We start from the raw sequence: 115,343 nt of genomic DNA, 5'->3' as shown, positions 1-115,343 counted from the left end.
CTAGCTGGCATGGTCGCCGCCGGCGAGTCCGCCGCCGCCGAACTGCTCGCCAGCCTCCCGGATGAACGGTGCCGAGCCTTCCTACCGCGCGCCCTCAAGATCCTTCACCACGTCGAGGCCGGCCGAACGAAGGAGGCGATGCAGGCCTTCGACAACTCCTTCCGCGCTGCGGCGGGTGCCGCCGACTCGCCATGGCTCCGCTCGGATGGGTTCGTGAAGCTCGCCCAGTTGAGGCGAGTGACCGGCGATTGGCCACTCGCCCCCACCCCGGCGGCCAACCGCCTTGCGAAGTCCGTTGAGGGCGTCCGGAAAGATTATCTCTCCGGATTCCCCGGGGCCCCCGGGTTCGTTCTCCCCGACGGCACCGGTAGTGAGACCAGCCTCGCCGCATTCCGCGGTCGGCCGGTCCTCGTCATCTTCTTCCTCGGAGCCGGCTGCCTCCAGTGCGTCGAGCAACTGCATGCCTTCCTGCCACTCGGGCCTCGGTTCGAGGAAGCCGGCATCCCGATCGTCGCGATCAGCTCCGACCCGGTCGAGGTGCTCGAGTTCACCATTCGCGAAGAACGCCGCGGCCAGAAACCCATCCCGTTCACCATCCTCTCCGATTCCGAACTCGAGGTGTTTCGCGACTACCTCGTCTACAACGAGTTCGAAAAACGCCCCGTTCACGGAACCTTCCTTCTCGATGCCGAGGGACACGTCCGTTGGTGGACCACCGACAACCAGCCCTTCATGGACCCACTCTGGCTCCTCCGCGAGTCCAGCCGGATTCTCGACTGACCTCGCGAGCTGCAAGCCAGCACGGGTGAGCGCGGTGCCACCCCCCCACGCCACTGCTCGCGTCTCTTACGGCGCGATGACCCCGGTCCCGGAGGGGCGAAGCGCCAGGGCGCGGTAGGCTTCGAAGTTCAGCAAGGTCACGTCCTCGATCAGGACTTCGGCACTGTCGGCGGTCGCCGTGAATTCTTCGGTGATGCTGTAGATGCCGAGGTCAGTGGTGTTGGCGATCTGGTAAGAGAAGCCTTCAAAGACCGGCCCGATGGTGATCCCGACCGTCCCCGCGAGCTTGTCGACCGAGGAGACGCGGATGCGGAAGACGCTGGCCGCATTGTTCTCAAGGGTGCCGAAAAGGTACTCCTGGGTGGCGGTCGTGCCGTCGCCATCGGGGTCGGTCAGGGCGTCATTCGGATCGTTCGGGTTCAGGCCGTTGTCGATTTCATACTTGTCCGGCAGGCCGTCCCCGTCGGTGTCGGCGCCGGATCCAGTGACGACAATGGTCACCGTGGCGCTGGAGGTGTTGCCGCTGGAATCGGTGATCGTGTAGGAGAAGGTGTCGGTCGCCGACTCGCCGGCATCGAGCGTGTCGAAGGAGGACGGGGGCTCGTAGCTGAAGCTGCCGAGCTGCGCCCCGATCGGATAGGCCACCATGGGTCCGCTACCACCGATGGCCATGTAGTGCACGATCTCGCTGGTGTGGCTGATCTCGGTGTCGTTCATGGTGTCCTCGCCGATGAGGATCTCGCCGGTGGCCCCGGTGACATTCTGTCGGCGCACATGCGACGGATCCGAGCCGTCGAAAGTCGTCATGGAGGCGAAGAGCTCCGGTGCCGTCCCGTTGTCGAAGGTGAAGGAGATCGGGTAGGCGCTGTGGGTCACGGCGTCGGGCGTTGCCATGACATCAAAGGGCTGTCCGTTGAGGAACCCTGATCCGGTCCCGATGGCCACCCAGCCGATCGTCTCGGCCGCGGTGCGCGCCTCGCTGTCACCTTCCCAGTCCTCGAGGGCGACCTCGAACGAGATGCTGCTGAGGGACCTGACGCGGGTATTGAACAACTCCGCGTTTTCCGCAGGGGTTCCGTTGAGCGTCTGGATCGTGTGGAACACCGCGGGAGGTGCGGCATAGCCACCTGCGAAGCTCACCGTAGCCCACGAGCTTCCGCCGGGCCCGTCGTGCTGGATGGCACTGGTGTTGACCAAGCCCGCCTCGAGCGGCGCGCCGTTCGGCAGGACGTAACGCCCCGCCTCGATGACCATCCACGAAACGGTCTCCGCGGCGTGCACCGGGCCGTCGCCATCGTTGGCCACTCCCGTTTCGGGTTGCTCCACAAGCTGGATGTCAAAGGTGCCCGCGGCGGCATTGACATTGGTGACCCGCACCACCGTCGGCTCGGTCTCGTTGCGGCTCGGCGGACCGGCGATGACGACGGGATTCGTCATGCCCGGGATGCCGAAGTTCACCGTCTGCACCGCGTCCGTCACGGAGATCGTCCCGCGGTTCCCGATCACGTCCGGCTGGGTGATGGTCAGCGACCCGAGGGTTCCGCTGGTGTCGACCGCCTGCAGCGACAGGAACTCGCTTGCGTCGATGCTCGCGTCAGCGCCTTCCCCGGTGTCGTCGAGGATGAAGTCACCGGTGGCGATCTCGTCGTTGTCGATCGCATACGTGTTCGGGTAGGCGATCACCCCGTCATCGGTGCCAGCGATCTGGAGGGTGAGGATCCCGTCAGTGGCAGACTCGAGGCCGTGGACGTCCCGGCACTTGTAGGTCACGTAATCGTAGCCCGCTTCGCCGGGGGCGATCGCCTGCTGCGGGGGGCCGGTGAGGTAGGTGAAGGAGCCGTCGGGATTGAGGGTGATGGTCCCTCCGCCAACGGTGGTGATTGCGACGCCGACCTTGCCCGGGTCACCGTCCACCATGCTCACGGTCAGGGTGGCGGTTTCCCCGGTATCGAGGTCGCTGTCGTTGGTCAGCACGTCGCCGCCACCCGGGCTGTCCTCGACCACCGTGACGCTGTCGTCGTTCGCCACCGATTGGTCGTTGGCGCCTCCGACGTTCATCGTAACGGTTCCCGCGGCGGTCTTGCCGATGGCGTCGGTGACCGTGTAGCCGAAGGTGTCGGGCGTCGTGTCGCCGAGGCCGCCGCCCTGCAGGGGCTGCGAAACGGTCGGGTCGTAGGTGAAGGTGCCGTCGGCATTCACCACCACCGCCGCGCCCCCGGCGCTGACGGCATCAAAGGAGGTCACGGTCAGTCCGTCGCCGGTATCATTGGCCAGGAGGTTCGCCCCGGAGCTGAGGTCGGCCTCGCTGGCGGTGCTGTCCTCGCCCACCGCCCCGGAATCGTTTCCAACCACGATCATCTGCACCGTGTTGGCCCCATAGTCGGCGCTGACCGCATTGAGGTCGGGGTCACGCACCGTGAAGCTGAACCCGGATGCCGCGTTCGCCGTCGGGCCGGGCAGCCAGTCCAGCAGGTCGTTGTCGATGTCGTCCTGCGTGAACGTGCTGCCGCTCCCCAACGGCGCGGCGCTGAGACGCAGCGTGCCGTTCACCGGGGATCCGTCGACCGTGTAGGTCAGCTGCGCGGCGCTGTGGTCGCCGTCGATCGTGCGCAAGTCGGCGGCCGTGATCACGAAAGCCGAATCGTTGACCGTGACCGAGCGCGGGTTGTTTTCGAGGACGAAGGGCGTGGTCGGCGGGGCCGACATGCGGACGAGGTTCATCCCCTGGAAGCCAAGGGAGTCGGTGGTGACCTGTGCCCCGCCGCCTCCGCCGCCCACTTGCTCGGTGGTGGCTTCCACCACATCACCCGCCCCGAGGGCCATGATGCCCGCGGTCCAGCCGCCCGACATCCGCGCTTGGTCGGTGTTGTTGTGCTGGTCCCGGTTGTAGGCGCCGCCGTACCCAAAGCCGAGCGGAGCCGCCGCGCCGCCCGAGGGCGTCACCTGCAGGGCGTGCCTCACGATGGACCGCGACCCGCTGCCGGCGGCATCCGCCATTCCATGATGCGCTGACAGGAAGAGGTAGTCGGCCGCCTCCGCCAGGGCGACTTGGCTGGCGCTCGTCCCGGGAGCGAAGACGAAGGAGTCGGTGCTGGTGCCACTGCTTGCCGAGAAATCGAGGGGCGTTGCGGGGGTGACGTTGACCGGCTGCGGCCCTCCTTCGAGCGTGATGTAGTCGCCAAACTTGGGAAGGCGTGCGATGGCCAACGCGGTGCGCTGCGGGTCGAGCCATACCGTGGAACTCGACCCGACGTTGTCGCGCGACACCCGCACCTCCAGCACCGAGTCCGGATCGGTCACCTCGATGAGCACGCCGATCGAGGCCGTTCCGTCGTCGATCAGGCCGCCGAGGGTGTCGGTGGCACCGGAATGCCGCATGTAGGCGGCGGTGGCTCCTCCGGGCACCGGCGCGCCGTTCAGGAATATCTCCTGGGTGAGCACGTTTCGCTCGCTGGAGCCGCCGATCACGTTGAAGCCGGTGTTGGCGAGGACGAGGTAATGCCCGCTGTGCTTGAGGGTGATCTCGCTCGTCCCGGCGCCTGTCCCGTGGGCGAAGCTTGCCCCGTCGACTTCGTCCTCGGTCTCGTAAAGCAGGTTCAGGGGATCGCTGACGCCCGCCGGCATGATCTCGGTGGAGGTCGTCACTCCAAGGCGCAGGAAGTCGGTCCACGCTTCGTCGAGAGCCACGACCTGCAGGTCGGCGCCGAGGCGCGTGATGGCCCGCGGCTCGTTGTCGGTGCGTACCGTCTCGATCTCGATGGAGTCCCCTTGCGCCACCTCGAGGATGGTGCCTCCGCGCGAGTAGAGTTTGTCGTTCGTGGCATCGCGTGCGTATCCGCCCGAGGCGCCGTAGGGTGTTTCGGTGCCGTTGATCCGCAGGAAGCTCTCGATGCCCGCCCGGTCCTCGACGGAGTCGAACTCGATTCCGTAGAGGACGAGGTGGTGGCCGGAAGTGAGGAACAGCTTGGTGTCATCCGGCCCGCCGTCGGCCCCGAGGTCGAAGCTGTCGGCAAGGTCCGGGAGCACCGTCCCTGCGGCATCGAAGTCGTGCACCATCGAGACTCCGAGGTTGCTCACCCCATCGCTACCGAGTGTCGCTCCGGAGCCGATGGTGTGCACCACCCGGTCCCCGGGGGTCGGTGCGCCGGCAAGCTGGGCGTGCAGCGGAGTTGCCAGGACGAGGGCCGTGGCGAGGGCCAACGTGGCCGCCGGGGTGTGCAGGAAGGGTTTCACGATCATGGGTTTGGATGGTGCTGGCTGCACTCGCCCCCTGCCCGGGATGGTCCATCCTGAGGCGGCCTTGGAGCGGGTAAGCACCTGTCGGAAGTTGTGAGATTGGATCAAATGAAACTACAGAGGGAGGGGCAAGCAGGTTCCACGGCGACCCGGTGACAAGGCGAGCCGTGCTTTTACCCTCCCCGCCCGGGGCCTCCCGCCCTCGCCAAGGCTGCCGCGGGCAGGCGTCCAAATCGTCAAAGGAGTCTCGCCAAAAGGGGTCTCGCCAAAAGGGGTCGGTCCTAACTTTCGAACAATCGCTCTAGAGCCGACATCCTCTTCGCCAGCGCCCGGTCCTCCCGCAGCCTTCGGACCGCACGACTCCAGTCGCGCTCCGGAACCCGCGGTTGGGACAAATCGCCCCCGCTCGTACGCCCGCGGAATCCGATCCTGGTGCGCGGACTTCAGTCCGCCCCGGAGCCCAAGTCTTCCACTCCTCACTTCTCGCTCGCCTGCCCTGCCGTCGCCCGACGGGCGACGGCAGGGCACTCCGCCGAAGGCGGTCACTCCCCAGCAACAGACGCGGATCCTCCCTCACCCTCCTCACCGACGCCCTTCACTCAACACAGCTCAACGCCGCATTTCCCGGACCGACCCCTTTTCACAGGCATGGGGTCAGGCATGGGGTCGCGGCATGGGGTCGGGCATGGAGTCAGGCATGGAGTCAGTCCCGTTTTTCAAGCATTTGCTCCAGCTTCCGAAGCCGCCTTCCAAGACCCGCATCCTCTCTCACGCGGCGAACGGCGCGCGTGACATTTCCTTCGCTACCCATCGCCAACCGATCCGCAACCCAACGGTTCCTCACTCCCGTCCGCTTTCGCACCAGCGCGGCGAGCAAGCTCTTCTCGTCCTGCCACTTCCCCCAACCGGCCAACTCGACGGCTCTCCCGGGCAAGCCGAGCTCCTTCAGCCCCCGCTTCAACAACCTTTCCGCCTCCGCCTCATCGTGTGCCTTCGCCGCGCTTCCCCGCAGGCTGCCCTTGCGCCGCTTCGCCGACACCGATCCGTCCAGTGAATCGAGTACCCTTCCGCCGAAATCCTCCTCCCCCAGATACCAGCCACGACGCAAGGCTTTGAGAGAATCGTCGGTCAACGTCCCTTCGCGGTCCTTCGCCCGTTCCTCAAGATAGCCGGCGTAGGCGCGGCGCCCCTGTCCGTCGGCCGATAGCTGGAACGCCCCGATCACCCGCCCAGTTTCAAGCCAGTCCGGAGCCTTGCGCCGTCCGTAGCTGGGAAAACTGCTCCACTCCCACTCCGCCAGCCGTTTGCCGGTCCTGCCGCCCACCCAACCCGAACGCACCGGATTGAGATGGATGTAGTCCGCCACAATCCGGAAGTAGCAGCCATCCGACTCCTCCCCGTTGACCACGACCGCCTTGTATCTCCCCTGGAACACATGCCCTCTGCGCTTCCGGCGCCGGTTCCATGCCTGCGCATACACGCCCATGAACCACTTCATCCCCCCGACCAGGTTCGCCTCCGGCGTCTCGAGCAGCAGGTGGAAATGGTTGCCCATCATCACCCAGGCGTGAACCCGCCACCCGTAGCTCCCGCACACCTCGCCAAGCCGCTCGAGCCAGACCTTCCGATCCACCTCGTTCTCAAACACCTCCCGCCCGCCGTCCCCACGCGCCATCACGTGGTAAACCGCTCCGGGAGCCTCGTAGCGCAACGGCCGGGCCATGCCGCGAAGGGTAACCGACCAGACTCCGCCGTGTAAATGCTTGGACTACGGGACTGACCCCTTTCAGACCCCTTTCAGGTGGTTTGGACCGCTCCCGCCTTCGCGGACAAGTCCGCCTTCGTCCGCAACGACAAGGAACTCGTCCGGGTCGACCTGTCCGAGGACCCGTGAGACGGCGCCCGGCACGACTCACTCTCCCGCTTCCATTCGATCCAACGGCCTGCTAGACCGGGATCATGAAAGCCCCGTTCCACCCACCGATCCAATGACGGCAGCCATCCGAATGCTCGATTTCTAGGACTGACCCCTTTCAGAGGAGACCCCTTTCAGAGGACTGACCCCTTTCAGAGACCCCTTTCACCCCTTTTCACAATCTCCGGGACTAACTCCCATACCAGGTGAAATTACAAAAGCTTTTCCGAAAACCAGCATCAAAGCTCCCGAAGATTGGCGGGACGATTGATGAAATCGGGCACTGCGTGATGCTATTCGCACCTACGTCGAGCTCAGGAATAGCAATTGGTGGAATTGCCCGCATTCTAGGGAAATTAACCACACTTCTCGGTCGCCTAGTTGGTGAAATTTCAAAATCTGATCTCGAGGCATTGGTCCACCTCGAAACACCAGAGAAGCATCGCGCACTAAGACATCTCATCATTCAATATGCCTACCTTGAAACACTTGTTGAGAACCTTGAGAAACTCACCCTGAAGGATCCTGAAACTGAAATCCCCAGCAAATCGTTCAGCCTGATTACCGGCGATCAACCACCTTTTGCGAAAGGCGAGGGCACATTCCTCGACCTCCGCGAAGAGCCCCATCAATTCTCGTTCTACAAAGAGCGTTTAGCTGTGTTACTAACGGCTGTTTGCATCACAGGCACAGACATTACCTCTCTTGCTAACGCCTTCAACGATATTGCAAGATCCAAGGCGATATCGATCATCAAAGAATCGGATCAACTTTCGAGGCTGTTTTTAGCAAACTCAATTGAATTAATCGAAGAAACCGCGATTGCAACGAAGTCGGATACAACTGAAATCCTCAATCTTCTTAAGAACTCGAATCTGACTGGAGCCCTTGAAACCAATTCTGGCCGGTCTGCTGCAAAAAGCCCCAACACCGATAATTCTGCCCCCGAAATCTCTCCGCCTCTTGAAGCAAAGATCGAGCAGCTTCTCAAGTATGCGGTAAAGCTCGACTCCAGTGTGGAGTCTTTGAAATCGGAATCTTCCCAAGATCTTTCGCTCCAAAAACTCGAAGCGTATTTCGAAACAGCGCGCGATGAGTTGCGAAAGGGATCATTAGAAAGGGCAGTTGAAAAGTTTCACGCGATCCTATCGCTTACCTCACCGGATGGTACCGAAGAACAGCGACAACTTCGAGCCCGCTCAATTTCAAATCTTGGGATTGCAGCCCTTCGCGCCAATAACCTAGAAGAAGCAAAATCACGGTTTTTAGAGGCTTACAATCTCCATCCTAAACAGCCAAATATTGCTGCACTCTACGCACTCGCGTTCCATCTCGACGGAGACTCGGAGCGAGCGCTCCAGCACCTTCAGGAACTTATCGATTCAGGAGAAGCTAAAGAAGGCGCTTACGGCCTATACGCTCAGATTCTTGGATACCATAAAAATGAAACTGCAGCGTTAGAGTTTCTAGCTTCCGTTGAATACAAGAACGAGCAGTGGTTTGAAATAAAGTCCAGGATGCTATTTCAGCTCGGTAAGTTCGATGAAGCAATCCGAACTGCGGAAGAGGGTCTGATCGCCTTTCCGGACAGCGTCGATTTGAAATCGTCAAAGGCAGTGGCGCTTGCTGCCCCACTTACGAATGGGCAACTTATTCGAGCGGGACTTCGAACCAAGGAAGAACTGGACGCGCTTAAGGAAGCCGAGAGAATCTTCTCCGGATGTGCAGATGACCTAATCGGCCGAGGTTCGAAAGGTGAGAGCATTGACGTTTTGCTGAACCTCGCCGCGGTTCGATTGGCCCTTGGCGAAGGTGAACCGGCCAAGGAGGCTCTGAATCTTGCGAAGAGTTACCGGCCATCCGATGAGCGAGTGCTTGACCTCCTTGTCGGTGCAAAATGGCTTAGCGGTGACCTGAAGGATGCGTACGTTGAAGCAAGATCATTCTACAATCTCTCGAAATCGACTGACTCAGTACTTAAGCTTGCGGCAATAATGATCGCAACAGATCGAATGCATCAAGCAATTGATCTCATTGATTTACATCTACCGGATGAGCAGAGTGACTCCGCTCGGTTCAGGCTCCTTGGAATGAAGCTGGACGCTTTGGTTGGAAGCCACGATCGGATTGCTGCTGAGAATTACGCCAGCTTTCTAGAAGGGGAGTTCCCAGACTCATCCGAAATCTTGGCCGTTATAGCCTCCTATCACCGCAGGAGGAAGAATTGGGATCGGTGTGAATCGCTCTACCGACGGGCAATATCTCACGCGACTGATCCGACCCAGGCCGACCATTGCAAGGTAGAGTTGTCCAATGCCTATTACCAGCAACGCCGATGGACCGAATCATTGGAGGCATTTCCTGATAGACCAGGATCAGATGAGTTCCGAGTGAACATTCGTGAACGAGCTCATTGCAACATTGAGATCGGAAACCTTGAAGAGGCATTTCGACTTGTGAATCTAGTTTCCAGGGACGAATCGGATGAAGGCATCTTGGAAATCCGATCGTGGATTGAATACAAGCTTTTTCGATTTGATGAGGCACGCGAGAGCCTCCGCTGTTTGAGCGCTTTGGATGCCAATCCAAGATGGTCGATGATGATGGCTGAGGCGTCCAGTAGGGCTGGTGATAGGGAGGCTGCTTACGGAATAATTTGCGACTTGATCGATAGAGATCCCGCCAATGTTGAAGCATTGATCTTGGCCAGCCAGGCTTGCTACCAGATGGCGTTCGATCAGGAGGGTTTTGAATTTGCAATTCGCGCGTTTCGCAGTTCGCCTGATGATCAGCGAGTAAAAGGCCTCGTTAGTCATGCGCTACTCCTCGGCCCTGACGCTGTACAGATCGACGAAGCTGACCTTGATGCAGTCCGCTCATCACTTGTCCAGAATCATGCAATAGAACAATTGGAACTCCCTCGCGGCGATGGTGGGCAACTTGATCTGTCGCCAATTCTTGAAAGAGTGAAGCTCTCTTCGGAACTCCGGCGAAATCAGATCGAAAAATACTTGGCGATTTCTGCCCCGCTTGGGCTGTTTGTGCCCACTGTTTTTCCATGTATTTGGAGTTGTTGGCGAGCAATGACCAGCTCGTCTGAGGGGAAGGTTTTCATGGCTTCTGGGGATGCAGATGCTCAGGCGCAACAGAGGCGATCGGTTGATCAATGCGATCAATTCGTTATCGATTACTCTGCTTTAATGACCCTTGAAGGGCTAGGCTTGCTCGACTTGCTTCTTGATTGCCAGAAGACAGTACTGTTGCCGAGTGACACGATCGACCTCTTCCGGCAGGCTAAAGAAATGACGATTCGTTTGAAGGGATCGAGCGGGATGCTGGCGTATAACGAAGGGCATTTTCGATTCATTTCCGAGCGGCCTGAAGATATTGATTCCGAGGTTTCTCGCATCGAAGGCATTATCGAGTTCCTCGAGGGAAATAGCCTTAAGCCGGTCGGCCTGCGACCCGCAGCGCTCCAAGGATGGCAGGAAAATCCAGATCTGAGGATGTGGCCGCAAGCAGTTTTTCTTCCAGTTGGGGTTTCTTTGTCTGAGAACTCTCCATTGTTTACCGACCAGATGGTCCTCGGGCTGGTTGCAGAAAAGGAAGGAGGGAAGCGTGCCTTCTGCACGCAAGACTTTTTGAGATCATGCTTAGCAAGCGGAAAATTGGATGCCCGGAAATATGAGGACTCAGTGATTTGGCTTATTGAGAAGAACTACGAATTTGTGTCGATAGGAAGTGGCACAGTTTTAAGGGCGTTTGAGCTCGATTCGTTCGGGATCGGCGGAACTGTCACCAAGGTGCTTGCTCGTGCGATGAACGTCAGAAATGAGACGACCGCCCGGATTCTTGGTGAAGCGGCCGCGCGCTTGTGGAAGAATTGTGACATTTCGCCCGAGGCTAGGTCAGAGTTGCTTCTTGAGATTGTACAGTGCATTGGGTTTGTTGCGGGAGATTACCGGCACGGTGTTTCTTTCTTGGGTGGCCTACTCCCGGTCTTGGCCGAAGTTCCGGAGATGGCGATGGGCTTATTGGACACCATCAGAAATAAGGTACCAGATAACCCTGAGTTTCAGGCGTTCATGGTCCTACTTGGTTCGATCGCGGCAAGGACCCCTCGGCAGGCAGTTGCTCGCCAAAGGAATCTTTGGCTTCCAGCCTTGCCGCAGTGGGATCGCCAGAATCGGATTCAAAAGCTTGTTGCGCCGCAACTGATCTCACTTCTAAAGGAGCGCGCGAAACCGCCCGAATCCGCTCCGTTGCGGCGGAGAGAAGCGCGGCGACACAAAAGAAGACGCGGACGTTGATTGGGTTCGGTCCCGAAAAGTGGATGTTTAACCCACCTGCGACGGAGATCCGAAATCCAACGAGGCGGAGGGTTGGGTCGGTGAAAGATAACCTGTGTTACGGAAGGATCGGTCGATGGTTGGATCTTTTGCGGCCGGCATCTTCGGACTGGCAATGGACGGGAAAGAGCGGTTCCCATTTCCAACAAGCCAATGAACCTGCGTCGCGAGAATCCCTGCCGATTTAAGGCCAACCCGACCGGGGCGCAGGCCGTGCTCAGGATGCTCGGGGTGAGCCTGGTGCTCCTCTTCGCCCGGGCGGAGGGGGCGGATCCGGCGGCGCCCGGGGGCGGGATCGATCTGCCGACGCATCGTGCGGAGCTTGCGAATGGGCTGGTGGTGGTGCTCGCGCCGGACCCCGCGGTCCCCTTGGTGGCCGTCCGCTTGTTTTACAAGGTCGGGTCCCGCAACGAGCACGAGGGAATCACCGGGGTCGCCCATTTGTTCGAGCACATGATGTTCAATGGCACGGAACACTACGGTCCCGGGATGTTCGATCGGGTCCTGGAAGAGGCCGGGGGTGGAGGCAACGCGTTCACGTCCACGGACCTCACCTGCTACACGACGACAGTTCCGAAGAACTCGCTGGAAACCATCCTCCGTCTCGAGGCGGACCGGATGACCGGACTCCAGCTTCAGGAGAAGATCCTGAACAACGAACGCGAGGTGGTGCTGGAGGAGATGAGGCAGTCGCAGGAGGACTCCGCGGTCGAGTCGGCGAGGGTGGTGTTCATGGCGTCGCTGTTCCAGGCCCATCCCTACCGCTGGCCGGTGCTCGGTTGGCGCTCGGATGTGGAGGGGATCGACGCGGATGCCTGCCGGGATTTCTACCGGACCTACTACGCGCCGAACAATGCGGTGCTGGCGCTCTCGGGCGATCTCGACGTCGACGCGACGCTAAAGCTCATCGAGGACAAGTTCGGGAAGATCCCCCGCGGGCCGAAGGTGCCGGGGGTGAGGACCGCGGAGCCCGAGCGGGAATTCACGTCGCGATCGACGGTCACGCGACGCGCCCCGAACCCGGTGCTGTTCGTCGGATTCCAAGGACCGGCGGCCAAGGACGAGGACCACGCCGTCCTCGACCTCGCCGATGAGATCCTCGCGGCAGGGCCGACGGCGCGCTTGTATCGCCGGCTGGTCCTGGAGGAGAAACTCGCCACCGATGTCGGGCTGTACCTCGGACTGACGGTCGATCCCGGGCCGATGTATTTCGAAGTGTCGCTGCATCCGGGGGGCGATCCGAAACCGGTCGAAGCCATCATTTCCGAAGAACTCGAGCGTCTGGCCAAGGAGCCCGTGCCGGCGGAGGAACTCGAGCGGGCGATCACCAGCCGGACCGCCGACCTCGTCCGGCAGAGCCTCGAGTCACCCCTGGCGCGGGCCGAGGCGATCGGCGAGTCCGAGGTGCTCGCGGGCGACCACCGCCGGGTGATGAAGCTCCCTGCGATCTGGCGGAAGGTGGACCCCGTGCGACTCCAGCAGGTCGCCGCCAAGTACTTCCGGCCCGAGGTCGCCGTCGTCACCGTGCTTTCGCCCACCCCTGAGGACGGCGAGGCCGAAGAGGGAGAGGAGGGGTCCCGATGAAACGGCTTCGAGGCCTCGTCGCGGGGGTTCTTGCCCTGCTGCCGATGCTGCCCAGCCTTGGCGAGGTCGCGACGCCGTCGGTGGGTCGCAGCGTCGAGAAGCTCGGCAATGGATTGACCGTGGTCACGATCCCGCGCGACCAACTTCCGCTCACCACCTTCGCGTTGTTTCTGGGGAGGGGAAGTGCCGGCGATCCGGCCGCCCACCCGGGCTTGGCGGAGTTCGCGCTGTCGCTCGCATGGATGGGTCACGGGAGTCTCGATGAGCATGACGTGCTGCGCGCGATCGGCGAGGTCGGAGGCGATCTCCACACCTCCGTGGCGACCGAGTATTCGACGGTGAGCTTGTCCAGCTTTGCCAGCAAGGCGCCCGAGGCGCTGGATCTCATGATCGGGGCGCTGACGAAATCGACGTACGAACGGGAAGTGATCGCTCGCGAATTGAAGAATCGCGAGGCGGACATCGCGTGGGAGAAGGACGATCCCGGGTCGCTGGCTCGCGATGCGTTCGTGCGGGCGGTGCTGGGCGAGCACCCCTACGGCCGGGCGATGCGCCGCGGGAAGCCGGAGGATCTCGCCGGCATCGGCCGGGACGAGCTCAGTTCCGCCGTGGCCGCGCTGCTGCGGCCGGAGGAGGCCGTGCTTTTCATCGTGGGCCCGAAGGATGAGCGTCTGCTGGAACAGGTCCGGGCGAAGTTCGGGGCCTGGAGCGCGTCGCCCGATGCGACCCCGGCGATCGAGGATCCGGTTTACCGCAAGCCGCTTTCCTTTGAGAAGGTCGAGCGTCCCGAGATGGACCAGATCCGTCTCCAGTTCGGCGCGATGGGTCCCGCGGCCGGCGTGTCCGATCGCGCGGCGCATCTGGTGTTTGCGCAGATGATGGCGTCCGGTTTCACGAGTGTACTCACCGACGAACTTCGGGTGAACCGGGGTCTCGTGTATGGGATCTCGTTCGAGCAGGCTTGGCTGGATCACCCGTCTCCCTTTTCGCTTGCGACCTCCACCCGCGCCGAGAAGGCGGAGGAAGTGCTGCAGGTGTGTTTCGACAAGCTGCGCGAGGTGCGGGCCGGCAAGGTCGATGACGAGCGTCTCACGGCGGCCCGCAACACCCTGCAGGTGGGGATCGCGGAGGCGACCGCCACGGGGTTCGGCTTGGCCGAGGCCGAGTATCTCGGATACCGACGAAGCGGGGATTTCGATGCGTGGCGGAAGCTGCTCGAAGAGATCCGCGGGGTGTCGGCGGAGTCGGTGGTGGCCGCGGCGCAGCACTACGATCCCGCCGGCTTCAAGGTCATCCTGGTGGGAGAGAAGCCGAAGATTGAGGCATTCGACGCGGCCGGGCTGGAGAAGTCCTTGCGGCGGTAGCCGTTTATGGCCCGATCGCCAGCCAGGAAACCTCGACCCCGTAGAGCCGGGTGACCGACCAGGTGGAGACTTCCACCCGAAACCCGGATGCGGTGATCTCCACCGGCCGGATCGAAATCCGCGTGCTGTCCCGCTGGTCGCTATCGAAGCCGGTGAGCCCGAGGTGGACGACCGGCGGCGCGGAGAACGCCGTGGCGAAGGCGACATCGATCCAGTACGAGCGCGGGGAGTCCGGCTCGTCCGGGGGCTCCGCGAGGTTCCAGTCGTCACTCGTCACATCGGCGGCGACATGGGCGGAGAGGATGTTCCAGGGCGTGAGGTTCATGTGGGTCCCGTCGCCAAAGCAGCATCCGGGCCGGTTCGCCCATCTGCCGGGGCCATCCCTTCCCCGTTGAGACACGATCCCGTCACAAAGCAGACAGCCTCCGAGCAGGTAAAGGAGTCGGTCCCGAGATCTGAACGGTTGCGTGCGGACTCCCTGTCTCTTCTGTCTCCAATCCCCATCATCAAAGGGGTCAGTCCGAGAAAGCCAACCTTTCGTGCCCTTCTGACTGGAGGCCTAGTCGGCATTTCCGTCACCGATCAACCATCCGAAGCCATCCGGCGGCTTCGACCATTGGCTCTTGTAGGCGGGGATGGTGTCGAGCGAAGGCAGTGTGGCCACGAAGGCTTCGTGCTTGGCCTTGAGTTGCTTGAGGACCTCGGGATGCTTGGCCGCGAGGTCATTCTCCTCGCGGGGGTCCGCATGGAGATCGTAAAGCTTCCACGCCTTGTCCCTCTTGTCCCAATGCAGGCGCCATTGCTTCCAGCGCACCGCCGAGAGATGGCGATGGGGGCTGTCCTTGGGGTCGGCATTGTACCAATAGACATACTCGTGAACGTCGCCCTGCCGCTTGCCCGTGAGATAGGGAATGAGGTTCTTGCCGTCGCATTTCTCCGGCGCCTGCTTGCCGGCCACGGAAGCCGCGGTTGTGTAGTAATCGAGGGTGCAGGTGAGGCCTCCGAACTTCTGGCCGGCAGGAATGGTTCCCGGCCACCAGGCGACCGCGGGGGTGTGGACCCAACCCTCCTTGGAGGTGCCGGCGTGTTTGCCGCCGGTGTACGGCGCGGATGAGCCACCGCTTCCCGCCCCGTTGTCTCCGGTCAGCAGGATGAGGGTGTTCTTCTCAAGGTCGTGTTTCCTGAGCACCGCAAGCAGCTTGCCGATCTGGTCATCCACTGCGGCCACGGCTCCACCATAGGCCTTGTTGCCACTCTTGATGCGATTCTGGTAGCGCTTCGGCGTCCCTTTGAGCGGGGAGTGGATGGCGAGCGGCGAGAAGTAGAGAAAGAAGGGCTTGTCCTTGTTGCGCTCGACGAACTCCACCATGTGGTCACCGTCCATCTCGGTCCGATACAGTTTGCTGCCGTCGGGCTTCTCCACGAAGTATCCCTGAGCCGCGTTGCCCCATCTGGCGACTTCCATGAAACCGCGCTGATGTGGCCCCTGCCCCGGCCCGCCGAGATCCCACTTGCCGATTTGACCGGTCACGTATCCGGCATCGCGCATGAACTCGGCAAGGGTCGGGTGGTCATCGGGAATCGGCAGGCCGCGCGCCATGCCGAACTTGTGGAAGCGCTGGGCATACATGCCGGTCATGAGGCACGACCGGCTGGGCGAGCAGGGCGGATTGGTGACGTAGCTCATGGTGAGGATGGCTCCCTCTCCGGCCAGCGAGTCCATGTGCGGCGTGGGCGTGAACGTGTTGCCAAAGCAGGCAAGGTCCCCGTAGCCGAGATCATCGATGAAGAGGATGATGACGTTGGGTTTCCTGCTCTCGGCGGATGCGGATGTGGCAAATGAGGCAAGCACCGCAAGGGCGCAGAGCACGGCAGAGATGGTGGGGTGGTTCATGGTGACAAGTGGCGTCGATGGGATCAGACCTCGCATGTTAACACTTCCGTGAAAGGGGTCAGTCCTTTCCTAGTCAAAGGCGTGAATCCCAACAACCAGACATTTACCCACTGCTCCACCGAGGCGGTGGCTGGTGCCGTTGACTTCCCTCGGTCACTCGGACTTCACGGTTTTCCGCCGTTGAACCGCTTCGAACCATCCTGCCAGTATGCGCTCATGATCCCCGACGTCTACCGGCTCGCAGCCATCACGCTGGTTGCAGGCCTCACCCTCTTGGCGCCCGCCGCAGCAGGTGCCGAGCCGGAGTATTCCAAGCTCTGGGGCAAGGACGGCGAACTGTGGAAGCCGGACGGCACCCACACCAAGTTGTTGGATTTCACCGATGTCGGCTACATGCAGGGCGACGTCAGGATCCCCGATTGGCCGGTGGGAGTGGACATCCGGGATTTCGGCGCGGTGGGAGACGGGGAGCATGACGACACCCAGGCCTTCGTCGATGCCATCGACGCGTGCCCGCCGAAGACGGCGGTGTTCATCCCCGAGGGCCGCTACATGATCACCCGGCAGATCGTCATCGAGAAGGACCACATCGTCCTGCGCGGCGAGGACATGTATGGATCGGTCCTGTGGTTCCCGAAGTATCTCACCGAAATCTACAAGTTCGAGGAGGGCTACCTGCCGGAGAAACTGATGGCCGTGGCTTATGACGAGAACGGGAAGTCCTACCTCGGTCGCTCGCTCTACGAGGAGTTCCCCGCGCACGACAAGGACGGCACGCCCGTGAAACTGCCGAAGCCGCTGACGAGGCTGGCTCGCGGCGGTCATCCGAAGAACAGCGGCTTCATCCGGATGCAGGGTGGAACCCACAAATGCATCGAGAACCTGTCGTTCGAATTCAGGGATCAGAAGAAGGGCGACCACTGGGAGTTCGTCGGCGCGGACCCGGTCAAGTATTTCGGCGTCACCGACGCTTGGATCCGCAACGTCCATGTCAGGAACGCCGACCACGGCATCACGATCAACAAGGGACGGCAGATCTCCATCATCAACATCTTCCTCGATTCCTATCCCCTGCGAGGCGGCGGAGGTGGAGCGATCGGGCATATGGGCATCAATCTATCCGACACGAACCACTGCCTGATTCACAACGTCGAAACGACCGGCCTGTGGATCCATGACATGGTCAGCACCGGCGGGATGAAGAAGGTCGTCTGGTCACGCATCTCCGGATACGACCTCAAGCTCGACCATCACAGCATGGGTGGAATGCACGACCTCTACACCGAGATCGATCATGGCAAGGGCTCGCGTCCATTCAGTTCCTCCAAGCTGGAAACCTACTGGGGCCTGAGCTCACGCAGGCCGATCCCCTACGCCCGGGTGAAAGGCCCGGAGAAGGATCCGAAGCGGAATGTCGTCGTCGGCATGCGAACCGATGACCCCTCCGAAACCGGGGAGGAGCACTTGTGGGAAACCCTCGACCCGGCGAAGCTCCATCCGAGAAACATCTACATCGCCCAGCTGCAGAAGAAGGGGAAGCCGCTCCCCGACTATCCGATGCCAGAAAGACCGTACGCCTCCGGTGAGCCGCGGGTGTTCTTTCCCGTGGACGACGCCGACGTGACCCAGGGATCGGACAGGAATTCGGGAGGCAGCCGCCAGCTTGCCATCTCTTCATCCAAGGGGGAGCATAAGAGCTCGGCTTACGTGAAGTTCGACCTGAAAGCCTGCGGGATCGAGCGAGCCGAGCGGGCGGTGCTCAAGATCTTCGGCGGGAAACCGCCCCATCAGAAAGGCAAGTCACCCGCAAAGGGTCAGCCCATGCGACTCCACGCCCATGCGGTGGACGACGACTCTTGGAACGAATACGCGATCCACGCCAACAACGCGCCCGCATCCGAAGCGGCATTGGCCAAGTGCGCCCTGGGTTTCGGCGAATGGCATGAGCTCGACATCACCGACTTCGTCAACCGGCAGCTTGCGGGCGACGATGTCATTTCCCTGCGTCTCACCGGCGATCCCGAAGTCGACGGGAAAGCGGCCTTCAACAGTTCCGATTCCGGCGACCCTCCCCACCTGGTCATCACGCCCGAGGTGAGGGACGTTGATTAAGCGGGGACTTGTTGGAGGGGGGATCGGTGGTTCCATGATCTGATCCGTCAACAGAGCTCCTCCCCTATCCCCTGGCTCAATCATCGACCCAAACGATGCTTGGGCTCGGGGTTTCGATTTCCCAGCCGACGTCTTTCTAGCCTAGGGTGACCTTCATCATGAATGAGCCCACCCTTCAGGAGGCCTTGATCCGGACTTGCCGCCGGCAGAGCGATCAACGGGCGTTCGCCGACTCGAGCGGAGCGGAGGTGACGTTCGGCGCGGCCTTGGCGAAGGCGATATTCCTGACCGGGAGGCTGGCGCCCGTCTGGAGCGGGCAGGACAAGGTGGGGATCCTCGTCCCGCCATCGGTCGGCGGCGCGTTGGTCAACTGGGCGGCCCTGCTGATGGGGAAGGTCCCGGTTAATCTCAACTACACGCTTTCGCCCGAGGGCATCGCCTCCTGCATCGAACAGTGTGGCATCACCGATGTCGTTGTTTCCGGCAAGCTCATGGACCGGCTCAAGCTCGAGCTTCCCGTCCGGGTGCACCGGCTCGAGGAGCTGGTCGCCGGACCGCGGCTTGGGGAAAAGCTGCGGGCGGGATTGCTGGCGAAGCTCACATCAGTGAGTGGACTGCTCGGGCGGCTGGGAGGAGCCGAAGCGGGGCCGGACGATCTCGCGACGGTCATCTTCAGCAGCGGAAGCACAGGACAACCGAAGGGCGTCATGCTCACCCACGCCAACGTCATCACCAACGTCGAGCAGGTCGGCGAAGTCTATTCCTTCGTCCCGTCCGACCGGATGCTCGGCGTGCTGCCCTTCTTCCACTCTTTCGGCTTCATGGCGACGATCGCCGGTCCGGCGGTGGCCGGCTTTGCCTGCGCCTATCATTTCAACCCGATGGAATCGAAGGTCATCGGCCCGCTCGCGGCGAAGCATGGCGTGACCATCATGATCGCCACGCCGACCTTCCTGCAGTTCTACCTGCGGGGTCTCGAGCCCGTGCAACTCGCCAAACTGCGATTGGTGGTCGTGGGTGCGGAGAAGCTTCCGGTGCGGGTGGCCGACGCCTTCGAGAAGAAGTTCGGCGTCCGCCCCTTCGAGGCTTACGGCTGCACCGAATGCTCGCCGGGCGTCGCGCTCAACGGCCCCGGCGCCAGCCGCGAGGGATCGATCGGACGGGTGATCCGCGACATCGAGGCGAGGATCGTGAATCCGGCGAACGGCGAGGACCTGCCCGACGGCGAGGCCGGCCTGCTGACGGTTCGCGGCCCGAACGTGATGCGCGGCTACCTCGGCATGCAGGAGAAGACGGACGAGGTGCTCAAGGACGGCTGGTACGACACCGGCGACATCGTGCGCCGCGACGAAGACGGCTTCCTGTGGATCGAGGGCCGGCTGAGCCGCTTCAGCAAGATCGGCGGCGAGATGGTGCCCCACGGCAACGTCGAGGAAACCCTCAACGATCTTGCCGGCGGCGGTGACCGCGTTTTTCTCGTGGTCGGCGCTCCCGACGACCAGAAGGGCGAGCGTCTGGTGGTCCTGCACACCGCAAGTGATGACCTGCTCAGGGAGGTGCTGGAAAAGCTAGCGGACTCTCCCCTTCCCAATCTCTGGAAGCCGAAGGCGGGGAACTTCGTCCGGGTCGACGAGATCCCGCTCCTCGGCTCCGGAAAGGTCGACCTCAAGGCGGCGCAGGCGATGGTCGGGGCGGCCTAGCAGACACTTTGATGACCCGTATGGCTCTGGGGAAAATCTTGAAGGCGAAGTGGCAGTTCATCGCCGCGAGCATCCTCGCTCTCGCCGGTGCCTTGTTCGGTGGAATCTTCGGCGGCTTGGTCGGGGCATTTGCCGGAGATTCATGGTGGAGCAGTGATCTCGCCATGAGCGCGTTCCAAACCACCCTTGTCGTCGGCGGAGCATGCTTGGGCGCGGTCCCGGGAGCCGTATGGCTGCTTTGCCTGCGCCAGAAATGGGTGCTTCCCATCCTCTCGGCTGGCGGCTGCGCCGCGCTCTTCCCTGCGTACGAAGCGATGAAGCTCCGTAACGAATCCCTCGCCTCCCTTTACGCTGGAACCGTCCTGCTCGGGTTCATTGCGGGCATCTTGATTTGGGCTCGAAGCAAGAAGGCCGATCGCCTCAACAAGGCCGGTCTGTGAGTCGCGGCGCCGAAGGGGTCGTTACTGGGGACCGAAGCTTCAGGTGCCTGGTGTGATCCGGCCCGGCATGACGAAGCTCCATCGAAAGGCCAACCGAAACGCCACCGTTTCAAGCTCCTACGCCCTTCGCGTGCCACCCCCATGAAACCCATATTCCCTCTCCACCGTCTCGTCCTTTCCTTGCTCACCTGCTTCGCGACTCTCGCAAACTCCGGCCACGCCGCGGAGCCGGGCACCGAGGGCAATGGCGACCATCTGATCGGACCGAAGTACACCATCGATCCCGACCTGACGAACCGGGGTAAGCCCAAGGGCAAGTCCTTCGAGTTCCATATGCCTTTGGCAGACAGCCGGATTTTCCGCGGCGACGACAAGACGCTCGATCCCGCAAAGAAGGTCCGCACCAAGCGCCGAATCGTCGTTTACGTCCCCGCCGCGTACGTCGATGGCACCGAGGCTCCCATCCTCGTCATGCACGACGGCCCCAACCGCCTCGACCTCGTGCGCCACGCCGTCGATAACCTGACCGTCTCCAAGGATCCGAAGCGCCGACTTCCGGCGTTCATCACCATCGCGGTGGAAAATGGCGGCGACGACAGCAAGGGCAGCCAGCGCGGGCTGGAATACGACACGATGTCCGACCGGCTCGCGCGCTTCATCGCGGAAGAGGTCCTCCCCGCCGTCCTCGCCAACAAGGAGATCCGCGCCGCCTACCCGAAGCTTGCCTTCACTTCCGATCCGTGGGGCCGCGCGGTGATGGGCTGCAGCTCGGGCGGTGCCGCCGCGCTCACCATGGGCTGGTTCCGGCCCGACCTGTTCCGCCGGATCATCACCTACTCCGGCACCTTCGTTGACCAGCAGGACGACGATGCTCCGGAGGAAAAGGACTACCCGTTCGGAGCTTGGGAATACCACTCCGGCATGAAGCTGATCGAGCAGTCGGCCAAGAAACCGCTGCGGATTTTCACCCACGTCTCCGAGCACGACAACGGCGCCGACCGCACGGAGTCGAGCCATCACAACTGGGTCATGGCCAACGAACGCACCGCCGCCGCCCTGAAGAAGAAGGGCTACGACTACCGCTTTGTCTTCAGCCGGGGCAGCGGCCATTGCGACCGCAAGGTCTTCGAAGCGACCTTAGCCGACACTCTTGTCTGGATGTGGCGCGGCTACCGGGCAGAGTAGCGGCTTGCGCCGGATCGGTCGGGAGTGAAGCCCTTCGGAATTCATGAGACTTTCACACAGGTGCCGAAGGCGATTCATTCGCCGGCAGCCACCGTCCCGCCATGCCCACTCCTCCTCCGATGCCCCGCAGCGCCCGGTCCGGGTGCCTCAAGGCCGCTCTTATCACGTTCGGGATCCTCGCTGCGGTGGCTCTCGTTGTCGGCCTCCTGCTCTACCGGACGCTCACCAACTTTGATTCCCGCCGCGAGATGATGGCCCTGCGCTCCGGGCTCGAGGTGACGGACGAGCACCTCCGTTATTCTCCCGGGATGGACGGGATCATGTGGTCGCGGTTCACCGTCGAGGCAAAGGGGATCGATGAGGTATTCGACACCTCTCAGGTGGACGTGTCCGAGTTCGACCAGCCTGGATATCAGCTCGAAATGAACCGGATCAACGACCGGTGGTGGGACGTGAAGGGGAGGAAACTTACCGGAGGAAGTATCGAGGTGCGGAACGATGAGTTCATGCACGTCGGCTACGTCGACAACGGCGACGGCACCCTGACCGTTTACATCTACTGGTTCGAGGTTTGACCGGGGAAAACCTGGGGGTTGAAGGCCATCCGGGCAGTGTCAGACAGAACGAGGGAAGGGCCCGCGGAAAGCAGCCGAAGAAGTTGGAAGCTGAGGTTGAGGTGGTTTACACTGCGGAGCCCGACTTCCCCTTCGCGGGTGCTGTCCGGCAGCAGGGAAATGGAGCCCCAGGAGAGTTGCCATGGCCAACAGCGACCCAACGATCTCGAGAGGCCGGATGGCTTTTCTGCTGAGCGTTACTGTCGGCGCGGCGGCCGGGTTCGTGCTCGGCTTGGTGGGCGAGCCCGCCCTCGACGCATCCGATATTTTTGGAGGTCATGTTGACGCTCTGGGCTTGATCTATCTGCTCTTTTGCATCCCCGCCCTGATGCTCCTGCCTTGGCAAATCCATGACATCCCCGTCCTGCGCGGGGTGCTCGCCGGGATGTTCTGGGCGCTGCTTGGCTTCGGTGTCTGGTGGTTGTTCCAACTGTGGAAAGCGAGAAAGCGGCGGATGCGTGCGTCACATGATTCGGGTGCCGGCAAGGGCTGAGGCCGAGCGGTTTGCCCCGCTAGGACTCCATCTCCATACCCAGCATTGCAGCGGCGTCGTAGAGGAACTCCATCTGGGCCATCGACTCGATCTTGGTCGGGACATCCAGTTCCATTCGCGCGATCGCTTCGTCCACCGGGACGCCGTCGGCGAGCAGGGCCACGCCGAGGATGGTGCCGCTGGCGGCATGGTCGTTGGAGCACACCGCCACCGCCCCCTGTGTCCCACGACACAGCTCGGCGACTGCGAGGATCTGCGGCTCGTCGGCGGCTTCCCATTGATCCCGATCCGGCTCCGGAAGCTCGAGGACACGGATTCCCGCCGTATCGCATGCTTGGGCGTCGACCGGCGCACCAAGGGTGACGATGGCCCGGATGCCTGCTGCTGACAGAGACTCGATCTCCGACGCATTTGGAACCGGCATGCCTGCCAGCCGGCCTTCCTGGATCCACCACAATTCGGGCTGCCCGCCCACCGGCGGTGACGACGGCCCGGATGGAAGGTCGGCCGCCGTCAGCACTCCGGGTCCGGGTGACCTCGGTGAGACGAAGGTGGCGGACCCTTTGCCTTTGGAGTGGTAGTCCACGCTGAAGATCCGATCCGGCAATTCGAGGTCCAGCCGATACTCGAAGTCAAAGCTCACCGAGCCCTTCGCCTGGTTGAAGATGAGCCGCAGCGGCATCATGAACGGAGCGAGGCCGACCTTCTTCTCCTGAACGTAGGCCTCGACCTTCTCCCGCGACCATGATTCGAACCCGGGAATTTGGCCGAACCCTTCCGCCGGCATCCGCTCGTAGAAGGAGTTCGGCTTCATCGTGTCCCAGTAGCTCATGAATCCGTAGCTGAGGAACTCGCTCAGCCGCTTCGCGCTCCCTCCGTGAATTTCGATCCATTCCTCGTTCGGCTTCTGCCAGCGACCGCAGACCACGATGACGTCGATCTCCCGGTGTTCCTCCGCTGGGAAGACGGATCCGAAGGGTGCCATACTGCGGGTATTGACCCGGGTCACGAGGCAGCGCTTGAAGCCGGCGTAGTCGGTTCGGGGTTCAAGATCAGAGAGGCGGAAAAACATCACTCCATCCAACTTCGCTCAGGGGTATTGTAAAGCTCGTCGAGCAGACAGAAGCCGGCGCACTGACTACAACACTCCTGCGCCGCCAGCCTTTCCCGGTAACACACCCGACGACTGGTTTCCTCCACCAACCTGTCGGCCGGGTTTGATCCGATAGCATTCCCCGCTTGTTGTTCCCTGACGGTCCCCAAACCTCCGACTCCAACCCTTCTCATGAATCCGCTCACCCGACTTGCAGGAATCCTCATCGCCTCCGGCGCATCCGCGATCCACGCCGAGGACGTCGATGCCCTTTACGGGACCTCGTTTGAAAACGCGCCGGCAGGCATCATCGAAACCTGGAACGACGGTGACAGCCGGTGGCAGTCAAAGGGCAAAAGCGAGATCACCACCAAGTTCGCCCACACGGGCAAGCAGTGCCTCCACATCTTCGGCGGCACCGACAACACCCTTGAACTCACGCTTGCAGGCGAGCTTCAGAACAGCCGCGGCCTGAGCTTCCAGGCGGAGCGCTGGACCGGTCGGGATCCCTTCACTTTCCGGATACTCGCCCAGATCAATGGCAACTGGCAGGAAGTCTCGAACCTCGATGAGCTGGTCGCCGTCGGACGCGGATTCAAGTCCGACATCGTGATCAAGCTGCCCCACGAGATCATCGGTGCGTTGCGCTTCGTCTGCTCGGCCCCCGAGAACGCCGGCATTCTCATCGACGACCTGAAACTCCTCAAAGGTGAACCCGAGAACGTGACCAAGCTTCCCGAGGTCTGCCGCGATCCCATCCGCAAGCTACTCGAAAAGAAGGACATCTTCGTATCCGGCACCGAAGACACCCACACCTTCCGCATTCCCGCCATCGTCACCGCCACCAACGGCGACCTCATCGCCAGCTGCGACGCCCGCCGCAACAGCGCGGGCGACCTGATCTGGGTCCGCGACATCGACATCGTGGTCAAGCGGAGCTCGGACAACGGCAAGACCTGGGGACCGATGGAGACGGTCATCGACTACGGCGACAAGTCGGTCGGCAAGCCGGCGTCCGATCCTTCGTTCGTCGTCGATCGCGAGACCGGCGACATCTTCTGCTTCTACAACTTCATGGACCAGGTGAAGGCGCCGAAGGAATTCCGCCTGCACATGCAGAAGTCCGGCGACCATGGGAAAACGTGGAGCGAACCGGTCGACCTCACCGACGACATCGCCAAGCCCGAGTGGAAGATGGATTTCAAGTTCATCACCTCGGGCCGCGGCATCCAGCGGCGAAACGGACAGCTGCTCCACACGCTGGTCAATCTGAAGCGGGGCCTGCACCTCTTCGGCAGCAGTGACCACGGCAAAACGTGGTCGTTCATCGACACGCCGGTCACGCCCGCCAACGAGTCGAAGGTGATCGAACTCGCGGACGAGAGCCTGATGATCAACTCGCGCCTCAACGGCAAGGGCTTCCGCGGAGTCCACCGCTCGGCAGACAACGGCAAGAGCTGGTCGTTCGAGGTCGACGAAACGCAGGTGGACCCCGGCTGCAACGGCAGCATCCTTCGCTATACCTCGATCGAGGGCGGCTACGAGAAGAACCGACTGCTGCTGTGTCACGCGAACTCGCCACGCGGGCGCAAGAATCTGGTCGTCAAGATCAGCTACGACGAAGGCATAACCTGGAGCGCCGGCAAGGTGATCGACCCGGGTCCGGCCGCCTACTCGAGCCTGACGATTTGCAAAGACGGCACCATCGGCGTGCTCTACGAACCCGGCTATCAGGCGATCCGCTTCGCGCGCTTCACGCTGGAGGATCTGACCGACGGCGAAGACAGCCTGGCCATCCCCTACACGCCGGTGAACTGACTCGAGGACGCCGGCCGGCATCCTTTGAGGCGGTATCTGAGGTGGGAGGCGGTTCCCCGCTACGCTAGGGCTGCGCGAGGTTCTTCTCGATCACGGGCAGGAGCGCGTCGGCCATGACCGCGTAGCCATCGGCGGTCAGGTGCGTGCCGTCCGTGAAAAGCCCGGCCTTCAAGGTGCCGTCGGCATTCATGAAATGCTCTTCCAGATCGAGGAAGGTCACCTCATCAGGCGGATAGTTGTAATCGGTGAGGATGTGATTGGTCTCCCGGCACTTGGCCCACTTCTCGGCGTTCTTTACCGGCAGGATGCCGAGCAGGATCACGTGCGTGTCCGGCAGGCGGCGACGGAACTCCTGTGCGATCGCGCGCACGCCCTGAGCCACTTCGTCGGGCGGGGTGTCCATCCCGAGTTCCCATTGCACCTTGCCTCCGTCGCTCTGCTTGACGACGTAGTTGTTGGTGCCGCACAGCAAGACCGCGACCCGTGGCGCCTCGCCTTCGGGAAAGTCGAGGTTCCCGTGCGTGATGCGGTAAAGCATGACGGGCGTGATGTCGCCGGAGTTCCCCATATTGATCGGGTGATACTTCGCGAACCGTTCGTCCCAGACCTCCTTGCCGTGGGCGGCGAGCAGCGTCCAACCTTTGGTGATCGAGTCGCCGAAGAACACCAGCTGGCAGTCCTCTGCCTGCGCCACCTCGCGGTTGACCCTTTCGAACTGACCCCGCCAGTAGTCGTCATGGATCATCTCGGGCGCGGTGGTGCTGGAACACTCCGGAACCGGATCCCAGAACCCTGGTCCCGCTGGCGCCGGGTCATCGGATACTTGCGGAGGTTCCGGAAGTTCCCCATCGCAGCCGAGCAACGCCGTCGCCAGTCCCACCAGCACCCATCCATATCTCCGCATGGCAGGAGTCTGGGTGAGGAAGAGGAGCCGCACAAGCGACCTTCCCATCGCACCGAGGAGACAGACGTGTGGTCGACACGACGCGCGATCCCTGATGGGTTTGCGGAATGAAATCCCCGAGGGTTCTCCTGCTGGCCGTTCTTTCCATCGTGGCCGCTCCGGTGTTTGCCAAACGATCGTCCAACGCCGGCCCGCATGTCATCGTGATGGTCGCGGATGACCTCGGCTGGAAGGACGTCGGATACCACGGCAGCAGGATCAAGACGCCTCACATCGACCGGCTGGCGACGAACGGGGTCCGGCTCAGCCAGTTTTACGTGCAGCCGGTGTGCACGCCGACCCGCGGCGCGTTGCTGACCGGTCGCTATCCGATCCGGCTGGGGCTGCAGTGCGGTGTGGTCCGCCCGTGGGCGATGCACGGCCTTCCACTCGATGAGCAAACGCTGCCGGAGGGATTGAAGAAGGCAGGCTACTCCACCGCGATCGTCGGCAAGTGGCACCTCGGCCATCACCAGCCCGAGTACCTGCCTACCCGGCGCGGCTTCGACAAACAATACGGCCACTACAACGGCGCCATCGATTACTTCACCCACATCCGCGACGGCGGCCATGACTGGCATCACGATGACCGACGCAACGACGACGAGGGCTATGCCACGGATCTGATCGGTGAGGAAGCGGTGCGGATCATCGCCGAGCACGACGCGCGCGATTCCGAGAGTTCGCTCTTCCTCTACGTTCCCTTCAACGCCCCCCACTCGCCGTGGCAGGCACCCGAAGACCAGATCGCGCGGAATCCGGGATACAAGGAAAAGCGGCGTCAGGTCTATGCGGCGATGGTGACCTCGATGGATGATGCAATCGGGCGGATCCTCGAAGCGGCCGCCAAGCATCTGCCCGAAGAGGATACCCTCGTGTTTTTCTGCTCGGACAACGGCGGCATGAACATGGCGGGAACGAATGGCGAGCTTCGGGGTGAGAAGGGACTTCTCTACGAAGGCGGGATCCGCGTGCCGGCCATCATGTCATGGAAGGGAAAGCTGAAGCCCGGAGTGGTGAAGGAGCCGCTCCACATCGTCGATCTCTACCCGACGCTGCTCGGACTGGCGGGTGCCAGATTCGAGCAACGCAAGCCGCTGGATGGAAAGAACGCGTGGCCGACGATCGCCGAGGGCAAGCCGTCGCCTCACGAGTTCATCCTGCACAACGTGACTCCCTTCCAAGGCGCCATCCGGATGGGCGACTGGAAGCTGGTGCACAACGGAGGCGTGCGGGCCAATGCCAATTCCCACGACGGACCGGAGGTCTGGGAGCTGTTCAATATCGCGGACGATCCGTTCGAGAAAAACGACCTCAGCGGAGAGAAGCCCGAGGTTCTCTCCCGTTTGCGGAAGAAGCTGGAGGAGCTGAAAGCCGAGTCGGCCGAGCCGCACCTGTTGCCGAACCAAGCGCCGGAAGGATTTGTCGTGCCCAAGGTTTGGGGACAGGCGGAGTGAGCGGCTCTGTTCTTCGGCCTCAACGACGCCGCCTCACAACTGCGGCGAGACCGAGGCAGGCGAGCAACGCGACGGACGGCTCCGGGATTGCGGCGAGACCGGCGATCTCGCCCGCGCTGAGCGCGTTGTCGTAGATCCGGAAGTCGTCCATGTCGCCGTTGAAGGAATTGTCGAGGTTGCGGTTCCCCCCGAGCCGGATCAACTGGAAGCTGTTGTCCGGGTTGCCGGCGACCGGCGAGTTGGCAACCTCCGCACCGTTGTAATACCAGCGGGTCGTCGTACCGTCATAAGTCAGCGCGATGTGGTCCCACCGGTTGATGGGCACGGTTTCGGTGAAGTTCACGGTTCCGGCATCGGTGATGCCCCGGTAGACGCCGTTGTGATTGTCGAACTGCATCTCGCCGGAATTCCCCGACGTGAAGATCCCCTTGAATCCCCCCTGATTGCTCGAATCGGTGCGGACCCAGTAGGCAACCGTGAAACTGCTCAGCGTGAAGGCGCCGTCGTTGTTCTGCAGATAGGTGAAGGGGTCGTTCGTATTCACGTTTCCCGCGAAGCGTACCACTCCTTCCCGGGTGCCGTTGCTTGCTGTGACGGTTGAAACGAAGACGGGCGAGGTGCTGCCCCCATTGTCGTCCAGTTCCACCAGATCGCGGGTGCCCGCCGAGTCCGTGAGCAGTGTCGCCTCCGAATTAAAATCGTAGTGCACGATCAGCGCGGACTGCGCATGGCCCGCAAACAGGAGCGCCAGCGCCGAAAAGCACGGTGCCAGCGGGTTCCTGAATCCGGAGAATAGCGGGTTTTTCACGGAGATCGGTGAAGTCGACCGGGTTGGTCTTCCAAAGAACAGGAAGCGGGGGGAAAGCTCAAACCGAATTCCCGGATTTGTGATCGTAAGGCCGGACCGGCAAAGCCTCGAAGACGCCGGTGCAAGCCCATTATGGCTTCGCCGGGCCCGGCGGAATTCCCCAGGCCGTCATCTCAAACCACTCGTGCGGAGGACTGTCCGACCTCTCGTACCGACGGTAGTGAGCGAAGATCCGTTTGTCCTGGCGCTTGAGCACTTCAAGGATCGAAGCAAGGTAGCTGTGGGGGTAGCGTACGCTGAGGAACTTCCTTTTTTCGTCGTAGCTGACCCTCAGAGGCTTTCCCGGACCAGGTTCGAAGAAGGTGATCTTGACGAATTCAAATTCGACCTTGGTTCGGTCGTCATGCTTCCCCACCAGATGGATTGCGATGGAATTCAGCCGCGGCTCCTCCGCCGCTCCATGGATGACCGCATAACTCTCGACCGACATCGTGCCGACGGACACGTCCGCGCCTCTGGCATCTTCCCCCAAGGTGAACTTTTCGCTTCTTTCGAGTTCGAGCAACTTGTCCGGATCGAATTCATCCGCAGTGGCAAGAGATAACAGGAAAGCGCCGCAGGCGGCGAGTCCGGGGAAGATCAGGCGGATAACATTCATCGTGAAGGTTGTTGTTGGTTCAAGCGACGGTTGGGTTCGAGGACTCCGAGGGTCAGGTGACGAGCCAGCATCAATTCAGGCTGACCTCGACACGCACGAAGCCCCGGGGGTCCGACAGGAGGTCGAACGGTTCCTCATACACGACCCGCTCGTAGTCCGAGCCGATCGGCGTGACGGTGGGAGTGTCGGTCAGGTCGGTCCATACCGGCGACGACAGGTCCGGACTCTTTCTCGCCGCATAGTCGAGTTCTCCCCCGACCCGCCGCACGAACTCCACCCGGAAAATGCCACCGCCCACGGAGATCTCGACATCGATGGCCGGGAGCCCGCTGAAGCCCGATCCCGGGATCAGGCGATGGGCATCGGATCCGGAGAGGTCCATCCCGAACGCATACTTCAGAAGGTTCGGAACCCCGTCGCCGAAAGGTATCGCATCGGGGCCGGCATCCGGACCGGTCAGACCGGTAAGAGCCACGGCATGGTCGAAGCCGCTGACTGCGGCAAGCCCGACGTCGTTGCCGTCTCCCGCGGAGTAATCGATAAGAAAGAAATGGGTGCCACCGCCAAAGGTCGCGCTTACCGCCGCCCCGTCCGAAAAAGTCCCGACGACCGGGTCGGCACCGTCATTCTCGATGATCACGAAGCTGTCGCCAATCGTGGGCGCGTAGCCGAGATCCAATAGCAGGGCACCTCCCAGTTGCACCGATCCGTTGACCTGAAGGACGTCGTGCTGGTTGGCGGGAGTTCCGTCGATTTCCATCTCGAGTTCGCTGCCTGACGACATTGCGAGGGCACCCGAAACCGTCAGCGCTCCGACGCTCGCACCCGGTGCGATCTTCGCTCCCGGGTTGACGGTCACCAAACCGCCGCCGACGGCTCCCGTTCCGCCAAGGGTCGCACCGTCGAACACCGTGACATCGCTGGCACCCGTCGCCGAACCGAACAGGTTGTTCGCCAGCAGGGTGCCGGCAAGCACCTGGGTCTCGCCGGAGTAGTTGCCCGCCTCGGCCAGGGTCAGCGACGCCGGACCGATCTTCTTGAGCACGGGGAACGGAGCGAAACTGAAGATCTGGGAGTTCAGTTGGAAATCCGCATCAGTTTGGATACTACAGACACCGTAGATGCTTACGGGGCCGTTGCCCGACTGCGCGAAGTCGACCTCGAGAGTCGCGTCGGACAGGTCGATGCTGGCCGGGAAGGGCCCCGCTCCTCCGAGCACGAGCGTGTTCTGTTGCATGCTGATCAGACCCGAGAAACTGCCTGCGGCATTGAGAACCAGACTTCCGGATCCCGTCTTGGTCAGCACGAACGGTCCCACGGCCGCGAAATTCTCGGCAAGGCCGGAGTTCAAGGTGAAGTCAAAGTCGCTGTGGAAGGTGGTATTCCCGACGTAGTAGGTGCGGTTCGTCGATTGCGGCGCCGTCACCTCAAGGGTCGTTCCGTTTTCCATGAAGACCGGGGCGAAACTCGAACCGAGGGCCCCGTCGGCACCGATCGACAGCACCCCTCCGAACACGTTCGTGCCCATCGTGTAGCTGTTGGAGGCATTCGACAGCGTCAGCTTGCCGCTTCCGGTCTTGATCAGGTTCCCGCCCGTCGGCGCGGCGAAATAGTCGGCGACCGGTCCGCTGACCGTGAAGTCGACATCGTTGTGAATGGTTGTGCTCCCGATGGAGAACCCGGTGCTGTTGGTGTGCGCGGCAGTGACATCGAGCGTGGTGTTGTCACCCATATTGAGGAACAGCGGCGTCGCACCGGGACCGCTGACCGAGAGCGTCCCGCCCTCGAAGTTCATCCCCAGAGGAAAACTGTTGCCTGGATTGGAGAGCCGGAGGGTCCCGTCGCCTTGCTTGATGACGAGGCTCTGGGTCGAAAGCTGGCCCGAAAGATCGAAGGTGGCGCCCGCTCCGATCGACCACGTGCAGAACGTGGAGAACCCGTCACCCGCGATGTCGATATCTCCGGTGAACGAGTGGGTCACGGCGGCCGATGCAACCCCGATGTCCCCGATCGTCAGATTCAGAGAACCTCCTCCGACCGCATAAGCACCGGACCCCGAGAAATCGAGCGTATCGGCAAACTGCCCGCCATTGAGGTTCACCGAAAACCCGCTCGCCGAAGCATCGAAGGCGGCGGTGTCACCGGACCCGGGAAAACCCGAAAGCAGATCCCAATTTCCCGAGTCATCCCAATCCTGGCCGTTCCCGCCGGTCCACACAAAACCGGTCGCGCCCACCGTCCAAGGCAACAACCACATGCTGAGCAGGACGGCACCGGAGCGGATTGGGGGGGAAACTCTCATCACATCTGGGGGGCGCCCGCCACAAGCCCTGTGTGGAAGCGTGGGAGCACGATGGGCCCACACTAGGCCGAGGCCCGAGGTAGGTCAACGTAGTGCTTCACCCCACTACCGAAGACAGCCCCGGGATGTGTGGGCGCCCTTGCTCGCAAGGACCACTGAAACGAACTCGTGAGGGGTGCTCCCGAGCGAGGTCCTGAATCCGGGGAACATGGGTTCTGCGGCGAGACCGGCGTCGATCAGGTACCCGGAAAAGGGGAATCCAAATGGCTTTGAAGAATGAATTCCCCTCTCTCTCGGCGCCGAGGCCGACTCACCCCTGCTGCCCGCCAGAGAATCGACCCGTAACTTACAGGGTCGAATCCGGAAGAATAGGACGCCGGGTCGATGCCGCGAACTTCAGAGAGCGGACTCCACTTCCCTCACCGCAACTCGCAATCCCACATACCCATGTCGATTCCCCTCACACCCATCGTCGTAGCGGTCGTGCTGTGCGGCTGCATGAGTTTCACCTCGTGCGGGACCGCGGAGCCACGATTCACCGGTCCGTCCGCGCTTGAAACCGGCCATTGGTATCGGGCACGCACGAACCCTCCGACCTACTATCCCAAGGGACTGCCCCGGGAAGCGCCGACGGGGTACCGACAAGGCTCCTGGGTCTATGCGGGCGACTCCGCCGGGACGCGCTTCTTCATTCCGGACCGAGGCAGCGCCGATCTCTCCAGCCGGGAGCTGACCTCCGAGGCCCTCGCGGCGATGGCCCCCGAGAAAAAGGCCCGTTTGGGAGAGGAACTGGACGAAGAAGACACCGAGAGTGCGGTTGAAAGCGCGATCGAGACCGCGTCGCTCCTGTTGCTCTATTCGGCGGGGGGCCTCGCCGGGTATCCCTAACCAGAGACACCATGGGACTGCCATCGGTCACTCTGGAATTCTGGTGTCACAATCCCCAACATCTCCTCCCTGTTACGCACGGTCTGCTCGCCATGACACCGGGCGATTGACAAGGCTCCCGCCATTCGCTCACTCGACCGCATGAGCGCGGAACCGGAGCGACAGTGGAAGCGGCGCATGAGCTGGCTCGGGTTCGCGCTGTCCGTTCCGGCACTCGCCGCGTGGATCTGGATTCTGGTGGAACTGATGAAGGACGAGATCCTCGTCGGGATCTCCATACCGGTCACCCTGCTCATCGGCGGGGCCGCTTACGCCCTGCACCGCTTCGTCTGGAAATGGCGAGGCACGGTGGTCGTCACCGCGCTCGTCCTCCATGCCGTGCTGCTGGTCGGCCTGATGGCGGTCGCGAGAGGGGCTCTCGACGCTTCCGTATTCGAAGCTCTCGGGGACATGTTCGGTTTCGCGGTCGACGTCGTCCGTTGGGAGGCAAAGAACTTCGACGCCTCCGAACCGTCGACCGGCATGGGCTCCCTGTTCCTGATCGGTTCGCTGGTCTTCACGCTACTTCATCCGATCTACCCCACCTTCTGGACCGCCATGACCTCGTCGATCGGGTTCAGCCTCTTCATCGGAATCATTTGCCTGATGATGAGTCGCGCTGCATGAAGGGGCTCCGGGGCAGCGTATGCCATGCCCCATGGAAAAGAACACGAGACGGCGCTCCATCGCCACGACACTCGCGGGCCTCGCTTTTGCCGCAGCACCCATCGCATCTGCTGAGTCGAAGGCATGGGACAACGACCCCGATGGCGTGAAGGTCTTCATCCTCGCCGGTCAGTCGAACATGGTCGGTTACGGCAAAACCGAGGACGGCGGCAACCCCGAGTGGGAAAAGGGCAAGAAGGACGTCCCAAAGGAGATCAAAGGTGGCGTGCGCTGTTTGCGCGAGATGGCGATCAACGATGCCAACTATCCCGAGTACGATTACGCCTCGCTGCTGGAAGACCCGAGCCAGCCGCAGACCAGTGCCTGGAAGACCCGCTCCGACGTCAAACTGTGGTGGCGACACGGCGGCTCGGGCAAGTTGGGCGGCCAGATCCGCAAGGGAGATCTCGGCCCCTTGACCAGCACCGGCAACTGGTTCGGCCCGGAGTATGGCTTCGGGCAGATCATCGGCGACTACTACAAGGACGACGAAGTGCTCATCATCAAGACCGCGTGGGGCGGCCGGGCATTGGCATCCGACTTCCGTTCGCCGAGTATGGTGAAGCATCGCGGTGGGGAAGTCGGGCCCTTCTATAAAGCGATCTTCGATTACTCCCATGAGGTGCTCGACAAGCTCGGCGAGGAATTTCCCGAATGGAAAGGCAAAGGCTACCAGATCGTCGGTTTCGCCTGGCACCAGGGTTTCAACGACCGGGTCAGCAAGGAGTTCGCGCCCGAGTACAAGGACAACCTCCCCGACTTCATCGCGGACGTTCGCACGGAGTTCGGCAACCCGGACCTGCCCTTCGTCATCGCTTCGACCGGCATGGGCAACGCGGGTCCGGTCGAAGAGCCGCCCTACGAAGGCTATACCGCGGTCGAGAAGGCCCAACTGTGGGCCACCGGCGTCGGCAAGCCGGCCAAGGTTCTGTCGATCGACACCCGTCCTTTCTGGTCCGATCCCAAGGACTCGCCCAGCACCATGGGCCATCACTGGAACCACAGCGCCGAGAGCTACTTCCTCATCGGCAAGTCACTGGCCGACCGGATGGTCACGCTGCTTGAGGAGTGATCGGAGGAAGCTCCCTCTCTACCGCTTCTCGATCCTTCCGTTCGGATACACCCGCCGGTTGCACACGATGCCCTCGGAGGAATGCTGGGCGACCACCATGAGGTCCACGCGGGTGGCCGGCGCCGACTGGTCGCTTACCCGCATCGTCGAGGCTTCAGCGACAAGGAATGGCGCAATGGCCGCCACCGCAAGGCCCGCACCAATCGGAGCAAAGGGATCGTTGTCGGCCCCCTCAAGCATGCTGCCGGTTCCCCGGGCAAGGGCTCCCGCATGGTGGGCAAGCGGCGGATCGACGTCGCAGTAGACCGCATAAATCTTCCCCGGCCTCACGTTGAAATCGAGATCGAGTTCCTGCTGCCCACCCTGCGGCCAACTGAACCGCACCCGCACTCGATTCCTACCGGGACTCAACTCCGCTTCGTCCCCCTTCGCAGGCCGACCGTTCACCGCGACGATCCGCAGGTCATCGATGCGATCGCGCCGGGGCAGGTCCGGTGTCGTGTCCAGCACCCCCATGCCCGGCGGCGGCGGCGTGGTCCGGATCGCAGAGTCGGCGCACGAGCAGAGAAACATGGCACCTGCCACAACAAGAAGGCTCAGAAAGTGCAGGGGGCCTAGCCGGTTTCGGTCGGAGGTCTTCATCGAATCGGAGAGCGACGGAGGCCGGTCGTTCGGCCCCACAGTCCCTGATTCCGGGATTCTCGGAAAAGGTTACACCAATTACCCGACGCCGGAATCCGGCGTGCCCGCCTTGCGACGTCGCTACTCATACACCCGCACCTCGCACAGGCGGAGGTTGCGGTCCTTTCGCAGCAGGCGCAGCCGGAGAGCGGTGGTTTTCACCGGTTCGAACTGGAAGACCTGACGGCGGTGGATGCGGTCCCGTTCCATCGTTCGCTCTCCCACCGCTACCCACCCATCCCCGCCTTTCGCTTCGACGACGATCTCCGCGCGGAAGAGCAGTTCGTTCAGACTCAGGTGGACCTCACGGATCGTTTTCAGCGTCTCCCACTCGAGCGTGATCGGGCGGGCCGGCAGCCAGTCCGCGCCTTGCGGCAGCCCTTCGGACTCGCGATTCCAGCCGTTGGTGATCTCCGGTTGGGAAACCTTCGCCAAACGCGCGAGGTCGGACGGATCCTCGTTCCTCACTCCGACGATGTAGCACCCGTTGCGCAGGAGAGTTTGCTGCAGTTCTCTCAGATGCTCCTCGTAAACACCGCGGGGTGAACTCCCGTGCTTGTTCGCGATCGCGGCGGCTGTCCCCACAACTTCGCCGGTCGCCATCATCGGCCGCTGCACACGCACCCCTCCGAGAGCCACATGGCTGGCACTCATGCACCGTCCCGCCATGAACAGGTTGTCGATGTTCCTCGAATAGAGACTGCGGTAGGGAATGCTGACCCGCCGGCCATGATAGACATGGAGCACGTCGATCCCCTTGGTGAAGTAACCGTGCGGATGGTGGTCATCGATGCCCCAGTCGGTGAACGCGACGTTGTCCTTGTGCTCGACCTGCCCGTCGAAATCGCGCTGGGTCATGATGTAGTCGCCCATCAGCCGACGGCTTTCCCGGACGCCCGGGACGTAGTTCAGCCACACGAGCTTGTGGTTCGGGAAACGCGCCGGCGTCTCATGGTTCTTCTGATATCCCCAGATCCCGAGATGGATGCGGAAGAGCTCGTCGCGGATCTTCTCCGCATCCTCGATCGTGTCGCCGGTGCCGCCATACTCGACGAACCATGCGCGCGAGCCGGCGACCTCCTTGACCGGTCTCCCGGGACCCTTCGTCGCTTGGTCGAAGGCCTCGTGACGAATGGGCTTCTTGATCCTCGGCACCGTTCTCTCGAAGTCGTCCGGCGAGGTCCATTGGTAGGCCCACGCCGGGGTTTTGAATGGAACGGGGCCGTCCATTCGCTTCGTCACCGCCTTGTAGAGGCTGTTGCCCATCGTGTGGTTGTTGGCCTCGACCGGTGCCAGCGACTCGTTGAATTCCGAGCGGGCCTCGGTCCCGTGGCTGTAATCGGCACCCGCGTAATGACCGATCCATCCATGACCGGTGGTGTCGACGAACAGAGGCGCCCGGAAACGCATGCGCTGGCCCGTCCGGACATCGATCCCGATCACGGCCGCAATCCGGTTGGCCGATGCCATCTCGACACCGATGCCGCGCGTGTTGAGAAAGAGCGAGATGTTCGTCTCGGCGCGGACCTTCTCCTCAAGGAATTCCGAATCGGCATTGTTGCTCCAACCCTGGATCGGGAACAATTCCTCAGTGAGTCCGGTCACATTGATCTGATCGGGCGGAGTACCGATCCACCCCATCGGCGGCACCTGAATCTCGTCGGAAGCGTTTCCGCCAAGCACCGGCCGGTCCTGGACGAATGCCACCTTGATGCCACCACGGGCAGCGGCGATAGCTGCGCCAAGCCCGGATGACCCACCACCGACGACCACCAGATCGAACTCGCCCTTGTCCAGCACCTCCGTGCTCACGCCATTGAACCGGATCCGCGCATCGTTGAGATCATCGGGCTGGTTCGGCGGGAGGTAGCCGTCGCTCGCCAGCACCAGCGCATCCACGCGTCCCCACCAACCGGTCCGGTCGGCCAAGCGGAGTTCGCACGGGCCCTTCGCCAACTCGAAGGTTTCTCCCTCGATCCACTGCCACGAATCGTCCGCCGCCTTGCCGAACAGGGTCTCGTCCTCCTTGCCGTTCACCGACACCCGGAACGTTCCCGGCGAATGCGACGGAAACCAGTCCCGGCAGCGGACCCAGAGACGATAGTTTCCGTCTTCCGGAATCTCGACCTCCGTCACCGCATCCGCCACCGGCTCACCGAGTCCGGTCGCGAGCAGATACGGCGAGCCCATCGTATCGATGTGCTGCGGATCGTTCGCCCATCCGCCGGTCTCCGCAAACGACTCCGCCTCCTGCCAGACCACACTCGCCCCTGCTCCCCCGCCGAGGAGAATCGCGATGCCGACAACTGCCGATCGAATGCCCACGATGCGCATCCCAAAGGCCACGGTTCCGGAAGTCGAGCATTCGGACACGATCGAAATGCCGACCGCAACAAAGCCGAACGGCCGAAGTTCCTTGCTTTAACCATCACTTGCCCTTCGTTTGCTACCGATACCGCCATGAAGTTCCCACTCCTCCTCGCCCTCTTGCCCATGCTCGCCCCGGCGGCGGACTGGCCGCATTTCCTCGGACCCGACCGCAATGCCGTGTCCGGCGAAACGGGTCTCGTCCGCAGCTTCCCCGAAGAGGGTCCGCCGATCCTTTGGGAAAAGGAACTCGAGGTCGGCTTCGGCGGCTGCGCGGTGGTCGGCGACGAGGTCTTCATCATCGACCGCGTCCGCAGCGAGTCGGACCTGCTCCTCTGCCTCGACGCCGCGACCGGCAAGGAGAAGTGGCGCTTCGAGAATCCCGCCGAGGGCGAACCGCCCTTCCCCGGCTCGCGCAGCGTGCCGACCGTCGAGGAAGACGCCGTGTATTTCGTCAACGCATTCGGCCGGGTCTTCCGGATCGATCGCAAAAGCCACAAGGCCGTCTGGGACGTGAAGCTCGACGAGCGCTACGACGGCGCCACCCCGAAGTGGGGCTGGGCGCAGCCCGCCCTGGTCGTCGGCGACGTGCTCATCGTGACGCCGTTTGGCGAGAAGATCGGCACGGTCGGACTCGACAAGAAGACCGGCGAGGAGATTTGGAAGAGCGGGCCGATCGGCGACTCGCATTCCTCGCCCACCGTGCTCGAATTTGGCGGCGAGAAGCAGGTCGTGATCATCTCGGTGACCGACAAGGACGGCAAAGGCGGTCTGGTCACCAGCTACCGGCCGACCGATGGCACGGTCCTGTGGCAGACCGACCTCTACTACAACAAGATCCCGATCCCGATCGCGACCAAGGTCGGCAAGGACCGGCTCTTCGTCACCGGCGGCTACGACTGCGGCTCGAAGATGCTCAAGGTCGAGAACAGCGGTGACGAATACAAGCTCACCGAGCTCTGGTCGGCCGACAAGGGCTCGCAGGTGCATCCGGCCTTCGAGATCGACGAGCACCTCTACTTCCTCGCCAACGAGAACTCGAATCACAAGGTGAAGAGCCGTCGCCAGACCGGCGGGCTCAGCTGCTGGACCCTCGACGGCAAGGAGCTGTGGAACACCGGAGACGAACCGTTCATGGGCCGCGGCGGCATGGTTCACGCGGACGGGATGCTGATCATCCAGGACGGGGAAAACGGAGTGCTGCGACTCGTCGATCCGTCCCCGAAAGGTTTCAGCATGCTGGCCGAAGCCAATGTCTTCGGCTCGGACCTGCGCAAGCGGTTCGACCTCAAGTACTGGAGCCCGCCGGCGCTGAGCGACGGTCGCCTCTACATGCGCGGCCAGGACCGGCTGCTCTGCATCGATCTGCGGAAGAAGTGATTCTTCCCCATGCCGGTCCGACCGTCCGCGGTAGCACTGGCGAAAGGCCCGGGGTGTTTCCTCGGTAGCGGTTCGGTCAGAATCATGATCGATGCGCTGAATCGAACCCGACGGACCATGGCACCGCTCCTCGCGGCGGGGTTGGTCGCCACCACCACCGCGCAGGAGACCGCCCCATCCGAGTTCCGGGAGCGAGCCGACGGAATATTCCAAGCGGAGGCCGGCAAGCCACTGAAACGCGCGGCGAAGAAGCCGCCCTTGGGCAAGGACCGGGGCAACTACACGCGCGCCTACTCGTTCTCCATCGTCCAGTTCGCCGCCCGTTGCTTCTTTCTGGACGAGATGCTCGATGAGGCCAACGCGGCCCTCGCCGAGAACGCCCGCCACTATCTCGACAATCCCAAGGACATCGTCGACCGCGACAGCTTCCACTGGCACGCGGACATCGTCATGCGCCTGATCGACATGTACGGCACTCATGGTAGCTCACATCCCGGACGCCTGACCTCGGAGACCGAGGAGCTCTGCCTGAAGCCGATCTGGATCTATGTCGAGAAGAGCGCCAAGTACAACAAACCGGACCATGCGACGACCGGGACTTGGCATTTTCACAGCACCGAGAACCACCATGCCATGGACTTCTCGGCCCACTGGCACTTCGCCAAGCTCGCGAAAGACCGGCCGGATTACCGGGATCGCACGCTTGATGGCGGGGTCACCCTGAAGGACCACTACCGGGCGTGGAGTGACTACATCATCGTCTATTGCCGCGAGCGCGCGAAGAAGGGGATCAACATCGAGATCATGTGCCCCGGATACAATTCCGTCTGGCTCAAGGGATTCTACAACTTCCGGGATTTCGGTGAACCCGAGGTGCGGCGCTCCGTCGACATGCTGCTGGATCTCTACTGGGCGAGTTGGTCCCAGGAGCAACTCAACGGCGTCGAAGGCGGAGGCAAGACCCGCATCCGCGGTGTGAATGGCTTCTCCGCCAGCCGCCACGGGATCCCCACCCTCGCGTGGCTGTATTTCGGAATCGGCCAGAAGCCGACCATCATCCAAGGCGAGATCAACGCCATACTCAGCAACTACGAACCGCCGGCCGTCGTGGCGGAGATCGCACACTCCGCGCGAATGCACGGACCGTATGAAGTCCGCCAGCGCGCCCAGGGGCTTGGCGAGCAGGGAGTCGGCGATGCGATCCTGAACGAGGGCAGCAAGCCAAACCGCTTCCGCACCGAAGGCGGCGGGATCGTCCGCTACAGCTACTGCGATCCCGCTTTCACCATCGGCACCCTGATGACCGAGGCCAGGCCGGTCAGCGATTGGGTCGCGATCAGCGCCCAGAGCCGCTGGCAGGGGGTCATCTTCCCCGACAACCCGCACGCACGCATCGTTCCGGTCGTGCGTCCGGCAGGAAAGGCGCGCGATGTCCTCAATGGCCATTGGTCTGTGCAGAGCAAGGGCTGCCTGATCACCCAGAAACTGAAGGGCAACAAGAGCGGCGGACCGATGATCGTGTGGATGCCGGAGAAAGGCATGGCGGCGCCGGTCCGCGAAGACGACCTCGTGTTTGTCGAAACGGAAGGCGCCTACGCCCTGATCCGCGTGGCCGGAAGCGACTTCACCGTGAGCGACCAACCGGTCACCAACCCGTCGAAAGAGGGATCCACCCGGGTGGCCCCGCCCGGCAGGCTCATCCTGCCGAAGAGCGACACCGCTCCGGTGATCGTCGAAGTCATGGCCAAGTCACGGGTGAAGGACTTCGCCGACTTCAAGAAACGCGCCAAGGCGTGTGAGTTGAAGATGGACGGCTCCGTGCTGAGCTACCGCTCGCTCTACGGCGACGTGCTGACGCTTGATACTCGCTACAAGAAAACGCCGACCATCAACGGCGAGCCCGTCGACTACGCGCCGCCTGCCGTGTTCGAAAGCCCTTTCCTCAACTCGGACTACGACAGCGGAGTGGTGACAATCCGCAGCGGAGACGAAGCCAAGGTGCTGGACTTCAACTAGCGTGGCACCCGCGAGGCGCAACGCGTGAAACTTCAGCGGGCGAGCCACTGCTCGAGCAGGCTTTCGGTTTGCATCAGCTCTTCGTAGGCCGACGGATTGCTGCGCTGGAGTTCGTTGAGCTCCTCCGTGCTCACGCCCTGCAGCGAGCCGAACTGGCGGAGGTTCTCGCGCAGCCACTGCTCGAACGACTCGTCGCCGAGCTCGCGACGGAGCTCTTCGAACTGCGGGGGCAACTCGACGCCTTGCGATTGCGGGTTCACGATCACCGGATCGGAGTCATCTTCCTCCGCCGGAACCCACGGGTCCTCCTCGCTCGACGGAGGCTCGTTCGAGCCTTCACCGCCAAGCGGCGGCTCGGTTTCACCCGTGTCCTGACCGACGGGCGGCTCCTGTCCCTTCTCGAATTGCTCAAGCCAAAGCTCCAGCGCCTTTTCCAGATCGAGAAACTGCTGATGGAGCCCGGAGTCGTCATCCACCTCGGACTCGTTGATACCTTGCAGGCTCCCCGTTTGCTCCGCGTTCGAGCGCAGCCACTCGGCGAATGACTCGTCGCCGAGTTCCATGCGGAGCTGCTCGAACTGGGGCGGCAGCTCAACGGGTTGGTCGATCAGTTCGATCTGGTAAAAGCAGCCCGGCAGCTCGCACGCCCCGAGATCCAGATACTCGTAGGTGCCGGGATAGATCTCCTGGCAGCAACCGAGATAGCTCCAGGTCTGGAGGTCGTCGGTGGTCAGCGTGATGAACTGCAGGTCCGGCTCCGCCTCGAAGGTGATCACACAGGCCCCGCCGGGGAGCAGGTCGAGTTCGATCGGGCCGAGAATCACCGGCGGGCTCTCGGGTTCCTGCGCCAGAGCGGAGGAGTTGAGCGCGAGCGATCCAAGCGCGACGCAGGCGAGGCGGGCGGCGGGACGGAGGGTTTGTGAAATGGTGGATGGGAAGTTCATGGTCGGCTGGAGTTGGCTTCGATGCGTGCCCCAACCGCAGTCCCCGGATCGCATTGTCAAAAGATGACCGCCGACCGCGAAAAACATCTGTCCCTTCCATCCCATCTCGGGAAAAGTGATTCATCTCCATGGACGAAGAACCCGAGATCCCCGCCCCTCCTCCCGAGGTGCCGAGAGGCAGACTCTGGGGCTCCCTTGTCGTCCCGCCGATTCTCACCGTACTCGGCACGATCATCCTGGCATTGATCGGCAGTAGCGGGATGAACTACGGCGCGGAAGTGCTGCTCATGCTTCCGATCGGGCTCGTCGCCATCATCATCTGCCTCGTTTACTTCATCCTCGCGTGGCGTGTCCGCTATCACGGCCGCACGCTCGTCCTGACATCCATCGGCTACTTCCTCGGCCAGATCATCCTCTGCCTCTGTCTGTGGTACGGATGCTGTTTCGCGGTGCTCGCCTGACCGACAAGCCGGACTACAGCTGGTCCGCGATCATTTCGGCCAGATCCGACATCGGACGCTCGGCATCCTTGAGCCGGATCCGCTTCGAGCGCTTGAAGTCGGGAAGGAAGATCGAGTCCGCGAGGTGGTCGACACTGCGGCGGTCCGAGAAGGCGAGGTTCAGTTCGCGATTCAGCCGCATGCTGAGGATGTCGAGGTTGGCAGACCCGACCGTCGCCCAGTCGTCGCAGATCATTGCCTTGAGATGCGTCATGCGCGGGTAGTGGTAGACCTTCACTCCGGCCGCAATCAGATCTCTTGCAGTCGCAAGGTTCGAGACCTCCATCAGCTGCGAGTCGTTCTCGGCCGGGAAGATTACCCGCACATCCACACCCCTGCGCGCCGCGTCCTGTGCCGCCCTGACCAGACGGTCCGAAGAGAAATACGGATTCTCGATCCAGATCCGATCGCGGCTGGCATGCATCGCGGCGATCGACGCCTTGAGCACCTCGGAACGGCCGGCAGCCACATCGGTCCGCAAGATTCGGAGCGGCACATCGTTCTTTCCGGCCACAGGCCAGCGGATCTCTTGGCGTGGCTTGAAAACCGCGAAGTCTCCCCACGGCCCGGCTTTCCTCCATGAGCTCTGGAAATCGCGGGCGAGGCTGCCGACGATCGGACCCTCGACCCGGATCATCAGGTCGTGCCACTCGGAGAAGTACTCTCGACCGATGTTCATGCCACCGATGATCGCCGTGCGGTTGTCGAAGAGGAGCAACTTGGTATGGTCCGCCGCCAGCCACGGATTGAGCGTGCGCCGCACTTCGATCTCGGTTCCCCGCTTGAGGAAGCTGCCCATGTCCGCAGGCGGCGAGAACCGGTCCGGCGCGGGGGTGCGCGGGGCCGACATCATCGCGGTGTTCGTTCCCATGTCGTCGAACATCACCCGTACCGGAACGCTCTCCGCCTTGTCAGCGAGCTTGCGGGCGTACTTCACGCCGATGTCGTCATTGTCGAAGATGTAAACCTGAACGTCGACCGACTCGCGGGCGCCCGCAAGTTGCCGGTCGAGTTCATCGAAGAATCCCGGGCCGTCGACCAGGCACTTGATGCTTCCGAGTTCGCGAGCTGGAAGTCCCTGCTGATCGAGAAAGTGTTCGAACGCTTCACTTCCGGGACGGGCGGTCGGGATCGCGTTCCAGGTCATCGCCACCGGAGCACTTCCCTCCACCAAGCCGCGCGTCCGGTGCCAGAACGAGGAGAAGGCCGTCGCGGTGGAACTGACCGGCTGGCGGACCGTCGCAACCGCCGTGGCGCGGAATGCCGTCTGCCCGAGCATCGCGGTCGCGGTGCCCGTCTCGCTGGCCTGGAGACGCTGACTCCGCATCGAAGTGCAGGAGCACGCCGCCATGCCCAAAAGGCCGAGCAGCACCAAAGTGGTGGGAGAGGTCGCGGATTCGTTCTTCATTTTCCGGAAACGAGAGGGGTTCACCCATCGAATCCGGATCGGGAGGAGAAGGTTACACCCTGAGAACCGGGTTCGTCAGGGTCATCGGGCTCCTCAATCCCGGCCCGGACGAAGAACTGCTTGTCACCGATCCGGTGATTTCCGAGTTTCCCGTGTTCGGAAAGCCCCCGCCTTCCGAGTTTGCCGAATCAACGCACATGCATCTCCGGTTCACTCTCGCAGCCATCGCCGTCTCCGCCGGGGTCGCGGGTGCCGCCATCACGGTCAACAGCAGTTCCTTTTCCGGGGTGACCAGCGGGGCGGTCAACACGGCCGGAACGGCGGACTGGGGTTACATCAGCGTCGCCGGCGGATTCTTCGACAGCAATCTCGGAGGAGCCGGAGCGTCCTACAGCAACACGAGCTTCGGAACCGTATCGAACAACGGAGGGACCGTTCTCTCGACGGTCAGCGGCGCCTCCACCATCGGCACGGTCACCCTCACCGAAGGCACGACCGGCACCGATACCATCGGAGGCCAGGGCAATGTCTCGAACTACACCTTCGACGGCACGACTGCCCACGGATCGTACGGAAACTTCGCACCCAACGAAGCCAACATCTGGCAGATGACCTTCAACGATCTCGGCATCGGCCAGTACGAGATCACGCTCTACATGGGACACTCGGAGAACAACCGCGTGTTCGACATGGACGTCAGCTTCGACGGCGGTTCCACCACCGAGTTCACCACGACGTCGCCACAGATCGGCACGCTCGGGAGCACCGTCGCCGCCTACGGATCGAGTGGTTCCGCGTTCACCTACAACATCGATGTCACGACGACGTCCGCCACCGATGACCTGACCCTGACCTTCGGGGGAGTCAGCGGCGGATTCGGCGGAGCGATTTTGGCAGGCTACACCGTGACCCCGATTCCCGAGCCCTCGACCTGTGCCCTGATCGGCCTCGCGGGAGTGGCGGTTTTTCTTCGCCGCCGGCGCTAGGGCCCCGAACAGAAGGTTCTCGGAATTCTCCCGGAGTTGTGCCAGATTTGTCCGTTGGGAAATCGGCACGGGCCGTGCATCACGGCTGGATCACCGCCGACCGGTGACTGCTTTCCCCGCCATCGTCGAACCCGATCCCCGGACATGCGCAACGCCCCCATCATCCGTGCGTGGATCGCCGCCGTCGGCTGCGTCGGAGCGTTCTTTTCGGTTTCGATCGCGCAGCAGACCCCTCCGGCGAAGCCCGAGGCCGGAGCCCGCTCCGTGGAGGACTGGATCGCCCAACTCGGTGACGAGTCGTTCCCCCGCCGGGTCGAGGCGACCGAGGCATTGATCGCGATGGCTGAGGACGCATCGGCCGCTTTGGACGCCGCGATGGAAAGCGAGCACCCGGAGATCCGGATGCGCGCACGCCACATCAGGGTCCAGGCGCTGCTCGAGCCGCTCGTCGGAACAGTTTGGAAACTGACCGAAGGCGAGGGATCGACCTACACGATCGAGTTCCTGGCCGACGGGCGGCTCAAGGACAACAGCCCCAACAACACCACCTTCGACAACGATCGCTGGCGGGTGGAGAGCCGGGCGGACGGCCCACCGGTGCTGGTGCTCGAGGTCAACGACGCCTACGCGACCAAGACAGCGCCGCTGACCGGCACCAAGGTCGAGGGCGAGGCGATCAACGTGAAGGCCCACAGCTGGAAGTGGTCGGCGGAGCTTGTCGAGTCACCCGAGGAGTAACACTCCAGCTCCTTTCGTCCCTAGGGAAGCCTGCCTCACTCGAGACACCCATGAAGAGATCCCTGAAGATCCCATTGTTTCTCGTCGCAGCCGGAGTCTTCGCGTGGTTGGTGTTCGGAGTTTTCGGCATCCAAGCCCTGTTCATCGATCGGAAAGTCGAGGAGCAAGTGCCCGAGGCGGTCATGAGTCTGGTCTCCGGCCAGGACGGCGGATCCGCATCCACGGATGCGGAAAGGGCACTCCTCGGCAAAGGGTCTTTCCGGCAAGGCGACAGCACCTACACCATTTCGGGTGACGCGTTCCTCAGCCGGATCAATGGTCAACTCAACCTCACCTTCACCGGCTTCGATGTGACCAACGGCCCCGACCTTTTCGTCTATGCGGTCAAGAGCAGTTCGACCGACAACCAAGAGGTCAAGAGCACCGTCAGCGAAGGAGGATTCATCAATCTCGGCACGCTCAAGGGAAACATCGGCGACCAGAACTATGCGTTGGAGGACGGACTCGATCTTGAGGATTACCCCGTCATCTCCATCTGGTGCCGACGCTTCGGCCGGAACTTCGGATCAGCCCTGATCGAACCGGAACCGATCCCCGGGAGCCCCTGATTGGCGCATCCGTCTGGTGCCGCCTCTCCGTCAGAGTCCTGCCTTCGCAACGGCTGCCTTCATCTTCGCCAAGCCGGTCTTCGCCACCTCGAGGGCGGGCTGCTTCCAGTAGGAGCGGTTGAAGAGCTCAAGGCTGAGGACCGGGCTGGCACCGACCTGGTGGAAACCCTGCAGAATCTCGGTGAGCGGCGCGATGCCGTCGCCTGGATAAACCCGGTGCTCGTCCTTGATCGATTCCCTCGGCGGGTCGGCCGGGTAGTCGTTCATGTGGAAGGTCTGGAGCGCCTGCGGTCCCAGTTGCAGGAGCGAGGCGAAGTCGGAGCCACCCTTATAGGTGTGATAAACGTCCCCGAGGAAGCAGGCCTTGGGGTGCCCGGCTTCCATCGCGATGAACACCGCGGTGCTGACCCGGCCGATGCTCTTGTTGCCGCCCCACATCTCGATCTGGGGAATCACTCCCATCTCGTCGCCGAGTTCAAGCAGCGCCCGGTAACGCTCCGCGGCCCGCATCGGATCAATCGCGCTGTCGCCCGGAGCTCCGGCGGGAGGAGCGGCAATCCGGATGCCTCCGAGTTGGGCGATCGTGTCCATGTCACGCTTCGCCTGCTCGAATCCCTCGGCACGCTTCGCGTCATCATCAACGATCCACGGCGCGAAACCGATCGCGCTCTCCACCGTCAGGCCGTGGTCCTCGAGGCGCTTCCTGAGATCGGCGAGCTTGCCTCCTTTCCCGACATACTGACCGAGCGTGCCGAGCCACGGCTCGACGGCATCGTAGCCGGCCTTCGCCGCGATCTCGATCTCCTCGGCGGCATCCAGCTTCTGGCCACGGATCGTGCTCATGTTGAGACCGTAGCGGAAACGGGCGGGCGGCTGGGTCGGGTTGGCGCTTGCGAGCCGGGTCGAGCCCGCCACGGCGAGCGCGCTGCCTGCGAGAAATCCGCGACGGGAAACCGGTGGGGTGTTCATCGATGCCAAGGCTCCGATGAATCGCGGCCGACCGCAAAGCCTTTCGCCGGGCAGGACCGGCGGCGGATCGTCTAGAACTCCACCTCGATCCCGATCGACAGGTAATTCGAGCCACCCCGGATCGAACGGCCGGTATTGTCGCTTCCGTATAGCCCGCCCGCACCGGATCGATGCGGGATCCCGGCAAACAGCCACAGGTGTTCCATCGAAGCTGCCGACACCCCAAGCGAGTCGAGCCGGGTAATGCGGGTAAGGTCGGCGCAATTGAAGGCGAGCGAGAACTCGAGGTAGTGCAGGAGGTGTTTGCTCGAGTTCGTGCCGCGATTCTGGATCTCCGCCACCGGAATACCGTCGGCATAGGAAAGGCCGGTACTGAAACCGAGGCGCGTGCGCAACGAATCGCTCCACGGGAACTCGGTCCATTCGAAGCGGACCGCCATCGTGTATTGGAAGACATCCGACTGCGCGGACTTCTCGTTGTGCCACATCACCCCTCCCTCAGCCAAAACGTTGACCGGCCAATCCCAGAGGTCCTCGACGAGGACCAGCGCCGCGCTGAGACGCACTCCGTTCTGCGGCAGGGTGTCGATGTCACCGGTAAAGATCTCGCCAAGGCTGTTGGACGTCCCCTGAAAGTACTGCAGGCCGAGGCGCCAGCGCTTCTCGACATCCTCAGGCTTCTCCTCCACCAGCTCCGGAACAACGGCCTTGGAGCCGGACCCGGACGTCCCGGCACTCACCGGTGTGAGAATCACGAAGGCCAACAGGGGGATGATCCAGCGAACGCACATAACACAGCCTCCCCCTGCTTAAACGGAGGGGCGCAAGAAACAATTGAAATCCGGTCACGATTCACATCCATCGCTCCGTGTCCGGGTGCGGATTGGATTGACGCGCGAGCGCCGTTGACCGAGGGATGGGAGCATGTCGCTTCGAATCGCTCTGCCTCTCATCTTCTGCGCCTTCTCTCTGCTGCCCTCGATCCTCCGGGCTGAGGAGGATCAGTTCGTCGAGCGCCACGTGGCGATCCTTTCCGCTTACAAGGCCTTCAAGGATGCGCGCGCCGATGCCGAAAAGATCGCCAAGGAGTCCAAGGTGCCGTTTTCCATGCAGGGCCGGGTCTATGACAAGAAACGCGGGCTCATTTATCCCGACGACTTCGAGGACGAGGCCTTCCGTGGCGGCTACGTGGCAAGGCGCTTCGACAAGACCATTCTCGATGGCGGTGACAAGGAGACCTCCTACCTCTCGGTCGAAAAGTCGGATGCCTACAAGGGCTTCACGCCGGGATACTACATCGTGGTGGCGGGTATCCGCGACAACCGGGCCGACGCTGTGAAGCAGGCCGAGAAGTTCAAGAAGTGGGCTCCGACCGCCTACGCGAAGAAGACCAAAATCTACATCGGCTGCCTGCATTGAGCAGGACCCACCCCTTCAGGGGCGCTCACCAAAGGCGTTGACCGCGCGGAGGTGGAGGATGCCCGGGCGGTCGCCCGGCAGGGAGAGTTTGAGGTAGCGGGCCTTCGGGGCAGGCTTTCCATCGGCGGCCAGTTCGATCTCCCACGAGGCGGCTGGCGTCTCCGCCTGCCAACAGGACTTCCACGAGTTCCCGTCCTCAGAAAGCCAGAGAGTGAGGCCGGCGGCGCGTTGCTTGAGCTGCGGCCGGTTGAGGATCTGAACGACGTCGATCTGGCAAACGTCGCCGAGGTCGATGGTGGCGCTGGCGGCATTCTCCTCCCGGGTGTGGAAGGCGAAGTCCTTCATCGGTCCGTCGAAGAGACTCGCGTGGTCGGCCTTGTGGTCGCTCTGCGGGTCAGACGATGAAAGCGTCAACTCGGCGTGGCCACGGGTGAGGTTCTTCATGTCGCTCCGTCCGAAGCGCGGCGAATCCGGCGACACGCCGGCGCGCAGGTCCTTGCCGACACCCCGCCAGCCGTGGCGGATGACCGCCTTGCCATTCGGGCCGTCTGGGTCGAGCCGCCACGCCTGCAGATAGACCTCCCATGCCTCGTCCTTGCGATCGATCGCGGTCAGCAACATGCCTTGGGCGGCAAGGATCAGGCAGCGCTGCTGCGGCGTGTAGGCGTCGTTGGCGAGCATCGCTTCGACTTCGGTCAGCGCGGCTTCAGTCTCTCCTTTTCCGATTCGCCCGGTGATGCCGCGGATGAACTCCCAATCCTTGAAGGCGAGGCGCGCGGCCCAGCCGGAGGCGTCGGAGGGATCGAGTTCGGTGAAGGTTTTCACGGCGTCCTTTTCTGGCGCGATCGGCAATCCGTTCAGGGCGTCGATACGCTTGGCGATTTCGTCGGGCTTGTCCTTCAACTCCGAGATTTCCCGTAGCAAGCGGTCGCGCTCGCGGGATGCCCGGCCGATGAGGTCGACCTGCGCGGCGACGGTGGCGGGAGAAAGCGACACCTCTCGGAGTTCGCGCCCGGACAGGGTTTTGAGCAGGTGCCCGTCGGGTCCGTAGATTTGGATCGCGGGGTAGGACCGGACCGACTTGCGGTCCCAGCCTTTGACCGAAGCGTCGAATGCCTTCCGGCCCTCTTCGTCGAGGTTCTGGGGAACATCGATCGCGCTGAGCACGAAGTCGGATTCGAGTGCGGCCCGGAATTCCGCGGCTTGCCAGAAGCCGGTGGCGAAGGTGCGGGAGGCACGGTGCCAGTCGCTGCCGTAAACAAGCACCGCCAACGGGCGTCCGGACTTTCCGGAGGCCTCCCGGGCTTTCGGGAAGCCGTCAACGACGGAGACTTCCGCCGCGGCGGCGTGGACGATCAGGGCGGTAATGAGGAAGAGTCGCATGGCTCAGTTCTGCTTGGCGCCGTAAACGAGGAAGCGGTTGAAGTGGAGGTGGGGTCCGTTCTCCTGCAGCACGCGGACGTAGCCGGCGTCGAGCTTGCGGTCGGCCAGATCGATGCGCTCGACGCGCTTCGCTTGGGTGAAGGTGTGAACGTCGGTCCAGCTCGTGCCGTCGGTGGAAACCTGGAGCTTGGCCCCGTTGAGGCGGGCGAGGTTGCCACCGCGCTGGACGATCACCACGCCGGACAGCCGGCCGTAGTTGCCGAGCTGGACGGTCGCGAATGCGGGCGCCGCATCGGTGTGGAAGTCGCCCCCGTGTTCCTCGATCACGCCCCAGTGGCGGGTCGGCACGTCCCAGCGGTTGCCGGGCTTGGCGATGGCGAGCGTGCCGCCGGAGCTTAGCAGGATCCCGGGAAAATTCTCCACCTTCACGTCGCACGGTTCGTAAGACTTCGATGCGAGCTCACCGAGGAACTGGAAAGTCGCCTTGTCTCCACTTGCGGCGGCGCTCGGAAGGATCTTGGCGGCGAGCACGCCGATCGTTTCGCCGAAGTCGCGGCCGTTGCTTTTGCCGAGGCCCTCGGTGATGCGGTGGATGAAAGCCTGCTTGCGCTCCTCATCCTTGCCGCAAACCGCGAACTGCGCCTCGAGAAGGGTCGGCACGAGCTCGGCCTGCTCGGCATGGATGCCGAAGACGGCCACCGCGAACTCGTCCTGCTCGACGGGCTTCTTCGACACCATGGACATCTGCTTCTTCACCGCGGCGGTCAGGTTCCAGCGCGCCGCGCCCCAACCGGAAATGGCGCGATGGTAGGAGAGCAGCACGTCCTGACGGAGACGCAGCTCGTCTTCGCCTTTCGGCAGGATGGCGGGATAGACCTCCTTCGAGAGGAAGTCCCACGCGACCTCGGGAAACTCCGGCGCGAGATGCTTCAGCACGTCGGCATGGAGGTCGTGCCATGCCTTCTCGGGAGCGCGCTTGTCCCTCAGCAGTTCCGCACTCTCCAACCAGTTCGCGTAATCGAGCGGATGACGGGAGCGGGCTTTCCGATAGGCGGCGATCGCCTCGCCGATGGATCCCTTTTGCCGGAGGCTCCCGGCCTCGCGGCGCATGTCACCGGACTCGCGCGCCTCGCTCGTCGAATTCTGCGAGCGCGTGTTGTAGAGATGCCAACTCCAGGAAGTGCCGTAGAACGAGTGATGAAGACCGCGGCTCCATGACAGTGAGTAGGCCGGCACCCATTCCTGCGGCCGGATCATGATCACATGGGCGCAGTGGCCCGGCTCGCCCATGGTCGCGGCCGGGATGCCGTTCGCGATCGCCGCGGCGGCGCCGAAATTCGAGAGCGATCCGCAAACGCCACCGACGTGCCTCACCATTTCCGCCGGGCTGTCCCAACTCGCTTCGAAGGGCTCGTAGTAGTGCGGACCCTGCACCGAGTCGCCGAACGCGTTGTGGGCGATCCAACGCGCATACCAGCAGGCGCCGGTGTATTGATCGGCCGGCAAACACACCTCCTCGAGCTGGTAGTTCATCGACTCCAGAGAGTTGAAGCGGTCGTGCTGGACACCGTTCGCCAGATAGCGCCGCTCGAAAACACTAAGGTTGCCGTACATCTCGTTGAGCAGGCCGACCTTCCAGTTGTCGCGGAAGTATTCGTAACGGCCTGTCATCCGGGCCGCGTCCCACTTCTTCACCGGTCCCTCGAGCGCGCAGGCCGTCGCCATGCCACGGTCGACCGGCACCTCGACCATCGCCGGGTCGGACTCCCACAGCGCGTGGAGCGTGGCCATCGATGCCGTGGGGTCGGCAACCTGGCCGGAGTCGAAGAACTCGTGCTGCCAAACTTCCGAGCCGAGGAATGCCTCGCGGAATCCGGCGGCTTTCTCGGTCGTCAATCCGGCTTCGTCCAGCACACGGGTGGCGGTGGCACGGAGCAGCGCGGAAGAATCGGCGGCGGCGAAGAGAGGGGCCGCCAGCGCGAGAATGGCAATACCGATGAGCTTCATGGTCCTTGGGAAAATCAATGCGAACGGGTCACCAAATACCGGAATGGACCGGAAAACTTACAAATACGGACCCCGTTTTCCACAGAAAACGCGGATCGGACCATCTCGGAGCATCTGGAGGGTTGCAACGGGACTCCCCCCAGCATTCACCGAATCACCGGCCAAGGCTGTCCTCGTGGAAATCCAGCCAGAGCTTCAAGGCTCGCGCCATCTGGGGGCGGGTCCAGCGCTTGCGGCGAACCAGACGGCGGGTCGCGTCGAGATCGAGCCATGGCTTGTCGGGGCCGATGTAGTGGATGACCTTGGCCAACTTTGGGTGGGCGAGTTCACGCGGTGTCGGATCCATTCCGCGCATGACCCGGTAGCCGAAGCGCAGCCGGTATTCATCAAGGAAGAGGTGGCATTGGTTGAATGCATGGTCGAGATGCAGCTCCTCCCGTTTCGGCCAATCCGGGTAGAAGGAATGGAGGAAACTCTGATCACCCTGCCCCCGGCCCTCGAGTTGTCCGAGCTGCGAGAGCATCCGCCCGAACAATTCCTGATCGGGCTCGATCACGAGCAAGCCGGCATTCAGGTCCACCCAATGCGAATGCTGCGGGAGCATCCCGCCGGCATTCACCGCGCTCATGTGGGGACGCTCGAAAAGCTCGTCGAGGTTCGCGCACACCAGCATATCGGCATCCAGATAGACCGCCTTCGCGAACTCGGTCTGCTCGAAGATCCGCAGCTTGGTGAAACTGTGGCGCCAACGTTCTTCAACGACCGCCATCCCTTCCGGCATGGGCACCGCATCGACTTCCCTGATCGCGATGCCGGAGTCCTGCAGTTCCCGACGGGCGGCCTCCCCCACGCCGTCGGTGACCAGCACGAGCAAGGGAGCCTTCGGCCGGGTCCGCGCCAGCGAGTATGCCAGCACCCGAACTCCCGGCAGGAAGTCATCGGTGGCCAAAAAGCTCAGGTAAGCGATCTCACTCATCGTCCCGCGTCGGGGAAACCTCCGGAACCTGTTCCCATCGGTCACCTTCCCCGCGGAGGAACGTAGGACGGCGGCCTCCGGAGGGTCGACCAAATCCGGATGCCCCGCGCCCGATGGTAGAGGCTCCGATTCGATCGCGTATCGGATGCCGCGCCTGCGGACTTCGTCCCGGGCCTTGCCTCCCGATCATGAACGCCGCGATCCTCTCCCGTTCCCTGGTATGCAGCCTCGCGCTCGGCATTTCCGCCGGCCTGACAGGGGCGTCGGCTGCAGCCGAAGCGGAGAACCCGGATGCGCATGCCGCTTATCCCCGCCCGTTTTCCCGACCGCCGAGTGCCGGCAAGAACTACGACACGTGGCGCGATGCCTCCGGTGCCGACATCGGCCAAACTTCTGTCGATCCGAAACGTTTGCCTTCGCGGGTCGACAATTCCGCCCGCCCGGAGTTTCCGGGAATCTTCCGACAAAAGTGGGGAGCATGCGGCCAGTTCGCCTCGGTCGCGACGATCTTCAGCTACGAGATGAACGTCCTCAACGGCACCGCCGCCGACAGTGACGCGACCCGGTTCCCCGCCCACTTTTCCTGGAACATGATCAACGGGGCGTCGAACCGCGGATCGGAAGCCTATCACGGCTGGGAGGTGGCCAAGCGGCTCGGCATTCCCACCGCGAAGTCGTACGGCGGTGTCCGGCTCGACAAGATCGGCCTGTGGCCGGATGGCTACGCGGTCTGGCGCGAGGCGATGGAGTATCGCGTCTCGGGCTACCGCTACTCGCCGGCCTCGACCGTCGCGCAACTGAACGAGGCCCGCGGTTGGCTCTTCGACCGCAACCGCCCGGGCAGCAACGGGCCCGGCACCGGCGGACTGCTGGCGATGGACGGACGCATGGGCGAACGGGGCAAGGTCACGAAGACCATCCCGGAAGACGAACACGAGGAGGGCAAGGAGGTCTGGATCCGCTGGGGCCCGAGCGGCTACGGCCACGGCATGGCCTGCGTCGGCTACGATGACGAGGTCGGCTACGATGTGAATGGCGACGGCAAGATCACCAACGACATCGACACCAATGGCGACGGGGAGGTCACGCTGGCGGACTGGGAACGCGGTGCCTACATCGTGGCGAACTCGTGGGGTGAGAAGTGGTCCGACCGCGGCCGGATTTACCTCCTCTACAGCGCCATGATCGACCCGACTTGGGAACGCGGCAACTACCTCGGCCGGGTGGAGGTCGCGCGCTACCTTCCCACGACGACCTTGCGCCTCAAGCTCGCATGCGACGACCGGTCGGACCTGAGAGTGACAGTCGGTATCGCCGGCGACCCCGACGCCGAGAGTCCGGAACACGAATTCGCACCCGAGGTCCTCAATGGTTGGCCCTTGTTCGGACGGTCCGACGCCGGCCACGTGCCGATGGCAGGCCCCGACGACTCCTCGCCGATCGAGGTTGGGATCGACCTGACCTCACTCGTCGAGAAAGTCGCAGCCGACCGCACGGACGGCCGCCTTTTCCTACGCCTCGGGCGGGCCGAGAAGAGCGATGCGGTCGGAGAAGTCCACCACGCGTTCATTCGGCACTACGATGCCCGCGGCGCGCTCGTTCGCGAAGCGCCCTTCGAAATCGGGAACGGAAGCTTCGGCAAAGAGGTCCTCTTCTTGGAGGCCCCATTGGCGGCGCCGGTCAGGAACTGACCGGGTGGCTTACCTGCGCAGCGGTCCCGGGTGATCGATGCTGTCAGCGTCGCGAGCCGCGCCGGGGAATTCCGCATGGGGATTCCCACCCGGGCCTCTCTCCCAAGGCAGCACCTTGCCGTCCTTGATGCGCGGCGGTCCGTGCCGACTCGGTGTCGGATTGGCCGGCAAGGTATCACCGGTCTGCTCCGTCCATGCCACAAGCAACTCACGGCCTTTCTCCAACGCCCCGGCCATCGCCGGATCATCCGCGAGGTTGTGCAGCTGGTCCGGGTCCTTGCTCAGATCGTAGAGTTCTTCCTTCGGACACGGGTTGGCGAAGGTCTGCCAGTGATCCTCGGTCGTCCGACCTTCCGCATGGGCCTGCCACAGCTCCTTGCCCGCCGGATAGGTGGTGTCCGACTCCGCACACAGGTTCATCTGGTCGGGAAAGCGGTTGCGGATGTAGGCGAAATCACCCCACCGGACGAGGCGCGAGTGGTTTCGATAGACGTGCCAGTTCTGCTCGGAGAAGACGACCTCGCGCACCGTGGCCGCAGGGTCCTTGAGGATCGGCACGAAGCTCCGGCCCTGGACGCATTCGGGAATCTCGACACCGGCAAGCTCAAGACAGGTGGCGCTGAGGTCGATCACGCTGACGAAGCTCTCGGTGACGGCAGCCTCTTTGATCAGCGCCGGGAAATGGACGACCCACGGCGTCTTGATACCGCTGTCGTACAGCCGGCTCTTGGCGCGAGGGAACGGACGACCGTTGTCCGAACCGACGACAAGGAACGTGTTCTCCAGGACTCCCTGGCGCTCGAGTTCGTCCCGCACCTTGCCGACGAAATGATCGAAGCGGCTGACCTCGTGGTAGTAGCTGGCGAAATCCTCACGGGTGGTCGGGCTGTCGACGTTGTAAGGAGGCACCACCACTTCCGCGGGCTTGTACTCGGGCGCATCATCGCCGATCGTCCAACCCCGGTGGGCATCGTAGGCGGCGAACCAAAAGAAAAACGGCTGGCCCTCTGGACGGTCTCGAACCAGCTCCACCCAATCGCCGGCTCCCCCAGGACCACCTCCTCCGGTAATCTTGTCGAAAGCCCGGTCCTTGTTGGAGAACATATGGTTCTTCCCGGAAAGCGCGGTGTAGTAGCCGGCATTCCTCAGCAACTCGGGGAAGCGGACCTGGTCGTCGGGTAGTTTCGAGTGGAGCTCAGGCGCACCTGTGTTGTGCGGATAGCGGCCGGTGATGATGCTGCACCGGCTCGGGCTGCAGCTGCTGATGGTGAGATAAGCCTGATCGAAACGCATGCCGCCGGCGGCAAGAAGATCGATGCTCGGAGTCTGGATCACCGGGTGCCCGTAGCAGCCGTGGTCCTCCTGCGAGATGTCGTCCGAGATGAAGAAGATGAAGTTCGGGCGGGCCGGGTCGGCCGCAACCGCCTTGCCAAGGCATCCCGCAAGGACCGCAATCAGGATCAGTTTCACACGCCGAACCTCCCAAGCCGGACGCCTCCGGTCAAACCCTCGCGAGGCAGATCGGATTCCGTCACCGGAGCGCGAGGCGTTCGTGATCCGAGATTCTCCTTCATCGGCGAAAATGCTCCGATAGGCTGACCGCTAGACCGAATCCGAACGAACGCAACCGATGAGACCTACCCGCTTCCCGTTCACCCTCCTCTCCTGCCTGGCTGCCATCGCCTTCGCCATCCCGGCGGGTGCGAAACCGCTCAAGGTCTTCATCCTCTGCGGCCAGTCGAACATGGAAGGCCACGCCCAGACCAAGACCTTCCCCGCGGTCGCCAAGGACCCGAAGACGGCGGAGCTCCACAAGGCGATGGTCGGCCCCGACGGCGAGCCGGTCGTCTGTGACGATGTCTGGATCGCCTACTCTTACGGCGACTTTTCCGGCAACCCGGTCGGAAAGAAGTCGGGCAAGCTGACCGCGGGATACGGCAGCCAGCACCATGTCGGCACCGGCAAGATCGGCCCCGAGTTCACCTTCGGCATCTACATGAACAAGGCGCTGGGCGAACCGATCCTGCTGATCAAGGACTCATGGGGTGGCAAGAGCCTGAAGGTCGACTTCCGCCCGCCGAGCGGCGGCGAACCCGAGGAGGAGAAATCCAAGGAGAAGGCGGGCAAGTACTACGGTTACCTGATCGAGCACGTGAAGGAGGTGCTGGCCGACCCGAAGAAAGTCTATCCGGACTACGACCCGAAGGAGGGCTACGAGCTTTCCGGTTTCGTGTGGTTCCAGGGGTTCAACGATCTGGTCGGCAACTATCCCCGGACCGATCCGTCCGCCGGCAAGAAGAGCACCAAGGACTACTCCGAATACAGCCGGTTGCTGGCTTGCTTCATCCGCGACGTCCGCAAGGACCTCTCGGCTCCGAAGCTGCCATTCGTGATCGGGGTGCTCGGCACCGGCGGCGAAGCGGCGGGCGAGAACACGGATGCCTTCCGCGCCGCCATGGCCGCGCCGGCCGGGATGGACGAGTTCAAGGGGAACGTCACCAATGTGTTCACCCACAAATACTGGCCGACGGAACTGGATGACGTGCTGGCGAAGGTGAATGAGGTAAAGAAGGAATTCGCGGCGCGAGACAAGGAACTCGATAAGCGGCGGAAAGCCGGGGAGAACGTGAAGGCGGACAAGGCCAAGCTCGAAGCCGAGAAGCGCGCGAAGATCGAGAAGTCGCTGAGCGCCGACGAGCTGTTCCTTCTCGACAACGGGATCTCCAACCAAGGTTTCCACTACTACGGCTCCGCCAAGTTCTTCGGCCAGATCGGCAAGGCCTTCGCCGATGCGCTGGTGAAGTTGCGGACGAACAAGTAGCCGGGTTGCCCGGGAAGGACCCTGATCAACACCACAGGCTGGCATTCAACGAGTTTGACGGACGGCCCTTCGCGTGTTCCTTTCCTCCGTCCGCAGCCGCCATGATCCTGTCCCGACCCCTCGCTCTACTTGCCCTCGCATCAGCGACAGCAAACGGGGCGATCATTGTCTCCACGGACTTCAGCGGGCGCACGGTCTCGGGAACCACGGCGAGCAACATCACCTTCAGCACCAACGGCATTGATTCGCCGGGAAGCTCCATCACCGTTTTCGAGAACGAAAGCAACGGTGTGAACGACGGCTCGACCCAGAATGCGGGGCTCTTCAACACAACCCCGGCACAGGGCTATCTGGCGCTCGACCTGAACATCGACAACGAGGACGGATGGTATTTCGACGTTCCGGTGGTGCTATCGTCCGGAACCGCGTCGATCGCCATCGACACGCTCGACCTGACCTTCAACCACTTCAGCAACACCGGCGCGGCGCAAGGCAATGGCGCGACTCGGTCCGATCACCGGGCCGAGTTGATCGGGTCGACGTCCGGAGTCGTGGTGACCGACAGCGACCTCAATATCGGCGGAGCATATCCCGGCGGGCCCTACGCGACCTCCCTGGATCTCCCTTACACGATCGATCCCAGCGAAACGTGGACCTTGCGGATCTATGCGGATTACAACGGCGGCCAAGGCAACAACGTCGGATACGACTCGTTCACACTGAACGGGACGATCACCGCGGTCCCGGAACCTTCGGTCGCCGTGCTGGGAATCCTCGGAGTCGCTCTCGCGCTGCGCAGGCGGCGCGCCTGACTCGCGGGCCTGCTCACTCGGCGACCCGGCATTTCGCCGCGACTTCGTTCCACGTGAAGTCCTCACGCAGCATCCTGGCTAACCACGGATCAATCTCGGGCAGGCGCTTTGCAGCCGCGAACTTCTCTGGCCGCGTGATACGGGTGAAGAGAACCCGACGGCAATCGGCGATCGGGACCGACTTCATTCCGTAGCCGCCAGGTTGGTTGCTCGACCAGAAGCGAACCGTCTTCGCGTCGTGACCGAGGTAAACAACCAGGTGGCCCCTTTCCCGGCCGCCGATGGCGTCGGTCCACCAGATCTTCAGGAAGTCACCCGGCCGGGCCTCGTCCCACGAGGTGAAATTGCGGCCCGCACGCAGGTCGGCGACCAACTTCGCGCTGCCCGGACCGTTTGAGTTCCACCGTCCGAACACCCCGTGGCCATCCTGGTGATCCATGACCGGCAGCAGAGCCTCGGAGTCGCTCTCCAGTGCCTTCAGCAAAACGAGGTAGGTGGCCCCGGAACAGAAACTCGGTTTGGCGAGATTCGCCTGCACCCGGACCGTGCCACCCCGCAGCTCGCAGGCGCCGGGCAGCAAGTTCTTGGTCGCGTCACTACCGTCGTATCCGCCTCCCGCGGGCATCTGCCGGACCGCCGCGAGGACTTTCGCATTGAATCCCGATTCTCCCTCGCCCGCCACGGTGGCGCAGCCGCCCGAGAGCAGTCCGACGAGAAGGATGAAGGCGCCGCGGATTCCCATCCCGCATTGAAGCCCCGGATCGTTTCTTCCGCCAGCGGAGAAATCCCATTCCGGTGATGGCCCGGAATGGAGCGCCGGTTTTGAAACCGGCATCTTCCGGCACCGGTCGGGTCAAATGGGTTACGCGTTCCACAGGTTGATCCGGCTCGTTCAGAAGGCAATGAATCCAATAGGTTCAGGAAACTCCGGAAGCCGGTATCCGGCCGCCAGCCGTGCCTCAAAAACTAGGATGCCCGTACTTCCCGGATCAATCCCCTGCTCTGCCGGTAGAGTTGCGTGCGGGTCCGGTTGATCAGCTGGCTGATGTCAACCGGGCCGTAACCGAGCTTGCCGCCGAGCAGGACCAGGGCGCGGTTCTCCTCACGCGACACGCGGCCGTCGGCCAGCGCCATCGCCGCCATCTCGGTGAGCCAGGCGCGGATCTCCCCTTCATCGTCCGGACTCTCCAGCTCGAGCGTTCCGTCGTGTGCGGACGTGATCAGCGATTCGATCTCTTCGGGGCGCAGACCCGCACGTTTCCCGTATCCTTCCAGCACCCGCTGTTCCTTCGGATCGACTTGGCCGTCCGCCATCATCACGTTGACCAGCCACGCCGCGAGGGTGAGGCCACCGTGATGTTCGACGCCATCCAAACCCGGTGCCACAGCCGCGACACCCTCGCCCGCCGCTCCCCGCGGCTGGGCGGCCATCGCCTCGCGGAGTGACTTGATCCACGGATCGTACGGTCCGGCCCTGTATTCGAGGACCCAGTCCAAGGCACCGTCGTTGATCACGGTGCCACAGTACTCGCAGGCCGTGGCCGCGCTGCTCGACACGCTTCCGCCGCAGTTGGGGCAATGGCTCGCCTGCAGACCCCGTTCGATGTTGGTCTTCGTCTGCCCTCCGCGCAGAAGCACGAAGATGTCGGTGTGGATCAGCTTCGCTCCGGCACGGGTCCTTTCCCCGTTGGCCGTTTGCCGATGCATCGATCCGCTCCAGCGGACCTTCACCAGCGCCCGGTCGCCGTCGTCACCCGGAATGACGCCCAGCGACTCCACGCCCCCGACCGCACAGTCACCCGGGTAGGATCGATTGCCCTGTGCGTCAGCCGCCAGTTCTCCGGCCAGGCGTTCAACACAGGCATCGGTCGCCATCTTGCGGATCGGGTCGCTCTTGCCGCTCCGGTAGGACGCCATCAGACGCCAGAACATCACGCTGGTCTTGTCTTCGAGGGCCTGGAACGAGAAGCCCGGATCCTTCTTCATCATCGCAGGCAATCCCGGGTAAGCGACATCCTCCGTCGCCACCCACTCCGAGGCCTGGGTGATCTCGGCGAGAACCCAGTCGTAGGCACCGCTCTTCACCAGCGAAAGGCAACTGCCGCACTGGGCCGATTCGTTCAGCTCGAGCGGGCTGCCGCAGTTCGGGCATTGCCCTTCGATCAAACCACCCGCCGCCAGGGTCTTGGCATCCGGCCTACGGATGAACGACCAGTATTCGGTGAATGACGAGTCCGCACTCGAACCCGAGGTCTTCATGCCGGTCCTCAGGTTGACCCGGTAGTCCACCGCGGAGCAGTGCAGCTCCACCGTGATCACGTCGTACACCGAATCCGATTTCACCTGCACGATCCGCGTCCGATGGATCTGGATGTTCTCCATGTGGTCCCGCCAGCCCTCTTCCTGCTGCTCCTGGATCTGCAGACTGAAGCGTTCGTCCACGCCGTCGGAAATGAACGCCTCGACCTGCCTCAGGTCATGCGCGCACCACGCATTCTGGATCTTGAGAAAAGCGAGTCCGACCCGCCGGCAGAACGCTCCCTCGTCAAAGCCCGGATCCCGCTCGCGCAAGTTGCCGAGCGCCACCTCACGCATGCGCTGCTCCTGCATCGCGCGGCCCTTCCGGATGACCGATCCCTGATGGTAGCCGACCGACCCGTTGTAGCCCTTCTTGCCATAAAAGAAGAAGGCCCAGCCGAGAACAGCCACCAGCGGAATGCCAATGAACGGATGTTCGACGCACAGGCGGAACAGCAGATAAATCAGAATGCCGAGGTCTCCATCGCCGTCGCCGCCACCACCGCCGCTGAAGCCTCCTCCGCCGCCGCCACTGAAACCCCCTCCACCGCCACCGCCGGAGAAGCCACCGCCGCCCCCTGCGCGGGCTTGCAGCTCACCGATGCCGATCAGCACCGCGAGACCGATGAATGCGAGGTGGCGTTTCCTCATGGGCGGGGTGTTATCGGCTGCGCTACCTCCAGCAACAAGGCCGAACCCGGTGGTTGCCGCTGATGAACCGCTCGCCTGAGCCTGTGCAATTCGCAACCGCGGCGTTGCAGAAGTCGGTGCACGAAGCACGAAGAGCGGCCGCGAGGCCTATGAAACCGTCGGGCACGGGATTCGCTCTCCAATAGCGTAGCAAACGCTCGAGACCACACATGAAACACAATCTCCATATCGTCCCGCACGAAGACGGATGGGCGATCCGCCTTTCCGGAACCGACAAACCGCTCTCCATCCACGACACCCAGCAAGCTGCCATCGAGGCGTCGATCGACGTCGCCGAAGACGACGAGTGCAACGTCGTGGTCCACCGCCGCGACGGAACTTTTCGGAACGTGATCCGTTACGAGGCGATCGAGCGGCGACTGGCCGACGAGGACAAGAACCGGCTGCTCGGTGCCAGCCCTTTGGTGTGGGGCGTGTTCGCTGCAGGCGCCCTCGCGGGTCTCGCCGCGATTCTCATCACGCGTCCACCGGCCCAGCTCAGGCGCTGGCTCGATTGAGTCGGCGCCGAGCCTAGCTTACGGCGACCGTCTCTACGATCCCTTCGTCACCGTCTGCTTGAAGCGCTCGATCGCGGCTCGCATCGACTTGGTGACGTCGGGATGTTCCTCGGCGACGTTGCGCGTCTCGGAAAGGTCGTCCTTCAGATTGTAAAGCTGCACGTCGTCACCCTTGACGATGAGCTTCCAGTCACCACGACGCATCGCGGTTCCTAGTTTCGGCTCGTAGCCGAAGAAAATCTCGCGGTCCTTGAACTCCGCCTGTTCCAACAGGTGCGCCTTCGCGCTCGTGCCGTCGAGATTGTCCGGCGCATCTTCCCCGATCCCCGCGATCTCGGTGAAGGTCGGGAATAGATCGAAGCCCAGAACCAACGCATCGGACTCCGCGCCGGCCTTGATCTTGCCCGGCCACCACGCCACGGCGGGAACCCTGTGGCCACCCTCGTACTGGCTGAACTTGCTGCCCCGCAGATCGCCTGCCACAGGGCTCATCCGGACGTCGCCGTTGTCCGACCAGAAGAACACCAGCGTGTTCTCCGACAGTCCCGTCTCCTTGAGCGTGTCGAGGATCTTGCCCACACTGTCATCAAGGTCCTTCACCATCTCTTGGTAGCGCGGCCGGTTCTCCTCGCCGACGCGGTTCTGCTTCCAATCCTTGTCGCGCTTCTCCGGCACGTCGGCACGGGTCTGATACGGGTTGTGGGGCGTCTGGTGCGAGACGTAGAGGAAGAAAGGTTTATCCTTCTGGCGACGGATGAAGTCGACGCTCCGGTCGGTGATGATGTCGGTTGAGTAGCCCTCGACATTCCGCTTCTCGAGTCCGACCCGCCAGCTCCCGTGCTGGTGGAAGTCACCCGCTCCGTTCAGCAGGCCGACGAACTCATCGAAGCCGTGGTGGACGGGATTGTACTGGTCCTGAAATCCGCAGTGCCACTTGCCGAAGAGCGCGGTCGCGTAGCCGTTCTTCTGGAAAACCTTCGCCAAGGTTGGCGTCGATGCCGGGATCCCCTGGTCCGGCTCCTTGTCGCCGACGATCACATCGACGATGCCGGCGCGCTGTTGATAGCGGCCAGTAAGAAAGGCGGTGCGTGTCGGGCTGCAGACTGACGAGTTCGCGTGGAAGTCGGTGAACGTCATGCCTTCCTTCGCCATCCGCTCGATCCGCGGGGTCTCGATCCAGCCGTCGTAAAGCTTCAGGTCACGGCAACCGAGATCGTCGGCGAGGATGACGATGACGTTCGGTGGCCGCTCGTCAGCGGTGGCCGAATACGGCAGCGCGGCGGCAAGGATGGAGGCGAAGGCAATCGGTCGGACGGTCATGAGGATCGCCTCCCATACGTCCGCCGCGGCTCCGAACTAACTCGAAGACCGGTCGGTCTCGGAAAGCGTGAGCTGCCGCGCGTCGAGCAACAGCGCGATGGCCAGCCGGTCGTCGTCGGGAATCGTGATCGAGTCATCCTCGACCGGATACTTCGCCCTCAGGAAATCGCGCTGCGCCATCGGCAGCTCGTCGAGATCCACAACGTGCATCGCCCAGTCTTCGAAGGTCCGGCGAACGATCGGCTCGAAGATCAGCAGCCGGAGCTTACCATGGCGGTCGTCGCGCGAAATGCGCAGGTAGAGGTCGTTGACCTCGCCGGAGGGGCCTTCCAGCACCTGGAGGAACGATTCGCCCGAAAGTAGCAGCAGGCCGGTGATCCCCCTGGCATCGTTTCGCTCGGCACTGGTTTTCGCGAGCTCGAGCAGCGTCTCGTTGGACAACAGATCCCACGAAGTCTGGCTCTTGTAAATGAGCCGGCAGGTTGGTTCGTTGCCGGAAGTGGACGAGTTCTCGGACATGGCCAATGCTTTGCTCCACTGATCTAACGGGCGATTCGCATTCCGAGTCAATCCAATCTCCGATCCGCGCCACCGCTACCGCTTTTTGCGCTCCCGGGCGATAGCCTCGAGGCGCTCCGGATAGTCGGCGGGAAACTTCCACGCGAAGCTCTGGTCATCGCGCACCAGCCCGCGACTGCCGGGTCTCAGGTCGGAGACAAAGCTCAGCAACAGGTCGCTACTCACCCAAGGGCTCTGGAAGAAGTAGAAGTGGCCCCCGTACGATCCCGCGAATGGCGCATCGCTGACATCCACCACGTCGAGCTTGTCGAGTTTCCGGAGGTAATCCCGGCGGTGCGGCGGATAGGCTTCGTCTTTCGGCACATGGCCGAGCCGGCCCCGGCTGAACAACCAGCCGGACAGCCCGAGGATGCCATCTTTCCCGGAGCGGTACACCAGCAACCGCTCGCAGGCGCGCGTGATGTCGTCGGCGAGGAAAGACCCGAAGAGCTGGCGGTCCATGTCGGAGGAAACCAGCGCTACCTGGCCCAACCGGTAGCGTTGCCGTGCGGCCGAGTCGCTGCGGGTTTCGAGATTGATCTCCTGCAGCGTGCGGGCCGCCAGCCGGGTGCCGGCGCTGTAGGCGAAGATGTGGATTCTGCGGGCACTGCTCTTGGCCGCGAGCTGCCTGAGCAGCAGGCGGAGGTTGCGGGACGAATACTCGGCCGTCTCGATGTCGCGGAAGTAGGAGGTCAGCGTGGGAGTGGTCGGCCAGCTGTAGCCCATGAAGACGACGTTGTCCGCCGCCAGAGAAGAGAACTGTCCGGACACCAGCAGCGGGTCGGAAAAGGGCATGCGGAAGCCCGAAATGTAGATGACGAGGTCGCCCTTTTTCGTCGCATCGAGCTTGCGGTTCAGATGGCGGAAGAACTCGGCTTCGCCCGCCATTTCCTCCTTCGAAGCCGGCAGGTCCCACGCGCCGACCGACGCATGGAGCACCCCGGATTCGCGAACCTGGTTGAGCTGGATCCGGCCGGACTTCTCGCGGTTCTTCACCTCGAGGTCCGCGAAGCCCAGCCACACCCGCAGGCCGCGCTGGTCTTCGTAGTCGCCGGACGTGCCGCCGCCAGCGGGTTTCTCGCGATCCGTGGCGTAGGCGATCTCAATACGGTCGAGCGGCTTGTAGCCGAACTCCTCCCGGGCGAGCGAGACGACCTCGGGCGAACGGATCAGTGCGGTCTGGTTTCCCGGAAGCGTGGAGCACGAAACAAGGCCCAGCACGGCAAACGCGAGGATCGCGAGGTATTGCATGATCCACTCCAATCCCAGCGGCCCGACCTTGGCAAGCCATCCGGCGATTTGGGCAACGGGAATAGGCTTTCCCGGAAAGCGGGCGATTTGGCAGTCTCGGAACATGAACTACTGGGTCGCGATCGGCGAAGAAACGCAGGGACCATTTCCCGTCGAGGAAATCGGAAGCATGCTGCAGTCCGGCCAACTGACGGCCGACACCATGGTCATGCCCGAGGACGGAGAGGAGTGGGTGCCGCTGTCGGCCGTATTCGACATCGCGCCATCCCGCGCGCCCCTTCCTCCGCCGGCACCCCCGGCGCCGCCACGCGGAGCGGTCACAGGCATGGTCACGCCCGGCGGTGCCACCCAGCCGGGCACGATGCCCAAGCCCGGGATCAAGGTTGCCCAGCCGTCATCGTCCGGCCCGATCATCGCCATCCTCGCGGTGGTCGTCGTGCTCGGCGGCGGAGCGGGCATCTTCGTTTACCAGGCGAACAACAAGGCGAAGGAACGCCGGGCGACCGCCGCAGCGGACGCGGCAGCGAAGGCGGAAGAGGCTGCGATGGCGGAAGAGTCCGCCCAGAAGCAGAAGCTCGCCAAACTGACCCAAGCCAAGGCGGTCGTGACACAGGACCCGCTCACCGTGAACTTCAGCACGACCCCCACGACCGATGCCGACCTCAAACTGCTCGAGGGGCTGACCGATCTGAAGGTGCTGCACGTCGGCGGTGGCGAGATTTCGGATGAGGGGATGCGGACGGTCGCCGGGCTGACCGGATTGATGGAGCTCACGATCGGAGCCCGGATCGAGCCGGGCGCCGCCAAGCCGGAAGGCGAAGCGGGCGAGGCACCGACGCCGGACGCCGGCGCCAAAGCCGCGGAAGGCGCCGGATCCATGACGATCAGCGACGCCGGGCTTTCGCAGCTGTCCAAGCTCGAGAACCTCGTGAGTCTCGAGCTTTGGGGAGTCGGGATGACCGACCAGAGCTTCCCGATGCTCGGCGAACTTCCGAAGTTGAGGCGGCTTACGCTGATGGACACCGCGATCACCGAGGAGACTGCCCAGCAATTCAAGAAAGACCATCATTCGATCTCACTCTACGCCAAGTCCGACACCTACCGGATCACGCCGTGATTCAGGCAAGCCGGTTCGTGCATGCGGATTTTTGCGACAGGATCGGCAATTAATGAAGTAGGTTCCATGATGCTCAAGCTGTGGCCGGGACTGGTGCTGCTGGCGGCGCCCGTGGCCGCCTCGCCGGAAGAGACGTATCGGAAGGATATCCTGCCGATTCTTGAGTTCTACTGCTACGGCTGCCACGGCGACGGCTCATCGAAGGGAAAGTTCTCGATGGATGAGTTTGGGGACCTTTCCAAGCACCTCGATGACCGCGAGCACTGGATGCACATCTGGCAGAATGTCCGCAGCCAGATCATGCCGCCTTCGGACGAAGACCAGCTCACCCAGAAGGAGAAGGATACCCTGCTCAACTGGATCCAGACGGACGTGTTCAAGCTGGATCCGGAAAATCCCGACCCCGGCCGGGTGACGATCCGGCGGCTGAACCGCACGGAGTACCGCTACGCCGTGTTCGACCTGCTCGGCGTCGAGTTCCAGGCCGAGGACGTGTTTCCGCCCGACGACACCGGCTACGGCTTCGACAACATCGGGGACGTGCTGTCGATTTCCCCGCTGCTGATGGAAAAGTACATCGCGGCCGCCGAGCAGGTCGTGGACCTCGCCCTGCCGAAGGGCGCTGCGGCGCAAGTGCCGCGCACCGACATCTCCGGCAGCGAGTTCAAGGGTGGCGACGCCGGCTGGATGCCTTTTCGGAAGAAGCAGACCGTGCGTGCGGAAGTCCCCGTCAAGTGGCCGGGCGACTACCAGATCACGGTCGAATACGCGACCCACGGCGCGACCGAAGCGACCGGCCATGAGGCGAAGCTGAAGGTGCGCTGCGGCGAGAAGCAGCTCGGTGAAGAGGTGCTCGGCTGGGACCAGAGCAAGGTGATCCAGATGCGCGGGCGGGTGCCGTTGAAAAAGGGCAAACAGGCGATCGAGGTCGAGCTTTCACCGGTCAAGGAGCCGGGACCGGACGAGGAGGAGCTGGCGCTGACACTGCAGCGCGTGATCGTCCAGGGGCCGCTCGGCGGAAAGCAGCGGGAGTATGCGAAGGGCTACCAGATGATCTTCGTCGACGGACCCGCGCCGGAGGACGACAAGGCACGCGAGAACTACGCGCGGAAGATCATGCGGAGCTTCGTCAGCCGTGCCTTCCGCCGTCCGCTCGACGGCTCGACGATCGAGCGGCTGGTCGGAATCGTGAAGGAGGTCGACCGCCTGCCGGGCAAGTCGTTTGAGGACGGCATCCGCGCCGCGATCACCACCTGCCTATGCTCCCCGCGGTTCCTGTTCCGGGTGGAGATCCAGCCGGAACCGAACAACCCGGGCAAGGTCGTCCTGCTCGACGAGTACGCGCTGGCGTCGCGGCTGTCGTTTTTCCTCTGGAGCTCGGTGCCCGATGACGAGCTTCTGAGCCTCGCCTTCAACAAGCAGCTCCGCAAACAACTGCACGCCCAGATCGACCGCATGCTGGCCGACCCGCGCTCGGACCGGCTGGTGGAGAATTTCGTCGGCCAGTGGCTGCAGACGCGCGACCTCGAAACCCTGCCGGTGCAGGCCCAGGAGATTCTCGGGTTGAAGTCGAAACGGGAGGCATCGCTCGTGTTCGACGTCCGCCTGCGGGAAGCGATGCGCCGCGAGACCGAGATGCTTTTCGACTTCGTCCTGCGCGAGGAACGGCCGGCCGAGGAACTCATTTCGGCGAGGTACACGTTTCTCAACGAACGACTCGCGGATTACTACGGGATCGCGGGCGTCGAGGGAGACAAGTTCGTGCCGGTCGACCTCACCGAGCACCCCGAGCGCGGCGGAGTGCTGACGCACGGGTCGTATCTGATTGTCAGCTCGAACCCCACGCGCACCTCGCCGGTGAAGCGCGGATTGTTCGTCCTCGACAACCTGCTCGGCACGCCGGCGCCACCGGCCCCGCCCGGCGTCCCGGAGCTTGAGGAAGGCAAGGAGTCGGGAGAGGGCAAGAACACGATGCGCGAAATGATGCAGATCCACCGCGACAAGCCGGACTGCCGCGGTTGCCACGCGCGCATGGATCCGATCGGGCTGGGGCTTGAGAACTTCAACGCGCTCGGCCAGTTCCGTCGCGAGGAGAACGGCAAGCCGATCGATGCGGGCGGTGAGCTGATCACCGGAGAGAAGTTCGCGAACGTCGCCGAACTCAAGGAGATCCTCGCTGGCAAACGCCGGGACGACTTCTACCGCTGCCTTGCGGAAAAGATGCTTACGTATGCCATCGGTCGCGGTGTCGAGTACTACGATGCGACCACCATCGACCAGCTCGTCGACCGCATGGAAACCCACGACGGCAGCCTCAAGGAATTGCTCGTCGGCATCATCGAAAGCGCGCCGTTCCAGAGGCGCCGTGGCGCGGAATAGCGATCGGTTTCCAACCGCGAAAATCGCGAAAGGGCGCGAAAAGGTGAAGGTCTCGAAGGCGGATGGCCGATGGCAATCCGGTGGGCAAGGCGAGCCGGATGCCGCACTTCGACGAAGGTGACCTGCTCCTGCTGATGCCGAGACACGAGCGACAGCAGGGCCGATCCCGTGATGAGTCGGCAGCCCCGGCGGACTTGCTCCCGCTCCGAAGAGACCACATCTAACTTTCCCGCGAGGCAAGGGAAGATCGCCGTCGTTTCTCGCTGGGGCTCTTGCGGCAACGGCGCTGCTGAATAAGCTGCCTGCTTTGTCACGATTCACATGATACACTGGTCGACATAACCAGATGATTGCCACCATCCGCCTCCTCCTCGTCCTGGCTTCTTCGATGCTGATGTCAGAAGTCACCGGAAAACCTGGGCCGGATCCCTTCGAGACCGCCCGGGAGCAGGTTGATCCGGAGCTTGCGGGTCTATACAAGCGTCTATTCCGATTCCTGGTCGAAAGAGACCTACAACTTGTGCTCAACGATTTTTGTGATCTCGAAGAGTACAGGACCTCCCATGCCGACCGAGGCCTCAACCAGGCTGCGAGCATAGAGAACTGGACGCTAGCACGAGACGAATATCTCGACGACTATCGAAGGCTAATGAACCAACTGCCTAAGGTTGGTAAGAGAATGAGCGTGGTGTCCGTCGATACAAAGGGTATGCAAACGCAAGTGACCGCCTCTGGAACAACCGTTCGCGGCGTTGTACTAGTGGTCAATTATACAAGCGGACTTGCGAAGTTTGAAATCAGTCCTCCGCCTGCCTACAAAGTCAAAGGCTCCGCAAGATGGAAGTTTTCGGATCGATTCGAGAGACTTATCCGATTTCACTCAAGAAGCACCGAGCTTGAGTAAGCCGAGACTACTTCACCAGCGCGAGGAACCCAATTCAAACAAGAAGCTGAGTCCCCATGCGTGCAACCAGAAGAAGTGCGGATTTCTCAGCACTCGAACCCTCTTGAAATTTAAAGACTGGCAAGTTGAAGAGCCAATCAGGGGGAATCGTCCGCCCGTCGGGAGAGGTGCGGTTCATGGTAGATCGACGAAGGCCGGGGCGCGGAGCGAGGCCCGGATGCCAACCGCGAAAGTCGCGAAGTCGCACGAAAGGTGAGGTCATCCCAAGGCGGACGGCATCGCCAAGCTTCGCGACGATTCGCGTTCTTTCGCGGTTCATCCTATCATGGCAGCGTGCTGCCGGGCCGGCTTTCGGAGATTGTGCGTGAAAAACGGCCCACAGGGCGTATAGGAGACCCATGAGTCGGCAAATCGGAAGCATGGGACGGCGCGGATTCCTCCGCGGAGTCGGAGTCTCGATGGCACTGCCTGCGTTGGAGTCGTTCCGGCCCCTGCTGGCTGCAGGACTCGAATCACGCCCGATCGCCACCACCGCCAGCGGCGCTCCGCTGCGGATGGCCTACATGTACATTCCGAACGGCGTGAACGTCTCCAACTGGCAGCCGAAAGGGAACGGCGCCGGCTACGAGCTGGGCTCGACCTTCGCGCCGGTGAAGCATCTGAAGGAGCACTTCCAGGTTTTCAGCGGCTTCGAGCAGGTCAACGCGACATCCGGCAAGGACGGCCCGGGTCACCACGCCCGCGGCAATGCCACCTTCCTGACCGGAGCCCGGGCGCGGAAGACCGCCGGCGCGGATATCCAACTCGGCATTTCGATCGATCAGGTGGCGGCGATGAAGGCAGGTGCCGTGACCCGCTTGCCATCACTGGAGCTCTCGACCGCCGGAGTGCGCAAGTCGGGCAAGTGCGACTCGGGTTACTCCTGCGCCTACCAGTACAATCTTTCGTGGCGCTCGGAAACCCAGCCGATGACGCCGGAGTCGAATCCGCGCTCGGTCTTCGAACGCCTGTTCGGCGCCGGCAGCGCCAAGGAGCGCGCCGACAGCCTCGGCCAGCGCTATGCCTCAAAGCGCTCGTTGCTCGACTTCATCCAGAACGACGCGAAGGCCCTGCACCGGCACCTCGGGAAGAACGACCAGCAGAAGCTCGACGAGTACCTGACCGGCGTGCGCGAGATCGAACGGCAGATCGAAAAGGTCGAGTCGATGGGATTGCCACCGGATCCCGGAGTCGGCGCTCCGAGTGGCAAGCCGGACTCGTTCAAAGAGCACCTGCGCCTGCTGATGGACATGATGGTGCTGGCTTTCAAGACCGACTCGACCCGCATCTCGACCTTCATGCTCAGCCACGAGGGCAGCAACCGGAGCTTCCAGGAGATCGGCGTGTCGGCCGGCCACCACAGCATTTCCCACCACCAGGGGAACAAGCAGAAGCTGGAGATGATCGGCAAGATCGACCGCTTCTACATGGAGCAGTTCGGCTACTTCCTCGACAAAATGAAGGCGACCGAGGATGTCGACGGCAAGAGCCTGCTGCACAACTCGATGATCGTCTATGGCGGCTGCATCAAGGACGGCAACCGTCACAACAACGACAACCTTCCGATCGTGCTGGCAGGCAACGGCGGCGGAGCCTTCAAGCCGGGCCGCCACGTCGACCTCGGCGAGGACGTCCCGCTGACAAACCTCTACCTGCGGATGCTCGAGGAGTTCGGAGTGGACGAGAAGCGCTTCGGCGACTCGACCGGTGCGCTGAGAAAGGTCTGAGCAGCTGCTACGGCCGCCCGCCGGAATTGCTGTAGGCGTCGTTGCGCAGGACCGCCTCGCTGATCCCTCCGGCACCTCCGCTCGGAATGAAAAAGCGTTTCTTGTCGCGCTTGTCGGTGACGAAGGAACCCTGCGACTCATCCGCCGATCCCGAGTAGCCTTTCGGCACATACACCGGCGGATCGCCCGCCTGTCGCTGCCACACGCCATCGGCATTCCATGTCGACTCTTCCGGAGCCCGGCTTCCTCCGATCACCGGCATGCCGCAGGAGGCAACGCACACTCCGAGGCATGCTGCCAGTAGACTTTCGCGGATCATCATGCGCCACGGTCGTCGGAAAGCGCCCCACATACAAGCTCGCCGTTGATGGAGGCGACCATGCGGACGATCCGCTTGACGGCGAAGACGCGTAACACTTGCCTGTCACGGAACATATCTCCCCATGCTGCTGATCTTCATCGTCGCCGCCCACCTTCTCGTCCTCGCGCTGTTCATGCATCTTTATGCGAAGCACGAAGCCGACATTTCCCTGCCGAAGATCGCGCTCGTGTTCTACCTGCCGGTCTGGGCGCTGGCGATTCTCTCGCAGTTCATCGGACTGCTCGTGATCCCGCTCTACTTCGTCATCGTGATGTTCCCGCTGATGCGCTGGTTCTACGTCGGCGCGGGAAAGGCGGCGGCGATTGCCGGGACTTTCACCGGCTACATGGTCATCGCCAGCATCATCCAGACAATGGTCTTCGTGGCGCCCGAGGACCGAGTCACACTCGCGGAGATTGTCGACGAGGTGAAGGAAGAGATGGAGATCGAGGAACCCGTGGAGTCGGTGGCCGAAACAACGGAAACAGAACCCGACGCCGAACCTGAACCCGTCGATCCGGCAAAGCAGGGGCTGGTGAATACCCTCGGCAACTTCAACAAGCTGCTGGTCGAACCGCCCAAGGACCGCAGCCGGGTCAGCGTCCTTACCAAAGAGTCGAACGGTTCGGTCCAATTCTGGATCACCTCGGCCAACGGCAAACCGGGCGGAGCCGCCAATTACCAGAACGTCCGTCCGGTCGATCCGGACTCGGATTGGTTCATCTACATCGAGGACGTCGTGACCTACTGGGTCTATACCGGTGACGGACATCTCGAAAAGGTGGTCCGCCTGCCCACCTTGCGTCCCGTCAAGCAGACCGATCATCCGTGGAAGGTCACGACCGTCGATGACGACCCCGATCTTCTGAAATCCGCACCTGAAACGGTCCGGGAGGAACTGGCGGGGGAAGAACTCGGCGGACCGAAGAGCGTCCTGCGATCGAATGCGTTCACCATGAAGCTGGAGGAGGAACACTACGCCCGCGAGCTGGGAGGCGACATGGCGGCGCTTGAGGAAGAAGCCCGACCGCTACTAGAAAAGGAAACGGCCGCCCAGGCGGCCCGCCGGATGATCACCCGCGGCGGCAATCACGTCCATCTGTTCGAACTTCCGAAGCGCCTCAAGGAGGTCAAGGGGACCATTCAGATACTCGCCTACCCGGACCAGAGAAAGGGTCTGAACATCACCCTGAAAATGGTCCGGCTACCGTCGCCCTATCCCACCCTGAGGTTCAATGTGCCGAACGTGGGAACCGACTGGTTCATCTTCGTGGAGAACAACGACTCGTACTGGATCCACGACGGCAACGGGCATCTCTCGCACGTCACCTATGACCGGGCGGTGTTCACGAAAACCGACTCGGATGAGAATTCCGACCTGGTCGAGAGCGCGCCGGAGGAGGTTCGGTCACGCCTTTGAAGGCGGCCGATCCTATTGGGGATGCACCTTCAGGCACTCGGGATCCATCGGCACCGCGTTGCCGGTCTTATCCACCGGGTGAGTATAGAGATAGCGCCAAACGTCCTCGTGCAGATACTTCCCGCCCTTACCCTTGGCGGCACTTCGACCCGGCTGGACCGCGCCATGGGCACGACCGGCATTCCCGCCGACATCAAATGAGGTGACCAATCTACGGGTGTTGCCGTAGGGCGGCTTCGACTGGTCGACATTCACGATCGGGCCGAACCGGTGCATGCCGAGAAGTTCCCATGACCGGCAGTAGTGGTCGTTGGTCCAGCCTTCGTCCAGCACGTGGCTGAATCCGAAGTAGCGGTTCTCCGGAGTCGCCGACGGCAACGACTGCCAGGTCTGGAACTGGTCGCGCGGACCGCACAGGGCCACAACCCTAGCGACCTTCTGATGCTTGGCGAAGCGCGCGGCAGTGGTCGATCCATGCGACGCCCCCGACACGATCACCCGCTCCCAAAGAAGGTCGGTCTGATCATCATTGAGGAAGTATGCCCAACCACCCTGCGGGTTTTCCTTCGCGAGCCACTTCACGAAGCGGACCGACCGCTCCGCCATGCCGTCGGGCTTCGGGATATCGACCTCGTCGGAGAAGTCCTCACCGGTCGCCGCCTCGAGCCGGATGTTGCCTCGACAGTTCTCACCGACCGGCTTCTCACGGCAGCAGATCGAAAACCATTTGTTCGCATAGTGTGGCCGGATCGCGTGCAGGCCGTAGGAGTTCCAGCGTTCGAAGAGGCCGGGGTTGTAGCCCATCAGCCAGATCACGAGCTCGCCACGCGGCGCCACGCGGGTATCGACCGACGCCTGCTGGACGTCGGCCGGCTTGCCATCCTTCGTCTCGATCAGAAAGTCGATCTCCGGATGCGCCTTCACCCGCGGGTCGATCTTGCTGGCCCGGGCGGTGAGCTGATAGCGCTGCGGCTTCGGATCGTCGAAGCGGAACCCGGTCTCGGCGCAGGACAGAGAGGGAACGAGGACGCCGAGGAGCCATGCGGTCCTTGGCCCAAGATTCGTGGAAATCCATTTCATGAGTGCCACGGATACGCAGCCCGGCTTGCAAAACAATCGTGGCGTTCGCTGATCGTAACGCCACGTCTCATCCACCGGTGATGAGTTGGTAGCCGATCCCCATCAGCAACGCGTCGACACAGAGATGGCTGACCCAGCAGCCGAGCAGTCCACCGTGCTTCTCGTACATCCATGACCAGATCAGGCCGCCGACAGCCACACAGAGGGCCAGAAAAACCGCAAGCCCGGTCGGGAAGAACTGGAGTGTGACGACCAGATGGTGAGCAGCGAACGAGACCGCCGCGAGAACGTGGGCGAGGACCGGCTTCACCTTCTCCCGGAGCTGCCCGTAGACGAACCAGCGCCAGTAGAACTCCTCGAGACCGGAATGGAAGACGCAGATGAAGACTGAAAACAGGAGGTAGTGCTTGATGAACCCCAGGCTCTCGGCCCGCGACGTGACCGCTGAGGCGGAATCGCGGACGACGGCGCCGAGCGGGCTCAGCATGAGCAAGGCGCCGGCCGCGCAGATGGCGAGACCGCTGCCAATCCCCCATGCCACCGATGACCCCTTCGTCCCGCGCTCCGGCCGCAGACCCTTGGTCCCGATGCGGCGCAGGAACAGGAACGGATAGACGAGGGTGAAGAGCTTGGTCGCGGTGTATGCCGTCTGACCCACGCCACCGTGCGGGAACCAGACGAAGTAAATCAAGGAACCGAGAAGAGGAACCACCATCGCAGGCACGACGGCCTTCCAAGGGAGTGGCGGACGGGTCACGGCATCGTTTCTAACCCCGATCCGCCCATGACCCGAATCGAAACGGGCGGGCAGATCATCGAGGCCGTCAATGAAGCCCGTTCGGTGCGTGGAAGCTCCCGGACCCTGCCCCCGGTGGCGGCCGATTGGGTTTGCCTCCCCGCTCCGGTTTTCACTATCCCCTAAGGATGCGTGCTCACCCACTCACCCCCAAGAATGCGACCGTAGGCTTGTTTTCAGCCATTCTCGCCTGCGCGACGGCCGCGGATGTTCAGGTGCCGGGCGACCATCCGACCATCCAGGCGGCCATCGATGCGGCGGTCGCCGGCGATCGGGTGCTGGTCGCGCCAGGCAGCTATTCGGGTGACATCGACTTCAATGGAAAAGCCGTGGAGCTGGCAAGTGTCGCGGGGCCGGAGCTGACGATCATCAACGTTGGCGCTCAGTTCGATATCGGCGGAGGTGCCTCGCTGATCGGCTTCACCGTTCGGGGCACCCGGCCAGCGGTCGGTGGAGCGATCACCGTGAACGGTCCGCCCGGCGTCAGTGGCCCCTACATTGCCGGAAACATCTTCGAACAAAATGCCAGCCAAGTCATGCAGGTCGGCTGCTCGATCAACGTCCTGTTCGCCTCGCCCGTCATCGAAGGGAACATCTTCCGAAACGGCGGCAATTCCACTCGTCCGAACATCGCCATGGTCTCGGCATGGGGACGCTCCTCCCCTCTCATCACCAACAATGTCTTCCACGACAACGAAGCATTTGCGGTCTTTCTGCGCGGAATAGCGCCCGCCGAACTTCCGGTGGTGGTCAACAACACGATGGTGCGGGGCATCGGAGGAATCGTCGTCGAGTCCATCAACGAAGAAGGCCAGCGGGTCCTGCGCAACAATCTGATCACCAACAACGAAGTCGGCTTACGGCTGACCCGCACATTCCCGATCGGCACTTGGGAGAACAACCTGCTTTTCGGCAACACCGTCGCGTATGAAGGCGTCGCCGACCCGACCGGCACGAACGGAAACATCTCCGCCGATCCGCAATTCCTCGACGCCTCCAACAACAACTTCCGGCTCCCGCGCAACTCCCCGGCTGTCGATGCCGGAACGAACATGAGCGCGCCACTCTTCGACTTCGACGGCAAACCCCGGCCGATCGACGGCGATGGAGACACCGTCGCGCTCACCGACATCGGTGCGTTCGAAGCCGATACCGGCGCGGGGATCGGTCTGTTCGTCGAGGGCGGACTGGAGCAGGAATGCAACACCCATGGCGGTGCGCTGGTCTCGCTGAGCGTGAAAACCACACCTGAGGACCTCGAATTGATCTCCCTCGAAATCGCGATCGATGGCGATGTCGTCGCCACCGGGGCACCGACGCAGGTACGGGTGCCTTTGGGCATCCACGAACTCTCGGTCCGCGGCGTGACGGCAGATGACGGAGTGGTGGAAGACTCGGTCAACATGGTCATCACCGACACCATGCCACCCGTCATCGAAGCATGGTTCGAGGATCGCAAGACGGGAGAGAGGATCGAGACCATCGCATCCCGAAAGCTTAGCCGTGTTGTAGTTCGGGTGAAGGCCGATGACCTCTGCGATCCGAATCCGGAGGTCGACTCGGTGCTCGGAACGACGGTGGCCGACGGACAGGAGCTGCGGATCCAGGGAGGCAACAGCGACGTCTCTCTCCAGACCGACACGCTGACCCTCAAGGTCAGCGCGACCGATCACAGCGGCAACTCGTCGAACCTCGTCAAGGAGCTGAAAATCGATCCCGACCCGAAGCCGCAGCCCAGAGGGCCACGACTTCTGCGCGACCTGCTCAGCTCTGGTTCGCGATAGGCTGGCCCGGAAGTTTCAGCGCCCGCATCACGGTCTTTCGATTAGAACCGCCATGAAGCGGCGGTTCGCCGTGGAGACCGGCGTGTTGTCGGCGCTCGTGACCATTTCAACATTCCCGGCGGTGACAGAGGTGACCTGACCGCCGTTCACTCCGGCCGTGGCGGCGCCACCCAGGCTTTGGGCCACCACGGTCGACAGTGCGTCAGGCCGATCGCCGGCGATCACCCGGTAATTGATGTCGGTCCGGTCGAGCAGACGCGGGAACTCAAGGGTCAGATAAGTGTCCCCGAAGTTGACGGAGTCCAACGCGCCGGTCGGCAGAACGGATCCCGAGTCGGCAAGCTTCGGTTCCCCGCCGAATGCGTACTCCTGAAGAGTCGTCAGCCCGTCGCGGTCGATGTCGGCATCGTCCCCGGAAATCGTGGGATCGGCGAGTTCGGCCGCGCTGAACTTCGATTGAAGCCATGCGTTGTAGGGCGTCACCGCCGCATTGAACTCAAGCACCAGATTGTTGCCGTCGACCGACACCGCGAACACTCCACCATCCAGGTCGTTGGCAAAGCCGGAGGAGTCGATCACGAACTTTTCGGCCGAGAACCCGGAAATCCCTCCGGTCGTCTGCACGATCTCCCACGAGTAGTCCGTGGCACGCGCGAATCCCGCCAGGGAACCGGGCAGGTTGGCGGGAGTCAGGCTGTCGACATCGATGACGAAGGGCACACCCGAGGTCGCGTTGATCGTGAGAGTGCCGTCGACGCTGAGCACATCCCAACCCGTACCCGCACCGGACGTCGTGTCGTTGATCTCGACGGTATTGATTCCTCCCCCTTCCCAGTCCAGTCCGCCCATGCTCAGCACACCCGGACTCAGACCTGCGGATACGGTCGCTCCCGCTTCGACCGTCACCGTTCCGAAACTCGTTCCCGTTCCTGCCAGCAGCGCCCCATTGCCGACTTCTACGTCGCCGTAGCCCGTGCCGTAGAACACCGCATTGGTCACCAGCAGAGTGCCTGCTTCCACCCGCGTCGTGCCGGAGTAGCTGTTGCCATAGCGTAGTTCCAATGTTCCCGTCCCGGCTTTGAACAACCCGCCGGTTCCGCTCACCGGCCCGCTGATCCACGGGCTCCCGGACGGAACATCGATCGTCCCGTGGTTCGTTCCCAAGGTGATGCTTTGGGTGATCTCGGGTGATCCGGAAATCCGGATGGCGCCACCGTCGAGAAGCACACCGCCACTTCCGAGACGGGTGGGATCCTGACCGACGTCAAGCGTCCCTCCCTCAACCCGGGTGGTTCCGAACACCAGATTGCTGCCGGTCAGGGTCATGATTCCGGAGCCGACTTTGACCACGTTGCCGACACCGTTGACAGTGCCCCTGAACGAGAAGGTTGCGTCGTTGTTTCCCAGCGACGCCTCACAGCCCGATCCGATCGAGAGGATGCCACCTCCGGAGAGCTCGTCCGCGTTCAGCAACGACGAATCGTCAAGTATCAGGATCCGGGAGGCCGAAATGTCGATACCCGCGAAGGTCGCGGGCGTGTCGGCAAATGTCAGATTTCCTCCCTCGACCGACAGCCCTCCGGAGAGGTTGAACTCGTGGCCGTCCACGATCAGCTCCCCGCTCCCCGTCTTGGTCACCGAGCCGCTGCCGGTCATCATCAGCGGAAACGTGTCCGGAACGAACGATGTCGGCTGTAGTGTTTGGTTGACCGAGTAGTTCAGCTCGACTTCGGAATTGTTGATCACATTGCCTCCGAAACTCGAAAGATCGCGCAGTTCCAAAACGCCTTCGGAGTTCGTCAGGTTGAGGCCTTGACTCTGCGGACCGACGGTGAGGACGAGGCGGCCCGGACCCGCTTTCTCGAGATTCGATCCCGAAAGCGCGGCACCGAGGGTCAGGTCGGCCTGATTGTCGAGAAACGCGCCCGGGCTCGCCACTTCGATCCCACCCGGATTGGAATAGGTAAACGCGGCGGTGTTGCGAAGGGTCCCTCCGTAGATCCACAGCAGGGTCCCGGGGAGCTGGTCCGGCGAACTGACGGACAGCACTCCGGTTCCACCGATGCTGGCGAAGGCGCACATGCTTGAACCGGTCAGGGTGAGTGTCCCCGCACCCACCTTGGCGAACTGACCCTGGCCGCTGACATCGCCGCCGAACGTGAACGAGCTGTCATCCGAGCCCAGCGTCACGCCGCTGCCGAAATCCACCGAAAGCGACCCGTTGCCCGTCAACGAAGGAAGATCGAGGAAGGCACCCACCGTCCCGTTGAGGGCGATCGTGCCTGTGTCCGAGAGAGTGACCTGACCCACTCCGGCCGAGGCATCGGTGTCGGTCAGGGTCAGCGTGCCGCCGCCGTTGATATCGATGCCCCCGGAGTGGGAAAAGGGAGACAGGTCGTCGAACGTGAGGGAACCGGATCCATTGAGGGTCGTCCCACCCGGATGCGTGAATGAGGAGTTCTCCACAAGGAACGATCCACCGTCACTCACCACCGTTCCGCCCGGGTAGGAAACGGACGCATCGCTGATGGTCAAACTGCCGGTCTCGACCGCCACGCCTCCTCCAAAAACCGCCACTGCATCATCGAGGACCAGCCCGCCTGAGCTCTGGGTCAGTCCGCCGGAGTGCGTGAACTCCGGTTGCTCGATGGTCAGGACGCCAATGCCCGTTTTGCGGACCGAGCCGGTGCCCGATACGAGCATCGGGATGTCGCTGATGCCCAGATCCGATCCCGGCAGGAGCGTGGCATCGGATCCGTAGTCAAAAACCAACTCGGTATTCACCACAAGACTTCCTCCGAACCGGGTCAGGCCATTCAGACAAAGCGTGCCCTGCGTGACCGTCGCGTTGAGATAGTCGTCGATCCCGTGGCTGCCGGTCAGCGTCAGCTTGCCCGGACCGGACTTCACCAGCGGATTGCCCGCTGTGCCACCGGCAAGCGACGAACCGAGGATCAGGTCGGCCTGCGCATCGATGGTGAAGCCCGTGCTTGCGACCGAGATCCGGTCGCCGCTGGTGTAACTGAGCGGCGCCGTGTTGCGCAGGGTTCCGCCGAGTAGGAAAAGCTGGAAGCTCGGAAGCTGATCCGCGGAGTCAACCTCCAGCACGCCTTCGATGACCGTCATGGAAGAGCACATCCCGCTGCCGGTCAGGGTCAGCGTGCCGCTGCCGCGCTTCCCGAATCCGCCCGTGCCGCTGACGGTTCCGCCGAAGCTGCACGAGCTGTCATCCTCGCCGACACCCACGCCACTCGGAAAATCGATCATGATCGAGCCGTTGCCGGTCAGCGAGCCGGCAACCAATGACGAACCGGAAGCACCGTTCAGGGCGATGGTGGCCGTGTCGGCCAGACTGATGGTGCCGATGCCGCCCGACGCGTCGGTGTCCGTCAACGTGAGGACCGAAGTTCCGTTCACCGAAGTGCCACCGGTGTAGCCGAGAGTCGCGCTGTCGAAGGTCAGCCCGCCACCATCGATCGTCACGCCCCCTCCATGCGTCACCACCGCGTCTTCCAGGACAAGCATCCCCTGATCGACAAACAGGCCGCCGCCATGGGCGAATGTCGGTCGCTCGACCGTCAATGTTCCGGTTCCGGTCTTCCGGACCGCTCCGGTGCCTGAAACATTCAGAGGGAGTTCGGGACCATCGAGGGTCGGGGTGGGCGCCAGCGTCGCGTCGACGGCGTAATCGAGGACGAGTTCGGAATTGACGACGATATTGCCGCCGAACTGCGTGACACCGCTCAACCGCAAGCCGCCCGCGTTCACCACCGCCTCCAAGCTGCTGTCGAAATTCTGGCTGCCGGTCAGCGTCAACGTTCCGCTGCCGGCCTTCACGAACGGCGTCCCGGCACTACCTCCGCTCAGCGAACCTCCGAGGGTCAGGTCCGCCTGGGTATCCACAGTGGCTCCCGTACTTGCCACGCTGGTCTCGAACGGCCCCGAGTGAACGATCGGTGCGGTATTCCGCAATGTCCCCCCAAGCAGGAACAGCTGGGAGCTCGGCAGCTGGTCGGCCGAATTGACCGAAAGCACCCCTTCGATCACCCCGAGGGAATTGCTCATGCCGGTTCCGGTCAGGGTCACCGTGCCCGAACCCCGCTTGGCGAAGCCGCCCGGCCCGGTGACGCTGCCGCCGAAGCTGAACGAGCTGCCGTCGACACCGACGCCGATCCCTCCGAAATCCTCGAGATCAACCGTTCCGACACCCTCGAGCCGGTTCATGCTGACTCCCGCGGCCTCCTTGACCCTGAGGGTCGTCCCGGCCAGCACGTCCACGTCGCCGAGGGTCTCACCACTCCCCGAAATCGAAAGCGTTCCGGCCAGCACCGAAGTATCTCCGGCGAGATCGATATCGCCGGAGAGGATCACTTCTCCGGTACCCGTCTTGTAGAGCGCGCCGGTGCCGCTGATCGACGCCGCGATCGTTTCGGTCGTTCCATAGAACAACTCAAGCAATCCCTGATTGATGATGCTTCCGGCGAATCCCGGCACTCCGGAAAAGCGGAGGCTACCCGCCGAAATAGTGATGGACGGCAGCCCGCTCGACTGGGTGCCGCTGAAAACCAAAATCCCCTCGCCCGTCTTTCCAATCGCTCCGGAACCGTTGACGACCCCGCTGAAAGTGAGGATCGCGGAGTCCGCCACCTCAAGCGTTCCACCTTCGAGGATGAGCCCGGAGCCATGGGTCAGCGTGGCTTCGGCCTTCAGGGCGCCCCCATCCATCTTGATCGGGCCGCTGCCGAGTTGGTTGCCGGCATCGAAGGAAAGTGTTCCTCCCTGAAGGATCAGGGGGCCTCCGAAAAGGCTGTTGTCCGCCGTCACCGTGTAGGTGCCCGTGCCCGACTTCACGAGCTCTCCGGTTGCGGTCAGCGAGACATCGAGGCTTCCCGAGCTGTCGTCCGCGCCGAAGGTCGTGGTATGGGTCGGAGAATTGAGATTCAGGTTCCCGGAGCCGCCGATCTGTCCGAACTCGTAATCGTGAGCACCCGTGCTGAACACCGCACCCGCCGAAACAGTGAGGTCCACACCTACGGGAAGTGGCGTATTAAACGTGGCCAAGCTTCCCTGGGAAACCACAAGCGTGTCGAGCGACGTGACCGTGTTCGACACGAGGTTCAGGTTCCCGCTTCCGGATTTGGTCAGGCTGCCCCCAGCGATGGATCCACCGAGCTCGCAATCGTAACCGTTGGTATTGAGCGTTCCGCCCCCGGCTCCGATCACGAGATCCGTCGACATCGACTCCGCAGCGAGGAATTGGAGTGATCCGTCGTCGAGCGAAAGTCCTCCCGAACCGAGTTGCGCCACGTCTGAAATCCGGAGAATGCCACCGCCGATGACCCGGGTTCCTCCAGAGTAGCTGTTGGACAGATTGGTGAGCCTTACCGACCCGCCGCCGATCGTCAGTTCGCCGTTGCCGGAAACCACGCCGGTGAAGAACGGGCTGCCCGATGATGCTTCGAGGCCGCCGCCGGATGAGGAGATCGAAATGTTCCGCCAGATGTTGGCCGTCCCGTTGACATCGATCACACCTCCGCTCTGCAGGGTGACCGTTCCCGCCCCGAGATAGGAATCGCTACCGCCGACCTCGAACCGCCCGCCAAGCACCAACAACCCGCCCGTGTAGGTCTGGCCGCTGGCACCGCCGACCGTGGTGCCGCTCCCTTGCACCCGGAAACTTCCGGTCCCGGCGGTGACGCCGTTGAAGGTCACGCTTCGACCGGCGCTCGGCTGGCTGACGAGGATCTTGCCCGCGTTGTCGATGTCACCGTTGACCACGATGTTGCCCGACACCGCGTTGATGAAGAGGAACGTGCTTCCCCCGATGGCCAGGTCACATCCCAGCGTCTGGGTCTGGGCCGAGTAATTCTGGAGATCTCCATTGCCGATGGTCAGCGGGTTCGCTCCAGCAAGCGAGAATGCGGCGGCGGTGTTGTTGAACGTGATCGACTCCGCGATGAACGGCACATCCACCTGCGGAGACAGTCGGGTCGAACCGGCGAAAACGAGATCATCCCCTCCAGCCGGATTCGGAGCGATATCCCCGACCCAATTGGCCGGAGTCGTCAGGTTGTCGTCAGCCCCACCACCATCCCAGGTGAACGTAGCGGCGTCGAGAGAGTGAAGGAGGAGGAGCGAGGCGAGGCACTTCGGGAAACAACGGAACATGGCAGGGGGAGGCTTCGGGCCGGGAAAGCGAATCCCTGCCACCTAGCCGAAGATCCCCTCCAGCGACAAGCCGGAACGGGGCACGAAGTCACTGCACCGGTGCCGCCAGCCGCGAGACGCGGGTCCAGAATTGGAACCAGTCGCTCTTCTTCTCCAGTTCGCCATCGGCAACGAGCCGCGCGTTGGAGAAGTCTTCCTCCAGCATCGCCGCGACCTCGCTGGTGAATGCCTCGTCCTCGACTCCCATCGTGATCTCGAAGTTGAGACGGAACGAACGGTTGTCGAAGTTCGCCGTGCCGATCGTGCAGTAGCGGTCGTCCATCAGCGTCACCTTGTGATGCATGAAGCCCTTGGTGTAGCGATACACCTCGATCCCGACGTCCTGAAGCTCCGGAACAAAGGACCACGCGGAGAGATCGACCATCGTGCTGTCCGACTCGTCGGGGACGAGGATCTTCACGTCCACTCCACGCAATGCGGCGAGTTGCAGCGCACTGATGAACTGCTGGTCGGGCACGAAGTACGGGCTCGCGATCCATAGCCGCTCCTCGGCGTTGTTGATCAGGTTGAGGAAGAACAGTGTGCAGGTTTCCAGCGGGTCGACCGGACCCGTCGGCAGGCAGAGAACACCCTTCTTCGCACCGCTCTTCGCGGGCCGCGGCTCCCAATCGAGCCCTTCGAGGATCTCCTTCGCGGCCCAGTGCCAGTCTTCGGCAAAGGCGACTTGCACGCATTGCACCGAGGGTCCTTCCACCCGCATATGGGTGTCGCGCCAGTAGCCGACCTCGGGGTCGAGCCCCTTGTACTCGTCACCCACATTCAGACCTCCGACCCATGCCTCCCGGCCGTCGACCACGACGATCTTCCTATGGTTGCGGAAGTTCACCTGGAAGCGGTTGGCCTTGCCTTGGGTCGTGTTGAAGGGGCTGACCAGGACGCCCGCATCGGTCAGCGAGGCGAGGTATTCCTCGGACATGTCACTGCCAAGCTCGTCGTAAAGAAGGAGGCATCGCACACCCGCTTCGGCACGCTCGACGAGCGCGTCGCGGAGCTCGCGGCCGACGCCGTCGTCGTGGATGATGTAGAACTGCACGAGCACGTACTTCTCGGCCCGCTTGATCCCCTCGAGGATCGATTCGAAGACCGCATCGCCATCGACCAGCAACTCGGCATCGTTGCCGCCGGTTGCCGGCAGCATCGCGAGCTCTTCGGAAACAAACGGATCGCGGGCCGGGCCCTGCCAGACGAGGTCCTTTTCCTCCAGCTTGCCCTCGAAGTCGTCCCAGTACTCGGTCAACACCTCCCGGTGATCGCGCCGGGCATTGACGTACCCATTGAAGTCGGAGCGACCGAACACCCAGTAGGCAGGCACCGCGACGTAGGGCATCGTGTTGAGCGAAATCGCCCACGCAACCGCACCCTGCGCGGTGCGGGTCTCCATGATCGCCTTCACCGATGTCAGCGCACCGAGGATGTGGGCAATCACGATGATCGCAGTGACCCACTTCCGCCGCCGCCTGCGACGCGGCTTCGCTTGTTCCGAGTCCTGCGATTCGTGGCCCGACAGTTTTTCCGGATGATCCTCGGCAGTCATCCGGAAACTAGGGCGTATCACCACCGATGCCGTCGAGGCTAAAGCGTCGACTTCGCCTCGCAGTTATCCGTCCTTGGGACCGAAGCGTACCACTTTGACGTCATTCGGCTGCCTCGGTCCGGGCGTGCTGCGGCCGTTGGAAATGATCGCCTCGAACGCGATCCTCATCTCCGAGACACGGGCCGGTTCCTGATCCGCGAGGTTGTTCTTTTCCCCCAGATCTTCAGCGAGGTTGTAAAGTTGGACGCCCTTCTTCGCCCCGCCTCCGGTCCACCCGCCGGACCCGGAACCGGGGATGAATTTCCATGATCCCGTGCGGAACGACGGCAGTCCACGGATCGAGGCACTGACCGAGGTCGTGCGAACGGGTTCGTCACTGCCCTTCAGGAGCGGTACGAGGCTGAAGCTGTCCTCGCCCTCATCGTGTCCGAGCTCGGCGCCGATGGCATCGGCAAAGGTCGCCATCAGATCCGCTTGGTGGACCAGCTGTCCCGAGACACCGCCGGCCTTCGCGACACCGGGCCAGCGAACGATGAACGGAACACGATGTCCACCTTCCCAAGTGTCCGACTTGTAGCCGCGGAGCGGCCCGCTGGCGAAGTGCCCCTTCTTCTCCATCTCCGCTGTGCCGATGTAGTGGGCGCAGCCGTTGTCACTCGTGAAGACGACCAGCGTGTTGTCCGTGACGCCGGCATCATCGAGTGCCTTCAGCACGCGGCCCACGACCGCGTCGGTCTCCATGACGAGATCGGCATAGGCACCGAGGCCGCTCTTGCCCTTCCATTCGTCGTTCACCGAAAGCGGCGTGTGCGGTGACGTCAGAGGCAGGTAGATCAGGAATGGTTCCGGCGTCTTCGCCTCGCGCTCGATGAACTCGACCGCGCGATCACCCAGCGCCGGCAGGATCGGCTCAAGCATCCAGCCTTCGAGCGCAGGACCCTGGGTGCTGGCCTGGTTGGGACGAAACAACGCATCGCTTCCGAACTCGGTCGGAATGCCAACCGTGCGGTCATTTTCGATGAAACAGTAGGGTGGCCAGTTCGGGACATCGGTGCCGAAGTACTCGTCGAAGCCGACCGCGGTCGGTCCGCCACCGATCGGCTTCGAGAATGTCTCCTTCCACACGGCCCGGTGGGCGTCGGTCGCCTTCGCACCCTTCTTCGGCCCGCTGAAAAGACTCTTCTTCCCCTCGGGGATCGGCCAGTTCCAGCCAAGGTGCCACTTGCCGATGCAGGCGGTGCGGTATCCGTGCTTCTTGGCCAAACCTCCGATCGTAAGGCGGCTGGGCGAAATGAGAGGAGCCGCCCAATGGTTGACGATCCCCTTCTGCAGCCGGCTGCGCCAGTGGTAGCGGCCGGTCAGCAGGGTGTAGCGCGACGGCGAACAGACCCCCGACGACGAGTGCCCGTCCGTGAAACGGATCCCCTGTGCGGCGAGCGCATCGATGTGGGGTGTGTCGATTTTCCCGCGCTCCGGGTTGTAGCAGCCGACATCGCCGTAGCCGAGATCATCGGCATAGATCACGAGGATGTTCGGCTTCTGCTCGGCGGCGTGGGAGAGTCCGACTGCAAGGGTGAAGAGCGTGACAAGGTGAGTAAATCGCATGGGAAATCGACAGGGATCAGGCGGGCGACTACGCGGATCCGGTCCCTGATGTTTCCGGATCGGTCGTCCACCCGAGCGGGCCATCCCTCGCCCATCCGATCAAGAAAACTCACCTTCCGGATTGATTCCTGCATCTGAAAGCATACCCGGGCCCGAGCCGTTCCTTGGCCCGACCGGCCATCCCGATCTCACAACCCATGCTTTTCCGACGTCTTCTCAGTGTTTCCTTCTGCGCGGCCTTGATCTCCTGCGGCGAGGAAAGCCCGCAGCCCGAGCCCCACGAAGCGACCACCGAAGCTCCCTCGAGGCCCGGCATTCTGATCAATGGCGGCTGGGCCGAAGGTGAGATCGAGGTCCAGCCCGGCAGCTACCTCAGAATCGAGGCGACCACCGCATCGTCCGGACGCGACCTGAGCCTCCGTGATCCCGACACCGGGGTGCTGTGGTACTCGGGGCCGGCCGAACAGCTCGACCTTGGCAGCTTCGCGCTGAGGAAGCGGTTCACTCGCTTGGCGGCGACCTTATCGGAGAGCAGCGCGGGTGACCCGGCCGTGGAGCAGGAATTCACGATCCGTTTCCCCGACGGCAGCGACGCGCTTTATCCGGGGCTGATCTACGAATTCGAGCGGCGCGACGGCGAAGCGTTCGACCTGAAGGAGCCCGTCAAGTTCGGCGGCAAGGCAAGCTGGCCGGACGGCTACACCGCCAATGGCTATCCGGCGTTCCGGACCGGCGAGTCGGTCCACACCCCGCCACTCGATGACGTCACGCGTCCGTGGTGGGAGAAGCCGTCGTACCTTTGCGGACTGCTACCTTCGCTCTCGATCGCGAAAGACCGCGCCGCGATCATCGAGAGCCGCGGAATCCATAACTACCCCTTCAACGATCTCTCGCCGGGCTTCCGCGTCTACGCGCGGATTGCGGGAGAATTGCTCATCGAGGAACCCGGCACGCACGAGTTCCGGCTCGACTGCAATCTGCCCGGCCGCTGGGCCGTTGGAGCCAGCGCCTCGGAGGTCGCTATGCCCCTCAAGCTAGAGGCCGGGAAAGCTGGCACGATTCCCATCGAGGTGCTGCTCGCCAATACCGAAGAGCAGCCGCACCTCGCATCGCGCCTGATGTGGAAGCCGCCCGGCTCGGAAACGTTCGTGCCCTTCCCCGAGTCCCGTCTCGCCCACCGGGTCGATTCCGTTCGGGAGGCGGCCCTCGCATCGGTCACCGACGGGCTCGCCCACCGTGCGGCGAAGATCCATCCATCGGCGAACGACACGGAAGCGGCGGCAATCATCGATGCGGTTCTGGCCGAAGGCGCGGACCTCAACCCTTACGTCGGTGATGCCCCGACCTTCATCAAACACAGCAACCTACTGGTTGCCGCCTTCCTCAAAGGCAAGTCGCTTGCAGGAGACCCACGTGCCGCCCGCGCGGCTTTCGCATTGATCGGCGCGAGGTCCGAATTCCTGCGATCCCATCCCGATCAGCTCAAGGTCGCCGGTTTCGGCAAGACCGACGGGCGGATGATGCGGCACTTCGAGTCGTTGCGCGGATTCCTTTCGCTCTGCGACACGGTGCCCGACCTCCAATTGGAAGCATTGCAGGCGCGATCCGAGCTCGCCCAATACGCGGTCGCCACCTGCCTCTCGCGCTCGTTCTTTTCCGAGGCCCATCACGGCGCCAACGACGGTTACGGCGACAATGACAACCTCATCGTGAACTTCTGGCGCGCCGCGCGCTCGCTCGACGATCCCCACGCATGGGACACCGCGGCCTGCCTGATGGACAGCCACTTCCGCTACGCCGCCGGCCGGGCCGAGGGCCTGTCGAGCGACGGCATGTTCATCTTCCACAATGCCAACGGCCGCCACATCCATATGCACGGCTACGGCCGCGACTGGTACTCGCGCATCGCCAACGGCGCGAGGTTCGGGTCGCCATGGGGTTACACCCGCGAGCAGTACCGACGGCTCACCCGCTACCTGCTCGCGTTCGAGTGGTTCTTTTACCAAGGTACGGACCCGTGGGTCACCAACGGCCGTCACAACGACCACAAGGGAAACGTTTGGGAGCTCACGCAACTCGCCAACCGGCTGACCAACCTTCCGGAGGGCGCCATCTACGACGAAGACCGTAGCTCGCTGAAGGCCATGCACGCGCGGATCCACGCCAAGGCCGCGAACACGATCACCGGGCATCGTTTCTTCTGGCGAAACCTGTTGACCGTCCACCGCCGCGACGACTACCAGATCGACCTGAAGATGATCTCGCCGATGGCCGGACCGATCGAGTCGTTCGCCGGGCACTTCCCGTGGAACATGTCCTTCGCCGACGGCGTGACCACCTTCATGCGGACGGGCAAGGAATTCACTGGCATCCACCGCAACGCGCCGAACTCCGCCTACGGCCAGATTCGCAAGCTCGCCGACAACCCGTCGCTGTGGCGCTACCGGTCGCTGCCGGGAACGACGCACCTCGACGACGAACTTCACGCGCCCGACCGCTACCGCGCCGGCGGCGGATCGACCGCGGGTGGCGTGACCGACGGCGAACTCGGCCACGCGGCTTTCCACTACGTCAACAAGAACACCGGCGGCAATTGCCGGAAGATGCATGTGTTCACCGACGACGGCATGCTGATGCTGATCCACTCGATCACCACCAGCCGTGGCGGTGAGATTCCGGATGGCGTGACGACCCGCACCAACCTCAACCAGTGCGACTGGAACGGGGATGTCACGGTCATCGCCCAGGACGGAACGACCACGACCCATGCCGGGGACGGACCGGAGGCAAACGTCTCGTTGCCGCTCGACCAACGTTACTGGGTCCTGCATTCGGGGATCGGCTACCTGATTTTGCCGACCGGCAACGAGGCGGGCAGCGGCAAGGCGGGCTCGCTCAACCTGCAGCTCACCCGCCGTGATCCTTTCACTCCGATCCCTGGATTCGCGATGAATGAAGAAACACGGGAAGCGATCTCCAACAGCCCGGCAAAGGACCGCAAGGCACCCGTCTTCCATCTGTCGATCGATCACGGACCGCATCCGAAAGACGCATCGGCCAGCTACTTCGTCTGCATGCGCGGCGACGCGGCCGACGCGAAGACTTGGCTCTCATCGCCACCGGTCGAGATCCTCGCCAACCGCGCGGAGTTGCAAGCCGCCCGCGACCCGCGCGACGGCACCTCCCATGCGTTTTTCCGCGAAGCGGGTGAACTGAAGGATCCCGACGGAGTCTTGCTTTTCCGGACTCCCACGCCACTCAGCGTGATGTGGCGGCCCGCCACTTCCTCGGTCACGCTGCAGGATCCGATCGCCGCATGCACCGCGGACACAGACAAGATGATCGACACGGCCGAGGTCGTTCTCGGCTCCGGGCTGGCCGACATTGATGCCGAAACCCGCGTCGCGATTCCGCTCCGCGGCACCAACGATCCCGACGACCGTTTCCGCGGCATGCCTGCCACGCACAAGGTCGAGTAATACGATTCTCCCAAACGATTCCGACTCTGTTTGATTCACCGCCAAGTCGCCAAGGGCGCCAAGCTAAACACTATCGCTTTCCTTAGCGCCCTTGGCGACTTGGCGGTTCCATCCATTGTCATCGGAATAAATCAGATCACTCTCAGGAGTTCGTACAACTCGATGAGCGGTTCCGGGATTGGAAGCTTCGGGAATTCGGGCAAGGCTCGGACATCGACGCGCCCCTGACCATCCTTCACCAGGACGAGTTCCTCATCGCCATCGACAAACCGGCCGGCATGCTGGTGCATCCGGGCCGCGATCCGGAACCTCCGGAACAGATCGTCATGAAGCGACTGCGCGACCAGCTCGGGCGCCGCGTGTATCCCGTTCACCGCCTCGATCGCCCGACCTCCGGCGTGCTCTTGCTCGCACTCGACAAGAAGACCGCCGCCGCTGCCCAGCAAGCCTTCGAGACGCGCCGGGTCGAGAAGCGTTACCATGCGGTCGTGGTGGGTGAGGTTCCCGACCACTGGGAGTGCGAGACGCCATTGCGAAGGAACCCGGAGGACGACCTCCTGCCTGCCCGAACGTCGTTCCGCCGGCTCACGGTGCGTGAGCGGGGTTCCTTTTCCAGCGACCCCGAGTTGATGCTCTCTCTGATCGAGGCGATCCCTGCAACCGGGCGGTTCCACCAGATCCGCCGTCATCTGTTGGATCGCGGACAGTCGATCGTCGGCGACTACCGCTACGCCGGCATCGAGACCAGCGACCGCCTCGGCGCCACCCTCGGCACCGGCACCCGCATGCTGTTGCAGGCGAAGTGTCTGGAACTGACGCATCCCCGCACCGGCGAACCGCTGCGGATCGAGGCTCCGGTCGATCCGGAGTTCGCGAAGTGTTTCCCAGCTCTGCAGACGAGCGGCATGTGAAACCGACCGGCTCCGGTTGCGCGGGCCGGTGCCCCGTGCTTCGATGCGAGCATGAGAAAAGGTCAATCATCGCTCTGCCGGCTTGCCGCGGGGCTTTCGCTCCTGAGTCCACTCTGCCTGGCGGAAGACACCTCGTGGACCGGATGGCGGGGCGATGACCGGAGCGCGCGATTGCCGGATTTCAAGGTGCCGGACCCTTGGCCTGATTCGCCGGAGAGCGTCTGGACGACCGAGGTCGGCACGGGCTACTCGACGCCCCTGATCATCGACGACCGGGTCTTTCAGCACGCCCGCAAAGGTGCCGACGAGGTGCTGTGGTGCCTGGATCGGGACACCGGAAAGCCGGTCTGGCGCAAGTCGTGGCCCGTGCGTTTCACTCCCGGACGCGGTGGTGAGCGTCATGGTCCGGGACCGAAGTCGACGCCCTCGTTTGCCGATGGTCGCGTCTTCACCCTGAGCATCGACGGCACCCTCCGGGCTTGGTCGGCGGCCGATGGCAAACCGCTCTGGAAACGCGACTTTCGCGAGCACTTCGACGAGGCGCATCCCTACTGGGGCACCGCAACGTCACCCATCGTCGATGGTGACCGGCTGTTCGCCCACACCGGCAGCTGCGAGGATGGGGCGCTGTTCTGCCTCGACCCGAAAACCGGCAAGGACCTCTGGGTCCGGACCGAAGAGGCGAATTGCTACTCGTCGCCCCTCGTCGAGACCATCGATGGCGTCCGGCAGTTGGTGGAGTTCAATCACGACGGCTTGTGCGGGATCGACGTTTCGACTGGCGAGTTGCTCTGGAAACACAACTTCCCGCATCGCGGAAACAACCAGAACACGCCAACTCCCATCCGTTTTGAGAACACCTTCATCGTCGGCGGTGAGAACCGCGGGATGTTCGCGATCCGGGTGAGCAGGACGGACGATGCGTGGTCGGCGGAAGAAGTTTGGCAACATCGCGACACCTCGCTCGACATGAGCAGCCCGGTCCTCGGCAACGGGCAGGTCTTTGGATTCTCCCACTTCAAGACCGGTCAAATGTTCAGTCTCGATCCGGAGAGCGGGGAGGTCATCTGGCTCGGTGACCCGCGCGCTGGCGAGAACGGCCAGTTCCTCGCGATTCCCGGGCATGTGCTGGCCCTGACGGATGACGGCCGGCTCCGGATCTTGAAAAACGGCGACCCGAAGCAGAAGCCTTCGGTCGTCCGAACCTACCGGCTTGCCGATGGGGACACCTGGACGGCCCCGGCATTGGTCGGGCGCGATCTGCTCATCAAAGCCGGTGAGAAGCTCACGCTCTGGCGTTTCCCCTCAGGTCTGTAGGATCCGCCGAGAGCAGCTTCAGTCCTCGTCCTCGGCCCGCTCTTCCTCGCGCTCCTCTTCCTCCTTGAGCCGATCGAGGAAGTTCTCGGGGTAGCTCTCCTCAAGGAACTGCTCGCCGCCGACGCTGAGCCGCACGACCAGACCGATCACCGTTTCCCGCTTGTAGGTCCGCGGCTGGTTGCCGCCGGTCTGGGAGCTGTCCTCGCAGGGCACCGTGTCGGTCTCGAAAGTGGTCGAGCCCTTGGCTTCGAGGAGACGGATGTTGGTCTCTCCCTCGATCTCCTCGGTGGTCGTTTCGGAGCCCTCCTTGTCGCGGGTGCTGACCCGCTTGTAGATCGTGTAGTTGACGGCGATGTCGGAAATGTCGCGCTGGGCGTAGCTCTCCAGCTCGCAGCTGTAGCTGATCTCGTCCTTCTGCATCTTCTTGGTGACCGGACTCTTGTTCTTGTTCCCGCCACCTCCGCCGGACTTCGTCACCTTGCGATCGATCCGCTCGGTGTTCTTGTCGATCTCGAGTTTGAAATCCATCGGATCGAGCTTGTTCTTGTTCTTCTCCCACCACTCCTTGACGAAGGTCTGGTCGGCCTCGGAAAGGCTCGTGAGCGGCACCTTGGCGATGCTCCGGTTGGCGAGTTGGAGAACCGCCGCGCCATCGCGCACCGCGACCAGTTCGGCCTCGACCGTCTGGCCTTCGGTGTTGGTGAAGGTCCGCGGTTCGGCCATCGAGAATGATGCGCCGAGAAGCAGGACCAGGAAGCTGGAGAGGAAGTGCTTCATATCATCAGGATGCTGATTTTTTCGAAATCCGCAATTCGGAAACCCGGTGACGGAAATACGCGATGCCCGAGCAGCTTATGGCGTCGAACGTTTCGCGCTACGGTAGCGATCCAGAAGTTCCTTCAACTCGCGCACCTTTTCGGGCCGCTCATCCGCCAGATCCCGCTTTTCGGATGGGTCTTCCGCGAGATTGAAAAGCTGGAACGCGCCGTCGGGCTTCAGCCTGAAATAGTCGAGTTCCACCCATTCGCCTGACTCAGGATCCCGGGTCGGCTGATAGGTCTTCACATCCATTTTCCCGTCGGCTTTCCGCGGGTAGTCGCCGTCGCCGCTGCCCTCGATCAGCTTCCAGTCGCCCTTGCGGATGGCGAACTGTCCCGCCACCGAGTGATGCACGGTGGCCTCGCGGATCGGTTGATCGGACGCCTCGCCCAACAATAGCGGACCGAGGTCATAGCTATCCTCGCCAGCATCGTCCGGAGTCTCCTGACCGAGCATCGAGGCGAAGGTGGCGAAGAAGTCGGTCAGGCACACGGTTTCATCGGTCTCCGTTCCCGCCTTCACCTGCCCCGGCCAGCGCACGATCAGCGGAACCCGGTGCCCGCCTTCGTAAATCGTCCGCTTGGTTCCCCGCCAAGGACCGTTGCACTCGTGGCCGTTGAGGCTCGGATGCGGCCGGCCTCCGTTGTCGCTCGTCAGGACCACCATTGTCTTGTCGGTGAGCCCGTTGCGGTCGAGCGCGTCGAGCAACTGGCCGACCGCCCAATCGAACTCGACCGTGAACTCGCCATAGATCCCCGCCTTTGTCTTGCCCTCGAAGCGTTTGTTCGGAGTGAGCGGGAAATGGATGTTGGTCGTCGGGTAGTAGAGAAAGAATCGCTCGTCCTTGTGCCGGTCGATGAACTTGACCGCCTCGTTCGAAAGTTCGATCGCGGTGTCCTCCAGCTTGCGTACCGTGTCCTTCATCGCCTCCTTGCCTCGGTACCCGAGGCCTGGCTCAAGCCCGACGATACTCCGATCGCGGACGTAGACCTGCAGTGGCTTCGAACTGTTGTGGCTGAATGGCACTCCGAAGAACGAATCGAATCCGACTTCGAGCGGACCGGGCTTCGGCTCCGCGCCGAAGTCGGGGTTCAGCTCCGTTCCCCAGCCGAGGTGCCATTTGCCGATGCAGCCCGTCGTGTAGCCGGCCTTCTGGAACACCTTCCCCATCGTCAGGCGGTCCGGGTCGATGAGCAGCGGATGGTTCTCCTGCAGCACCCAGTTCTTCAACCAGCTCCGCCACGCGTAGCGGCCGGTCAGTACCGAGTAGCGGGTCGGCGTGCAGACGGCCGAGGGCGAATGCGCGTCGGTGAATCGCATCCCTTCGCGCGCCAGGCGGTCGCAGGCCGGCGTCTTGAAATGGGTCGCGCCGTAACAGGACAGATCGCCGTAGCCGAGGTCATCGGCCATGATGAACACCACATTCGGGCGCTCGGTCGCGAGGACAGCCGAAACCATCGCCACGCCGATCAGAAGAGCTGGGAACCGCATGGCCGTTTCCTACGGACCCGACGGCTCTCCTCATCCAATCTTCACCGAAATCGCCTCGACAATCCCGGCCTCCGACGCGCGTATGGAGGGGAATGATCCGGTATCCCTTTTGCCTCGTGGCCCTGCTCGCGACCCACGTCGCCGCAGCCGAATGGACGAACTGGCGCGGCCCGAATGGCCACGGTGCCCAGCCGGACTCGGATCCGCCCGCCAAGGTGTCGCCCACCGACAACGTGCTGTGGAAAGCGCCGCTGCCGGGCCGGGGTTGCTCGACGCCGATTGTGCACAAGGACCGCATCTACCTGACCTGCGACATCGGCGGGAAAGACGGGGTCCTTGCTTACGACATGGCTGGCAAGGAAGTCTGGAGGCATACCTTCGGCGAGGTCGCGGGGGTCCGTCACAAGAATGCGGGCAGCGGCTGCAACCCGTCGGCCATCACCGATGGCGAGCATGTGTTCGTCTACTTCAAGTCGGGCACCCTGGCGGGATTGACGACGGATGGAGAGGAAGTCTGGAAACGCAACCTGCACGACGACTACTCCGCGGACGGCTTGAAGTGGGACCTAGGCACCTCACCGATCTTCGCTGGCGGACATGTGGTGGTCGCGCTGATGCACAACAACAACCCGTCGTTCCTCCTCGCTTTTGACAAGGCAACCGGCAAGGAGGTGTGGAAAACGCCTCGCGATTACCCGGCTCCAGCCGAAGCTCAGGACGCCTACACGACTCCATTCGTCGCAGAGATCGACGGCCGGGAAACGATCGTCACGTGGGGCTGCGACCACCTGACCGGCCACGATGCCACAACCGGCAAGGAACTGTGGAAGCACGGGGATTTCAATCCGCGCCAGCAAGGCAACTGGCGGGTCATCGCATCCGCGGCCGCAACCAACGGCATCGCCGTCGTCCCCTTCGGCCGCGGAGACTTCCTCGCCGGAGTGAAGATGGGCGGCGAGGGTGACACCACCGCCACCCACCGGCTTTGGACACGCGAAGGCATCGGTAGCGACTCGTCGACGCCGGCCGCCGCAGATGGAAAGTTCTACGTGCTCACCGACAAGGGCCGGAACCGAGGCACCGTCACTTGCATCGATGCCGAGACCGGCAAGAACCGCTGGGAATCGGAACTGCCGAGAAGTGCCGCGATCTACTACGCGTCGCCCGTCATCGCCGGAGACAAACTCTATGCCGGCCGCTCCGACGGAACCCTGTTCTGCGGCACGATCACCGGCAAGGGCCTCAACAACGTTGTCCAGAACGACCTTGGCGAAACCCTGATCGCATCTCCCGTCGCGATCGGCAAGAAGCTGCTGGTCCGGACGCACGATCATCTATGGTGCTTCCAGTAGATCGAAGCGGACCACCGCGATCCCGGATCCTCTGCGGCGGGCTGGTGATCGCGATCATCGCGCTCGGCCTGGCTTCTCGTTCGATCGACGCACAACCCGCCTTTGTCCGTCAACATGCCGGCGACGCGTTGTGGGCAGCGATGATCTACTGGGGTTTCGCATTCCTGTTTCCGCGCGTAGCCGTCCGCTGGATCGCCATCGCGGCCGGCTCCTTCTGTCTCGCGATCGAGCTCAGCCAACTCAGCTCGCACCCGTTTCTCGTCGATGCCCGCTCCACCCGCATCGGCGCGCTCATCCTTGGCCACGGCTTCCTCTGGATCGACCTTCTCCGCTACGCCGCCGGCATCGGACTCGCGGCGATGCTGGATTTCTCCGTGCGAGCTCGAATCAAGCCGGAACCGGCGACGGCCGTCTAGACGCTTTCAGGACTCCACCTCCCCGATGAACTTTTTCGGGTTGATCACGATCGGTGCGCCGGCGGGGTCTTTCATCAGGCACTGCATCGGGGACTTCCGGATGATCTCCGCGCCCATTTCTCCGGCTCGCGCGCAATAGGAGTCGTATTCGTCGTCGGGGACTTCGAAATACAGCACCCACCCGTGCGGCCAATCCTTGAAGACCCGCTCCTCGACAATTCCGAAGACACTCTCTCCTTCCTTGTCGTTGAGACAGTAGGAGGTCAGTCCGTTGCCTTCGTCCACCGCCTCCTGCTCAAAGCCGAAAAGATCCGAATAGAAATCCGACACCCCCTTGGTGTCCGAAACGATCTGGTCGATCCAACGGATCTGCAGCGAACCTAGTTTCATACTTTCAGGAACAACGCTACGAACCCGTCAAGGAAGCAACAAGCGCGCAGGACCTCCGCGCCGCGTTTCGGAGTGTCCACTTTGGCTGGGGCATTTCGCCTCAGCTAGCCCTGATCCTTGAGGAGCCGACGGGCGACCGCGAAAAGGACCAGCGAGATTCCGACGAAGACCACCCCGAATGCCACGGATTGCTTGGTCCCGAAGAAGCTCGTGACCAGATGCGAACCCTTCGAGCCGATGCCGCCGGACATCACAATGAATTGCGGCTTCACGATCGTAAGCACTCCGAACAGCAGAAACGCCAATCCAGCCGCTGAAAACGCCAAGACTCCGCTCCAGTTCCCCGATCCCCGTGGCATCTCCTCTTGCTACTTCGATCTTCCGTTGGTTGTGGCAAGCGCTCCGAAACTCTCTTCCCACGGTGAGACGATAGCTATCCTCCGCCGAAAGGCGCTAGGATCTGTTCACGAATTAAATCTGTACTTTTCCTGAAGCGTTTGTTTCAAGCTTCGGATGCCAGCTGGACATCCTCGAAGCATGATCACCGACGAGATTTGGGAGCAGATTGAAAGTGCTCTGACCAAGGCGAAGCATTCGCGTGCGGGAGCTCCACCGGCCATGAGTGATCGCGAATTCATGGAGGCGGTTCTTTATCTGAACCGGACAGGTTGCCCGTGGCGCGATCTACCTCCTGAACTGGGCTATTGGCATGCCGTCTACATGCGTTTCCGGCGGTGGCAGGAGCGTGGTGTGTGGAAGCGCCTTTGGCAGGAAATGCAAGGCGGGCACTTTGCCGGAGCTCGTGAACTGATGATGGACTCCACCACAGTCCGAGCTCATCAGCATGCGGCCGGAGCGCCAAAAAAAACTCTTCCGATCAGGCTCTCGGACGCTCTCGAGGGGGATTGAGCACCAAGATTCACGCAGCAACCATTGATGAGAACTGTAGCGTGGCGCTGCATCTTACCCCTGGCCAGGCCCATGATGGCAGGCAGTTCGAGACACTCTTCGAAAGCCTCCAGCCGGAGAACGTTCTGGAAGCAGCCATGCTCGACAAGGGTTACGACGCCAATCGCATCCGCGAGCGCCTGAACTTCGAGGGCATTGAAGCGGTGATCCCGCCGATCAACTCAAGGGCAGGCGTCATCCGGTATGACCGGAATCGCTACCGCCGCCGAAACCGGGTCGAACGGTTCTTCAACAAGATCAAACACTTCCGACGCATTGCCACGCGCTACGACAAGCTTTCTCAGACCTTTTTCTCTGCGGTCTATCTGGTAGCGGCATTCATCATCGCACGCAATTCGTGAACAGATCCTAGTCCGAATCTCCCCGAGCGCTCGGCGACACCTGCTTCCTCGCCTCGCCGTTCATCCATCTTCTAGCGTCCAGTCAGCTCGGATAGACCAACCCTCAACCATCGGACCGCTCGACGACAGCGTCGCGAAGACAACCGCAGTTCGGGCATGCCATGATGGTTGCCGAGACACTTGCAGTTGCCGTTTTCTTGTAGCGGATGCCTCCGGCTTCCCACAGCGGCTGGGTCGCCCCGCAAGCCCCGCAGCGAACCTGCCACCGGTTGGTTTCCGACCTCATCCTCTCGACCATCGGCGCTGGAAGGATCGCAGTGATCGTTCGTTGGAGCAGCTTCATCGTCTCTTCACACCCCGACTGCAGGGCGGTCCACTGTGGACAATCGACACTCCAATAGCACTTCGAATCTTCATATGACTCTGGATGCGGCAGGTCCGCAGGCCGCTACCGGATCTCACATCCATGGCCTGTCCTTGGCACGATTCAGCCGATTTCGAACGACCTTTGGAACCACCATCGAGATCTTCCCTTCCTCGAAATCGACCCAGTCAACCTTCGGACCTTCACGCTTGGAGCAGCGCTCACACCATGGAATTCGGAACCGAAGCCGTAGAACCGGCGCCTGACGGGTTGAAGTTTCGTTGAGCAATCCCAGCAGACCGTTCGCTACAAAGTTGAGTGCCCCGACGATCGCGTTCACAAGGTTTCCGAAGAACGCGCCCACTCCCAAGGCGGTCGCTCGCCGAACCGACACCCGCTGCCCGGTGTCGGTGCCACAACAGAAGCAAATGTCGGGCAACTTCCGACCCTCCGAAAGGGTGATTCGAGTCTTGCTTCGATCCGCACCGAACCCCCTTGGCGACTTGCCACAGGCCGGGCAGTCACCCGCTTCCGTGAGGACCACGGTGGCGTAGCAGTGTGGGCATTCCTCGCGCTTCATGACCGCTTGTTCAGGACTGAACGACGAGCCACTCCATTCCCTGCTGCTTGTTGGCAAAGCGCAGAGGCCTACCACCTTTCATTGGGTTCGGGATACGGATCCGCAACCTGCCGCTTTTCGCCATCTCCAATGACCAGACCCGGGGTTGGCCCGGAAGGACATCGGTCAGTCTCCAGTTGGTCGTCCGGACTTCCCCCTCGACCTCCACTTCGACCGGCCAGTCGTAGTAGAAGGGAGCAACGCCGCGGTTCTCGACGGTCAGCGACATGACTCCATCCGCCCACTTCGCCTCCGCAACATGGAGTTCGTAGCCAAGCCGTGCGGTTTCGGTGAGTGCCGTCCGCTTGCGCTCCTCATCCATCGGAAAGCGCGCGTCGAACAGTCCCGAATCCATAAGCCAGGTCACATGCATCGCCTCGACGCACTCGACAAACCCCTGATCCCGCGGATGGCGGTCCGAGGTGAAACTGCGGCTCCACAGCTCCGGCCGGATCTCACCCCCGATCGGTTGGTGTTTCCATTTGCCTCCGGCATTCGTGGCTTCCAACAACCCTTCGAAGCACCACGAGTCGTTCGGCCCGCCGGTCTTGAGCGTGGTCCAAGCGAATGAGTCATCGTGGTAACCGAACGGTCGGTCATGGTTGTCGGAATACCTCTCCGACTCCGGGCCGGCCGGATACCGTAAGAGAACCTTGGTGGCTTTGAAGGCACCGGCGTAGGCGTCCATGACCTCGCGTTGGGTCCTCTTCGATGCCCAGAGCTCGGGTCGCGGGTAGGTATGCCACTCTCCCCACGAACCCAGCAGCCCCGCGGTGATGTACCCGATGTCGGGATTTCCGTCGTACTTCGCACCCATCGCTTTGATGAATGCCTCCAGCGCGTCGCGGAACCGCCCGTCCTCATAGTCGGGCGTGTGGTGTGTGATCCTGCCTCCTTCGCTAGTCCAATCCGTCACCGCGAGACCCGCATCGATCAGGTATTCGGGCACTGCCGATGCCTTTCCCGGATACTCGGCATACACGCGAAAGATCAACTGGTTCCGCCGCTTCTTCACGTCCCGAAGCACCGCGTCGATCGGCGTCCAGTCGAACTCGTCCGGCCCCTTCATCAGCTCATCCAGCGCGAAGTAGGAAAACTCCATGCTGTGCGGGAACCGGTCCCTTCCCGTAGCCGAGGCATAGGGCACCATTCCTCGCAAGGGGTTGTCGAGGGGGGCTGGTGCATACTCCATTGTTGCCGCCGATCCGACGCCCCCTACGACCAAGACAGCGGGGCCGATCAACGACGCGAGGATGGACAGCTGAGTTTGCAACAGAGGGTAGACCGGGCTCCTGTGATCGTCACAGCTTGAGTTGTGGTTCACAAGTACGGACCCCGAAGCGCGAAGCCTCGCGCCCCCTTCTTCCTCGCCTCGCCGTCCATCCTTCCTCTAGCGTGAAGGCATGAAGTGGCTCATCCTTCTTGGAGTTTTCGGTCTGACTGCCTGCGACCCGGTCGTCCCGCCGGCCCAAACCACGGCCTCGATGGAGCCGGCTCCGTCCGAATGGAATGCATGGGCGGCATGGGTCGAGGAGCAGCGGCCGGTCGGCGACGGACAAGGGCACGGACCCGATGTCGGCTCGGACGAATGGGCGATGGCGATCGACCGGAATCTCGGCATTTCCTCCGACGGACACGGCCCCGACCTGAAGTCGGCCGAGTGGCGGATGGCAGTCGAGAGCAAGCTGTAAGCCATCACCGGTCAGTCGCGCACAGCCATCACGGAAACGCTGGAATCGTGCAGCAGGCGCTCGGCATTGGTTCCGAGGAAAAGGCTCGCGAGTTTCGATCGGCCATGGGTTCCGAGCAATACCAAGTCAGCCTTGCCGTCCTGGATATGATGGGTCAGCGCGACTGAGGGCACCTTGGACTCGATGACGACCGTGCGGTGGGAAATACCGGCCAGATCATCCGCGAACGGAGCGAGGACCGCTGACATCTGCTGGTCGATCTCCTCCTTGCAAGTCTCCGCGTAGGTCGTGGTCGACTCGTCGTCGTCGAGGATGTCATCCCAGAAATCATCGGAAGGCGGATACATGACATGCACCACTTCAAGCTCGGCACCATCGGCCTTGGCCAATTCCACGCCCCGGGCGAGAGCGCGGGAGGCCGCGGGAGCGAAATCCATGCAGACGATCAGCTTGGAGAACTTCGCGTCCTGCCAATCGCGCATGACGAGCACGTCACACGGCGAGGTCCTCACGCAGCGGGCCGCGATCGAACCCAGCCGCTTCTTGGTCAGGTCGTTGGCCGCGATGACCAGCGTCGATGCCTGATGCTCCTCAACTGCAAGGTTGAGTTCATCGGCGGGGCGTCCGCTCCGGACCTCCGCCACGACGTTGGAATCGGGCAGCTCTCGATCCACAAATTCCTGAAGTTTGGTGCGAGCCTGATCCAGAAGCAACTCGGTCTCCGGATTGGCGGCCCCGCTTGCCGCCCGCCGGGCGAGGATGCCGGCGTCGAGCACGTAGACCGCGAACACCGGAGAGCCCGCGGCCTTGGCAATATGGGCAGCGTGGCGGAGCAGCGCGGCTGAGGGAGCGGAAAAGTCGATTCCAACGACAAGTGCGGGGGCGGTGTTCATGGTTGCCTAACCCTCGGCCAGAATTGGTCAGCGGAAAAGCCGGAAAGCTGTTCGGCCGACCTCGAGTTCACTCCATCCGCAACTCAGGCGACCGGGGCTTGGCAACGTCCGTCGCACGGCCCCATGCTGACCGGGTGAGAGGTATGTACATCGCGATCGCTAGCATGGCCGGCGCCCTATCGACCGCCCATGCCGTGGTGCTCTTCCAGCTTGAGACTTTCGACAGCCCGACGAATTGGACCAGCGGCGCGCAGAACCCGAGCCCGCCGGTGATCACCTTCAACACCGGACCGACTGGCACCGGCGACTCGTCTCTCCAGATCACCTCCAGTCCGGGAAGCGGCCCGGGAAGCCGGTTGATCGCCTACAATGAAGTCGATTGGGCCGGCGACTATCTGGGGGCCGGCATCCACGCCCTGACGATGGACCTGCGCAACCAGTCATCGATCAGTTCCTACATCCGGGTCGCGGTCAACGGCCCCGGCGGCTGGTTCGTCACCCCAGCTCAGGAGCTCGGAAGGTTCAGCACGTGGACGTCGGCCAGCTTCGACCTGACACCCGGCAGCCTGATCGATGTCGGGGGCAGCGATGCCGCCGCGACTTTGGGGAACGTCACTGAAATCCGGATCCTTCACAGCACCACCGACAGCTTCCGGGGTGAAACCGGGCTCCGGACGCTCCGGGTCGACAACATTCAGGCAGTCCCGGAGCCATCCGTGGGGCTGTTGGCCCTCGGAGCGGCCCTGTTTTCATTCAGACGAAGAAAAGATTAGTTTGTCCTTAAGATTTTTTTGAAATATTTGTGCGGGCATGTCCCGCAGCCTGCGATTGCTCAGCATCGCGGTCCTCTGGGCGGCCCCCAGCGCTCAAGCCGCCACTCCATCCTCGACAATCGTCTGGGTTCTCGGATCCGACGACAATCAGACGTCGCCTTTCCGTCAGGAAAGCTTCGGCCCGAATGTCCCGCCCGGGTCCGCGACCGCCAAGGATGACGACTACTACTTCGCCGGCACCTACGCCGCCCCGATCGGCGTGCTCGCGACCCATGAGGACGTGATCAATGTCGAGCGGGCGGTGACGCAGGGCGACCCTCGGCAACGCTTCCACTTTCCGCTCGGCCCCGCCGAACGCGGGACCGATTCGCTGCTGACGGTCACGATCGATCTCTTCGGCGGTGGCGCATGGACCGGGGCCTCGGAGCCCGGCTTCCAGACCCACGACGTTTCCGTATCCCTGAACGGCCAGCCGCTCGGCAGCTGGACCGGCATTCACTTCAACAAGACTCTCATCATTCAGGTGCCCGCCGCTTCGGTGGCCGCCCAGGCGGAGGACAATGTCCTGGAAGTCGAGCGCACTGGCGGAGCTACCGGTGGGTATATCCAGTTCGACTACCTGATGCTCGAGGCGGACCCCGACGCGCTTGCCGATGGCGATGGCGACGGAATGCCGCTGTGGTTCGAGGAGACCTACGGGCTGGACGACAGCAATCCGGCCGACGTGACCAACGATCTGGATGGCGACGGCTTGGGCGCGCTCGACGAGTTCAACCTCGGCACCAACCCGACCGACCCTGACAGCGACAACGACGGGCTGTTCGACAATGAGGAGACGGCCACCGACCCGCTGGATCCGGACAGCGATGGCGACGGGCTGGAGGACGGCGACGAAGTTCTCACCAGCCCGATCCTCTTGGATACGGACAGCGACGGCTTTCCCGATGGCTACGAGGTCGAAGCGGGCAGCGATCCGACGGCCTCCGGCTCCACTCCCTTCGTTTTCACAGGGAGCATCGGCGTCCAATTCGTTTCCGAACGGCCGAACTCGGTCCCGATGGGGCCTTGGGAGACGGCCGGGTTGATTCCGGCGACCCACTGGAATCCGACCGCCCGGCTACCGCACTGGGCTCCCAGCGACGATCCGCTGATCGGGTCAATGAGCGCACTGGCGGACGGCAGCGGCACAGCCACCGGCGTCGCGCTCGATTGGTCCTACGACGTGGCGGGCGTCGGCTTTCACACCGGCCCTGGTAACTCCCGTCTATTGTCGGGCATGGTCCAGACCGACAGCCAGGCGGGAGGAATGCAACCGGTCACGCTGACCCTTGGCAGCATCCCGTTCGCGAACTACGACATCATCGTCTATCTGGGCGACCAGTACCTCTACCACCGCGGTTACGCCGAGCTCTCCGGCGACCCGGCGAGTCGACGCTACTTCCTTTCCGACAGCTCGCCGCCCTTCCGCGGGTGGAATGAAGCCACCGCCACCACCGAACCGGACATCGATCTTGCCAATTGCGTGCGGTTCCGTGGGCTCAGCGGCTCCAGCCAGACGGTGATCGTCGAGCAGCTTGATGCCGACCGTGTCGGCGTCCACGCGATCCAGATCGTCGACACATCCTCCGACAGCGATGGCGACGGCATGTCGGACGCCGAAGAGCTGGAAGCCGGCCTTGACCCTTCCACCAACGACGCCACCGCGGATGCCGATGGTGACGGCCTCGACAATGCCGGCGAACTGGCTGCCGGAACGGATCCCCATGATCCGGACAGCGATGACGACGGACTGTCGGATGGTGAGGAAACGACCACCGATCCGTTGGACGGCGATTCCGACGGCGACGGTCTTGCCGATGGCATCGAGGTCAACGGCGACCCCTTCCCGTCAAATCCGCTGCTCGCAGATTCCGATGCCGACGGACATGACGACCCGGTCGAACTGGCCGCCGGCAGTGACCCGGGTGATCCGACCAGCGTTCCCCCTCCGGTTCCCGTGTGGACCGCCGCGACCCGAACGTGGCACTGGCAAGTCGATGACATCACCCTCCGCTGGAACCATCCCCAGTCCCTTCTCGCGGCCCGGCGCGGCACGATGTTCGAGTTGGTGACCGAGCTCGACGACGGCGGTTGGTCCACATCGCTCGCGATGGGTCTCTACTATCAGGACGGTGTCGTGACCCACCGCTTCCGGTGCATCAACAATGTCTTCCATCCGGACGGGAACACAGGCGGCAGCTTCTACAACACCGGATCGACGTCGGCGGCAAACGACAGGAAGGCGGAGCTGGGGCTCAGTGGATATGGAAGCGCTGACGACTCGTATCCGCTGCGATTCGAGTTCACCGCCCACCAGCCCGACGCCGCCACCAACCTCTGGACCCTCACCTTCAATCTCTACCAGACCGCGGACCCCGGCAATCCGGTGCTGATCGCCACCCGCGAGTGGACCAATGCCGTCGCGGCCGACGCCCGACTGCTCGATGGCACCGCGCCGTGGACCAACAACGACGGTGTTGCGAACGTTCCGAGCCTCACGACCGAACCCGGCGTCGAAGCCTACATCACCCGCGATCCGCTGGGGCCTGCTGACACGGACAGCGACGGCATGCCCGACTCGTGGGAAGGCACTTACGGACTGAATGCGACCGACCCGGCTGACGCGACCCTGGATCCCGACGGCGACGGGGTCATCAACCGCGACGAGTGCCTCGCTGGAACCGATCCCAACGATCCCGACACCGATGGAGACGGCGTCAGTGACGGTGAGGAGATCCGTCAGGGATTCTCACCGACTTCGAGCGACTCGACTCCCGTCTGGTACAACTTCAGCGGTAACCCGGATGATCTCGATGGCGACGGACTGTCCGATGCCTGGCTGCTCTGGGCAGGCGGCACACCGCGCGTCGCACTGGCCGATGACGACGGCGACGGCATGACCAATGCCGAGGAAGCCGAAGCCGGTACCGACCCCGACGACCCGAACTCGAAGCTTGATCTGAAGGTGATCGCCAATGGCAGCAACCTCACGCTCGATTGGCCGGATATCCCGGGCAAGGCGCACACCATCGAATACTCCGATGCCCTCGGCAGCTGGGATCCGGCCACCGGGCTGCCGGGCGCGACATCCGCCAACGGACGCCTGAGCATCGAAATCCCCAACGCCTTCACGTCTAACCACGGCTTCTATCGTACTTCGGTGCTGCCGATGGACAGCGACCTCGACGGGGTCGAGGACTGGATCGAGCTCGAGGTGCTGTTCAGCTCCCCGACCGACGCGAATTCGTCCGCCCAGTCCGCCGAACGTGACGGTCAGCCTCCACTCTCCGGGGATGCCAAAACACTGATCGAAAGGCTCTCCACCGGCAGCTACCCCGGGTCCGCCGGCGGAGCCAGCCAGCCGTCACCGACGCAAGCGGCACGCTTCCTGATGCAGGCCACCTTCGGACCCACGCCCGAAGACATCGAGCATGTCCGCGAGATCGGATACGAAGCCTGGATCGACGAGCAGCTGGCGATGCCGCCGTCGAAACTCCAACCCTACATCCAACAGATCAAGCGCGACGCCCGGAACGGCAGGCTTGATCCGCTCTATGACTACAACACCGGCAGCGAGTTCGTCACCGGCAACAACGTCACGACCCCCTGGGCGCGCCACGCGATCGACGGTCCCGACCAGCTGCGCCAGCGGATGGCATTCGCCCTCTCCGAAATTCTCGTTGTTTCACGTCGCGACGCCCAACTCGAACAGAAGCCCGAGGCGATCTCGAACTACTACGACATGCTCATCGATCATGCCTTTGGAAACTATGGAGAACTGCTTCAGGGCGTGGCCATGCACCCTGCGATGGGCTGGTATCTCAGCCACGTCGGAAACCAGAAGGCGGACCCGAGCATTCCCCGGTTTCCCGATGAGAACTTCGCCCGCGAAATCATGCAGCTGTTCAGCATCGGACTGTGGGAACTGAATCCTGACGGCACCCGCAAACTCGATGGAGGTGGCGAACCGATCGAGACCTACGGCAACGACCAGATCACCGAACTGGCGCGCGTGTTCACCGGACTCTACTACGACTCGCCCTACGGATGGGGCAGCGGCGGATGGGACGACTTGCACTACATCCGGCCGATGGTGATGTATCCCGATTACCACGACTTCGGTGCCAAGACCCTCCTCCACGGCTTCGTCATCCCGGCCCGGGAACCGAGTGCCGAGAACGGACTTCAGGACGTGAAGGATGCGGTCAACTCGCTGGTCGACCATCCCAATACCGCTCCCTTCATCTCGAAGAAGCTGATCCAGTTCCTGGTCACCGCGAATCCCTCGCCTGCTTACGTCGGCCGTGTCTCCGCAACCTTCTCCAGTGGAAACCTCGGCGACGTTGCCAAGGCGATCCTGCTCGACCCGGAAGCCCGCGAGCTGACCGGCGACCCGACCTTCGGCAAAGTCCGCGAGCCGGTGATCCGCACGATGCACCTTGGTCGGCTGATGAAGCTGACCGAAGCGCATCCCGAGTTTGTCTGGTGGAATCCGGACGGCACCTACTACGACTACAGTTTTCAGGACCCGACCGGAGCACCTAACGTCTTCAACTTCTTCACTCCCGAATACCAGGCACCGGGCGAGATCCGGAACCTCGGGCTCGTGAGTCCCGGTTTCCAGATCATCGACTCGTACTCGTCCATCTCGTTCCCGAACCTCCTCTGGGACTACATCGACAACGGATTCGGCGCGGGCTACCGCATCGATTTCCCGCCCGACTACTCGGTCCTGATGCCCGTTTCGGACGACGACGACGCGCTGGTCGACCGGGTGAACCTGCTCATCTGCGCCGGTAACATGAGTTCCCGCACCCGCAGCGCCATCCTCGACGCCCTCACCGAACCCGGACTCACACCGAAGGACAAGATCGCCGTCGCGCTCTGGACCGCCATCAACTCACCCGAAGGAGCCACGCAGCGCTGACGCGCTGAAATTCCAAGTCCCAAACTCGAAGTTCCAATTTCCAAGCCCGATAGCCAAGCGCCCCCGAGCTGTCCACCACCCACCCGTTCCATGAAAACGCGCCGCCAATTTCTCGGAGAAGCCAGCTGTGCCGCCATCGGCTCGACCTCGGTCCTCTCGACACTTCTCAACCTGACGATGGCCAACCACGCGTCGGCCGCCAATGGCGAAGCCGCCGGCACGCGCAAGGCTCTCGTCTGCCTGTTTCTGGGTGGAGGGTGTGACACCTTCAATTTCCTGATCCCGATGGACCAACCGGGAGCCTACGACGACTATGCGGCGTCGCGCTCCAACCTGGCCATTCCGCGCAACCAGCTGATCCCGCTCAATTTCACCGACTCACTCGGTCGCAGCTACGGCGTCCACCCGTCCTGCCCGCGGATCGCGGAAATGTTCAACGGTCTCGACGGCGACACTGCACGCAGGCGCCTCAGCTTCCTCGCGAATGTCGGCACACTGGTCGAACCGATCCCGGACAAAGCCGCCTACCTCAGCAAGAGCGTGGCCTTGCCCAAAGCGCTCTTCTCCCATCGTGACCAGGTCGAGCAATGGCAAACCTCCGTGCCTCAAGGAATGCCGGTCCTCACCGGTTGGGCCGGACGGGCGGCGGACATCATCCACTCCACGCTGAACACCGAGCAGACCGGCGGCTACTATATGCCGATGAACTTCTCGCTGTCAGGCAACTCGACCTTCCAGATCGGCGAGAGCGAAGGGCAATTCGTGATTACCAGCAACGGTGCGCTGACCTTTACCGGGACAGGCAGCTCGACACCTGCCCACGTCGCCAAGGGCCAGGCGATCGCCTCGACGGTCGACAGCCCGATCGAGGAGCACTACCGCAACCTCTTCCAGCGGACGCACGGACGCATCACTTCCAACAGCATTGCACGGGGCCAGGAGTTCCAAACGAACTTCGATGCCCCCGGCACGGTCAATGGCATCGACGTCAACGCCACCATCGCCGCGGCGGGATTCCCGAACTCATCGCTGGGACGCAACCTCCAGGCGGCGGTCCGGACCATCGCGATCCGCGACGACCTCAAGCTCCACCGGCAGACGATCTTCATCGAATACGGCGGCTGGGACCACCACAGCGAACTGCTGAACACGCAGGCAGGCATGCTCGCGAACCTCGACCAAGCGCTCCACGCCTTCCTCACCTGTCTCGAGACATTGGGACTGAGTGAAGACGTGATCACCTTCACCGCGTCTGACTTCGGTCGCACCCTCCGGTCCAACGGTCAGGGAACCGACCACGCGTGGGCCGGTCATCAAATGGTGCTGGGCGAGCCGGTCAACGGCGGGTCGATCTTCGGCCACTATCCATCGGTCGCGATCGACGGTCCCGACGACATCGGCCGCGGCGGCCGGGTGTTCCCCCGCCTGTCGGTCGACGAGGTTTTCTGCGAACTCCTCCGCTGGTTCGGCGTCAGCAACGGCGACATGGATCTGGTGCTTCCGAACATCACCAATTTCTACGATCCCACCAGTAGCACGAATCCGGTCGGATTCGTGGCCTGATGATGCGCTCCCGCCGTTTCGCATGGGTCGCGGTCGCGGCAGCCATACTGATCGGAGTGGCATGGCTCATCCGGGACCGCCTGCGGCCCGCGGATCCTGCGGAAAGTTCTACGCCGGCGGTCGACACCCGCAGTCAGGATCCGCGACCGGACGAACCGACAGGGCCGTTTCCAGGCGAGGGTCTCATGCGCGAATACGGCAGTTCGGATTCCACTCCGCTCGATGACCTCGTGGCGCTGCACAGGGTCGTGCGTGGCTACTTTTCAATCGTGAAGGATCAGGAGAAGTATCCGATCGGAGGAAACGAGGATCTTGCCGCCGCCTTGCGCGGTGAGAATGCCTACAAGCAAGCCTTCCTACCTTCCGTCCACCCCGCTTTTGATGACGACGGACGCCTGGTCGATCGATGGGACACGCCGCTCTTCGTCCACCCGGTCGCCGCCCGTGCGATCGAGCTGCGGTCCGCCGGACCGGACCGCACGCTGTTCACCGACGACGATCTCGAGCTCGGCGCCGACGGCTTCGCCCGCTGAACTTACGGAGTGGCGCTTTCCCAAGCGCCATGAGTGGGCGCGGCGACGTCCACGTCGCGCATCACTCCAAATAGCTCTTCAACATCCAAACCGTCTTCTCATGGACCTGGGTGCGAGCGATCATCAGGTCTTCCGACTCCGAATCGCCGCACTCGCCCGCCGCATCCCGTGCCTTCTTCAGATCCGCGAGCAGCTTCTCGTTGGCGGTGACCAGATGCTTCACCATGTCCTGGGCCGAGGCATCCTCACCGATCTCGGGAATCCCCGACATTTCCGCGAGCTTGGCAAGACCGCCCGGTGCCAAGGCTCCCTTGGCGCGGATCCGCTCGGCGATTTCATCGACTGCGACGAACAGCTCGTTGTACTGGGTTTCGAAGGCGGTGTGCAGCGAGAAGAAGGATGGCCCGCGCACATTCCAGTGGCACAGGTGGGTCTGCCCGATCACCGCATAGGTATCGGCAACTACGAGTCGGAGGGAATCAATCAGGTCTTGGTTCATGGTTTCAGCGGACCTTGGCACAGCTCGTTCGGATTTCCACCGATCCTTCGTGAAACTCCTTCGTCGAATCCGCTCACTCCCTTTCGAGCTGGAAGAAAGCCCGCCTGACGCCCGCCGGCGTCTCGATCAGCGATCCCCGGTCCTCGTGGACCTGCTGCCATGGCAAAACAGGTGCGAATCCGCCCGTCAGGTCCTCGCTGCGGCCGAGCTGATAGAACAGTCCGCGCCGCTGCTGCCAGCTGACTTCGACATCCCCTCCCGTCAGTACGGTCACGCCGATCTCCATCGGTTCGGTGAGGATGCTGCCGTCGAAGTAGCGGGTTCCGAGATTCCATGTGAGAATCCCGCACTGCGAGCCGATGATCCGTCCCGGTCCGTCATCGACCGGAACGTGAATTCCGCCGTAGATTCGCGAGATCCCCGCTTCGTCGGACGCATCGTAGTAGGTCGCCCATTGGAGTGCGATGTCGGTCGAAGGTCCGGCCTCGAACTCCAGACCACCCGCCGGCTCCACGAAAGTCCCGAGTCCGCCGGGGAAGTAAGGCGTTCCGGTCAATAGCGTGAGAACCTCGGCGGCGGCCCGGCTGAAAGTGCTGTGCCCAGAGACATAGCCGGCGAAAGCGGGCGTCACAAAGGTGTCGCGCTGATAGGGAAGCCAGTCGCCGGCGAGAATCCACTCAGCACCGGTGTAGTCATTCTCCTTGTCGACCGGCTCGCCGCCCCACGCGAAGATCGCGATCTTGCCCAAGTGCGTGGCCAGGTGCTCATGGCGCTCGCCGGGAGCGGACGAAGCGGTGGTGATCTCCTCGATAAGGTCCGGCACGAGCGGCAGACCATCGGGATGGTAGGAGGCGCGCCCGGAGTCGGTCGACTGACCGAGCCCGCCCATGTAGCGGATGCTACTGATGGGCCGGACGAAATCATAGTAGCGCTTGCAGCCCCATGCAGCGACCGCGCAGTCGTGCACCGAGGCGTTCAGGAGAAAATACATCTTCACGTCCCACTCCAGCGGATCGAGCACCGGCCCCGCTCCGCCGAAGCGGGCCTCGAAGTCCGGATGTTCGACGACTTCATTGGCCAGCGTGTTCCAGTGACCCGGCGGTGTCTCCGAACTCGGACCATCAGCCCAAAACTCGGCCACCACCCGCCCGTAGTCAGCGTGGTTCACGATGTTCGGCTCGTAGGGCAAACCCGTGACCGGATTCACCGCATAACCGCTGCCATCATTCGTCCCCAGCGTGTTGTTGCCCCGCGATGCGGGCGAAATGTCGATCATCACGCCGGCGTCGGGGTGCAGGTAGCTGCTGTGCTCGATCACCGTTACGCTGCCGTCCTTGAACTCTACCTCCGTCGCCGGGTCGCCAAGCTGAGGCGGCATTCCCGGATCAAGATAGACGAACTGGCCGGTTCCACGCGAAAGGGAGAACGGCGTGACGTCTCCCCAGTGTGCACCCACGAAACTCTGGATGGTCGACTCGAGGACCTGGCCGTTCTGCGTCACCTGCTGCACGAACTCGAGCGGCTGCCAATGGTTCGGATCGTTCATCACGGTTCCGGTGAATCTCAGGTCGAGCGGATCATTGACCGGGGTGTAGGTCGGGTCGGTGAAGCCGCCCAGCTCGTTCGACCCATCATTGAGCGACCAGTTGATGATCGTTTCCGCCACCCGGTTCCCCACCGCGGCGGGACTGCTCCCTTCCGTGGTGGAGTTCGCAGGGTCGTACCCCAGCGATGCCATCAGCAGCTTCAGGTGACGCTCGACAGTGTCCGCGTTGCGCTGCGGAGTGATCGGATGATGATATTCGTAGTAGCGCCGGATCATCATCCGGTAGGCGGCATAGCTGATCGCTTCATGACGCGCGGCGGTGATGTTCGATGCCCCGGTCTGATCCTCGCGATGCAGATAGCCCACCGCTACCGGATCGTAGGCCGCCCACGCGTCGTACATCGCCGTGGAAATGTGGAACAGGTTCCACGCGTGTACCGGAGGATCCGGGAACGAGAGCCGGATGGCGGCGAGGTTCTCCTCATTCCAAACATGGGCGATCGATCGCGAGACCGGTGCCTCGATGAGTTCGTTGCTCAACCCGTAAAGGTGGAAGCTGCCGCTGTTCGCCGGTGCTCCGCCGGGAACCGCAGCTCGCAAGACGAGTTCGCTACCCTCGGCCACGTAGCGGAATTTCAGCATCAGGGCGACGTGGTTGTTGGTGCCTCCCGCCATCAAGCCGGGCCGGTCCTCGAGGAACTCGTCGACGGTCGCGACGTCCGACCCGTTTTCAAACTGGAGATCGATGCGTCGCCCGCTCGACGCAGGATTGTCGTCCCACATTCTCAGATAGACACGCAGATCGTAGGCGGTTCCGGGCGTCAGTCCGCTCAAGGTGAACGTTTGGAAACTCCCGCCGCCCCCGCCGCCACCCGAGTAGCTGAAGCCTCCCAACAGATCGAGTAGTCCCGGCCCGGTGACTCCGCCGGTCGCCGGGACCCAATCGCCATTGTTCACCGGTGCGATGGCCGACATTCCGTCGGGGGCATTCCATGCGAGATCGGCAGGGCTTGCGGTGGGTGTCAGCTCTTCAAACAACACGCCGTTGATGGTCGCCGCGCCTCCTCCGCTGACCGCGTGGGTGTAGGTCTTTGCCGGATCGACGCCCGAGCTGAGGTCATCCGTCAGCACCGCATACTCAAGTTCGAATGGAGGCGGAGGAAAGAACTCGGCATCAAGCGGGTTGCTGCCCTTTTCGACCTCGAGACCATCCCGGAAGCCGTCGGAGTCGGTATCGAAAAGCAGCGGGTTGGTGCCGGTATCTCCAGCATCGACGAAGATGCCGGTGTTGGACTCGACACCGTCGCTGAGACCGTCTCCATCGGTGTCGGCCGAAGTCGGATCGGTGGGATCGCGAAGTCCCGCCCCCAGGATCTCACTGCCGTCCTCGAGCGTGTCGCCATCGGTATCGACCAGCGTCGGATCCAGATCGGGATACGCCCCCTGTGTCAGCTGGTATTCCTCGAGGTCGGTCAGTGAGTCGGCATCGAAATTTCCGCTTCCCGCCCCCGGACCCGGACCCGTCGCGAGTCCGTTGAGATCGGTCAGGTTGCCGACCTGAGCCATCTCCCAATCATCGGGCAGGTTGTCCGCGTCGTTGTCGTTTCCGAGGGGTGGCGAGGTCGCAAGGATCGTCAGGTTGTCGATCAAGGTCCCGGGCTCGTTGGTTCCGAGTTCCATCCCGAATTGACCGACGTTCCCACTCAGCGAAAAGGTCTCTTCCGCCACCTGTGTGCCGTCGACCGAGGCCTCGACGAGTACCTCCGCGCCATCGGCAAATGACTGGATTCCATAGGTGATGACGACGTGCCGGGCGGTCAGCACCGGCGTGAAGTTTCCGCCGGCCGTGCCCGCGGCGTTCTTGAAGAACTGGGTACCGCCGTTGTTGCGGAAAAGGATCCCGAAGTCGGTGCCGGCATGATTCACCCGCATTCCCGGCTCGGGGAGGGTGGCGAAGTCAGGGAAGCCGACGTTGAACGAAACCCAGTCGGTGGATGTGTCGTCCGTCGGGATGTAGTCGAACTCCACCTGCACCGCGCCCGCCGCGAGGATCGCCGCTCCGGCGGTGCCGCTCGCCCAGTCGAAGTTCTCGATCGGCGCGCCACCCGGTGGCACCTCGAAACGCAACCGGCCACCGTTCAGCTGGACCTGCATGCCGACCAGTGTCTGCTGGGTGCCCGACGAACGAACCTCGATGTCCGAAGCGAGTGTGCCGCTCCGTCTGCCGGTCAGATCGGCGGCGTCGAACGAAGCCGAGTCCGCGACATCGAAGTTGTCGGCGAAAAGCGCGGGAGGTGGAGGGGGGAAGTCGAGGTCATCCGAAGGATCCGTACCCGCCGCGACCTCGGCGGCATCGCCCGCCCAGTCGCCGTCGGTGTTGAAGAGATTCGGATTCGACCGATAGGGAACGCCGGCGATGGTTCCGCTGTCCGGATCTTCGTCGCCGTCCTGCAGGGTGTCGTTGTCGCTGTCCGCATCGAGCGGATTGGTCCCGGTGTCCTCCGCGCTCACCCAGATGCCGGTGAGCGTTTCCACACCATCGTTGTAGTTGTCGTTGTCGCTATCCGGATCCTGCGGGTCGGTGCCCGCGAGGTACTCCTCGAGGTTGGTAAAGGGATCGCCCGTGGGACCGTCGTTGTCCGGGTCGTCATTGGCGTCGTCCACCACGGGATTCAGGCTGTTCGCGACCTCGTAATCATCCGGCAGCGTGTCGCCGTCCGAGTCGATCGCATTCGGATCCGTGACCGAACCGTTGCCGGCGTCGACTTCGACAAAGTCACTCAGGGTGTCGCCATCCGAATCGGATTTGTTCGGATCCGTCGGCTCACCCGGCAGCGCACCGGCCACTCCCCCGCTCCACGGGTTGAGCAATCCATTGACCTCCTCACCGTCGGTCAGTCCGTCGCCATCGGTGTCCGCCACGGTCGGATCGGTCGCATTCTGATACTCCTCGAGGTTTGTCAGCCCGTCCGGCTCGGGATCGTCACCGGGCAGCATCGAAGTGATCGAGGGTGGAGTCGTGTAGGCTTCCTCGAAAAAGTCGGGAATGCCGTCACCATCGGTGTCGGTGCTGAAGAGAACCTGTTGGCTGATGCTGTAGAAGCCGTCGGTCGTTCCAACCGCGCCGGTGGCGATGCTTCCCAAACTCGACGTCCGCCCGTCCGGCCAGGTGATGTCGACAGTCGCGGTCGTCGCCAGACCGGTGCCGAACTCGACATCGAGACTGCTGGTGCTGGCCGCATTGCTGCTTCCGGAGACCACCTCGCGCATCATCGTTTCGCCCGGCTCGATGACACTGTCGTTGTCGAGATCCGCCACCACCGTGACCCGCGCGCCGATCGCATCGAGCGAGCTCCGCAAGTCACCAGGCAAGGTCGGGTCACCCGTCAGCTTGACACTCAGGTAACGCCCGGGCGACGCCGTCGTGTTCTCGAAGAAGGCCGCCGGGTCGTTGTTGTTCGAGGGATGGCGCGGGTCGTTGTTGAGATTGCAAACGATCAGGTCGAGCAAGCCGTCGCGGTTGTAGTCGGCGACAATGCTGCCCTTGCCGTTGGTGCCCGCATTGAGCACTCCGGCGGAAGCCGCGACATTGGTGATGCTCGAAGTCAGCGGGTCCAGCGGGTCGCTGAACTCGAAGAGGGCCTCGTCGGTCGGAGCGAGCGATGGCGGATCGTTGGTGAAGTGGACTTCAAGCACGCCGTCATTGTCGAAGTCCTCCATCTGCACCCCCCAGCAAAGCCCGGCATCCATGTTGCGATGGTCGAAGCCGAGGGTTCCGTCGGGAACCAAGCGATTGACCAACACGTCATTCGGTCCGGTCGAACCGAAACTCGGATTGTCGGAAATGATGATGTCGAAGTCGCCATCGCCATCGATGTCGCCGACGTTCACTCCCATCGCCGAGCGGCTCCAGTTCGCGACGAGCTCGGGGTGGTTGTAGGTGTCGGTCTGGAAGCCCTGCCACGTCCCGCCGACATCGTCGCCAAGATTGAGATAGAGCATGTCCTTGTCCTCGCCCTTCCCGGTCTTGTTGGTGACCAGCAGATCCGGCCAACCATCGTTGTTGAAGTCGGTGAAGATGACCGCATTCGTGGCGCTGTAGGTCTGCCCCGGAATCGTGGGACTCCCGGTCGAGCTTTCGAAGCCGGTCGGGCCGAGCGTCGCGCCCGCAACGCTGCCCGGCGTGCCATTCGGCCCGCCGGTACTCATGTTGGTGAAGGTGCCGTTGGCGTTGTTGCGGTAGTAGTAATCGCGCTGCCCGGCGAAGTCGTGATTGCCGACGTAGAGGTCGAGATCACCGTCCCGGTCGGGATCTCCCCACGCCGCGGTCAGCGATGAAGAGTTGCTGCCGGCAACTCCCGCCGTCGCGGTAACATTCGTGAATCCCAGCGAACCGGTTTCGATCAGCTCGTTCCGGAAAAGGACATCGCCCTGGTTCCAGTTCGTGACGAACAAATCAAGGTCGCCGTCGTTGTCGTAGTCCGCCGCCACCGCACCCGTCCCGGCACCGGTGTCGCCGGCACCAAGAGCGTTCACCTGAAGTTGGAAGGTCCGTCCGCCGGAGCCATCGGACACATTGAGGTAGAGCTCGTTGGCAACGTTGTGGCGGATGAGGTAGAGATCCGCGAATCCGTCGTTGTCGACGTCCGCGAAGACTCCCCCGGGACCGTGAAGATCGCCGGAAGT

At 62.8% G+C, this 115,343-nt stretch carries 84 protein-coding genes and 1 pseudogene (2 of these 85 running past the window's edge); 45 read left to right on the top strand and 40 right to left on the bottom strand.

The window, feature by feature from the left end:
• A protein-coding gene (locus HAHE_RS09925; protein WP_338690644.1) for a peroxiredoxin family protein crosses the window boundary here: on the top strand, positions 1 to 780 show its 3' portion. It extends 1,302 nt beyond the left edge of the window; the window shows 780 of its 2,082 coding nt (coding positions 1,303-2,082); its start codon lies off the left edge, out of view; it ends in the stop codon at positions 778 to 780.
• Positions 781 to 846: 66 nt separating this feature from the next.
• Here HAHE_RS09925 and HAHE_RS09920 read toward each other — a convergent pair whose 3' ends face one another.
• Positions 847 to 5,019 (bottom strand): Ig-like domain-containing protein, encoded by a 4,173-nt coding sequence (locus HAHE_RS09920; RefSeq protein WP_338690642.1) that lies wholly within the window; start codon positions 5,017 to 5,019, stop codon positions 847 to 849.
• Positions 5,020 to 5,719: 700 nt separating this feature from the next.
• Complete coding sequence (locus HAHE_RS09915; protein ID WP_338690641.1) at positions 5,720 to 6,739, bottom strand: transposase; 1,020 nt, start codon at positions 6,737 to 6,739, stop codon at positions 5,720 to 5,722.
• A 398-nt stretch (positions 6,740 to 7,137) separates the two neighbouring features.
• On the opposite strand from HAHE_RS09915, the gene HAHE_RS09910 reads away from it, so the two are divergent.
• From HAHE_RS09910 to HAHE_RS09900, 3 genes are all read left to right on the top strand, one after another.
• Positions 7,138 to 11,241, top strand: coding sequence for a tetratricopeptide repeat protein (locus HAHE_RS09910; RefSeq protein ID WP_338690639.1), 4,104 nt, complete (start codon positions 7,138 to 7,140; stop codon positions 11,239 to 11,241).
• A 192-nt stretch (positions 11,242 to 11,433) separates the two neighbouring features.
• Positions 11,434 to 12,864: a pitrilysin family protein gene (locus HAHE_RS09905; RefSeq protein WP_338690637.1), complete on the top strand. Its 1,431-nt coding sequence runs from the start codon at positions 11,434 to 11,436 to the stop codon at positions 12,862 to 12,864.
• Positions 12,861 to 14,228: a pitrilysin family protein gene (locus HAHE_RS09900; protein ID WP_338690635.1), complete on the top strand. Its 1,368-nt coding sequence runs from the start codon at positions 12,861 to 12,863 to the stop codon at positions 14,226 to 14,228. Before HAHE_RS09905 ends, HAHE_RS09900 begins: the two co-directional genes overlap by 4 nt.
• Before the next feature lie 4 nt (positions 14,229 to 14,232).
• Here HAHE_RS09900 and HAHE_RS09895 read toward each other — a convergent pair whose 3' ends face one another.
• Both HAHE_RS09895 and HAHE_RS09890 read right to left on the bottom strand, forming a co-directional pair.
• Positions 14,233 to 14,553 carry an H-type lectin domain-containing protein gene (locus tag HAHE_RS09895; protein ID WP_338690633.1) on the bottom strand — a complete coding sequence of 107 codons (321 nt, stop codon included), beginning with the start codon at positions 14,551 to 14,553 and terminating at the stop codon, positions 14,233 to 14,235.
• A gap of 234 nt (positions 14,554 to 14,787) precedes the next feature.
• On the bottom strand, positions 14,788 to 16,122 hold the full coding sequence (locus HAHE_RS09890; protein WP_338690631.1) for a sulfatase family protein: 1,335 nt from the start codon (positions 16,120 to 16,122) through the stop codon (positions 14,788 to 14,790).
• A 216-nt stretch (positions 16,123 to 16,338) separates the two neighbouring features.
• Between HAHE_RS09890 and HAHE_RS09885 the strand changes: the two genes are divergently transcribed.
• The 6 genes from HAHE_RS09885 to HAHE_RS09860 all read left to right on the top strand — a co-directional run bounded on the left by HAHE_RS09885 (position 16,339) and on the right by HAHE_RS09860 (position 22,666).
• A complete protein-coding gene (locus tag HAHE_RS09885) occupies positions 16,339 to 18,234 on the top strand; it encodes a DUF7594 domain-containing protein (RefSeq protein ID WP_338690629.1) in 1,896 nt (631 codons plus the stop codon).
• A gap of 158 nt (positions 18,235 to 18,392) precedes the next feature.
• The gene (locus tag HAHE_RS09880) at positions 18,393 to 19,934 is read left to right on the top strand and encodes an AMP-binding protein (RefSeq protein WP_338690627.1); all 1,542 of its coding nucleotides are present in this window, start codon (positions 18,393 to 18,395) and stop codon (positions 19,932 to 19,934) included.
• 11 nt (positions 19,935 to 19,945) lie between these two features.
• Positions 19,946 to 20,374 (top strand): hypothetical protein, encoded by a 429-nt coding sequence (locus HAHE_RS09875; protein WP_338690625.1) that lies wholly within the window; start codon positions 19,946 to 19,948, stop codon positions 20,372 to 20,374.
• Between the two features lie 141 nt (positions 20,375 to 20,515).
• Positions 20,516 to 21,559 (top strand): alpha/beta hydrolase, encoded by a 1,044-nt coding sequence (locus tag HAHE_RS09870; RefSeq protein ID WP_338690623.1) that lies wholly within the window; start codon positions 20,516 to 20,518, stop codon positions 21,557 to 21,559.
• Between the two features lie 119 nt (positions 21,560 to 21,678).
• Entirely contained in the window at positions 21,679 to 22,134 is a 456-nt protein-coding gene (locus tag HAHE_RS09865; RefSeq protein WP_338690621.1) for a hypothetical protein, read from the top strand.
• Positions 22,135 to 22,351: 217 nt separating this feature from the next.
• Positions 22,352 to 22,666: a hypothetical protein gene (locus tag HAHE_RS09860; protein ID WP_338690619.1), complete on the top strand. Its 315-nt coding sequence runs from the start codon at positions 22,352 to 22,354 to the stop codon at positions 22,664 to 22,666.
• A 19-nt stretch (positions 22,667 to 22,685) separates the two neighbouring features.
• On the opposite strand, the gene HAHE_RS09855 is transcribed toward HAHE_RS09860, so the two are convergent.
• Positions 22,686 to 23,738: a hypothetical protein gene (locus HAHE_RS09855; RefSeq protein WP_338690618.1), complete on the bottom strand. Its 1,053-nt coding sequence runs from the start codon at positions 23,736 to 23,738 to the stop codon at positions 22,686 to 22,688.
• Between the two features lie 213 nt (positions 23,739 to 23,951).
• Between HAHE_RS09855 and HAHE_RS09850 the strand changes: the two genes are divergently transcribed.
• Entirely contained in the window at positions 23,952 to 25,577 is a 1,626-nt protein-coding gene (locus tag HAHE_RS09850; protein WP_338690616.1) for a sialidase family protein, read from the top strand.
• Between the two features lie 64 nt (positions 25,578 to 25,641).
• Here HAHE_RS09850 and HAHE_RS09845 read toward each other — a convergent pair whose 3' ends face one another.
• Positions 25,642 to 26,481, bottom strand: a complete 840-nt coding sequence (locus HAHE_RS09845) for a GDSL-type esterase/lipase family protein (protein ID WP_338690614.1) — start codon at positions 26,479 to 26,481, stop codon at positions 25,642 to 25,644.
• Positions 26,482 to 26,588: 107 nt separating this feature from the next.
• Between HAHE_RS09845 and HAHE_RS09840 the strand changes: the two genes are divergently transcribed.
• On the top strand, positions 26,589 to 27,977 hold the full coding sequence (locus tag HAHE_RS09840) for an arylsulfatase (protein WP_338690612.1): 1,389 nt from the start codon (positions 26,589 to 26,591) through the stop codon (positions 27,975 to 27,977).
• 19 nt (positions 27,978 to 27,996) lie between these two features.
• Here the strand turns inward: HAHE_RS09840 and HAHE_RS09835 are convergent, their stop codons facing one another.
• The 3 genes from HAHE_RS09835 to HAHE_RS09825 all read right to left on the bottom strand — a co-directional run bounded on the left by HAHE_RS09835 (position 27,997) and on the right by HAHE_RS09825 (position 31,745).
• Positions 27,997 to 28,785: a LamG domain-containing protein gene (locus HAHE_RS09835; protein ID WP_338690610.1), complete on the bottom strand. Its 789-nt coding sequence runs from the start codon at positions 28,783 to 28,785 to the stop codon at positions 27,997 to 27,999.
• A gap of 130 nt (positions 28,786 to 28,915) precedes the next feature.
• Positions 28,916 to 29,443 carry a hypothetical protein gene (locus HAHE_RS09830; RefSeq protein ID WP_338690608.1) on the bottom strand — a complete coding sequence of 176 codons (528 nt, stop codon included), beginning with the start codon at positions 29,441 to 29,443 and terminating at the stop codon, positions 28,916 to 28,918.
• Between the two features lie 70 nt (positions 29,444 to 29,513).
• Positions 29,514 to 31,745, bottom strand: coding sequence for an autotransporter-associated beta strand repeat-containing protein (locus HAHE_RS09825; protein ID WP_338690605.1), 2,232 nt, complete (start codon positions 31,743 to 31,745; stop codon positions 29,514 to 29,516).
• A gap of 447 nt (positions 31,746 to 32,192) precedes the next feature.
• Here HAHE_RS09825 and HAHE_RS09820 point away from each other — a divergent pair, with 447 nt between their 5' ends.
• The 3 genes from HAHE_RS09820 to HAHE_RS09810 all read left to right on the top strand — a co-directional run bounded on the left by HAHE_RS09820 (position 32,193) and on the right by HAHE_RS09810 (position 34,410).
• Positions 32,193 to 32,633 (top strand): hypothetical protein, encoded by a 441-nt coding sequence (locus HAHE_RS09820; RefSeq protein WP_338690603.1) that lies wholly within the window; start codon positions 32,193 to 32,195, stop codon positions 32,631 to 32,633.
• Between the two features lie 141 nt (positions 32,634 to 32,774).
• The gene (locus HAHE_RS09815; protein ID WP_338690602.1) at positions 32,775 to 33,299 is read left to right on the top strand and encodes a hypothetical protein; all 525 of its coding nucleotides are present in this window, start codon (positions 32,775 to 32,777) and stop codon (positions 33,297 to 33,299) included.
• 31 nt (positions 33,300 to 33,330) lie between these two features.
• Positions 33,331 to 34,410 (top strand): sialate O-acetylesterase, encoded by a 1,080-nt coding sequence (locus tag HAHE_RS09810; protein WP_338690600.1) that lies wholly within the window; start codon positions 33,331 to 33,333, stop codon positions 34,408 to 34,410.
• An 18-nt stretch (positions 34,411 to 34,428) separates the two neighbouring features.
• Here the strand turns inward: HAHE_RS09810 and HAHE_RS09805 are convergent, their stop codons facing one another.
• Positions 34,429 to 35,052: a hypothetical protein gene (locus HAHE_RS09805; RefSeq protein WP_338690598.1), complete on the bottom strand. Its 624-nt coding sequence runs from the start codon at positions 35,050 to 35,052 to the stop codon at positions 34,429 to 34,431.
• A 120-nt stretch (positions 35,053 to 35,172) separates the two neighbouring features.
• On the bottom strand, positions 35,173 to 37,416 hold the full coding sequence (locus HAHE_RS09800) for an FAD-dependent oxidoreductase (RefSeq protein WP_338690596.1): 2,244 nt from the start codon (positions 37,414 to 37,416) through the stop codon (positions 35,173 to 35,175).
• Between the two features lie 135 nt (positions 37,417 to 37,551).
• On the opposite strand from HAHE_RS09800, the gene HAHE_RS09795 reads away from it, so the two are divergent.
• Positions 37,552 to 38,838 carry a PQQ-binding-like beta-propeller repeat protein gene (locus HAHE_RS09795; protein WP_338690594.1) on the top strand — a complete coding sequence of 429 codons (1,287 nt, stop codon included), beginning with the start codon at positions 37,552 to 37,554 and terminating at the stop codon, positions 38,836 to 38,838.
• A gap of 117 nt (positions 38,839 to 38,955) precedes the next feature.
• Positions 38,956 to 40,854, top strand: coding sequence for a hypothetical protein (locus HAHE_RS09790; protein ID WP_338690592.1), 1,899 nt, complete (start codon positions 38,956 to 38,958; stop codon positions 40,852 to 40,854).
• Between the two features lie 32 nt (positions 40,855 to 40,886).
• Here the strand turns inward: HAHE_RS09790 and HAHE_RS09785 are convergent, their stop codons facing one another.
• Positions 40,887 to 41,798: a hypothetical protein gene (locus HAHE_RS09785; RefSeq protein WP_338690591.1), complete on the bottom strand. Its 912-nt coding sequence runs from the start codon at positions 41,796 to 41,798 to the stop codon at positions 40,887 to 40,889.
• A 128-nt stretch (positions 41,799 to 41,926) separates the two neighbouring features.
• Here HAHE_RS09785 and HAHE_RS09780 point away from each other — a divergent pair, with 128 nt between their 5' ends.
• A complete protein-coding gene (locus HAHE_RS09780) occupies positions 41,927 to 42,259 on the top strand; it encodes a hypothetical protein (protein WP_338690590.1) in 333 nt (110 codons plus the stop codon).
• 13 nt (positions 42,260 to 42,272) lie between these two features.
• Here the strand turns inward: HAHE_RS09780 and HAHE_RS09775 are convergent, their stop codons facing one another.
• Positions 42,273 to 43,706: a phosphatidylserine/phosphatidylglycerophosphate/cardiolipin synthase family protein gene (locus HAHE_RS09775; protein ID WP_338690589.1), complete on the bottom strand. Its 1,434-nt coding sequence runs from the start codon at positions 43,704 to 43,706 to the stop codon at positions 42,273 to 42,275.
• Between the two features lie 197 nt (positions 43,707 to 43,903).
• Here HAHE_RS09775 and HAHE_RS09770 point away from each other — a divergent pair, with 197 nt between their 5' ends.
• The 3 genes from HAHE_RS09770 to HAHE_RS09760 all read left to right on the top strand — a co-directional run bounded on the left by HAHE_RS09770 (position 43,904) and on the right by HAHE_RS09760 (position 46,038).
• Positions 43,904 to 44,692 carry a PEP-CTERM sorting domain-containing protein gene (locus HAHE_RS09770; protein ID WP_338690587.1) on the top strand — a complete coding sequence of 263 codons (789 nt, stop codon included), beginning with the start codon at positions 43,904 to 43,906 and terminating at the stop codon, positions 44,690 to 44,692.
• A 144-nt stretch (positions 44,693 to 44,836) separates the two neighbouring features.
• Complete coding sequence (locus HAHE_RS09765) at positions 44,837 to 45,430, top strand: hypothetical protein (RefSeq protein ID WP_338690586.1); 594 nt, start codon at positions 44,837 to 44,839, stop codon at positions 45,428 to 45,430.
• Positions 45,431 to 45,480: 50 nt separating this feature from the next.
• On the top strand, positions 45,481 to 46,038 hold the full coding sequence (locus tag HAHE_RS09760; RefSeq protein ID WP_338690584.1) for a DM13 domain-containing protein: 558 nt from the start codon (positions 45,481 to 45,483) through the stop codon (positions 46,036 to 46,038).
• Between the two features lie 30 nt (positions 46,039 to 46,068).
• Here the strand turns inward: HAHE_RS09760 and HAHE_RS09755 are convergent, their stop codons facing one another.
• Positions 46,069 to 47,007 carry a sugar phosphate isomerase/epimerase family protein gene (locus tag HAHE_RS09755; RefSeq protein ID WP_338690583.1) on the bottom strand — a complete coding sequence of 313 codons (939 nt, stop codon included), beginning with the start codon at positions 47,005 to 47,007 and terminating at the stop codon, positions 46,069 to 46,071.
• A 71-nt stretch (positions 47,008 to 47,078) separates the two neighbouring features.
• The gene (locus HAHE_RS09750) at positions 47,079 to 47,798 is read right to left on the bottom strand and encodes a hypothetical protein (RefSeq protein WP_338690582.1); all 720 of its coding nucleotides are present in this window, start codon (positions 47,796 to 47,798) and stop codon (positions 47,079 to 47,081) included.
• 133 nt (positions 47,799 to 47,931) lie between these two features.
• Here HAHE_RS09750 and HAHE_RS09745 point away from each other — a divergent pair, with 133 nt between their 5' ends.
• Entirely contained in the window at positions 47,932 to 48,426 is a 495-nt protein-coding gene (locus HAHE_RS09745; protein WP_338690581.1) for a hypothetical protein, read from the top strand.
• A gap of 15 nt (positions 48,427 to 48,441) precedes the next feature.
• Here the strand turns inward: HAHE_RS09745 and HAHE_RS09740 are convergent, their stop codons facing one another.
• The 3 genes from HAHE_RS09740 to HAHE_RS09730 all read right to left on the bottom strand — a co-directional run bounded on the left by HAHE_RS09740 (position 48,442) and on the right by HAHE_RS09730 (position 52,792).
• Positions 48,442 to 49,809 carry a discoidin domain-containing protein gene (locus HAHE_RS09740; protein WP_338690580.1) on the bottom strand — a complete coding sequence of 456 codons (1,368 nt, stop codon included), beginning with the start codon at positions 49,807 to 49,809 and terminating at the stop codon, positions 48,442 to 48,444.
• A 3-nt stretch (positions 49,810 to 49,812) separates the two neighbouring features.
• Complete coding sequence (locus HAHE_RS09735) at positions 49,813 to 51,816, bottom strand: discoidin domain-containing protein (protein WP_338690579.1); 2,004 nt, start codon at positions 51,814 to 51,816, stop codon at positions 49,813 to 49,815.
• Between the two features lie 154 nt (positions 51,817 to 51,970).
• Positions 51,971 to 52,792 (bottom strand): glycosyltransferase, encoded by an 822-nt coding sequence (locus HAHE_RS09730; protein WP_338690578.1) that lies wholly within the window; start codon positions 52,790 to 52,792, stop codon positions 51,971 to 51,973.
• A gap of 188 nt (positions 52,793 to 52,980) precedes the next feature.
• On the opposite strand from HAHE_RS09730, the gene HAHE_RS09725 reads away from it, so the two are divergent.
• Positions 52,981 to 54,483 (top strand): hypothetical protein, encoded by a 1,503-nt coding sequence (locus HAHE_RS09725; RefSeq protein ID WP_338690577.1) that lies wholly within the window; start codon positions 52,981 to 52,983, stop codon positions 54,481 to 54,483.
• A gap of 9 nt (positions 54,484 to 54,492) precedes the next feature.
• Here the strand turns inward: HAHE_RS09725 and HAHE_RS09720 are convergent, their stop codons facing one another.
• Entirely contained in the window at positions 54,493 to 55,953 is a 1,461-nt protein-coding gene (locus tag HAHE_RS09720) for a sulfatase (protein ID WP_338690576.1), read from the bottom strand.
• 160 nt (positions 55,954 to 56,113) lie between these two features.
• Between HAHE_RS09720 and HAHE_RS09715 the strand changes: the two genes are divergently transcribed.
• Together HAHE_RS09715 and HAHE_RS09710 are read left to right on the top strand one after the other, a co-directional pair.
• A complete protein-coding gene (locus HAHE_RS09715) occupies positions 56,114 to 57,304 on the top strand; it encodes a sialate O-acetylesterase (RefSeq protein WP_338690575.1) in 1,191 nt (396 codons plus the stop codon).
• 101 nt (positions 57,305 to 57,405) lie between these two features.
• On the top strand, positions 57,406 to 58,116 hold the full coding sequence (locus HAHE_RS09710; protein WP_338690573.1) for a hypothetical protein: 711 nt from the start codon (positions 57,406 to 57,408) through the stop codon (positions 58,114 to 58,116).
• Between the two features lie 13 nt (positions 58,117 to 58,129).
• Here HAHE_RS09710 and HAHE_RS09705 read toward each other — a convergent pair whose 3' ends face one another.
• Together HAHE_RS09705 and HAHE_RS09700 are read right to left on the bottom strand one after the other, a co-directional pair.
• Positions 58,130 to 58,858 (bottom strand): hypothetical protein, encoded by a 729-nt coding sequence (locus HAHE_RS09705; protein WP_338690571.1) that lies wholly within the window; start codon positions 58,856 to 58,858, stop codon positions 58,130 to 58,132.
• Positions 58,859 to 59,082: 224 nt separating this feature from the next.
• Positions 59,083 to 61,065, bottom strand: coding sequence for a TIM44-like domain-containing protein (locus HAHE_RS09700; RefSeq protein WP_338690569.1), 1,983 nt, complete (start codon positions 61,063 to 61,065; stop codon positions 59,083 to 59,085).
• 209 nt (positions 61,066 to 61,274) lie between these two features.
• Here HAHE_RS09700 and HAHE_RS09695 point away from each other — a divergent pair, with 209 nt between their 5' ends.
• On the top strand, positions 61,275 to 61,622 hold the full coding sequence (locus HAHE_RS09695; RefSeq protein ID WP_338690568.1) for a DUF2188 domain-containing protein: 348 nt from the start codon (positions 61,275 to 61,277) through the stop codon (positions 61,620 to 61,622).
• A gap of 33 nt (positions 61,623 to 61,655) precedes the next feature.
• Here the strand turns inward: HAHE_RS09695 and HAHE_RS09690 are convergent, their stop codons facing one another.
• The 3 genes from HAHE_RS09690 to HAHE_RS09680 all read right to left on the bottom strand — a co-directional run bounded on the left by HAHE_RS09690 (position 61,656) and on the right by HAHE_RS09680 (position 64,751).
• On the bottom strand, positions 61,656 to 62,942 hold the full coding sequence (locus HAHE_RS09690; RefSeq protein ID WP_338690566.1) for a sulfatase: 1,287 nt from the start codon (positions 62,940 to 62,942) through the stop codon (positions 61,656 to 61,658).
• Between the two features lie 36 nt (positions 62,943 to 62,978).
• Positions 62,979 to 63,461, bottom strand: a complete 483-nt coding sequence (locus HAHE_RS09685) for a BLUF domain-containing protein (protein WP_338690564.1) — start codon at positions 63,459 to 63,461, stop codon at positions 62,979 to 62,981.
• A 75-nt stretch (positions 63,462 to 63,536) separates the two neighbouring features.
• The gene (locus HAHE_RS09680; protein WP_338690562.1) at positions 63,537 to 64,751 is read right to left on the bottom strand and encodes an alpha/beta hydrolase; all 1,215 of its coding nucleotides are present in this window, start codon (positions 64,749 to 64,751) and stop codon (positions 63,537 to 63,539) included.
• A 103-nt stretch (positions 64,752 to 64,854) separates the two neighbouring features.
• On the opposite strand from HAHE_RS09680, the gene HAHE_RS09675 reads away from it, so the two are divergent.
• From HAHE_RS09675 to HAHE_RS09655, 5 genes are all read left to right on the top strand, one after another.
• Positions 64,855 to 65,868: a DUF4339 domain-containing protein gene (locus HAHE_RS09675; RefSeq protein WP_338690560.1), complete on the top strand. Its 1,014-nt coding sequence runs from the start codon at positions 64,855 to 64,857 to the stop codon at positions 65,866 to 65,868.
• 66 nt (positions 65,869 to 65,934) lie between these two features.
• Positions 65,935 to 68,247: a DUF1592 domain-containing protein gene (locus HAHE_RS09670; RefSeq protein WP_338690559.1), complete on the top strand. Its 2,313-nt coding sequence runs from the start codon at positions 65,935 to 65,937 to the stop codon at positions 68,245 to 68,247.
• Positions 68,248 to 68,309: 62 nt separating this feature from the next.
• Positions 68,310 to 68,471: a hypothetical protein gene (locus HAHE_RS09665; protein ID WP_338690558.1), complete on the top strand. Its 162-nt coding sequence runs from the start codon at positions 68,310 to 68,312 to the stop codon at positions 68,469 to 68,471.
• Between the two features lie 122 nt (positions 68,472 to 68,593).
• A complete protein-coding gene (locus tag HAHE_RS09660; RefSeq protein ID WP_338690556.1) occupies positions 68,594 to 69,151 on the top strand; it encodes a hypothetical protein in 558 nt (185 codons plus the stop codon).
• Positions 69,152 to 69,549: 398 nt separating this feature from the next.
• On the top strand, positions 69,550 to 70,917 hold the full coding sequence (locus HAHE_RS09655) for a DUF1552 domain-containing protein (protein ID WP_338690554.1): 1,368 nt from the start codon (positions 69,550 to 69,552) through the stop codon (positions 70,915 to 70,917).
• A 7-nt stretch (positions 70,918 to 70,924) separates the two neighbouring features.
• Here HAHE_RS09655 and HAHE_RS09650 read toward each other — a convergent pair whose 3' ends face one another.
• On the bottom strand, positions 70,925 to 71,239 hold the full coding sequence (locus HAHE_RS09650; protein WP_338690552.1) for a hypothetical protein: 315 nt from the start codon (positions 71,237 to 71,239) through the stop codon (positions 70,925 to 70,927).
• A 121-nt stretch (positions 71,240 to 71,360) separates the two neighbouring features.
• On the opposite strand from HAHE_RS09650, the gene HAHE_RS09645 reads away from it, so the two are divergent.
• Complete coding sequence (locus HAHE_RS09645) at positions 71,361 to 72,698, top strand: hypothetical protein (RefSeq protein ID WP_338690550.1); 1,338 nt, start codon at positions 71,361 to 71,363, stop codon at positions 72,696 to 72,698.
• Between the two features lie 12 nt (positions 72,699 to 72,710).
• Here HAHE_RS09645 and HAHE_RS09640 read toward each other — a convergent pair whose 3' ends face one another.
• Positions 72,711 to 73,778 carry a BPSS1187 family protein gene (locus HAHE_RS09640; RefSeq protein WP_338690548.1) on the bottom strand — a complete coding sequence of 356 codons (1,068 nt, stop codon included), beginning with the start codon at positions 73,776 to 73,778 and terminating at the stop codon, positions 72,711 to 72,713.
• Between the two features lie 67 nt (positions 73,779 to 73,845).
• Positions 73,846 to 74,535 (bottom strand): type II CAAX endopeptidase family protein, encoded by a 690-nt coding sequence (locus HAHE_RS09635; RefSeq protein ID WP_338690546.1) that lies wholly within the window; start codon positions 74,533 to 74,535, stop codon positions 73,846 to 73,848.
• A gap of 27 nt (positions 74,536 to 74,562) precedes the next feature.
• On the opposite strand from HAHE_RS09635, the gene HAHE_RS09630 reads away from it, so the two are divergent.
• The gene (locus HAHE_RS09630) at positions 74,563 to 74,700 is read left to right on the top strand and encodes a hypothetical protein (protein ID WP_338690544.1); all 138 of its coding nucleotides are present in this window, start codon (positions 74,563 to 74,565) and stop codon (positions 74,698 to 74,700) included.
• A 2-nt stretch (positions 74,701 to 74,702) separates the two neighbouring features.
• A complete protein-coding gene (locus tag HAHE_RS09625) occupies positions 74,703 to 76,358 on the top strand; it encodes a choice-of-anchor Q domain-containing protein (RefSeq protein ID WP_338690543.1) in 1,656 nt (551 codons plus the stop codon).
• 27 nt (positions 76,359 to 76,385) lie between these two features.
• On the opposite strand, the gene HAHE_RS09620 is transcribed toward HAHE_RS09625, so the two are convergent.
• From HAHE_RS09620 to HAHE_RS09610, 3 genes are all read right to left on the bottom strand, one after another.
• Positions 76,386 to 82,526 carry a beta strand repeat-containing protein gene (locus HAHE_RS09620; RefSeq protein ID WP_338690542.1) on the bottom strand — a complete coding sequence of 2,047 codons (6,141 nt, stop codon included), beginning with the start codon at positions 82,524 to 82,526 and terminating at the stop codon, positions 76,386 to 76,388.
• An 88-nt stretch (positions 82,527 to 82,614) separates the two neighbouring features.
• On the bottom strand, positions 82,615 to 84,120 hold the full coding sequence (cls, locus tag HAHE_RS09615; protein ID WP_338690540.1) for a cardiolipin synthase: 1,506 nt from the start codon (positions 84,118 to 84,120) through the stop codon (positions 82,615 to 82,617).
• Between the two features lie 63 nt (positions 84,121 to 84,183).
• Entirely contained in the window at positions 84,184 to 85,725 is a 1,542-nt protein-coding gene (locus tag HAHE_RS09610; protein ID WP_338690538.1) for an arylsulfatase, read from the bottom strand.
• Between the two features lie 197 nt (positions 85,726 to 85,922).
• Here HAHE_RS09610 and HAHE_RS09605 point away from each other — a divergent pair, with 197 nt between their 5' ends.
• A complete protein-coding gene (locus HAHE_RS09605; RefSeq protein WP_338690536.1) occupies positions 85,923 to 89,204 on the top strand; it encodes a polysaccharide lyase family 8 super-sandwich domain-containing protein in 3,282 nt (1,093 codons plus the stop codon).
• Between the two features lie 131 nt (positions 89,205 to 89,335).
• Here HAHE_RS09605 and HAHE_RS09600 read toward each other — a convergent pair whose 3' ends face one another.
• A complete protein-coding gene (locus HAHE_RS09600; RefSeq protein ID WP_338690534.1) occupies positions 89,336 to 89,494 on the bottom strand; it encodes a hypothetical protein in 159 nt (52 codons plus the stop codon).
• Here HAHE_RS09600 and HAHE_RS09595 point away from each other — a divergent pair.
• Together HAHE_RS09595 and HAHE_RS09590 are read left to right on the top strand one after the other, a co-directional pair.
• Positions 89,483 to 90,115 (top strand): RluA family pseudouridine synthase, encoded by a 633-nt coding sequence (locus HAHE_RS09595; protein ID WP_338690532.1) that lies wholly within the window; start codon positions 89,483 to 89,485, stop codon positions 90,113 to 90,115. The genes HAHE_RS09600 and HAHE_RS09595 overlap by 12 nt on opposite strands.
• A 51-nt stretch (positions 90,116 to 90,166) precedes the next feature.
• Entirely contained in the window at positions 90,167 to 91,432 is a 1,266-nt protein-coding gene (locus tag HAHE_RS09590) for a PQQ-binding-like beta-propeller repeat protein (protein WP_338690530.1), read from the top strand.
• An 18-nt stretch (positions 91,433 to 91,450) separates the two neighbouring features.
• On the opposite strand, the gene HAHE_RS09585 is transcribed toward HAHE_RS09590, so the two are convergent.
• Positions 91,451 to 92,209 (bottom strand): hypothetical protein, encoded by a 759-nt coding sequence (locus HAHE_RS09585; RefSeq protein ID WP_338690528.1) that lies wholly within the window; start codon positions 92,207 to 92,209, stop codon positions 91,451 to 91,453.
• 75 nt (positions 92,210 to 92,284) lie between these two features.
• Positions 92,285 to 93,742, bottom strand: coding sequence for an arylsulfatase (locus HAHE_RS09580; protein ID WP_338690527.1), 1,458 nt, complete (start codon positions 93,740 to 93,742; stop codon positions 92,285 to 92,287).
• Positions 93,743 to 93,834: 92 nt separating this feature from the next.
• On the opposite strand from HAHE_RS09580, the gene HAHE_RS09575 reads away from it, so the two are divergent.
• Both HAHE_RS09575 and HAHE_RS09570 read left to right on the top strand, forming a co-directional pair.
• Positions 93,835 to 95,094: a PQQ-binding-like beta-propeller repeat protein gene (locus tag HAHE_RS09575; protein ID WP_338690526.1), complete on the top strand. Its 1,260-nt coding sequence runs from the start codon at positions 93,835 to 93,837 to the stop codon at positions 95,092 to 95,094.
• Positions 95,095 to 95,138: 44 nt separating this feature from the next.
• A complete protein-coding gene (locus HAHE_RS09570; RefSeq protein WP_338690525.1) occupies positions 95,139 to 95,510 on the top strand; it encodes a DUF2809 domain-containing protein in 372 nt (123 codons plus the stop codon).
• Between the two features lie 6 nt (positions 95,511 to 95,516).
• On the opposite strand, the gene HAHE_RS09565 is transcribed toward HAHE_RS09570, so the two are convergent.
• Positions 95,517 to 95,900, bottom strand: coding sequence for a hypothetical protein (locus HAHE_RS09565; RefSeq protein ID WP_338690523.1), 384 nt, complete (start codon positions 95,898 to 95,900; stop codon positions 95,517 to 95,519).
• A 104-nt stretch (positions 95,901 to 96,004) separates the two neighbouring features.
• On the bottom strand, positions 96,005 to 96,172 hold the full coding sequence (locus HAHE_RS09560; RefSeq protein WP_338690521.1) for a hypothetical protein: 168 nt from the start codon (positions 96,170 to 96,172) through the stop codon (positions 96,005 to 96,007).
• 225 nt (positions 96,173 to 96,397) lie between these two features.
• Between HAHE_RS09560 and HAHE_RS21740 the strand changes: the two are divergent.
• Positions 96,398 to 97,207: pseudogene (locus HAHE_RS21740) on the top strand (IS5 family transposase); the annotation flags it as partial.
• Between the two features lie 106 nt (positions 97,208 to 97,313).
• Here HAHE_RS21740 and HAHE_RS21735 read toward each other — a convergent pair.
• Positions 97,314 to 97,496, bottom strand: a complete 183-nt coding sequence (locus HAHE_RS21735; protein WP_425511001.1) for a phage terminase large subunit family protein — start codon at positions 97,494 to 97,496, stop codon at positions 97,314 to 97,316.
• Between the two features lie 668 nt (positions 97,497 to 98,164).
• The gene (locus HAHE_RS09545) at positions 98,165 to 99,295 is read right to left on the bottom strand and encodes a DUF4832 domain-containing protein (RefSeq protein ID WP_338690519.1); all 1,131 of its coding nucleotides are present in this window, start codon (positions 99,293 to 99,295) and stop codon (positions 98,165 to 98,167) included.
• A 301-nt stretch (positions 99,296 to 99,596) separates the two neighbouring features.
• Between HAHE_RS09545 and HAHE_RS09540 the strand changes: the two genes are divergently transcribed.
• Entirely contained in the window at positions 99,597 to 99,884 is a 288-nt protein-coding gene (locus tag HAHE_RS09540) for a hypothetical protein (protein WP_338690517.1), read from the top strand.
• 11 nt (positions 99,885 to 99,895) lie between these two features.
• Here the strand turns inward: HAHE_RS09540 and HAHE_RS09535 are convergent, their stop codons facing one another.
• Entirely contained in the window at positions 99,896 to 100,777 is an 882-nt protein-coding gene (locus tag HAHE_RS09535; RefSeq protein WP_338690515.1) for a universal stress protein, read from the bottom strand.
• Between the two features lie 164 nt (positions 100,778 to 100,941).
• On the opposite strand from HAHE_RS09535, the gene HAHE_RS09530 reads away from it, so the two are divergent.
• From HAHE_RS09530 to HAHE_RS09515, 4 genes are all read left to right on the top strand, one after another.
• A complete protein-coding gene (locus HAHE_RS09530; protein WP_338690513.1) occupies positions 100,942 to 101,550 on the top strand; it encodes a PEP-CTERM sorting domain-containing protein in 609 nt (202 codons plus the stop codon).
• A gap of 37 nt (positions 101,551 to 101,587) precedes the next feature.
• Positions 101,588 to 106,516 (top strand): DUF1800 family protein, encoded by a 4,929-nt coding sequence (locus tag HAHE_RS09525; protein WP_338690512.1) that lies wholly within the window; start codon positions 101,588 to 101,590, stop codon positions 106,514 to 106,516.
• A 90-nt stretch (positions 106,517 to 106,606) separates the two neighbouring features.
• On the top strand, positions 106,607 to 108,079 hold the full coding sequence (locus HAHE_RS09520; protein ID WP_338690511.1) for a DUF1501 domain-containing protein: 1,473 nt from the start codon (positions 106,607 to 106,609) through the stop codon (positions 108,077 to 108,079).
• Positions 108,079 to 108,612, top strand: coding sequence for a hypothetical protein (locus HAHE_RS09515; RefSeq protein ID WP_338690510.1), 534 nt, complete (start codon positions 108,079 to 108,081; stop codon positions 108,610 to 108,612). Before HAHE_RS09520 ends, HAHE_RS09515 begins: the two co-directional genes overlap by 1 nt.
• A gap of 61 nt (positions 108,613 to 108,673) precedes the next feature.
• Here HAHE_RS09515 and HAHE_RS09510 read toward each other — a convergent pair whose 3' ends face one another.
• Both HAHE_RS09510 and HAHE_RS09505 read right to left on the bottom strand, forming a co-directional pair.
• Positions 108,674 to 109,111 carry a DNA starvation/stationary phase protection protein gene (locus HAHE_RS09510; protein ID WP_338690508.1) on the bottom strand — a complete coding sequence of 146 codons (438 nt, stop codon included), beginning with the start codon at positions 109,109 to 109,111 and terminating at the stop codon, positions 108,674 to 108,676.
• A gap of 73 nt (positions 109,112 to 109,184) precedes the next feature.
• On the bottom strand, positions 109,185 to 115,343 hold the 3' portion of the coding sequence (locus HAHE_RS09505) for an FG-GAP-like repeat-containing protein (RefSeq protein WP_338690506.1). It continues 123 nt past the right edge of the window; 6,159 of the gene's 6,282 nt are visible here — the last part of the coding sequence; the start codon falls outside the window, past its right edge — the gene reads right to left on this strand; it ends in the stop codon at positions 109,185 to 109,187.

Source organism: Haloferula helveola (assembly GCF_037076345.1).
Taxonomy (GTDB): Bacteria; Verrucomicrobiota; Verrucomicrobiia; order Verrucomicrobiales; family Akkermansiaceae; genus Haloferula; species Haloferula helveola.
This window is presented reverse-complemented; position numbering and strand designations above follow the sequence as displayed.

Bases quoted from the DNA above. Each gene is read 5' to 3' on its own strand.
- HAHE_RS09640 (WP_338690548.1), bottom strand. From the start codon at position 73,778: ATGAAATGGATTTCCACGAATCTTGGGCCAAGGACCGCATGGCTCCTC.
- HAHE_RS09725 (WP_338690577.1), top strand. From the start codon at position 52,981: ATGAACGCCGCGATCCTCTCCCGTTCCCTGGTATGCAGCCTCGCGCTC.
- HAHE_RS09905 (WP_338690637.1), top strand. From the start codon at position 11,434: ATGAACCTGCGTCGCGAGAATCCCTGCCGATTTAAGGCCAACCCGACC.
- HAHE_RS09795 (WP_338690594.1), top strand. From the start codon at position 37,552: ATGAAGTTCCCACTCCTCCTCGCCCTCTTGCCCATGCTCGCCCCGGCG.
- HAHE_RS09845 (WP_338690614.1), bottom strand. From the start codon at position 26,481: ATGCGGAGATATGGATGGGTGCTGGTGGGACTGGCGACGGCGTTGCTC.
- HAHE_RS09830 (WP_338690608.1), bottom strand. From the start codon at position 29,443: ATGAATGTTATCCGCCTGATCTTCCCCGGACTCGCCGCCTGCGGCGCT.
- HAHE_RS09805 (WP_338690598.1), bottom strand. From the start codon at position 35,052: ATGAAGACCTCCGACCGAAACCGGCTAGGCCCCCTGCACTTTCTGAGC.
- HAHE_RS09685 (WP_338690564.1), bottom strand. From the start codon at position 63,461: ATGTCCGAGAACTCGTCCACTTCCGGCAACGAACCAACCTGCCGGCTC.
- HAHE_RS09895 (WP_338690633.1), bottom strand. From the start codon at position 14,553: ATGAACCTCACGCCCTGGAACATCCTCTCCGCCCATGTCGCCGCCGAT.
- HAHE_RS09575 (WP_338690526.1), top strand. From the start codon at position 93,835: ATGATCCGGTATCCCTTTTGCCTCGTGGCCCTGCTCGCGACCCACGTC.
- HAHE_RS09840 (WP_338690612.1), top strand. From the start codon at position 26,589: ATGAAATCCCCGAGGGTTCTCCTGCTGGCCGTTCTTTCCATCGTGGCC.
- HAHE_RS09775 (WP_338690589.1), bottom strand. From the start codon at position 43,706: ATGAAGAACGAATCCGCGACCTCTCCCACCACTTTGGTGCTGCTCGGC.
- HAHE_RS09565 (WP_338690523.1), bottom strand. From the start codon at position 95,900: ATGAAACTAGGTTCGCTGCAGATCCGTTGGATCGACCAGATCGTTTCG.
- HAHE_RS09605 (WP_338690536.1), top strand. From the start codon at position 85,923: ATGCTTTTCCGACGTCTTCTCAGTGTTTCCTTCTGCGCGGCCTTGATC.
- HAHE_RS09515 (WP_338690510.1), top strand. From the start codon at position 108,079: ATGATGCGCTCCCGCCGTTTCGCATGGGTCGCGGTCGCGGCAGCCATA.
- HAHE_RS09630 (WP_338690544.1), top strand. From the start codon at position 74,563: ATGACCCGAATCGAAACGGGCGGGCAGATCATCGAGGCCGTCAATGAA.
- HAHE_RS09675 (WP_338690560.1), top strand. From the start codon at position 64,855: ATGAACTACTGGGTCGCGATCGGCGAAGAAACGCAGGGACCATTTCCC.
- HAHE_RS09735 (WP_338690579.1), bottom strand. From the start codon at position 51,816: ATGAAGCTCATCGGTATTGCCATTCTCGCGCTGGCGGCCCCTCTCTTC.
- HAHE_RS09855 (WP_338690618.1), bottom strand. From the start codon at position 23,738: ATGTTTTTCCGCCTCTCTGATCTTGAACCCCGAACCGACTACGCCGGC.
- HAHE_RS09915 (WP_338690641.1), bottom strand. From the start codon at position 6,739: ATGGCCCGGCCGTTGCGCTACGAGGCTCCCGGAGCGGTTTACCACGTG.
- HAHE_RS09860 (WP_338690619.1), top strand. From the start codon at position 22,352: ATGGCTTTTCTGCTGAGCGTTACTGTCGGCGCGGCGGCCGGGTTCGTG.
- HAHE_RS09765 (WP_338690586.1), top strand. From the start codon at position 44,837: ATGCGCAACGCCCCCATCATCCGTGCGTGGATCGCCGCCGTCGGCTGC.
- HAHE_RS09785 (WP_338690591.1), bottom strand. From the start codon at position 41,798: ATGAACTTCCCATCCACCATTTCACAAACCCTCCGTCCCGCCGCCCGC.
- HAHE_RS09770 (WP_338690587.1), top strand. From the start codon at position 43,904: ATGCATCTCCGGTTCACTCTCGCAGCCATCGCCGTCTCCGCCGGGGTC.
- HAHE_RS09870 (WP_338690623.1), top strand. From the start codon at position 20,516: ATGAAACCCATATTCCCTCTCCACCGTCTCGTCCTTTCCTTGCTCACC.
- HAHE_RS09850 (WP_338690616.1), top strand. From the start codon at position 23,952: ATGAATCCGCTCACCCGACTTGCAGGAATCCTCATCGCCTCCGGCGCA.
- HAHE_RS09520 (WP_338690511.1), top strand. From the start codon at position 106,607: ATGAAAACGCGCCGCCAATTTCTCGGAGAAGCCAGCTGTGCCGCCATC.
- HAHE_RS09810 (WP_338690600.1), top strand. From the start codon at position 33,331: ATGGAAAAGAACACGAGACGGCGCTCCATCGCCACGACACTCGCGGGC.
- HAHE_RS09585 (WP_338690528.1), bottom strand. From the start codon at position 92,209: ATGAAGCACTTCCTCTCCAGCTTCCTGGTCCTGCTTCTCGGCGCATCA.
- HAHE_RS09875 (WP_338690625.1), top strand. From the start codon at position 19,946: ATGACCCGTATGGCTCTGGGGAAAATCTTGAAGGCGAAGTGGCAGTTC.
- HAHE_RS09535 (WP_338690515.1), bottom strand. From the start codon at position 100,777: ATGAACACCGCCCCCGCACTTGTCGTTGGAATCGACTTTTCCGCTCCC.
- HAHE_RS09710 (WP_338690573.1), top strand. From the start codon at position 57,406: ATGATCCTGTCCCGACCCCTCGCTCTACTTGCCCTCGCATCAGCGACA.
- HAHE_RS09655 (WP_338690554.1), top strand. From the start codon at position 69,550: ATGAGTCGGCAAATCGGAAGCATGGGACGGCGCGGATTCCTCCGCGGA.
- HAHE_RS09660 (WP_338690556.1), top strand. From the start codon at position 68,594: ATGATTGCCACCATCCGCCTCCTCCTCGTCCTGGCTTCTTCGATGCTG.
- HAHE_RS09610 (WP_338690538.1), bottom strand. From the start codon at position 85,725: ATGCGATTTACTCACCTTGTCACGCTCTTCACCCTTGCAGTCGGACTC.
- HAHE_RS09885 (WP_338690629.1), top strand. From the start codon at position 16,339: ATGATCCCCGACGTCTACCGGCTCGCAGCCATCACGCTGGTTGCAGGC.
- HAHE_RS09745 (WP_338690581.1), top strand. From the start codon at position 47,932: ATGTCGCTTCGAATCGCTCTGCCTCTCATCTTCTGCGCCTTCTCTCTG.
- HAHE_RS09900 (WP_338690635.1), top strand. From the start codon at position 12,861: ATGAAACGGCTTCGAGGCCTCGTCGCGGGGGTTCTTGCCCTGCTGCCG.
- cls (WP_338690540.1), bottom strand. From the start codon at position 84,120: ATGACTGCCGAGGATCATCCGGAAAAACTGTCGGGCCACGAATCGCAG.
- HAHE_RS09715 (WP_338690575.1), top strand. From the start codon at position 56,114: ATGAGACCTACCCGCTTCCCGTTCACCCTCCTCTCCTGCCTGGCTGCC.
- HAHE_RS09705 (WP_338690571.1), bottom strand. From the start codon at position 58,858: ATGGGAATCCGCGGCGCCTTCATCCTTCTCGTCGGACTGCTCTCGGGC.
- HAHE_RS09510 (WP_338690508.1), bottom strand. From the start codon at position 109,111: ATGAACCAAGACCTGATTGATTCCCTCCGACTCGTAGTTGCCGATACC.
- HAHE_RS09670 (WP_338690559.1), top strand. From the start codon at position 65,935: ATGATGCTCAAGCTGTGGCCGGGACTGGTGCTGCTGGCGGCGCCCGTG.
- HAHE_RS09695 (WP_338690568.1), top strand. From the start codon at position 61,275: ATGAAACACAATCTCCATATCGTCCCGCACGAAGACGGATGGGCGATC.
- HAHE_RS09580 (WP_338690527.1), bottom strand. From the start codon at position 93,742: ATGCGGTTCCCAGCTCTTCTGATCGGCGTGGCGATGGTTTCGGCTGTC.
- HAHE_RS09865 (WP_338690621.1), top strand. From the start codon at position 21,679: ATGCCCCGCAGCGCCCGGTCCGGGTGCCTCAAGGCCGCTCTTATCACG.
- HAHE_RS09920 (WP_338690642.1), bottom strand. From the start codon at position 5,019: ATGATCGTGAAACCCTTCCTGCACACCCCGGCGGCCACGTTGGCCCTC.
- HAHE_RS09690 (WP_338690566.1), bottom strand. From the start codon at position 62,942: ATGACCGTCCGACCGATTGCCTTCGCCTCCATCCTTGCCGCCGCGCTG.
- HAHE_RS09780 (WP_338690590.1), top strand. From the start codon at position 41,927: ATGGACGAAGAACCCGAGATCCCCGCCCCTCCTCCCGAGGTGCCGAGA.
- HAHE_RS09700 (WP_338690569.1), bottom strand. From the start codon at position 61,065: ATGAGGAAACGCCACCTCGCATTCATCGGTCTCGCGGTGCTGATCGGC.
- HAHE_RS09545 (WP_338690519.1), bottom strand. From the start codon at position 99,295: ATGGAGTTTTCCTACTTCGCGCTGGATGAGCTGATGAAGGGGCCGGAC.
- HAHE_RS09820 (WP_338690603.1), top strand. From the start codon at position 32,193: ATGTCGATTCCCCTCACACCCATCGTCGTAGCGGTCGTGCTGTGCGGC.
- HAHE_RS09625 (WP_338690543.1), top strand. From the start codon at position 74,703: ATGCGTGCTCACCCACTCACCCCCAAGAATGCGACCGTAGGCTTGTTT.
- HAHE_RS09680 (WP_338690562.1), bottom strand. From the start codon at position 64,751: ATGCAATACCTCGCGATCCTCGCGTTTGCCGTGCTGGGCCTTGTTTCG.
- HAHE_RS09790 (WP_338690592.1), top strand. From the start codon at position 38,956: ATGGCACCGCTCCTCGCGGCGGGGTTGGTCGCCACCACCACCGCGCAG.
- HAHE_RS09620 (WP_338690542.1), bottom strand. From the start codon at position 82,526: ATGTTCCGTTGTTTCCCGAAGTGCCTCGCCTCGCTCCTCCTCCTTCAC.
- HAHE_RS09650 (WP_338690552.1), bottom strand. From the start codon at position 71,239: ATGATGATCCGCGAAAGTCTACTGGCAGCATGCCTCGGAGTGTGCGTT.
- HAHE_RS09540 (WP_338690517.1), top strand. From the start codon at position 99,597: ATGAAGTGGCTCATCCTTCTTGGAGTTTTCGGTCTGACTGCCTGCGAC.
- HAHE_RS09665 (WP_338690558.1), top strand. From the start codon at position 68,310: ATGGCCGATGGCAATCCGGTGGGCAAGGCGAGCCGGATGCCGCACTTC.
- HAHE_RS09525 (WP_338690512.1), top strand. From the start codon at position 101,588: ATGTCCCGCAGCCTGCGATTGCTCAGCATCGCGGTCCTCTGGGCGGCC.
- HAHE_RS09600 (WP_338690534.1), bottom strand. From the start codon at position 89,494: ATGCACCAGCATGCCGGCCGGTTTGTCGATGGCGATGAGGAACTCGTC.
- HAHE_RS21735 (WP_425511001.1), bottom strand. From the start codon at position 97,496: ATGAGGTCGGAAACCAACCGGTGGCAGGTTCGCTGCGGGGCTTGCGGG.
- HAHE_RS09530 (WP_338690513.1), top strand. From the start codon at position 100,942: ATGGCCGGCGCCCTATCGACCGCCCATGCCGTGGTGCTCTTCCAGCTT.
- HAHE_RS09755 (WP_338690583.1), bottom strand. From the start codon at position 47,007: ATGAACACCCCACCGGTTTCCCGTCGCGGATTTCTCGCAGGCAGCGCG.
- HAHE_RS09730 (WP_338690578.1), bottom strand. From the start codon at position 52,792: ATGAGTGAGATCGCTTACCTGAGCTTTTTGGCCACCGATGACTTCCTG.
- HAHE_RS09890 (WP_338690631.1), bottom strand. From the start codon at position 16,122: ATGAACCACCCCACCATCTCTGCCGTGCTCTGCGCCCTTGCGGTGCTT.
- HAHE_RS09595 (WP_338690532.1), top strand. From the start codon at position 89,483: ATGCTGGTGCATCCGGGCCGCGATCCGGAACCTCCGGAACAGATCGTC.
- HAHE_RS09590 (WP_338690530.1), top strand. From the start codon at position 90,167: ATGAGAAAAGGTCAATCATCGCTCTGCCGGCTTGCCGCGGGGCTTTCG.
- HAHE_RS09815 (WP_338690602.1), top strand. From the start codon at position 32,775: ATGAGCGCGGAACCGGAGCGACAGTGGAAGCGGCGCATGAGCTGGCTC.
- HAHE_RS09645 (WP_338690550.1), top strand. From the start codon at position 71,361: ATGCTGCTGATCTTCATCGTCGCCGCCCACCTTCTCGTCCTCGCGCTG.
- HAHE_RS09880 (WP_338690627.1), top strand. From the start codon at position 18,393: ATGAATGAGCCCACCCTTCAGGAGGCCTTGATCCGGACTTGCCGCCGG.
- HAHE_RS09825 (WP_338690605.1), bottom strand. From the start codon at position 31,745: ATGAGAGTTTCCCCCCCAATCCGCTCCGGTGCCGTCCTGCTCAGCATG.
- HAHE_RS09760 (WP_338690584.1), top strand. From the start codon at position 45,481: ATGAAGAGATCCCTGAAGATCCCATTGTTTCTCGTCGCAGCCGGAGTC.
- HAHE_RS09750 (WP_338690582.1), bottom strand. From the start codon at position 47,798: ATGTGCGTTCGCTGGATCATCCCCCTGTTGGCCTTCGTGATTCTCACA.
- HAHE_RS09740 (WP_338690580.1), bottom strand. From the start codon at position 49,809: ATGCGACTCTTCCTCATTACCGCCCTGATCGTCCACGCCGCCGCGGCG.